The sequence below is a fragment of the Caulobacter sp. GW821-FHT10E02 genome (genome assembly GCF_059415225.1).
Window position 1 is genome coordinate 279,233 of sequence record NZ_JBWKMV010000001.1, and the last position, 112,895, is coordinate 392,127.

General features: G+C 67.7%; 101 protein-coding genes, 2 tRNA genes and 1 pseudogene (2 of these 104 running past the window's edge). 63 read left to right on the top strand and 41 right to left on the bottom strand.

The features are described from left to right. Window positions 1–595 carry the 3' portion of a FadR/GntR family transcriptional regulator gene (locus AC07NI_RS01305; RefSeq protein WP_494615121.1) on the top strand. It extends 170 nt beyond the left edge of the window, so only the last 595 of its 765 coding nucleotides appear in the window; its start codon lies off the left edge, out of view; it ends in the stop codon at window positions 593–595. 3 nt (window positions 596–598) lie between these two features. Here the strand turns inward: AC07NI_RS01305 and AC07NI_RS01310 are convergent, their stop codons facing one another. After that, window positions 599–1,615 carry an acetamidase/formamidase family protein gene (locus tag AC07NI_RS01310; RefSeq protein ID WP_494615126.1) on the bottom strand — a complete coding sequence of 339 codons (1,017 nt, stop codon included), beginning with the start codon at window positions 1,613–1,615 and terminating at the stop codon, window positions 599–601. A 139-nt stretch (window positions 1,616–1,754) separates the two neighbouring features. After that, entirely contained in the window at window positions 1,755–4,133 is a 2,379-nt protein-coding gene (locus tag AC07NI_RS01315; RefSeq protein ID WP_494615131.1) for a TonB-dependent receptor, read from the bottom strand. 353 nt (window positions 4,134–4,486) lie between these two features. Between AC07NI_RS01315 and kduI the strand changes: the two genes are divergently transcribed. From kduI to AC07NI_RS01335, 4 genes are all read left to right on the top strand, one after another. Then, on the top strand, window positions 4,487–5,335 hold the full coding sequence (gene kduI / locus AC07NI_RS01320; protein ID WP_494615135.1) for a 5-dehydro-4-deoxy-D-glucuronate isomerase: 849 nt from the start codon (window positions 4,487–4,489) through the stop codon (window positions 5,333–5,335). 50 nt (window positions 5,336–5,385) lie between these two features. Continuing rightward, entirely contained in the window at window positions 5,386–6,558 is a 1,173-nt protein-coding gene (locus tag AC07NI_RS01325; RefSeq protein WP_494615139.1) for a glycoside hydrolase family 88/105 protein, read from the top strand. A 31-nt stretch (window positions 6,559–6,589) separates the two neighbouring features. After that, the gene (locus AC07NI_RS01330; protein WP_494615141.1) at window positions 6,590–7,345 is read left to right on the top strand and encodes a FadR/GntR family transcriptional regulator; all 756 of its coding nucleotides are present in this window, start codon (window positions 6,590–6,592) and stop codon (window positions 7,343–7,345) included. Between the two features lie 114 nt (window positions 7,346–7,459). Further along, a complete protein-coding gene (locus AC07NI_RS01335) occupies window positions 7,460–7,786 on the top strand; it encodes a DUF8776 family protein (protein WP_494615145.1) in 327 nt (108 codons plus the stop codon). Between the two features lie 35 nt (window positions 7,787–7,821). Here AC07NI_RS01335 and AC07NI_RS01340 read toward each other — a convergent pair whose 3' ends face one another. From AC07NI_RS01340 to rhmD, 7 genes are all read right to left on the bottom strand, one after another. Then, window positions 7,822–8,247, bottom strand: coding sequence for a VOC family protein (locus AC07NI_RS01340; RefSeq protein WP_494615149.1), 426 nt, complete (start codon window positions 8,245–8,247; stop codon window positions 7,822–7,824). Between the two features lie 84 nt (window positions 8,248–8,331). Beyond that, complete coding sequence (gene rhaT, locus AC07NI_RS01345) at window positions 8,332–9,402, bottom strand: L-rhamnose/proton symporter RhaT (protein WP_494615153.1); 1,071 nt, start codon at window positions 9,400–9,402, stop codon at window positions 8,332–8,334. Window positions 9,403–9,437: 35 nt separating this feature from the next. After that, window positions 9,438–9,752 carry an L-rhamnose mutarotase gene (locus AC07NI_RS01350; RefSeq protein WP_494615155.1) on the bottom strand — a complete coding sequence of 105 codons (315 nt, stop codon included), beginning with the start codon at window positions 9,750–9,752 and terminating at the stop codon, window positions 9,438–9,440. Further along, window positions 9,752–10,651, bottom strand: coding sequence for an amidohydrolase family protein (locus AC07NI_RS01355; RefSeq protein WP_494615159.1), 900 nt, complete (start codon window positions 10,649–10,651; stop codon window positions 9,752–9,754). The genes AC07NI_RS01350 and AC07NI_RS01355 overlap by 1 nt, the downstream gene beginning before the upstream one ends. A gap of 46 nt (window positions 10,652–10,697) precedes the next feature. After that, window positions 10,698–11,447 carry an SDR family NAD(P)-dependent oxidoreductase gene (locus AC07NI_RS01360; RefSeq protein WP_494615163.1) on the bottom strand — a complete coding sequence of 250 codons (750 nt, stop codon included), beginning with the start codon at window positions 11,445–11,447 and terminating at the stop codon, window positions 10,698–10,700. Continuing rightward, window positions 11,444–12,307 carry a 2,4-didehydro-3-deoxy-L-rhamnonate hydrolase gene (locus AC07NI_RS01365; protein WP_494615164.1) on the bottom strand — a complete coding sequence of 288 codons (864 nt, stop codon included), beginning with the start codon at window positions 12,305–12,307 and terminating at the stop codon, window positions 11,444–11,446. Before AC07NI_RS01365 ends, AC07NI_RS01360 begins: the two co-directional genes overlap by 4 nt. Window positions 12,308–12,327: 20 nt before the next feature. Beyond that, window positions 12,328–13,506, bottom strand: coding sequence for an L-rhamnonate dehydratase (gene rhmD / locus AC07NI_RS01370; protein ID WP_494615168.1), 1,179 nt, complete (start codon window positions 13,504–13,506; stop codon window positions 12,328–12,330). Between the two features lie 160 nt (window positions 13,507–13,666). Between rhmD and AC07NI_RS01375 the strand changes: the two genes are divergently transcribed. Genes AC07NI_RS01375 through AC07NI_RS01390 form a run of 4 tightly spaced genes read left to right on the top strand, consistent with a single transcriptional unit; the run spans window position 13,667 to window position 18,706 of the window. Continuing rightward, window positions 13,667–14,479: an IclR family transcriptional regulator gene (locus AC07NI_RS01375; protein ID WP_494615170.1), complete on the top strand. Its 813-nt coding sequence runs from the start codon at window positions 13,667–13,669 to the stop codon at window positions 14,477–14,479. A gap of 32 nt (window positions 14,480–14,511) precedes the next feature. Beyond that, window positions 14,512–15,273, top strand: a complete 762-nt coding sequence (gene lra1 / locus AC07NI_RS01380; RefSeq protein WP_494615173.1) for an L-rhamnose 1-dehydrogenase Lra1 — start codon at window positions 14,512–14,514, stop codon at window positions 15,271–15,273. Window position 15,274: 1 nt separating this feature from the next. Continuing rightward, window positions 15,275–16,408, top strand: a complete 1,134-nt coding sequence (gene lldD / locus AC07NI_RS01385; protein ID WP_494615175.1) for an FMN-dependent L-lactate dehydrogenase LldD — start codon at window positions 15,275–15,277, stop codon at window positions 16,406–16,408. A gap of 30 nt (window positions 16,409–16,438) precedes the next feature. Further along, window positions 16,439–18,706 (top strand): hypothetical protein, encoded by a 2,268-nt coding sequence (locus AC07NI_RS01390; RefSeq protein WP_494615177.1) that lies wholly within the window; start codon window positions 16,439–16,441, stop codon window positions 18,704–18,706. 146 nt (window positions 18,707–18,852) lie between these two features. Here the strand turns inward: AC07NI_RS01390 and AC07NI_RS01395 are convergent, their stop codons facing one another. After that, on the bottom strand, window positions 18,853–20,298 hold the full coding sequence (locus AC07NI_RS01395; RefSeq protein WP_494615180.1) for a pectate lyase: 1,446 nt from the start codon (window positions 20,296–20,298) through the stop codon (window positions 18,853–18,855). A gap of 173 nt (window positions 20,299–20,471) precedes the next feature. On the opposite strand from AC07NI_RS01395, the gene AC07NI_RS01400 reads away from it, so the two are divergent. Then, the gene (locus tag AC07NI_RS01400; RefSeq protein WP_494615184.1) at window positions 20,472–23,186 is read left to right on the top strand and encodes a TonB-dependent receptor; all 2,715 of its coding nucleotides are present in this window, start codon (window positions 20,472–20,474) and stop codon (window positions 23,184–23,186) included. An 85-nt stretch (window positions 23,187–23,271) separates the two neighbouring features. After that, entirely contained in the window at window positions 23,272–24,606 is a 1,335-nt protein-coding gene (locus tag AC07NI_RS01405; protein WP_494615189.1) for an oligogalacturonate lyase family protein, read from the top strand. Window positions 24,607–24,646: 40 nt separating this feature from the next. On the opposite strand, the gene AC07NI_RS01410 is transcribed toward AC07NI_RS01405, so the two are convergent. The 3 genes from AC07NI_RS01410 to AC07NI_RS01420 are packed head-to-tail and all read right to left on the bottom strand — an operon-like array spanning window position 24,647 to window position 31,350. Then, window positions 24,647–26,002, bottom strand: a complete 1,356-nt coding sequence (locus AC07NI_RS01410; protein ID WP_494615193.1) for a glycoside hydrolase family 28 protein — start codon at window positions 26,000–26,002, stop codon at window positions 24,647–24,649. Between the two features lie 8 nt (window positions 26,003–26,010). Continuing rightward, complete coding sequence (locus AC07NI_RS01415; protein WP_494615197.1) at window positions 26,011–29,097, bottom strand: alpha-L-rhamnosidase; 3,087 nt, start codon at window positions 29,095–29,097, stop codon at window positions 26,011–26,013. A 3-nt stretch (window positions 29,098–29,100) separates the two neighbouring features. Further along, entirely contained in the window at window positions 29,101–31,350 is a 2,250-nt protein-coding gene (locus AC07NI_RS01420; RefSeq protein ID WP_494615203.1) for a glycoside hydrolase family 88 protein, read from the bottom strand. A gap of 251 nt (window positions 31,351–31,601) precedes the next feature. Between AC07NI_RS01420 and AC07NI_RS01425 the strand changes: the two genes are divergently transcribed. The 3 genes from AC07NI_RS01425 to AC07NI_RS01435 are packed head-to-tail and all read left to right on the top strand — an operon-like array spanning window position 31,602 to window position 36,427. Further along, a complete protein-coding gene (locus AC07NI_RS01425; protein WP_494615208.1) occupies window positions 31,602–34,556 on the top strand; it encodes a TonB-dependent receptor in 2,955 nt (984 codons plus the stop codon). A 57-nt stretch (window positions 34,557–34,613) separates the two neighbouring features. Continuing rightward, entirely contained in the window at window positions 34,614–35,717 is a 1,104-nt protein-coding gene (locus AC07NI_RS01430) for a pectinesterase family protein (protein ID WP_494615210.1), read from the top strand. A gap of 11 nt (window positions 35,718–35,728) precedes the next feature. Beyond that, the gene (locus AC07NI_RS01435) at window positions 35,729–36,427 is read left to right on the top strand and encodes a LamG-like jellyroll fold domain-containing protein (protein ID WP_494615213.1); all 699 of its coding nucleotides are present in this window, start codon (window positions 35,729–35,731) and stop codon (window positions 36,425–36,427) included. Here AC07NI_RS01435 and AC07NI_RS01440 read toward each other — a convergent pair. From AC07NI_RS01440 to AC07NI_RS01450, 3 genes are all read right to left on the bottom strand, one after another. Beyond that, window positions 36,424–37,296, bottom strand: coding sequence for an aldo/keto reductase (locus AC07NI_RS01440; RefSeq protein WP_494615216.1), 873 nt, complete (start codon window positions 37,294–37,296; stop codon window positions 36,424–36,426). The two genes, AC07NI_RS01435 and AC07NI_RS01440, sit on opposite strands and share 4 nt — an antisense overlap. A gap of 100 nt (window positions 37,297–37,396) precedes the next feature. Then, a tRNA-Val gene (locus AC07NI_RS01445) sits at window positions 37,397–37,471 on the bottom strand. A gap of 48 nt (window positions 37,472–37,519) precedes the next feature. Beyond that, complete coding sequence (locus tag AC07NI_RS01450) at window positions 37,520–38,233, bottom strand: phosphoglycolate phosphatase (RefSeq protein WP_494615219.1); 714 nt, start codon at window positions 38,231–38,233, stop codon at window positions 37,520–37,522. A gap of 68 nt (window positions 38,234–38,301) precedes the next feature. Here AC07NI_RS01450 and glmU point away from each other — a divergent pair, with 68 nt between their 5' ends. The 9 genes from glmU to AC07NI_RS01495 all read left to right on the top strand — a co-directional run bounded on the left by glmU (window position 38,302) and on the right by AC07NI_RS01495 (window position 48,363). Further along, a complete protein-coding gene (gene glmU / locus AC07NI_RS01455) occupies window positions 38,302–39,687 on the top strand; it encodes a bifunctional UDP-N-acetylglucosamine diphosphorylase/glucosamine-1-phosphate N-acetyltransferase GlmU (protein ID WP_494615221.1) in 1,386 nt (461 codons plus the stop codon). Next, complete coding sequence (gene rpiA, locus AC07NI_RS01460) at window positions 39,684–40,367, top strand: ribose-5-phosphate isomerase RpiA (protein ID WP_494615223.1); 684 nt, start codon at window positions 39,684–39,686, stop codon at window positions 40,365–40,367. The genes glmU and rpiA overlap by 4 nt, the downstream gene beginning before the upstream one ends. Window positions 40,368–40,411: 44 nt before the next feature. After that, a complete protein-coding gene (gene gor, locus AC07NI_RS01465; protein WP_494615224.1) occupies window positions 40,412–41,812 on the top strand; it encodes a glutathione-disulfide reductase in 1,401 nt (466 codons plus the stop codon). Beyond that, window positions 41,809–43,029, top strand: a complete 1,221-nt coding sequence (locus AC07NI_RS01470) for an O-antigen ligase family protein (RefSeq protein WP_494615227.1) — start codon at window positions 41,809–41,811, stop codon at window positions 43,027–43,029. The genes gor and AC07NI_RS01470 overlap by 4 nt, the downstream gene beginning before the upstream one ends. A 112-nt stretch (window positions 43,030–43,141) precedes the next feature. After that, window positions 43,142–44,521, top strand: coding sequence for a class II 3-deoxy-7-phosphoheptulonate synthase (locus tag AC07NI_RS01475; protein WP_494615232.1), 1,380 nt, complete (start codon window positions 43,142–43,144; stop codon window positions 44,519–44,521). Window positions 44,522–44,656: 135 nt separating this feature from the next. Beyond that, complete coding sequence (locus tag AC07NI_RS01480; protein ID WP_494615234.1) at window positions 44,657–46,447, top strand: long-chain-acyl-CoA synthetase; 1,791 nt, start codon at window positions 44,657–44,659, stop codon at window positions 46,445–46,447. 69 nt (window positions 46,448–46,516) lie between these two features. Further along, window positions 46,517–47,131: a hypothetical protein gene (locus AC07NI_RS01485; protein ID WP_494615239.1), complete on the top strand. Its 615-nt coding sequence runs from the start codon at window positions 46,517–46,519 to the stop codon at window positions 47,129–47,131. Window position 47,132: 1 nt separating this feature from the next. Further along, on the top strand, window positions 47,133–47,435 hold the full coding sequence (locus AC07NI_RS01490; protein ID WP_494615244.1) for a winged helix-turn-helix domain-containing protein: 303 nt from the start codon (window positions 47,133–47,135) through the stop codon (window positions 47,433–47,435). 112 nt (window positions 47,436–47,547) lie between these two features. Beyond that, a complete protein-coding gene (locus AC07NI_RS01495; protein WP_494618205.1) occupies window positions 47,548–48,363 on the top strand; it encodes an alpha/beta hydrolase in 816 nt (271 codons plus the stop codon). Here the strand turns inward: AC07NI_RS01495 and AC07NI_RS01500 are convergent. Both AC07NI_RS01500 and AC07NI_RS01505 read right to left on the bottom strand, forming a co-directional pair. Next, window positions 48,360–49,262 (bottom strand): M23 family metallopeptidase, encoded by a 903-nt coding sequence (locus tag AC07NI_RS01500; RefSeq protein ID WP_494615247.1) that lies wholly within the window; start codon window positions 49,260–49,262, stop codon window positions 48,360–48,362. The genes AC07NI_RS01495 and AC07NI_RS01500 overlap by 4 nt on opposite strands. 2 nt (window positions 49,263–49,264) lie before the next feature. Then, a complete protein-coding gene (locus AC07NI_RS01505) occupies window positions 49,265–49,930 on the bottom strand; it encodes a hypothetical protein (protein WP_494615255.1) in 666 nt (221 codons plus the stop codon). Window positions 49,931–50,105: 175 nt separating this feature from the next. Between AC07NI_RS01505 and panD the strand changes: the two genes are divergently transcribed. Both panD and AC07NI_RS01515 read left to right on the top strand, forming a co-directional pair. Next, entirely contained in the window at window positions 50,106–50,462 is a 357-nt protein-coding gene (panD, locus tag AC07NI_RS01510) for an aspartate 1-decarboxylase (protein ID WP_099576484.1), read from the top strand. 2 nt (window positions 50,463–50,464) lie between these two features. Further along, window positions 50,465–50,926, top strand: a complete 462-nt coding sequence (locus AC07NI_RS01515; RefSeq protein ID WP_494615263.1) for a hypothetical protein — start codon at window positions 50,465–50,467, stop codon at window positions 50,924–50,926. Between the two features lie 63 nt (window positions 50,927–50,989). Here AC07NI_RS01515 and AC07NI_RS01520 read toward each other — a convergent pair whose 3' ends face one another. Beyond that, a complete protein-coding gene (locus tag AC07NI_RS01520) occupies window positions 50,990–51,751 on the bottom strand; it encodes an SIMPL domain-containing protein (protein ID WP_494615268.1) in 762 nt (253 codons plus the stop codon). A gap of 151 nt (window positions 51,752–51,902) precedes the next feature. Here AC07NI_RS01520 and AC07NI_RS01525 point away from each other — a divergent pair. After that, window positions 51,903–51,978, top strand: a tRNA-Ile gene (locus tag AC07NI_RS01525). 74 nt (window positions 51,979–52,052) lie between these two features. Here the strand turns inward: AC07NI_RS01525 and AC07NI_RS01530 are convergent. Together AC07NI_RS01530 and AC07NI_RS01535 are read right to left on the bottom strand one after the other, a co-directional pair. Then, entirely contained in the window at window positions 52,053–53,210 is a 1,158-nt protein-coding gene (locus tag AC07NI_RS01530) for a hypothetical protein (protein WP_494615273.1), read from the bottom strand. Window positions 53,211–53,345: 135 nt separating this feature from the next. Then, the gene (locus AC07NI_RS01535; protein WP_494615279.1) at window positions 53,346–54,482 is read right to left on the bottom strand and encodes a phosphatidylserine decarboxylase; all 1,137 of its coding nucleotides are present in this window, start codon (window positions 54,480–54,482) and stop codon (window positions 53,346–53,348) included. A gap of 382 nt (window positions 54,483–54,864) precedes the next feature. Here AC07NI_RS01535 and AC07NI_RS01540 point away from each other — a divergent pair, with 382 nt between their 5' ends. Continuing rightward, window positions 54,865–54,990, top strand: a complete 126-nt coding sequence (locus tag AC07NI_RS01540; RefSeq protein ID WP_494615283.1) for a hypothetical protein — start codon at window positions 54,865–54,867, stop codon at window positions 54,988–54,990. 7 nt (window positions 54,991–54,997) lie between these two features. Here the strand turns inward: AC07NI_RS01540 and AC07NI_RS01545 are convergent, their stop codons facing one another. Beyond that, window positions 54,998–55,342, bottom strand: coding sequence for a helix-turn-helix domain-containing protein (locus AC07NI_RS01545; protein ID WP_494615287.1), 345 nt, complete (start codon window positions 55,340–55,342; stop codon window positions 54,998–55,000). Window positions 55,343–55,523: 181 nt separating this feature from the next. On the opposite strand from AC07NI_RS01545, the gene AC07NI_RS01550 reads away from it, so the two are divergent. From AC07NI_RS01550 to AC07NI_RS01600, 11 genes are all read left to right on the top strand, one after another. After that, on the top strand, window positions 55,524–55,937 hold the full coding sequence (locus AC07NI_RS01550) for a hypothetical protein (RefSeq protein WP_494615292.1): 414 nt from the start codon (window positions 55,524–55,526) through the stop codon (window positions 55,935–55,937). Continuing rightward, window positions 55,934–56,149, top strand: coding sequence for a hypothetical protein (locus AC07NI_RS01555; protein WP_494615297.1), 216 nt, complete (start codon window positions 55,934–55,936; stop codon window positions 56,147–56,149). Before AC07NI_RS01550 ends, AC07NI_RS01555 begins: the two co-directional genes overlap by 4 nt. Before the next feature lie 10 nt (window positions 56,150–56,159). Then, window positions 56,160–56,852 (top strand): hypothetical protein, encoded by a 693-nt coding sequence (locus AC07NI_RS01560; RefSeq protein WP_494615300.1) that lies wholly within the window; start codon window positions 56,160–56,162, stop codon window positions 56,850–56,852. A 295-nt stretch (window positions 56,853–57,147) separates the two neighbouring features. Further along, window positions 57,148–57,552, top strand: a complete 405-nt coding sequence (locus AC07NI_RS01565) for a phage tail terminator-like protein (protein ID WP_494615305.1) — start codon at window positions 57,148–57,150, stop codon at window positions 57,550–57,552. A 95-nt stretch (window positions 57,553–57,647) separates the two neighbouring features. Then, complete coding sequence (locus tag AC07NI_RS01570) at window positions 57,648–58,862, top strand: phage tail tube protein (protein ID WP_494615310.1); 1,215 nt, start codon at window positions 57,648–57,650, stop codon at window positions 58,860–58,862. Window positions 58,863–58,952: 90 nt separating this feature from the next. After that, on the top strand, window positions 58,953–59,396 hold the full coding sequence (locus tag AC07NI_RS01575; RefSeq protein ID WP_494615314.1) for a hypothetical protein: 444 nt from the start codon (window positions 58,953–58,955) through the stop codon (window positions 59,394–59,396). Continuing rightward, window positions 59,282–59,740, top strand: coding sequence for a phage tail assembly chaperone (locus tag AC07NI_RS01580; protein WP_494615317.1), 459 nt, complete (start codon window positions 59,282–59,284; stop codon window positions 59,738–59,740). Before AC07NI_RS01575 ends, AC07NI_RS01580 begins: the two co-directional genes overlap by 115 nt. Before the next feature lie 271 nt (window positions 59,741–60,011). Then, a complete protein-coding gene (locus AC07NI_RS01585; RefSeq protein ID WP_494615319.1) occupies window positions 60,012–65,015 on the top strand; it encodes a phage tail length tape measure family protein in 5,004 nt (1,667 codons plus the stop codon). Next, complete coding sequence (locus tag AC07NI_RS01590) at window positions 65,015–66,163, top strand: hypothetical protein (protein WP_494615321.1); 1,149 nt, start codon at window positions 65,015–65,017, stop codon at window positions 66,161–66,163. Before AC07NI_RS01585 ends, AC07NI_RS01590 begins: the two co-directional genes overlap by 1 nt. A gap of 5 nt (window positions 66,164–66,168) precedes the next feature. Then, window positions 66,169–66,939, top strand: coding sequence for a hypothetical protein (locus AC07NI_RS01595; RefSeq protein WP_494615324.1), 771 nt, complete (start codon window positions 66,169–66,171; stop codon window positions 66,937–66,939). 3 nt (window positions 66,940–66,942) lie between these two features. Next, window positions 66,943–68,172 (top strand): hypothetical protein, encoded by a 1,230-nt coding sequence (locus AC07NI_RS01600; protein ID WP_494615329.1) that lies wholly within the window; start codon window positions 66,943–66,945, stop codon window positions 68,170–68,172. A gap of 89 nt (window positions 68,173–68,261) precedes the next feature. On the opposite strand, the gene AC07NI_RS01605 is transcribed toward AC07NI_RS01600, so the two are convergent. Next, a complete protein-coding gene (locus AC07NI_RS01605; protein ID WP_494615338.1) occupies window positions 68,262–68,468 on the bottom strand; it encodes a hypothetical protein in 207 nt (68 codons plus the stop codon). 185 nt (window positions 68,469–68,653) lie between these two features. On the opposite strand from AC07NI_RS01605, the gene AC07NI_RS01610 reads away from it, so the two are divergent. From AC07NI_RS01610 to AC07NI_RS01625, 4 genes are all read left to right on the top strand, one after another. Continuing rightward, window positions 68,654–68,965, top strand: a complete 312-nt coding sequence (locus AC07NI_RS01610) for a hypothetical protein (RefSeq protein ID WP_494615342.1) — start codon at window positions 68,654–68,656, stop codon at window positions 68,963–68,965. Further along, complete coding sequence (locus AC07NI_RS01615) at window positions 68,962–69,258, top strand: hypothetical protein (RefSeq protein ID WP_494615346.1); 297 nt, start codon at window positions 68,962–68,964, stop codon at window positions 69,256–69,258. Before AC07NI_RS01610 ends, AC07NI_RS01615 begins: the two co-directional genes overlap by 4 nt. Beyond that, complete coding sequence (locus AC07NI_RS01620; protein WP_494615352.1) at window positions 69,248–69,712, top strand: lysozyme; 465 nt, start codon at window positions 69,248–69,250, stop codon at window positions 69,710–69,712. The genes AC07NI_RS01615 and AC07NI_RS01620 overlap by 11 nt, the downstream gene beginning before the upstream one ends. A 77-nt stretch (window positions 69,713–69,789) precedes the next feature. After that, window positions 69,790–70,029, top strand: a complete 240-nt coding sequence (locus tag AC07NI_RS01625; protein ID WP_494615356.1) for a hypothetical protein — start codon at window positions 69,790–69,792, stop codon at window positions 70,027–70,029. Here the strand turns inward: AC07NI_RS01625 and AC07NI_RS01630 are convergent. Together AC07NI_RS01630 and AC07NI_RS01635 are read right to left on the bottom strand one after the other, a co-directional pair. Continuing rightward, window positions 70,026–71,135 (bottom strand): hypothetical protein, encoded by a 1,110-nt coding sequence (locus AC07NI_RS01630; protein ID WP_494615358.1) that lies wholly within the window; start codon window positions 71,133–71,135, stop codon window positions 70,026–70,028. The genes AC07NI_RS01625 and AC07NI_RS01630 overlap by 4 nt on opposite strands. Before the next feature lie 143 nt (window positions 71,136–71,278). Further along, a complete protein-coding gene (locus tag AC07NI_RS01635; protein ID WP_494615362.1) occupies window positions 71,279–74,005 on the bottom strand; it encodes a TonB-dependent receptor in 2,727 nt (908 codons plus the stop codon). Window positions 74,006–74,309: 304 nt separating this feature from the next. On the opposite strand from AC07NI_RS01635, the gene AC07NI_RS01640 reads away from it, so the two are divergent. Both AC07NI_RS01640 and AC07NI_RS01645 read left to right on the top strand, forming a co-directional pair. Next, a complete protein-coding gene (locus AC07NI_RS01640) occupies window positions 74,310–76,106 on the top strand; it encodes an alpha-amylase family glycosyl hydrolase (RefSeq protein WP_494615364.1) in 1,797 nt (598 codons plus the stop codon). Then, the gene (locus AC07NI_RS01645; protein ID WP_494615369.1) at window positions 76,085–77,725 is read left to right on the top strand and encodes an alpha-amylase family glycosyl hydrolase; all 1,641 of its coding nucleotides are present in this window, start codon (window positions 76,085–76,087) and stop codon (window positions 77,723–77,725) included. The genes AC07NI_RS01640 and AC07NI_RS01645 overlap by 22 nt, the downstream gene beginning before the upstream one ends. A gap of 115 nt (window positions 77,726–77,840) precedes the next feature. On the opposite strand, the pseudogene AC07NI_RS01650 reads toward AC07NI_RS01645, so the two are convergent. Next, a pseudogene (locus AC07NI_RS01650) lies at window positions 77,841–78,931 on the bottom strand (LacI family DNA-binding transcriptional regulator); the annotation flags it as partial. 238 nt (window positions 78,932–79,169) lie between these two features. Between AC07NI_RS01650 and AC07NI_RS01655 the strand changes: the two are divergent. The 3 genes from AC07NI_RS01655 to AC07NI_RS01665 all read left to right on the top strand — a co-directional run bounded on the left by AC07NI_RS01655 (window position 79,170) and on the right by AC07NI_RS01665 (window position 85,477). Beyond that, window positions 79,170–80,675, top strand: a complete 1,506-nt coding sequence (locus AC07NI_RS01655) for an MFS transporter (RefSeq protein ID WP_494615370.1) — start codon at window positions 79,170–79,172, stop codon at window positions 80,673–80,675. A 13-nt stretch (window positions 80,676–80,688) separates the two neighbouring features. After that, complete coding sequence (locus AC07NI_RS01660) at window positions 80,689–83,004, top strand: glucan 1,4-alpha-glucosidase (protein ID WP_494615373.1); 2,316 nt, start codon at window positions 80,689–80,691, stop codon at window positions 83,002–83,004. Window positions 83,005–83,128: 124 nt separating this feature from the next. Further along, a complete protein-coding gene (locus AC07NI_RS01665; protein WP_494615376.1) occupies window positions 83,129–85,477 on the top strand; it encodes a methyl-accepting chemotaxis protein in 2,349 nt (782 codons plus the stop codon). Here AC07NI_RS01665 and AC07NI_RS01670 read toward each other — a convergent pair. Both AC07NI_RS01670 and AC07NI_RS01675 read right to left on the bottom strand, forming a co-directional pair. Continuing rightward, complete coding sequence (locus AC07NI_RS01670; RefSeq protein WP_494615381.1) at window positions 85,474–86,676, bottom strand: serine hydrolase domain-containing protein; 1,203 nt, start codon at window positions 86,674–86,676, stop codon at window positions 85,474–85,476. The genes AC07NI_RS01665 and AC07NI_RS01670 overlap by 4 nt on opposite strands. A 111-nt stretch (window positions 86,677–86,787) precedes the next feature. After that, entirely contained in the window at window positions 86,788–87,636 is an 849-nt protein-coding gene (locus AC07NI_RS01675; protein ID WP_494615385.1) for a LytTR family DNA-binding domain-containing protein, read from the bottom strand. Between the two features lie 104 nt (window positions 87,637–87,740). On the opposite strand from AC07NI_RS01675, the gene AC07NI_RS01680 reads away from it, so the two are divergent. The 7 genes from AC07NI_RS01680 to AC07NI_RS01710 all read left to right on the top strand — a co-directional run bounded on the left by AC07NI_RS01680 (window position 87,741) and on the right by AC07NI_RS01710 (window position 94,439). Continuing rightward, a complete protein-coding gene (locus tag AC07NI_RS01680; protein WP_494615388.1) occupies window positions 87,741–88,235 on the top strand; it encodes a GAF domain-containing protein in 495 nt (164 codons plus the stop codon). Window positions 88,236–88,332: 97 nt separating this feature from the next. Next, window positions 88,333–89,484 (top strand): GNAT family N-acetyltransferase, encoded by a 1,152-nt coding sequence (locus tag AC07NI_RS01685; RefSeq protein WP_494618207.1) that lies wholly within the window; start codon window positions 88,333–88,335, stop codon window positions 89,482–89,484. Beyond that, window positions 89,484–90,407: a glycosyltransferase family 2 protein gene (locus AC07NI_RS01690; RefSeq protein ID WP_494615390.1), complete on the top strand. Its 924-nt coding sequence runs from the start codon at window positions 89,484–89,486 to the stop codon at window positions 90,405–90,407. Before AC07NI_RS01685 ends, AC07NI_RS01690 begins: the two co-directional genes overlap by 1 nt. Continuing rightward, window positions 90,290–91,327, top strand: coding sequence for a hypothetical protein (locus tag AC07NI_RS01695; protein ID WP_494615392.1), 1,038 nt, complete (start codon window positions 90,290–90,292; stop codon window positions 91,325–91,327). Before AC07NI_RS01690 ends, AC07NI_RS01695 begins: the two co-directional genes overlap by 118 nt. Before the next feature lie 39 nt (window positions 91,328–91,366). After that, a complete protein-coding gene (locus AC07NI_RS01700; RefSeq protein WP_494615394.1) occupies window positions 91,367–91,891 on the top strand; it encodes a flavin reductase family protein in 525 nt (174 codons plus the stop codon). Between the two features lie 68 nt (window positions 91,892–91,959). Beyond that, window positions 91,960–93,456, top strand: a complete 1,497-nt coding sequence (locus AC07NI_RS01705) for a CoA-acylating methylmalonate-semialdehyde dehydrogenase (RefSeq protein WP_494615397.1) — start codon at window positions 91,960–91,962, stop codon at window positions 93,454–93,456. 17 nt (window positions 93,457–93,473) lie between these two features. Continuing rightward, a complete protein-coding gene (locus AC07NI_RS01710) occupies window positions 93,474–94,439 on the top strand; it encodes a M15 family metallopeptidase (protein ID WP_494615399.1) in 966 nt (321 codons plus the stop codon). Window position 94,440: 1 nt separating this feature from the next. On the opposite strand, the gene AC07NI_RS01715 is transcribed toward AC07NI_RS01710, so the two are convergent. The 5 genes from AC07NI_RS01715 to AC07NI_RS01735 all read right to left on the bottom strand — a co-directional run bounded on the left by AC07NI_RS01715 (window position 94,441) and on the right by AC07NI_RS01735 (window position 97,565). Beyond that, window positions 94,441–94,875: a PaaI family thioesterase gene (locus AC07NI_RS01715; protein ID WP_494615403.1), complete on the bottom strand. Its 435-nt coding sequence runs from the start codon at window positions 94,873–94,875 to the stop codon at window positions 94,441–94,443. 68 nt (window positions 94,876–94,943) lie between these two features. After that, window positions 94,944–95,357 (bottom strand): hypothetical protein, encoded by a 414-nt coding sequence (locus AC07NI_RS01720; protein ID WP_494615406.1) that lies wholly within the window; start codon window positions 95,355–95,357, stop codon window positions 94,944–94,946. A 100-nt stretch (window positions 95,358–95,457) separates the two neighbouring features. Beyond that, window positions 95,458–96,171, bottom strand: a complete 714-nt coding sequence (locus tag AC07NI_RS01725) for a DUF72 domain-containing protein (RefSeq protein WP_494615411.1) — start codon at window positions 96,169–96,171, stop codon at window positions 95,458–95,460. A 32-nt stretch (window positions 96,172–96,203) separates the two neighbouring features. Then, window positions 96,204–96,929 carry an endonuclease III domain-containing protein gene (locus AC07NI_RS01730; RefSeq protein ID WP_494615413.1) on the bottom strand — a complete coding sequence of 242 codons (726 nt, stop codon included), beginning with the start codon at window positions 96,927–96,929 and terminating at the stop codon, window positions 96,204–96,206. A gap of 69 nt (window positions 96,930–96,998) precedes the next feature. Beyond that, entirely contained in the window at window positions 96,999–97,565 is a 567-nt protein-coding gene (locus AC07NI_RS01735; RefSeq protein WP_494615416.1) for an NUDIX hydrolase, read from the bottom strand. 279 nt (window positions 97,566–97,844) lie between these two features. On the opposite strand from AC07NI_RS01735, the gene AC07NI_RS01740 reads away from it, so the two are divergent. The 5 genes from AC07NI_RS01740 to AC07NI_RS01760 all read left to right on the top strand — a co-directional run bounded on the left by AC07NI_RS01740 (window position 97,845) and on the right by AC07NI_RS01760 (window position 102,049). Then, window positions 97,845–98,309: a (2Fe-2S)-binding protein gene (locus AC07NI_RS01740; protein WP_494615421.1), complete on the top strand. Its 465-nt coding sequence runs from the start codon at window positions 97,845–97,847 to the stop codon at window positions 98,307–98,309. A gap of 2 nt (window positions 98,310–98,311) precedes the next feature. Beyond that, complete coding sequence (locus AC07NI_RS01745; protein WP_494615425.1) at window positions 98,312–100,477, top strand: xanthine dehydrogenase family protein molybdopterin-binding subunit; 2,166 nt, start codon at window positions 98,312–98,314, stop codon at window positions 100,475–100,477. Window positions 100,478–100,509: 32 nt separating this feature from the next. Continuing rightward, on the top strand, window positions 100,510–101,139 hold the full coding sequence (gene upp, locus AC07NI_RS01750) for a uracil phosphoribosyltransferase (protein ID WP_494615429.1): 630 nt from the start codon (window positions 100,510–100,512) through the stop codon (window positions 101,137–101,139). 63 nt (window positions 101,140–101,202) lie between these two features. Beyond that, window positions 101,203–101,553: an antitoxin Xre/MbcA/ParS toxin-binding domain-containing protein gene (locus tag AC07NI_RS01755; protein ID WP_494615433.1), complete on the top strand. Its 351-nt coding sequence runs from the start codon at window positions 101,203–101,205 to the stop codon at window positions 101,551–101,553. 4 nt (window positions 101,554–101,557) lie between these two features. After that, window positions 101,558–102,049 (top strand): RES family NAD+ phosphorylase, encoded by a 492-nt coding sequence (locus AC07NI_RS01760; RefSeq protein WP_494615437.1) that lies wholly within the window; start codon window positions 101,558–101,560, stop codon window positions 102,047–102,049. Here AC07NI_RS01760 and AC07NI_RS01765 read toward each other — a convergent pair. Further along, entirely contained in the window at window positions 102,046–102,948 is a 903-nt protein-coding gene (locus AC07NI_RS01765) for a 5'-methylthioadenosine/S-adenosylhomocysteine nucleosidase (protein WP_494615438.1), read from the bottom strand. The genes AC07NI_RS01760 and AC07NI_RS01765 overlap by 4 nt on opposite strands. A gap of 80 nt (window positions 102,949–103,028) precedes the next feature. Here AC07NI_RS01765 and AC07NI_RS01770 point away from each other — a divergent pair, with 80 nt between their 5' ends. Continuing rightward, entirely contained in the window at window positions 103,029–103,406 is a 378-nt protein-coding gene (locus AC07NI_RS01770) for a response regulator (RefSeq protein WP_494615439.1), read from the top strand. On the opposite strand, the gene AC07NI_RS01775 is transcribed toward AC07NI_RS01770, so the two are convergent. The 6 genes from AC07NI_RS01775 to AC07NI_RS01800 form a co-directional block, all read right to left on the bottom strand. Next, the gene (locus tag AC07NI_RS01775; RefSeq protein WP_494615442.1) at window positions 103,403–104,032 is read right to left on the bottom strand and encodes a hypothetical protein; all 630 of its coding nucleotides are present in this window, start codon (window positions 104,030–104,032) and stop codon (window positions 103,403–103,405) included. The genes AC07NI_RS01770 and AC07NI_RS01775 overlap by 4 nt on opposite strands. After that, entirely contained in the window at window positions 104,032–105,309 is a 1,278-nt protein-coding gene (locus AC07NI_RS01780; RefSeq protein WP_494615444.1) for a metal-dependent hydrolase family protein, read from the bottom strand. The genes AC07NI_RS01775 and AC07NI_RS01780 overlap by 1 nt, the downstream gene beginning before the upstream one ends. A 44-nt stretch (window positions 105,310–105,353) precedes the next feature. Then, entirely contained in the window at window positions 105,354–105,791 is a 438-nt protein-coding gene (locus AC07NI_RS01785) for an acetyltransferase (RefSeq protein ID WP_494615447.1), read from the bottom strand. Window positions 105,792–106,167: 376 nt separating this feature from the next. Continuing rightward, complete coding sequence (locus AC07NI_RS01790; RefSeq protein WP_494615449.1) at window positions 106,168–107,664, bottom strand: phosphomannomutase/phosphoglucomutase; 1,497 nt, start codon at window positions 107,662–107,664, stop codon at window positions 106,168–106,170. A gap of 27 nt (window positions 107,665–107,691) precedes the next feature. Continuing rightward, window positions 107,692–108,648 carry a KpsF/GutQ family sugar-phosphate isomerase gene (locus AC07NI_RS01795; RefSeq protein ID WP_494615451.1) on the bottom strand — a complete coding sequence of 319 codons (957 nt, stop codon included), beginning with the start codon at window positions 108,646–108,648 and terminating at the stop codon, window positions 107,692–107,694. Then, window positions 108,645–108,893 carry a hypothetical protein gene (locus tag AC07NI_RS01800; RefSeq protein ID WP_494618209.1) on the bottom strand — a complete coding sequence of 83 codons (249 nt, stop codon included), beginning with the start codon at window positions 108,891–108,893 and terminating at the stop codon, window positions 108,645–108,647. The genes AC07NI_RS01795 and AC07NI_RS01800 overlap by 4 nt, the downstream gene beginning before the upstream one ends. A 151-nt stretch (window positions 108,894–109,044) precedes the next feature. On the opposite strand from AC07NI_RS01800, the gene gpmA reads away from it, so the two are divergent. The 3 genes from gpmA (at window position 109,045) to AC07NI_RS01815 (ending at window position 112,472) form a co-directional block, all read left to right on the top strand. Further along, window positions 109,045–109,758, top strand: a complete 714-nt coding sequence (gpmA, locus tag AC07NI_RS01805) for a 2,3-diphosphoglycerate-dependent phosphoglycerate mutase (protein ID WP_494615454.1) — start codon at window positions 109,045–109,047, stop codon at window positions 109,756–109,758. Between the two features lie 91 nt (window positions 109,759–109,849). Further along, on the top strand, window positions 109,850–111,109 hold the full coding sequence (locus AC07NI_RS01810; RefSeq protein WP_494615457.1) for a pentapeptide repeat-containing protein: 1,260 nt from the start codon (window positions 109,850–109,852) through the stop codon (window positions 111,107–111,109). A gap of 100 nt (window positions 111,110–111,209) precedes the next feature. Continuing rightward, on the top strand, window positions 111,210–112,472 hold the full coding sequence (locus AC07NI_RS01815; protein WP_494615460.1) for a pentapeptide repeat-containing protein: 1,263 nt from the start codon (window positions 111,210–111,212) through the stop codon (window positions 112,470–112,472). 78 nt (window positions 112,473–112,550) lie between these two features. Here the strand turns inward: AC07NI_RS01815 and AC07NI_RS01820 are convergent, their stop codons facing one another. Next, a protein-coding gene (locus tag AC07NI_RS01820; RefSeq protein WP_494615463.1) for an Hsp20 family protein crosses the window boundary here: on the bottom strand, window positions 112,551–112,895 show its 3' portion. 117 nt of this gene lie beyond the right edge of the window; 345 of the gene's 462 nt are visible here — the last part of the coding sequence; the start codon falls outside the window, past its right edge; the stop codon is at window positions 112,551–112,553.

Below are 112,895 nucleotides of genomic sequence, written 5' to 3' on the forward strand. Positions count from 1 at the left end.
GGAGATGCGGGGCCTCTTGGAAGCCCGCCAGGGCTCGGGCGTCTATGTCCGCCTGGACCAGCCGCCGCCGCCGGTGAAGGACCTCGACATCGGGGCCTTCGAGCAGGCCGAGGCCCGCCGCCTGTTCGAAGGCGAGGCCGCCGCCCTGGCCGCAACCCTGATCACCGACGAGGAGCTGGCCTATCTCGAGACCCTGGTCACCGAGATGAACAGCGACGCCTCGACCAAGGAGCAGTCGGAACTGGCCGACCGCCAGTTCCACATCTCGATCGCCCAGGCCACGCGCAACAACGCCGTGGTGCGGATCATCGAGGGCGCCTGGGACCTGCGCTATCGCTCGCGCCTGTGCATGCAGATGCTGGAGAAGGCGAGCCACGTCCGCAAACGCCCGCTCAAGGACGAGCACCAGGAGATCGTCGAGGCCCTGCGCACCCGCGATCCACGGGCCGCGCGCTCGGCCATGCAGGCACACCTGGGTGGGCTGATCGAGAACCTGCTGCTGACCGCCGAACTGGAAGCCATCGAGCGCACCCGCGAGAGCCTGGCGGCCAAGCGCGAGGAGATCGCCCTCCGCGCCGCGAGCGCCGCCAAGTAGGGCCTATTTGTCGAAGAGCTTCTTCGACAGCACCACGTGGACGCCCTTGTTGCGGTCGACCAGTTCGGTGATCTCGACGTCGCCGGCCACGCTGATCAGCATGTAGGCGTCGTCGCGGGTCATGCCCTTCGCGGCCACCAGGAAGTCGATCATGTTGCGCAGCGCCTTGCGCGTCGCGTTGCTGAGGTCGTCGTCGAAGCCCATCGAGATATAGGCGTCCGGCGTTTCGGCGCGGGGGTAGGGGCTCTTCTCGCCCTTGTGCAGGATGAACTGGAAGGTGCCGGTCAGCGATGTCTCCAGCGCGGTGATGTCGACCTCGCCATTGCCTTGGGCGGCGTGGCCGTCGCCGGCCTGGAAGAGGGCGCCCTTGGCGTGGACCGGCAGGAACAGGGTCGTGCCGGCGACCAGCGCCTTGTCGTCCATGTTGCCGCCGTTGATGGTCGGCGGCGCGCTGTCGTAGCGGCCGAAGGCGGGTGGCGGGGCCACACCCATGCTGCCGAAGAACGGCCGCAGCGGCACGTTGATGCCCGGACCGAAGCGACCGAGTTTCTTCTCCCGGTCCAGTGGCACGATCTTCATCCGCGCATAGGGGAAGTCGTCGGTCAGGAACCCCGCGCCATAGCGGAAGGCGTTGTAGGCGTAGGGGATGTCCATATCGACCTTGAGGATGCGCACCTCCAGCGTGTCGCCAGGCTCCGCGCCCTCGATCGCCACCGGACCGGTGAGGATGTGCCCGCCCGGGCCGCGCGCGGTCGCGGGCACGCCGTCATAGACCGCGCGCAGCTCCGGCTGGATGTCGGCGGGCGCGACCCCGGCCTTCTCCAGGCCGGTCGGGCTGTTGGTCAGCAGGGTGTGGATGACGACCGTGTCGCCCGACTGGATCGTCAGCGCCGGCTTGTCGGTGGCGTCGTAGTGGCCCCAGGCGACGGTCTTGGGCGTCGCCGGCAGGTCCCAGGTGCTGGCGGCGACGGCCGGTGAGGCCGCGGCCAGCGCGAGCAGGGTGAAGGCCAAGGCGCGCATGATGATCCGTCTCCACTGGGAACGGCGGAGCTTTCGATGGTTCCGCGGTCGGCGCAAGCGGCGCACAAAAAAAGGGGCCGGATCCGCAGGTGGGATCCGGCCGCAGGAGGGGACCTAGAAAGAAAGAGGGCAGGAGGCCCTAGAAGTTGACGTCCAGACGGGCGCCGAAGTAGCGGAACGCGTCGCGGCCCGGGAACCAGGTCTTGCCCAGCGCCGTCGGGATGGCCGGGTTGCTGTAGCCAGAGGTGCCGTTGCCCAAGCCTTGGGCGTAGCGCTTGTCGAACAGGTTGTTGGCGAAGGCCGTCAGTTTGTAACGGCCGGCGATGTCGTTGATGCCCAGCGTCAGGTCGGTGATGCCATAGGCCTTCTGGACCGTGCGCGGGTCCTGGCTGAGCGAGAAGTTGATGTCGTCCTGCCAGCGGACATTGGCGCCGACGAAGGCCTTGAAGGGCATGCCCGGCAGGTCGATGTCGTACTGGCCGCCGATGTTGAACTTGAACTTCGCCACGTTGTTCAGGCGCTTGCCGTGCAGGTTCTGGACGCGACCGTTGGTGCGGGGCGTCGAGTAGCACTCGCCCGGCGCGCCGACGAAGGCGATGTCGGTGCTGACGGTCGTGGCCTGGCCGCTGAAGCAGGGGCCGTTCGGGAAGTCCTGCACCGTGGCGTCGGTATAGGCGAAGGCGCCGTTGAGCCGGAAGTTCTTGGTCACGCGCGCCACGCCGTCCAGCTCGACGCCCTGGGTGCGCAGGTGACCCACGCTGTTCAGGAAGGTCAGGAAGGTGCCGTCCGGCAGGAACGAGGTCACCGAGGTCTGGAAGCCGTGATAGTCGGCGCGGAAGACGGTGGCGTTGAAGTAGACGCGGCGGTCGAACAGGCTGCTCTTGAAGCCCAGTTCGTAGTTCTTGGCGGTTTCGGGCGGTACCGGCATCTGGGCGGCGATCGCGGAATTGAACGTGCTGACCAGGTCGTAGGCCTGGCCCTTGTAGCCCGTCGAATAGGTCGCGTACGTCATGATGTCCGGCGTGACCTTGTACTGCACGCCGATCTTGCCGGTGAAGGCGTCGTCCTGGTCGGCCTTGCCGAAGAATTGGTGGGTGGTCGGCGAGGTCAGGGTCGTGTTGGCGAAGATCGTCTTGTCGAAGTTGTAGCTGATCTTCTGACGGTTGATCCGCGCACCGCCGGTGACGCTGAGCCGCTCGGTCAGGTCGAAGGTGGCGTTGGCGTAGGCCGAGTAGTTCTTGTTGGTGCTTTCGGCCAGGTAGCGGGCCAGCTGCAGCACCGGGCCGCGGTTCAGATAGCGGTCCAGGTCGTTCTGGGCGTACCAGAGGCCAGCCACGTAGCGGAACCGCGAGGCGCCCGGCGAGGTGACGCGGAACTCCTGGGTCCAGCTGTCGGCGTGGAAGTAGCCGTTGATCACCGCGCCGCTGTTGATGCCCGACGGGCTGGCGACCGGGAAGCCCAGCAGGAACGGCTGGTCCGTACCGTCGATGTCCTGGAAGTCGACCATCTTCCAGTGATCGTGCGAGGTGATCGACGAGAAGGTGTGGCCCTTCAGGATCGAGTCGTCCCCGAAGTCGTAGTCGATGCGGGCCGTCTGGCCCATCACGTCCGAATTGCCGCCGCCGATGCGGTCATCAGCGCGCAGGAAGTGGTTGTTCTTGTCGAAGGTGATGCCGCGCAGGGTCAGGGTGGCGGGGAAGGCCGGCTCGCCCTGATAGAACAGGCCCGGCGTCAGTTCGCTGATCACGCTGGCGCAGCAGCTGCTGACATTGTGGTTGTAGCGCGGGGCGAAGCTGAGGGTCAGGTTGTCGGTCGGCGTCCAGACCAGCTTGGCGGTGACGGTCAGGCCCGCGCTGCCGTTGACGTTCTTGCCGGTGGTCAGGTTCTTGACGTTGCCCTCGTAGTCGCTCTTGGACACCGTCAGGCGGAACAGCAGGTCGTCCTTGACCGGACCCGAGACGGTGAAGCCGGCGCGCTTCTCGCCGTCGTCCGTGGCCAGGGCCATGAACTTGCCGGAGAATTCCTTGGTCGGGGCGGCGGTGGCGATGTTCAGCACGCCGGCGATGGCGCTTTTGCCGAACAGGGTGCTCTGCGGACCGCGCAGGACTTCCACGCGCTCGACGTCGATCAGGTCCTTGAAGGCGGCGGCCTGGAAGCCGATCGGCACGTCGTCGATGACCACGGCGACGTCGGACTCGACGGCGATGCCGTTCGAGAAGGTGCCGATGCCGCGCATCTTGATGCTGAAATTGCCCGGCTGGCTGCCGTAGTCGATCGACAGGCCCGGCGACAGCTTCACCAGGTCACCCACTTCGCGGACGTTGTTGCGGTCCAGCACGTCGGCGGTGACGGCGGTCACCGCGACCGGCACGTCCTGCAGGCGCTCGGCGCGCTTGGTGGAGGTGACGATGATCTCTTCGAGCTGTGCGGTGTCGGCCTGCTGGGCCAGCGCCGCGGCGGGGGCGGCGAGCACGGCGGCGGCCGTGGAGGCGAGCAACAGCAATCGGATGCTGGTCATGGTCCTGGTGTTCCCTGCGTTTGCCTTTGGCTCACTGTCCGCCGGCTAATTGGTATGCCCAACTGATGACGTATGGTCAGGCCAGTTGTCAAGTAGCGCTGTTCGATCAGCGCCTATGGCCTGGGCGGTTGATTTTATTGCCCAATCCAGAAATGGCTTAGCGGACAAAGGCCTAGTGACAACGTTGGACATGTAATCCGAGTGCGTTTGGCCTTTACGGCGTCGCGACCAGATTGGTAATGTCGGTTTAGCAACCAGCGAAAAACGGGGGGATGGATGCTCGTCTTGGAGCGATCGCCGGCGAAGACGGCGACCGGCCAGCAGCCTCCCCAGAGTGGAGGCCAGTTCGGCCGATGAGCGTTCAGATGGACTATCGTGAGAGCACCGACCGCGCCGGCATGAGCCGGATGACGGTGCGCGAACTGCGCGACACCTTCGTGATCGACAAGCTGTTCCGGCCGGGCGAGCTGTCGCTCAGCTATCTGGAGATCGAGCGGGCGGTGGTCGGTTCGGCGACGCCGACGGATACGGCCCTGACCCTGCCGACCCACAAGGAGCTGGCCTCGCGGTTCTTCTGCGAACGTCGCGAAGTGGGCGTGATCAACATCGGCGGCCCGGGGTTCGTGACCCTGGACGGCGAGCGCTTCGACCTTGCCCGCCATGACAGCCTCTATATCGGCCGTGGGACGGAAGCCGTCAGCTTCGAGAGCGATGACGCCGCCAACCCGGCCAAGTTCTACTTCGTCAGCTATCCTGCCCACGCCAACCACCCCAGCAAGCGGGTGCGGCGCGAAGAGGCCAAGACCATCCAGGCGGGGGAGGCGACCACCGCCAACCGTCGGGTGATCCGCCAGGCCATCCGCCCCGGCATCGTCGAGACCTGCCAGCTGGTGATGGGCTTCACCGAGCTGGCCGACGGCAATGTCTGGAACACCATGCCGCCGCACACCCACCGCCGGCGCAGCGAAATCTACATGTACTTCGACACCGATCCGGGTCGGGTCATGCACCTGATGGGCGAGCCGTCCGAGCCGCGCGCGGTGTTCATGGACGAGGGCGAGGCGGTGTTCTCGCCCAGCTGGTCGATCCACAGCGGGGTCGGCACCTCGAACTACACCTTCGTGTGGTCGATGGGTGGCGAGAACCTGGAATTCGACGACATGGACGTCCTGGCGGTCTCGGACCTCGGCCCGGGCTCCTGACGACAACAAGACGACCAAGAACAAGAACAACGCAGGAGGAAACGCCTCAAATGACCTTCAAGACGCTTCTGAAGGCGGCCGCCGCGGTCGCCATCCTGGCTGGCAGCGCCACGACCGCCGCTGCCGCTCCGAAACCGGCCGTCGTCAGTGTCGCCGCCTCGTCGGTGGACGCCGCCGGCCGCAAGGTGGCCGCCTGGCAGCTGGCCCACATGGACAATTTCGACTACGTGCCGGTCTCCTCGTTCCGCAAGGACACCGAGGCCCCGCGCGACTGGATCCAGGCGGCCTTCTATATCGGCCTCTACACCTTCGCCGACGCGGCCCAGGACCCGTACCTGTCGACCGCGATCCTCAAGCACGGCGAGGCCGAGGGCTGGGGCTTCGACCATCGTCCGCGCCACGCCGACGCCGACGCCACGGGCGCGGTCTGGGTGTGGGCCGCCGGCCGCACCAAGGACCAGGGCAAGCTGGCGCCGACCCGCGCCCGCTTCGACGCCGTGCTGGCCGATCCCTCGACCGTGTCGCTGGACTTCGAACCGAAGCCGGCCAAGGGCGACCCCTACTGCCAGGCGCGCTGGTGCTGGAGCGACGCGATCTTCATGGCCCCGCCGGCCTGGGTGAGCCTCTCCAAGGTCAGCGGCGACAAGCGCTATCTGGACCACGCCGACAGCGAGTTCTGGGCGACCACGGACTATCTCTACGACAAGACCGACCACCTCTATTTCCGCGACAGCCGCTTCATCAAACGCCGCAGCGACGCGGGCGCTAAGATCTTCTGGGGCCGTGGCAACGGCTGGGCCTATGCCGGCATCGCGCGGATCCTGCAGGACCTGCCGGCCAACCATCCGAGCCGCCCGAAGTACGAGGCGATCTTCAAGCAGATGTCGGCCAAGATCGTCACGCTGCAGGGCGCGGAAGGCTACTGGCCGGTCTCGCTGCTGGAGCCGCAGAAGACGCCGGAGACCAGCGGCACGGGCTTCTTCGTCTACGGCCTGGCCTGGGGCGTGAATCACGGCCTGCTGCCGCGCGCCAAGTATGGTGCGGCCATCGACAAGGGCTGGAAGGCGCTGGAGGCGGCGATCGAGCCGGACGGTCGTCTGGGCTGGGTGCAGCGCGTCGGCGTCGCCCCGGACCAAGTCGGCCGCGACGACACCCAACTCTATGGCGTCGGCGCGTTCCTGCTGTCGGCCAGCGAGGTGCGTAAGCTCGCCGAAACGCGCTAGGATGGATTCGTCCCATCCCAAGCGAGGTTCGATGCGCGGCGCGCCCGATCCCCAGAAGCTCTATCAGCAGGTGGCCCGTTCCATCGCGGCCTCGATCGCCGAGGGACGTTATGTCCCAGGCGACCGCCTGCCGTCCGAGCGGGGCCTGGCCGACTCGTTCGGCGTCAGCCGGCCGACGATCCGCGACGCGATGATCGCCCTGGAGTTCCAAGGGCTGGTCGAGGCCCGCCAGGGCTCGGGCGTCTATGTCACCGCGCGCGGTAAGCCCGAGGAGGACGCCGCCGAGGCCGAGGTCAGCGCGCTGGAGCTGACCGAGGCCCGTCGCCTGTTCGAGGGCGAGGCCTGCGCCCTGGCCGCCGCCGCCGTCAGCGACGAGCAGATCTCGGCCTTGGAGCGGATGGCCCGGGACCTGGCCAACCTGGCCGCCACAGAGGACGGCGAGCGGCTGGAGCACGACTTCCACCTGGGCGTGGCTCACGCCACCCGCAACGCTGCCATCGTCGCCGCGGTCGAGGAGATCTGGACGCTGCGCCGGCAATTCCCCGACTGCTCCAGCCAGCTGCGCCGCGTGCGCCTGGCCGATCCGGCGGGCTTTTCCGAGGACCATCACCGCATCGTCGCCGCGCTGCGCGACCGCGATCCCAAGGAAGCGCGCCGGGTGATCCACGATCACCTGAACCGCACGGTCGAGGCCCTTCTGTCGATGGCCGAGGGCGACGCGCTGGAGCGCACCCGCCGTGAGATGGCCGAGCGCCGCGACGAGCTTCTGCGCCGAACGACCATCTGACGTTGTCTCGCGGGATGGGGTTCGCCCCCGCGATATTTCGCCGCACAAATCAAGGGCTTGCCGTTACAGGCCGGCGCGTGTTCACGTCCCCCTTAAGGGAATCAGGGGGTACTGATGTCGGATAAACTCGCGCCCGCGAGCGTTGAAACGGTGCTGAAGGCGATCTCGACGGAGATGTCGATCGCGGCAGTGGCGTGCGGGCACCTCGACGTCGCCCTCGGCAAGATCCTGGAAGTGGTTCCGGACGAGCATCGCCTGTCGGTGATGCAGGAGCTGCACACGGTCGATCTGCTGGCTCAGCACATCACCGCGCTGACCGACTTCACCGGCAACCTGTCGCAGCAGCACGGTCAGGGCGTCCTGGAGGTCAACGACTCCCTGAACGCCATCACCCTGGGCGACGTCGCCGCCCGCCTGCGCGCCTCGATCTCGGTCGAGTAGGGCGCGCGGCGGACGGCCGCCGTATCTGACTTGGATTAGGCCTGGGCCGGGATGGTGTTGATCATCCACGGGATGCCGAACTTGTCGGTGAAGCTGCCGTAGCCCGGCGACCAGAAGGTGGCGGCGAAGTCCATGCCGACCTTGCCGCCTTCCGACAGCGCGTCGAACACCCGCTTGGCCTCGGCCGGGTCGTCGGTGTGGTAGGTGACGTCGAAGCCGTTCTTCGGCTTGTCGATGTTCGGGGCGAATTCGGGCGGCATGTCCGCGCCCATGATCGCCTGATCGCCGACTTCCAGCCAGGCGTGCATCAGCCAATCCTTGTACTGCGCATCGACCGGCATGTCGGGCGGGCCTTCGCCGAACGGGTAGGCGGCGGTGACCTTGCCGCCCAGGACCTGGGCGTAGAAATCGAACGCCTGGCGGCATTCGCCCTTGAAGCTGAGGCTGGTGACGATCTTCACGGTGGTCTCCTCGCTATGTCCTGGGCGCTAGGGCGGCCCGATTGCGGCGACCCTAGCGCAGGACTGTGACGGGAGACAGAACGCTTAGGCTGCGCCGATCTTGTTGCCGTAGCCGATGACGATGGTGGCCAGGATCAGCAGGGCGATGCCGCCCCAGACCGTGGCCTTCACGGCCGGACGGGCGTCCTTCCACTCGCGCAGGGCAAAGCCCCAGACGGTGCCGAAGATGATGATGCTGGCCATGTGCAGGGTCCAGCTGGAGAAGCCGAACTTGCCCATCTGGCTTTCGCCCATCGTGTAGAAGAAGAACTGGAAGTACCAGGCGGTGCCGGCCAGGGCGCACAGCAGGTAGTTGGCCAGCATCGGCGGCTTGGCCTCACCGGCCTCGGCGCTCTTGCCCAGCCATTGGCCGGCGCTCTTGTTGCGGACGATCAGGAAGCCGCACCAGACGCCGTTGGTCAGCAGGCCGCCGAACATGACGAGGCACAGCACCGGCAGGCCGGTCCACAGCGGGCCGGTGCCAGCCGCGGCCGACAGCGCCTTGATCGGCTCGCCAGCGGCCAGGCCGAAGGCGAAGCAGGCCGACATGATCCCCGAGAAGATCGCCACGGCGACGCCCTTCTTGAAGTCGAACTCGGCGATGACGGCCTTCTTGGCGTCCTCGGAAAGGGCGGCGTCCTTGCGCGCGCCGGCCAGGGCCACGACGACGATGCCGGCCAGGGTGATGCCCAGGCCCAGCAGGATGATCCGGCCCGAGGCGTTGTTCAGCAGCTTCTCGGCGAAGTCGCCCTGGACGATCGGCGGGATCAGGGTCCCGAACACCGTGCAAAGGCCCAGCACCACCGCCATGCCCAGCGACAGGCCTAGATAGCGCATGGTCAGGCCGTAGGTGAGGCCGCCAAAGCCCCACAAGGCCCCGAACAGGATGCAGAGGCCGGCGATGTTGCCCGGTACTTGGTGCATCACGCCCATCAGGTCCTTGGTCTGGATGGCGGCGAAGAACCACGGGGCCAGCAGCCAGGAGAAGATGCCCCCGGTCAGCCAGAAGACCTCCCACGACCAGCGCTTCACGCCGCGATAGGGCACGTAGAAGCTGGCCGAAGCGAGACCGCCTAACCAGTGGAACAGCACCCCGAGTAGCGGATTGGGCGTCATGGTCTCTTCCCTTACTTGTCTTGCTTATGGCCGGATCAGGCGAGGTGGAACACGGTGTCCAGCGGGACGCTGACCGGCGATTTGTCGGAATTCACGTCCATCAGCGGCGCCATGGCGTCCCACCAGCGCCGCATCACCGGATGGGCGAGCAGGTCGTCGAGGCGCTCGGGCGTCGCGCACCACATCACGGCGAACAGGGCGTTCGTCTCGGGATCGTGGTGGATGGAATAGTCGGAGATGCCGACGCTCTTCAACAGCTCGGCGAGCTCGGGCCACAGCTCATCGTGGCGACGGCGGTACTCGTCCAGCCGGCCGGGCTTCAGCCGCATGCGGGTGGCGATCTTGCGCATCAGACGTCCAGGCCCAGGCGGTAGAGGCGGTTGGCGTTGCGACCGAAGAGGTCGCGGCGCTCGTCCTCGCTGAAGCCGGCGGTGATGGCGGTATAGGCGGAGAGGTGCTTGTCCAGGCTGCCGAACAGCTTGTCGGTCGGCACGTCGCTGGCGAACATGCAGCGGTCCGCGCCGAAGATGTCGATGGCGTCGAGGATGAGCGGTCGGATCTGGTCTTCCGTCCACTGACGGTGGACGAAGCCGAAGCCCGACAGCTTGATCGAGACGTGGGGCAGGGCGGCCAGGGCCTTCATGCCTTCGCGCCATTCGGTCTTGTCGGCGTCTACGGGCATGCCGGCGTGGTTGATCATCACCGGCGTGTCGGGATGGGCCGCGAACAGGTTCACGAGGCCCAGCATCTGGCCGGGATAGCATTGCAGGTCGAACGACAGGCCGTACTTCGAGAGAAGGCTAAAGCCCGCGCGCCAGGCCGGATCGCCGGTCACGTCTCGCGGGGTGTAGGTGCGCTTGGGATCGGCATGCCAGTTGACGATGTGGCGGATGCCCCGAACGCTGCGGTGGGCAGCGTGGGCCTCCAGCAGCGCCTCGATGTCCGGCGCATCGAGAGCGGCGAAGGCGACGAGGCCGCTGGGCAGGCCGCGCTCGTCCGAGAGCGTCTGCAGCCAGCGGGTTTCGTCCAGCGCCGAGGCGCCTTCCGCCCCTGCGTCCACATGCACCGCCCCGACGACGTTCCAGGCTTTTGCGTCGGCCAGGTAGTCGTCGAGCAGATAGGTGTGCGCGATCGCCTCGACGCTGCCGTTCGGACCATTGTCGTCGAACGGCGGCGTCAGCCAGGGATAGCGGATGCGCGTCAGGTCCCACAGGTGGATGTGCGCATCGACGAAGGGCAGGGCGCCCATGGCGTGTTCCTCTCCTAGACCTCCGGCGTTCCGGATGGCCCCATGATCAGAAGGTGGTCCGGCCGCCCGAGGTGTCGAAGGTGGCGGCGGTGGTGAAGCTGCACTCCTCGGACGCCATGAAGCAGACCATGGCCGCGCTCTCGTGCACCTCGCCCAGGCGACCCATCGGGATCTTGCCCCGCATGTAGTCGACCTGGCTCTTGGGCAGCTGCTCCAGGATCGGGCTCTCGAAGGTGGCCGGGGTCAGGGCGTTGGCGATGACGCCCTTGGTGGCCAGCTCCTTGCCCAGCGACTTGGTCAGGCCGATCACCCCGGCCTTCGACGCCGAATAGGCGCTGGCGTTGGGGTTGCCTTCCTTGCCGGCCACCGAGGCCACGTTGACGATCCGGCCGTAGCCGCCCGCCAGCATGTACGGCACCGTTTCACGGCAGCAGTAGAAAATGCCGTTCAGGTTGATGTCGATCACGCGCTTCCAGCTGTCGACCGGGAACTCGTGCACCGGCACGGTGGCGCCGGTGATGCCGGCCGAGGCGACCAGGATGTCGATCTTGCCCAGGGCCTTGTTGGAGGCTTCAGCGGCGGCGGCGACGGCGGCCTGGTCGGAGACGTCCAGGGCCACGGTGTGGCTGGCGCCGACTTCGGCGGCGGCGGCTTCCAGGTTGGCGGCGTCCAGGTCCCACAGGGCGACCTTGCCGCCCTCGGCGACGATGCGCGCGGCCACGGCCTTGCCCAGGCCCGAGGCCCCGCCGGTCACGACGGCGCAGCGGCCGGCGAAGCGATTGGCGTAGATGCTCACTGGGCGCCGTCCTTGGACCAGGCCACGACGATCTGGCGCTGCTCGCCCAGCTTCTCGATGCCGAGACGGATCTCGTCGCCGGCCTTCAGATAGACCGGCTCGGGCTTCTGGCCCATGCCGACGCCGGGCGGCGTGCCGGTGGTGATCAGGTCGCCCGGTTCCAGCGTCATGAACTCGCTGATGTACGAGACCAGCTTGCTGATCGGGAAGATCATGGTCTTGGACGAGCCGTCCTGCTTGCGCTGGCCGTTGATGTCCAGCCACATGCCCAGGGCCTGCGGGTCGCCGACCTCGTCCGAGGTGACCATCCACGGGCCGACCGGACCGAAAGTGTCGCAGCCCTTGCCCTTGTCCCAGGTGCCGCCGCGCTCGATCTGGAAGGCGCGTTCCGAGACGTCGTTGATCAGCACGTAGCCGGCCACGTAGTCGAGGGCTTCGGCTTCCGAGACGTACGAGGCGCGCGAACCGATCACGACGCCCAGCTCGACTTCCCAGTCGGTCTTCAGCGAGCCCTTGGGGATCATCACATTGTCGTTCGGGCCGGTCAGGCAGCTGACGGCCTTGGTGAACAGCACCGGCTCTTCCGGGATCGGCAGGTTCGACTCGGCGGCGTGGTCGGCGAAGTTCAGGCCCACGGCGATGAACTTGGACACGCCGTTGACTGGCACGCCGTAGCGGGGCGAGCCCTCGACCAGCGGCAGCGAGGTCGGGTCGATGGCGGCCAGGGCCTTGAGGCTGGCGGGCGACAGCTGGGCGCCCGTGATGTCGGCAACGTGGCCCGACAGGTCGCGGATATTGCCCTCGGCGTCGAGCAGACCGGGTTTTTCGGCGCCCTTGGGGCCGTAGCGAAGCAGTTTCATGGGTCTACGCTTTCAAAGGATCAGCGGGCGTAAGGACGGTGCAAGCCGACCTCGCGATTGAGTTCGACGCCGAAACCCGGCGCGTCGGAGAGCTTGAGCTTGCCGTTCACCGGCACGGGCTCGCCGATCAGCTGCGGGTGGAACATCGGCACCACCTCGTCGGCCTTCGGGGCCATCATCAGGAACTCGGCGAACGGGCTGTTATGGCGCGTGATGACGAAGTGGTAGCTGTACACGGACGAGCCGTGCGGGATCATCATCACGCCCTTGCTGTCGGCCAGGTTGGCGATCTTGATCAGCTCGGTGACGCCGCCGCACCAGCCCACGTCCGGCTGGATGATGTCGCAGCACTCCATCTCCAGCAGCATGCGGAAGCCCCAGCGGGTGGCTTCGTGCTCGCCGGTGGTGACCAGCATGCCGGTCGGGGCGTTCTTCTTCAGGTCGCGATAGCCCCAGTAGTCGTCGGGGCTCAGCGCCTCCTCGATCCACTTCAGGCCGTACTCGTGGGCCTTGTGGGCCAGCTTGGTGGCGTAGTTGAGGTCCAGCGACATCCAGCAGTCGAACATCAGCCAGAAGTCCTCGCCACAGCGCTCGCGCATGGTGGCCAGTTCCTCGATGTTCTTGCGCAGGCCTTCCTCGCCCTCGGCCGGGCCGTGGTGCAGGGGCATCTTGCCGCCGATGAAGCCCATCTGCTTGGCGAGATCCGGGCGCGCGCCCGTGGCGTAGAAGGTCAGCTCGTCGCGGACCTTGCCGCCCAGCAGGGCGTAGACCGGCTCCTGGCGGAGCTTGCCCAGGAGGTCGTAGAGCGCCAGGTCGACGCCCGAGATGGCGTTCACGACCAGGCCCTTGCGGCCGTAGTACTGGGTGGAGAAGTACATCTGGTCCCAGATCTTCTCGACCTCGGTCGGGTCGCGACCTTCCAGGAAGCGGGCCAGGTGCTTCTCGACGATGTAGGCGGCCGGTTCGCCGCCGGTGGTCACCGCGAAGCCGATCGTGCCGTCGGCGGCCTCGATCTCGACGACCAGCGTGCCCAGCACGTTGATGCCGAACGACTGGCGGCTCTGGCGATATTCCGGGTAGCGCGACATCGGCGTGGCGATGTGGTCGTCGATCCAGTGGCCGTCACCCTGGTCGTGATAGTCGGCCCCGCCGCCCCGGACGACATAGGCCCGCACCGCGCGGATCTTCGGAAAACTCATCGGCGTCGACTCCCCAGGGCACGTTCTGCACGGCGCGAATGCACGCTAGTCCCATATTTCGGGAACGCTCTGGCTATTCGCGGCCGTGATCTGCAAACTCACGTCCAAAATGAAAGCCCGAGGTGATGGACTTTCATAATATGAGAGGTATGTCTAAAGAATGGAACAAGAAGCGTCAATCAAGCGCGGCGCCGCCGGTGACGGCGATGGGGACGGAAAACCGTCGGGCAGCCAGACCCTTCTGCGCGGCCTGGACGTGATCGAAGCCGTCGCCAACGGCCCGATCGCCCTGACGGAACTGGCCGAGACGCTGGGCCTGACCCGCAGCACCACCCACCGCCTGGCGGCGGCCCTGGTCGATCGCCGGATGCTGACCTTCCGTCCCCGCGAAGGGTACGGCCTGGGGCCGAAGCTGCTGGAGCTGGGCTACGCCGCCCGCGAGCAGATGCATCTGCCGCAGGTGGCGCGTCCGCACCTGGAACAACTGTCCATCGCCACCAGCGACACCGTCCACCTGGGCGTGCTGGAAGGCGATCTGGCGCTCTATCTCGACAAGGTGCCGGGGCGCCGGCGGGTCGAGATCGGCTCGCGCATCGGCGAGCGCCAGCCGCTGTCGTCGACGGGCCTGGGCAAGGCGCTGATCCTCGACCTGGGCGAAGAGCGCTGGAAGCAGCTGTTCACCGCCGAGACGGGTCCCAAGGCCATCGGCCTGCCGGTCTGGCTGGAGCGCATGCGCGGCTACGCCGCCGTCGGCCGCGCCTTCGACCTGGAAGAGAACGAAGACCAGATCCGCTGCGTCGCCGCGCCCATCCGGGGTGTCGATGGCCAGACGGTGGGCGCCATCAGCCTCTCCAGCGCCGCCCAGTACATGGACGACGCCCGCATGGAGGCGCTGTCGGACGACGTCCGCAACACCGCCGACGCCATCAGCCGCGAGTTGGGCTGGAGCGAGCGGTCTCTGCGCAAGAAATAGTGAGTAACGGGCTCGTCCCGGGAAGGAAGCCAATGCTGTTGAAGGATAAGGTCGTGCTGGTCACCGGCGCCTCTGGGGGCATCGGCAAGGCCGCGGCCATCGGCTGCGCCCAGCACGGCGCGGACGTCGCGATCAACTACCACTCGGACGAGGCGGGCGCGGCGGACGCGGTCGCCCAGATCGAGGCGCTGGGTCGTCGCGCGATCGCCGTGAAGGGCGACGTCGCCGAGGCGGCTTCCGCTCCGGCCTTCGTCCAGGCGGCGGTCGAGGCGTTCGGCAAGGTCGACGTGTTCGTCAACAACGCCGGCATCTGCCCCTTCCACACCTTCCTCGACATGCCGGCCGAGGTCATGGAGCGCACCATGCGGGTCAACCTGCACGGCGCCTACTACATGGTCCAGGCGGCGGCCAACCAGATGGTCAAGCAGGGCCACGGCGGCGCGATCATCGCCGTCAGCTCGATCAGCGCCCTGGTCGGCGGTGGAATGCAGACGCACTACACGCCCACCAAGGCCGGCGTGAACTCGCTGATGCAGTCGACCGCCATCGCGCTCGGCCCACACGGCATCCGCTGCAACGCGGTGCTGCCGGGCACGATCGAGACGGCGATCAACAAGGAAGACCTCGCCGATCAGGCCAAGCGCGACTACATGGCCGGCCGCATCCCGCTGGGTCGCCTGGGCGAGCCCGATGACCTGGCTGGCCCCATCGTGTTCCTGGCCTCGGACCTGGCCAAGTACGTCACCGGCGCGGCGCTGCTGGTCGACGGCGGCGCCTTCGTGAACCTGCAATAGGATGACCATCGTCTCCTCGACCACGGACTTCCGGGAGGCGGCGCGCCGTCGTCTTCCGAGGTTCCTGTTCGACTATATCGACGGCGGCGCCTATGCCGAGCGGACCCTGGCCCGCAACGTCTCCGACCTCGCCGACCTGTCCCTGCGCCAGCGGGTGCTGAAGGACGTCTCGCGCGTCTCGACCAAGGCCACCCTGTTCGGCGTCGAGCAGGCCATGCCGGTGGCCCTGGCCCCGGTCGGCCTGACCGGCATGTACGCCCGTCGCGGCGAGTGCCAGGCCGCCCGCGCGGCGGCCAAGAAGGGCGTGCCGTTCTGCCTGTCCACCGTCGGCGTCTGCGACGTCGACGAGGTGGCCAAGGCGTCCAGCGCGCCGATCTGGTTCCAGCTCTACGTGCTGCGCGACCGGGGCTTCATGCGCGACCTGCTGGCCCGTGCGGCCAATGCCGGCGCGACGACCCTGGTGTTCACCGTCGACATGCCCGTGCCCGGCGCCCGCTACCGCGACGCCCACTCCGGCATGAGCGGTCCCAACGCCGCCACGCGCCGGATCATCCAGGCGATGTTCAAGCCCGACTGGGCCTGGGACGTCGGGGTCATGGGCCGTCCGCACACCCTGGGCAATGTCGCCCCGGTGCTGGGCGACAATTCCGGGCTCGAGGACTTCATGGGCTGGCTGGGGGCGAACTTCGACCCGTCCATCCAGTGGAAGGACCTGGAGTGGATCCGCGAGGTCTGGAAGGGCCCGCTGGTCATCAAGGGCGTGCTGGATCCCGAGGACGCCAAGGCCGCCGCCGACATCGGCGCGGACGGCATCGTGGTCTCCAACCACGGGGGGCGCCAGCTGGACGGCGTGCTGTCCTCGGCGAGAGCGTTGCCGGCCATCGCCGACGCGGTCTCCGACCGACTGACCATCCTGGCCGACAGCGGCGTGCGTTCGGGCCTGGACGTGGTGCGGATGCTGGCCCTGGGCGCGCATGGCGTGCTGCTGGGCCGGGCCTGGGTCTACGCCCTGGCCGCCCGAGGCGAGGCCGGGGTGACCCAGCTGCTGGACCTCTTCGAGAAGGAAATGCGCGTGGCCATGGCCCTGACCGGGGTCAACAGCGTGGCCGAGATCGACCGTTCGATCCTGGCCTGACGCCACGCCGACAAAGTTTGGGAGTAGACGATGAAGCGCGTTCTGATGGCCGGCCTCGCGGTCACCTGCCTGGCCACCTCTGCGTTTGGCCAGCCGATCGACCGCCACGTCCTGGTCAGCCGGCACGACGTCAAGCTGACGGCGGTCGATCCGTCGTCGCCGCTGATGGTCGGCAACGGCCAGATCGGCTTCACCGCCGACATCACCGGCCTGCAGACCTTCCCCGAGGCCTACAGCAAGATCGCGCCGCTGCTGACCGAGGCGCAGTGGGCCTGGCACGCCTTCCCGAACCCCAACCACTACACCTATGCGGACGGGACCACGCCGATCGACGTGCGCGGGACCAAGCAGCCCTACGCCTATATGGACTGGAACGACGGCGTGACTCGGCCGGCCCTGATCTGGCTGCGCGAGAACCCGCACCGCTTCTCGCTGGGCCGCGTGGCCCTGGACCTGCGCGACAAGGCCGGCAAGCCGGCCAAGTTCGAGGACCTGAAGCAGACCGAACAGACCCTGGACCTGTGGAGCGGCGTGCTGACCAGCCGCTTCACCTATGACGGCGAGGCCGTGACGGTCCGCACGCGGGTCCACCCGACGCTGGACATGATCGTGGTCGACGTCGACTCCGCCCTGGTCGAGCAGGGCCGGCTGAAGCTGTCGGTGAAGTTCCCGGGCGTTTCGTCAAACCTGAACCCCGACCCGTCCGACTGGACGCACCCGGAGCTGCACACCACCAAGGTAACCGGGGAGGCGGCGACCCGCCTCGACGTCTCGCGCCAGCTGGACGAGACCCGCTACGTCGCCGCCCTGCAGGCCGATCGCGCGGTCGACTTCACCGCCGCCGGCCCTCACGCCTTCATCGTCGCGCCCAAGGCCAAGGGCCGGACCCTGGGCCTGGAGGTCGCCTTCTCGCGCGCGCCGCTGCCCAAGCAACTGCCCAGCGTCACGGTGGCCGACCAGGCCACGCGCGCGCACTGGAAGAGCTACTGGACGCAAGGCGCGGCCGTCGACTTCGCGGGCAGCACCGACCCGCGCGCCGCCGAGCTGGAGCGCCGCGTGGTGCTGTCGCAGTACCTGATGGCCCTGAACGGCGCCGGCGAGGTCCCGCCGCAGGAGGAGGGGCTGTTCTCCAACAGCTGGAACGGCAAGTTCCACCTCGAGATGCACGCCTGGCACTCTGGCCAGTTCGCCCTGTGGAACAAGCCCGAGTACCTGGAGCGCAGCCTGCCCTGGTATATGGGCCACCTGAAGGACGCCAAGGCCCGCGCCGCCAGCCACGGGCTGAAGGGCGCCTGGTGGCCCAAGATGGCCGGCCCCGACGGCGTCGACAGTCCCTCGAAGGTTTCGCCCTTCATCATGTGGCAGCAGCCGCATCCGATCTGGATGTCCGAGCTGATCTGGCGCGACAAGCCGACCAAGGCGACCCTGGCCAAGTACGGCCAGCTGGTCTCCGAGACCGCCGACCTGCTGGCCAGCTTCCCGCACAGGGACGACAAGGGCCGCTTCATCCTGGGCCCGCCGATCATCCCGGTGCAGGAGAACTACGACCCGCTGACCACCTTCAACCCGGCCTTCGAGCTGGAATACTACCGCTGGGGCCTGGAGACCGCGCAGCAGTGGCGGCTTCGCGCGGGCCTGGCCCGCAAGCCCGAATGGGACGCGGTGATCAAGGGCCTGGCCCCCATGGCGACCAAGGACGGCCTCTACCTGCCGGCCGAGTCGGTGCCGGACTTCTGGACCACCGCCCAGAGCAAGGACTGCTCCAAGCACGCCATCGATCCCAAGTGCATGAACCGCGACCACCCCTCGTTCCTGATGGCCTATGGCCTGATCCCGGGGAAGGCCGATCCGGAGACCATGCGGCGCACGCTGCGGGCCGTGGAAAGCGACTGGGACCTGCGCCAGACCTGGGGCTGGGACTATCCGATGATCGCCATGACCGCCGCCCGCCTGGGCGAGCCGGACAAGGCCGTCGACTGGCTGTTCTACGAGGCCAAGAACAACAAGTTCGGGACCTCGGGCATGACCCCGCGCGTGCACCTGGACGAGCACGCCCAGGCCTTCGTGCCGAAGACCGTGGTGTCGGGCGGCCAGATCGTGCCGGACAACGAACCGGTCGGCCCCGACGGTCCGGGCTATCGCCGCGCGGCCGAGACCTACTTCCCCTCGAACGGCTCGCTGCTGGCGGCCGTGGCGATGATGGCGGGGGGCTGGGACGGCTCCAAGGGGCCGACGCCGGGCTTCCCGAAGGACGGCAAGTGGTCGGTGAAGGCCGAGGGCTTCAAACCGATCCCGTAAACCCTTCAACCGATCTCCCTGGCGAAAGCCGGGGCCCAGATCGTATGGCTGTGAGGCGCATGCAAAAAACGCCCGCGATCCTGTCCGGACCGCGGGCGCTCTTGCATCTGGGTCCCGGCGTTCGCCGGGAAGATCGGAGTAGGGGACTAGCGAACGAGGCTATTCACGTACTCTTCGATGTTCGTGTAGCCGTCGCCGTCACGGTCCTTGGCGGCGTCCGACGCATCCTTCGGATTCAGCTTGTGGGCCGTCTCCCAGGCGTCGGGCATGCCGTCGCCGTCGGTGTCCTTCGGCGCGGCGGTTGAGGCGCCTTCGAACCAGCCGCCCACTTCCTTCTGGCTGTTGATGATCTTGCCGGTGCGATCGATCACGCTCTTGACCACGCGCGCATCGATCGGGTCGCGCTTCACCGAGGCGCCGGCCTTGGCCAGCACGGCCTTGTAGGCTTCGGGCGCACTCTGGGTGACGACGTCGCCGAACGGGAAGGGGGTGTCGACCACGTGCTCGCCGGGGGCGTTGGACGAGGCCAGCACCAGGCTCTTCTGATCGGCGACCAGCTTGTCGTCCATGTAGTTGCCGGCGAAGTGGGTCAGGCCGCTCTTGTTGCGGATGTAGAGGGCCAGCGGGCCGCCGGTGTTGGCGCCCTGGATGTAGTAGTTGGCGACGAAGTTTGAGTGGGTGGTCGAGTTGGTGTTCAGGTCCTCGCCCGCCGCGAACTTCGAGGCGTTGTCGGGACGGCCGTAGAACGGGTCCATCGAGTAGCCGCGGCTGACCCCCGGCTCCCAGTTGTAGAAGTCCGTCGTGGCGCCCTGGCCCCAGTTGTAGAAGACGTTGTTACGGAAATCCAAGGTGATGCCCACGGCGTCGTCCTTCACGCCGGCATAGTTGCCGATGCGGGGCATGCGCGCCTCGTGGTGGGCCCACAGGTTGTGGTGGAAGCTGTACTTGGCTCCGAACGAGCCCTGGATCAGGCTGCCGTAGCCGTGCTCGCCCTTCTCGTGGATCGAGTGGTTCAGGCTCTCGGCGATCAGCGACCACTGGATCGTGACGTTGGTCAGGTGCTTGACCTCGGGCGTGACCTTCTGGGTCACCGACAGGCTCTCGTCGATCGACCAGCCCGACGAGATGTGGTCGAGGATGATGTCCGAGCCGCCGCCCAGCGAGATCGAGTCGTTCTCCTTGCCGGCCACGTCGCCGACGCGGACGTGCAGGTAGCGGACGACCACGTGGTTGGCGTGGATCAGGAACTGGGCGTCGCGCAGGGTGATCCCGTAGCCCGGCGCCGTCTGGCCGGCGATGGTGATGCGGTCGTTGGCGATCTTCAGGTCGCTCTTCAGCGCGATCACGCCGCCGACGTCGAACACCACGATGCGCGGACCGTCGGCCTCGACGGCGGCGCGCAGCGAGCCCGGACCCGAGTCATTGAGGTTGGTGACCTTGATCACCCGACCGCCGCGACCACCCTCGGCGAAGCGACCGAAGCCTTCCGCGCCGGGAAACGCCAGTGGCTTGCCGCTCGTTTCGGCGGCGATGGCCGAATTGGTAACTCCAGCAAGAATGCCAGCAAAAACAAACGCCTTTTGCCAGTTCATGGTCGTTTCCTCGTTTCACCTAGTTAGCCGGTATGCCCGGAAAAACATCAGATTGGTAATACCAGAGTTGCAGGTTTTCGCGATCTGTTGCAAGGTGTGAACAACGGTTCCACATTTTGAGATTTCGTGGAACTTCAACGACACCGGTGTCAAACCGGTTGAGGGGAGAAACCATGACCTCGACCACATTTCGTAAACGCCTGATGGCCACCAGCGGCGCGCTCGCCGTTTCGCTGCTCGCCGCCGTCGCCGCGCACGCCCAAGAGGCCGTCGCCACCGCGCCGCAGCAGAGCGCGCCCGCCGCCGAAGACGACTCGCAAGTCGAGCAGATCGTCGTCACCGGCTACCGCTCGAGCCTGAGCAAGGCCCTGGGCGTGAAGCGCACCAACATCGGCGCGGTCGACGCGATCCTGGCCGAAGACATCGCCGCGTTCCCGGACCAGAACCTGGCCGAAGCCATCCAGCGCCTGCCGGGCGTGACCATCGACCGCGTCGGCGGCGAAGGTCACCAGATCACCGTCCGCGGCCTGAACGCCGACTTCACCCGCGTCCGCATCAACGGCGTGGAAGCCATCGCCACGGGCGGCGGCAACCGCAGCCGCGGCTTCGACTTCAACGTCTTCGCCTCGGAGCTGTTCAACAGCATCACCGTGCGTAAGACCCAGTCGGCCGACATCTCGGAAGGCTCGCTGGGCGCCACGGTCGACCTGCAGAGCGGCCGTCCGTTCGACTACAAGGGCTTCAAGGCCGCCGCCTCGGCGGAAGGCAGCCTGAACAGCATCACCAACCGCGTCCTGCCGCGCGTCGCCGGCCTGGTCAGCTGGTCCAACCCGGACCAGACCTTCGGCGTCCTGGCCTCGGTGGCCTATTCGAAGCGCCAGCCGGTGGCCGAGGGCTTCAACACCACCCGTTGGCAGGGCGGCGACACGACCGACAACTTCGCCAGCTGCAGCAAGTGCACGTCGCCGGAAGAGCTGGCCAAGGTCCAGAACGCCTTCTATCCGCGCATCCCGCGCTACACCGCCTCGAAGATCGACTCCGAGCGCTTGGGCCTGACCTTCTCGACCCAGTGGCGCCCGAACTCGAAGTCGGAACTGACGCTGGACGTCCTCTATTCGGACCTGAACCAGTTCACCGAGAGCCCGAACCTGGAAGCCATCTCGTTCAGCCGCTCGAACGCGGCCGGCGTGAACGCGACGATCGTCCGCGACTACGCGCTGAACGACCGCAACACCTTCACCTACGGCGTGTTCGACAAGGTCGACGTCCGTTCGGAGAACGGCACCCAGCGCGACCACACGACCTTCAGCCAGGTGACCCTGGCCGGCAAGTACGAGTTCACCGACCGCCTGCGCGGCCAGGCCCGTATCGGCGTGGCCAACTCGGACTACCGCATGCCGGAACAGATCTCGTTCCAGCTCGATCGCAACGACGTCAACGGCTACACCTATGACGGCCGCCAGAACGACCGTACGCCGATCATCACCTACGGCTTCGACGTCACCAACCCGGCGCTCTACACGCTGACGGAAATGCGTTCGGCGGTTCAGACCTCGCTGAACATCAACCGCACCGCCAGCGGGAGCGTGGAGTTCGATGTCGACGAGCACCTGAAGCTGCGCGGCGGCATCGACGCCCAGCAGTACGTAGTCAAGTACCGCGGCGCGAACCGCAACCAGGTCCTGAGCGCGGCCAACCAGATCGTCGGCGTCGGCGCCTTCTCCAAGGTGGTCAAGTTCGGTCGTGACTTCCCGTTCCCGGGCGGCGACCAGTCCTACGTGGTGGCTGACATCGACAAGGCGCTGGCCGCTACCAAGCTGCTGAACTTCCCGCTGGTCACCCAGCTGGGCGACACCCGCGACGTGTCGGAAGATGATCTGTCGGGCTTCGGCCAGGCGGTGGTGGACGCCACCGTCCTCGGCGGCATGCCGCTGCGTTCGGACTTCGGCTTCCGCGTGGCCCACACCAAGGTCACCTCGCAGGGCTTCATCAGCACCAACAACTACCTGACGGCCAAGAATGACTACACCGACGTCCTGCCGTCGATGAACATCACGCTGGAGCCGCGCGACAACTTCATCCTGCGCGGCGGCGTCGCCAAGGTCATGGCCCGTCCGACCCTGGCCAGCCTGACGCCCGGTGGCTCGGTCAGCGCCACGACCCGCACGGTCACCTTCGGCAATCCGAGCCTGGAGCCGTTCCGCGCTACCAACTTCGACCTGGCGGCCGAGTGGTACTTCGCGCCGGAGTCGCTGCTGTCGGTGGCGGTCTTCTACAAGAAGATCGACAGCTTCATCGCCAGCAAGACCAGCCGCGCCGTCTACAACACGCTGGGCCTGCCCGAGAGCATCATCACCAGCGCCGGCGCCGTGGGCACCGACCTCTTCGACGTCACCAACCCGTACAACGGCGCTGGCGGCTGGCTGAAGGGCGTCGAGTTCCAGTACCAGCAGCCGTTCAACTTCCTGCCGGACGCGCTGCGTGGCTTCGGCTTCATCGGCAACTTCACCTATGTCGACTCCGAGGTGAACTACGGCACCGACGCCGCGCCGAACTACAACACGCTGACCGGCCAGTCGAAGACCACCGCCAACGCCACGCTCTACTTCGAGCGCGGCAAGTTCACGGCCCGCACCTCGCTGGCCAAGCGCTCGAAGTTCCTGACGGGCTATCCGGGCTCGAACGGCAACAACATGGCCGGCACCCACGGCAGCACGTATTACGACTTCTCGTCGAGCTACAAGCTGCGCGACAACTTCGTCATCACCCTGGAAGGCATCAACCTGGGCGACGCGTTCACCGACGCCTATGTCGACACCACCAACCGCGTCAGCGACTACCGTCACACCGGCCGCGAGATCCTGCTCGGCGTCCGCTGGACCTACTAGTCACTCCTTCTTTCTAGGCCTCCTCCTAAGGGCCTGGGGCGGTCCTTTCCCCGCCCCAGGCCCATCTTTTTTTGGAGCACTCGACGTGATCGATCGTAGAAGCATCCTGGGCCTGGCGGCCGCCGCTCTGGCTACCCCAGCTCTCGCGGACCAAGTCACCGACGCCGCACCGGCGCCGATGGCCAATCCGCCCAAGGACTGGATCGACCCGAAGACCGGCCACCGCATCGTGCGGCTGTCGGAGGAGGGGGGCAGCAAGAACCTCTATTTCCACCAGAACGGCTACACGCCGGAAGGCGACAAGTTGGCGATCACCACGCCGGCCGGCATCGCCCTGGTGGACCTGAAGACCTTCAAGCTGACGCCGCTGGCCAAGAGCAAGGACGCCGACCTGCTGTTCTTCGCCCGCAAGTCGCGGCGGCTGTACTACGCGATCACTGTCCCCGGCGAAGGTCAGCCGGTCGACCGCGCCAAGACGATCTACGCGCTCGATATCGATAGCGGTAAGGCCAAGGTCGTGGGCAAGCTGGCCCAGGGCCAGATCGTCTCGGTCAACGCCGACGAGACTCAGTTGCTGGGCATCGTCACCTATGGCGGCAAACCGCTGCAGCCCAACACCGTCGACGACCGCAAGCGCTTCGGCCAGGCCGAGTACGCGGCCAACGGCCCGGACGGCAAGCCGCTGTCCTTCGCCAAGGCCAAGGGCGTGCGGATGACCGAGCGCTTCGAGACGCCGACGCCGATGGAGATCTTCACGCTCGACCTGAAGACCGGCGAGCGCAAGGTCGTCCACGCCTCGGACAAGTGGCTGGGCCACGCCCAGTTCTCGCCGACCGACCCGACCCTGGTGATGTTCTGCCACGAGGGCCCCTGGCACCGCGTGGACCGCATCTGGACCATCCGCACCGACGGCTCGGCCCTGACCAAGGTTCACACCCGGACCATCAATTTCGAGATCGCCGGCCACGAGTTCTTCTCGGCCGACGGCAAGTGGATCTGGTACGACCTGCAGACCCCGCGCGGCCAGGTGTTCTGGATCGGCGGCTACGAGGTCGCCACCGGCAAGCGCCTGTGGCGCCGGGTCGAGCAGAACGAGTGGTCGGTGCACTACAACGTCTCGGCCGACGGGACGCTGTTCGCCGGCGACGGCGGCGACGCCGACATGGTCGCCCACGCGCCGGACGGGAAGTGGCTATACGTCTTCAAGCCCGAGACCCCGCGCGACGCGGCGACGGCCTACTACACCGACGACCTGATCACGCCCGAGAAGATGGCGTCCGAGCGCCTGGTCGACATGTCGGCCCACGACTATCGCCTGGAGCCGAACCTGACCTTCACGCCCGACCAGAAGTGGATTGTCTTCACTTCGAACATGCACGGGGCGAACCACGTGTACGCGGTCGAGGTCGCCAAGCACTAAGAGAAAGGCCCCGGCGCTCCAGCGCCGGGGCCTTTTGCTTTTAAAGTCCGACCACGCCCGAGCTCTCGACGACCTCGGGCTTCTTGCCGTCCAGGGTGTCGATGCGGCAGCGGGTGAAGCGCCAGTCCTTGGCGTCGGCGATCTTGCCGGGAGCCTGGACGTCCAAGTCCAGGTCCTCGAACGTGAAGCGCTCCAGCGGGGCCTCGGCGAAGGCGGCGACCTCGAAGGCGGTCTTGGCCCCGACCGACTGGACCTTGCTGACCCGCACGTCGCTCAGGCGGCACAGGCCCTGCTCGCGCGGCACGGTCTGGGTCATGACCTTCCAGTAGGGCGGGACGTCGGTCATGCCCGCCGGGATCTCGGCGTAGCTGTAGGATGGGTTCCAGTTCAGGTTCACGCGGAACACCGTCGGCACGTCCTGCAGATGCATGTCGCTGATGTCGATGTTCGAGATCATCCCGCCGCGCGTGTGGGCCGACTTGAACAGGATGCCGACGGGCGTGGGGTGGTGGACCTTCAGGCCCGAGACCTTGATGTCGTGGAAGCCGCCCGAGGTCTCGCTGCCGAAGGTGATCCCGGCAGACGCGTCGCGGATCGTGCAATCCTTGATGATGATGTCGCGGGTCGGCCGCGCCACGCGCAGGCCATCGGCGTCGCGGCCGGCCTTGATGCACAGGGCGTCGTCATTGCAGGCCACGTCCACGCGCTCGACCAGCACGTCGTGCGAGCTGTCGATATCGACCCCGTCGGTCGAGGGGCCGCGGCCGCCTTCGTTGTTGCGGATCTCCAGGTCGGCGATGTGAATGTCGTGCGAGTAGCAGACATGCACCGTCCAGAAGCCCGCACGGCGCAGGCGCGGACCAGCCAGCTCGATCTGCTCGCTGTCGAAGACCTGGATCAGGCGCGGTCGCTTGCAATCGTAGTCGGCGGCCCAGCGCAGGCCCTTGGGGTCGTACTTCCGGCGCAGGGCCCAGTAGCTGTCCCAGAACACCTTGCCGTCGCCGTCGATGGTCCCGTCGCCAACGATGCGGACGTTCTTCTGCTTGTAGACATTGATCAGCGCCGCCGGCCAGGTCAGCTCGATGCCGGCCACGCGGGTGGGGATTTCCGGATAGTCGGCCAGGTTCTGCGAGCCCAGCAGGGTCACGCCCTTGTCCAGGCGCAGGGTGACGCCGGACTTCAGGAAGATCGAGCCGGTGCGATAGACCCCGGGCTTCAGCGCGACGGTCCCGCCGGTCTTGGCGGCTTCGTCGATGGCGGCCTGGATGGCCCTGGTGTTCAGCGTCTTGCCGTCGCCGACCGCGCCGGCGAAGAAGATCGCCTTGCCGGCGGCCATGGCCAGGGTGGGCGTGGAGGCGGCCACGAGGCCGAGCTGGAGAAGCGTGCGTCGCTGCATGGAATGCCTCAGGCGCTGACGGTGAAGGTGTGCGAACCGGAGCCGACCTCGAGCGCCGGGCGTCCCGGCAGTTCGATCCGGGCCGTGGTGTTCGGCGGGAGGGTGATGTCGTACCGGACGCCCTTCGGCGTCCGCTTCCAGGCGCTTGAGATGCGGCCGACCACCGACTCGTAGTCGCCGCTGGCGCCAGGCAGGCGTGCGTCGACCAGCGGCCGGATGGCGATCTTTCGGAAGCCGGGCTCCAGCGCGTCGATGCCGATGATCCGTCGCCAGATGAAGCCGCAGACCGCGCCAAACGCGTAGTGGTTCAGTGAGCCCTGGACGACGCCGTCCTTCAGCCCGTCCCAGCGCTCGAACACCGTCGTCGCCCCCTGGCCGACCTGGTAGCCCCACGAGGGCAGGTCGGTCTGCAGCAGCAGGCCATAGGCGAGGTCGGCGTGGCCGTGGTCGGCCAGGGCGTCCAGGATATAGGGCGTGCCGATGAAGCCGGTCGACAGCTTGGTCCCCCGCCGGCGGATGTCGGCGGCCAAGCGGTCGGCCGAGGCTTGGCGCAGGGCGGGCGGCACGAGGCCGAAGCGCAGGGCCAGGATGTGGCTGGTCTGGCTGTCGTTGCCGACGCCGCCGTCCGGGCGGACGAACTCGCGGGCGAAGGCTTCGGCGATCTTGCCGCGCAGGGCGGTGAGCCGTGCGGCGTCCGCGTCGCGGCCGGTCGCCTTGGCCATCTGGGCCAGCAGGTCCGTCGAGTGGGCCCAGTAGGCGGTCGAGACCAGTTCCTTGGGCGTGGTGATGTCCGAGCGGCTCTTGGCGTCGACCGACAGCCAGTCGCCGTAGTCCATGCCGCGCGCGTTGCGCCAGACGTGGTCGGGATTGAGGTCCAGGAGCCGTCGGTTCCAGCGGTCCATGGCGTCCCAGTTCTCGCCGATGATCGTGCGGTCGCCGTACCTCTGCCAGACCGTCCAGGGCAGGATCACCGCCGCGTCGGCCCAGCCGGGCGTGTTCTGGCCGAGCGCCCAGAACGGCGCCGTATCGGGCATCTCGCCGGTCGGCGCCTGGCCGGCCCGAACGTCGCCCATGAACCGCCGGGTGAAGGCGTCGACGTCCATGTTGAAGGCCGCCGCGTCCCAGAAGATCTGCGCGTCGCCGGTCCAGCCCATCCGCTCGTCGCGCTGCGGGCAGTCGGTGGGGATGCCCACGAAGTTGCCGCGCTGGCTCCACAGGGTGTTGCGGACGATGGCCTGGACCATCGGGTTGTCCAGTCGCGCCGCGCCGGTCAGGGCCGCATCGCTATGCAGGACGACGCCTTCGATATCGGTCAGCGGACCAGTGACCGCGACATAGCGGAAGCCGTGGAAGGTGAAGCGCGGCTCCCAGGTCTCGCCGGCCGTATCGCCCTTGAGGACGTAGGTGCTCGTTTGCAGCGCCCGGCGGTTCGACGTGGTGTTCAGCGTCCCGTCGGGCTTCAGCGCTTCGGCGTGGCGCAGGACGACCGTGTCGCCGGCCGCGCCCTTCACGCGGATGCGGCACCAGCCGGAGAAGTTCTGGCCGAAGTCGATGATGCGCACGCTGGGTTTGGGCGTGGTGGTCGCGGTCGGCTTCAGGGTCTGGATGGCGCGGATGCCTGGGCCCGGCTGCGCAGCGACATGCACCGGCGGCTTCTCGCCCGGGCGGGCTGGCGTCCAGGTATGGTCATCGAAGCCGGGGGCGTCCCAGCCGATCTCGTCCAGACGGGCGTCATAGGTTTCGCCGTCATAGATCTCGGCCTTCAGCACGGCCGAGGGGGCGAGTTTCCAACCGTCGCCGTCGGTGGCGACGCGGGTGATCGAGCCGTCGGGGTGAGTGACCTCCAGCAGGCCCGAGAACCGGCGCGGCGGCGGGCCGAAGGCGTAGCGCAGGTCCAGGAAGCCGAACGGGCTGCCGAACCAGCCGTCGGCGACCAGCGCGCCCAGCACGTTGTCGCCGGTCTTCACCAGGTCGGTGACGTCGTAGGCCTGGCTGAGGGCGCGGCTGCGGAAGTCGGTCGACTCCGGCGTCAGCAGGCGATCGCCGACCTTCTGGCCATTGAGCCGGGCTTCGTAGCCGCCCAGCGCTGTGGCGTAGAGGCGCGCTGAGGCGACGGGCTTCTCCAGCCGGAACGCCTTGCGCAGGCGCACGGCCGGGCCGGTGACCCAGGGGTGGCAGGGCGGGGTGATCCGGGCCGGAACGGCAGTCGACCAGGTCGCGTCGTCGAAGCCGGCTTCGCGCCAGCCATCGGGGGCGTCCAGCGCAGTACGCCAGCCGTCCTTGGCGTGGAGGCGCACGACCGAGCCGTCGGCCTTGGTGATGGCCAGCCGCACGGCCAGGGCGCCGCCCTGCACAGGGCGGGGTTCGTCCAGGCGCAGGCCGGCCTCGATCGCCAGCACGTTCGGGCCGGGCGAGACGGGCAGGGCGAAGCTCGGCCCCTGGCCCCAGGCGGTGCGGTCGCCGGGCTTGATCAGGCTCGCGCCGTCCAGCCACAGGCCGTTCAGGCTGTCCTTGGCGCAGACGCTGACCACCGCCGACACCGCGTCGGTCGGCATGTCGAAGCGCCAACGGAAGCGACGGGGTTTGGCGTCGTCGGTCGCGCCCCAGACCCAGTGCATGCCTTCCAGGCGCTCTTCGCGCATGGCCGGGGTCTCGGCCTCCAGCCAGCCAGCGGACCAGGGTTCCAGCAGGCCGATCTCGAAGGCGGCGGGCGCGGAAGCGCGGATGGCCTTGCCCACGCCATCCCACGCCTCGACCCGCCACCAGCAGCGCTGGCGCGAGGCCAGGGCCGGGCCCGCATAGGCGATGTCGAAGGTGGCGTCCGAAGCGACCTTGCCGCTGTCCCACAGCAGCGGGCCGTCCTGGCGGCCAGACATCACGCGGATGCGATAGGCGCTCTGCTTCACGTCCTTGGCGCCCGGCGCCGCGATCGTCCACGAGAAGCGCGGCGTCGGGTTGTCCAGGCCCAGCGGGCTGTCGATCTGGTCGACGCGCGGCGCGGCGATGCGGACCGGCGCGCGGGCGGCGGCCTTGGCCGTGCCGGTGGTCAGGCTCGCGCCCGCGCCGGCCACGGTCAGGAACTGACGGCGATCCATGGCCTAGTGCGCCGGGTTGAAGTCGGGCTTCTGCGCGAAGACGTAGGTCTCCCAGTCCGCGCGGCTGTGGAAGTCCAGGCCTTTGTCCCAGCCCGCGCCCATATAGTAGACGAACGGCTTGCCCGGCTCGACCTTGACCAGCACCAGCCAGTCCGTGTCGGTCTCGGTCACGCCGACGATCTGCGCGGGGTTGACCAGCAGCGCCACGCCCATCGTGCCCTTGTCGGCGTCGGTGACATCCCAGAACGAGAACACGCCCTTGGCCTTGTCGACGCGCAGCTCGCCGGCCTGCTTGGCGGTCGGCTTCTTGGTGATGCCCAGAGCCACGGTGATCGGGCCCTTGGCGTTGGAGCCGAAGGTCGAGACCATGCGCGTGAAGTTCGTGCCCATCGGCAGGGTGAAGGTCCGGCTCTCCCAGACCTCGCGCTTTTCAGCGACCTTCCAGGGGGCGTAGCTGACCTTGAATGAGGCCGCGTCGGGGCCGTCCTTCAGGATCTTGTAGTCCTTCCAGTTGCGCGACACCCACAGCTTGCCGCCGTCCCAGACGCCCAGGCCGCCCGCGCCGCGGAAGGTCCCGACGTTGTAGTAGTCGATGCCTTCGCCGTGATAGGCGTGCTGGTCGCCGGTGCGCAGCTGGCGGGTCATGAACGGGTAGCGGACGCTCTTGCCCCAGGCGTCGATCCCCGAGGTCGAGGGCGGTTCGTACTGCTCCAGAGCCGGGCCGTAGATGCGGTGGGCCGTGCGGTCGTTCTCCCACAGGATGTCGTCATAGCGCTCGGGCGCGTAGCGGACGGTGGCGCGGGGCTTGTCCTGGCCGGCCGGCGGCGGGGCCATGCGGTAGATCATCTTCGGCGGCGTCGGCTGGCCCGGCGCGGCCGGCGGGACCTGGGCGGGCGCCAGGCCCGGACCCTCGATGGTCGGGTCGTAGGCGAGGGCGGCCACGGCCTTCATCTCGGTGGCGTGGCGGGCTTCCTCTTCCGGACCGCGCACGGTGCGCGGCACGGGCGGGACAGGCGTCGAGGCGGCCACGAAGTCGGCGGCGTCGCGCGACGGCTCGGCCAGGGGCACAGCGATGACCGGCTTGCCGAGGTTCATCACCTCCAGTCCGGCCAGCAGGAACGCGCCCGTGCCGTAGGGGCCGATGTCGTCGGCCGCCGTCGGCACCGGCTGGTCGCCGGTCTTCTGCACCGCGCCGATCATGCCGCTGGGCAGCACCTGCTTGGCGAGGCCGTTCCAGCCCTTCACCACCACCGGCTGGTAGGTCGCGCGGTCGAGGATCCCGTGGTTGATCCCCCAGGCCAGGGCGTAGACGAAGAACGACGAGCCCGAGGTCTCGGCCTCCGGGAACTTCTCCGGCTGCATCAGGCTGGACGCCCACAGGCCGTCGGCGCGCTGCAGGCTGGCGACCTTCTTGGCCATGGCCTGGAAGACGGCGATGTAGCGCGGGCGCTGGAGGTAGTCGGCCGGCATCGATTCCAGCACGCGCGCCGTGCCCGCCATCACCCAGCCGTTGCCGCGCGACCAGAACAGCTTGCGGCCTTGTTCGTCACGGCGCTCGATGAAGCGCTCGTCGCGGAAATAGAGGCTGTCGTCCGGGCTGTAGAGGCGCGAGAAGGTGCGCCACCACTGGGTGTCCATCGCCTTCAGGTACTTGGGATCGCCGGTCTGGGCGCTCATCCGCGCCAGCACGGGCGGGGCCATGAACAGGGCGTCGCTCCACCACCAGACCAGGTGCTCGGGGATCGGCTGGCGGGCCAGGTGCGGCAGGGCCCAGTCCAGGCGCTGGCGCAGGGGCATGATCACGCCCTCCTGGCCGCGGCGGGCGTAGAGCTCCTCATAAAGGTCGCCGATCGCCATCTCGTCGGCGTTCAGCATGGCCTTGCCGTTCTTGGCGCCGCGCAGGGCGTAGTTGTAGTGCTCGGCCGCGTCGGTCAGGAACTTCAGCGTCTCGGCGTCGCCGGTGGCGCGGGCCAGGCGCGCGGCGCCGACATAGTAGGTCGCCGAAACCCAGTTCGAGGACATTTCGCGCACCGCGCCGCCGGTGGTGACGGGGATCGGTTCGGCCCGCATGGCCTCGATCTGAGCCTTGTTGGCGCGGTTCAGCACCGCCAGCACGTCGGCCGGGGCGGGAAGCTGGGCGATGGCGGCGGCGGGCTTGGCGGGCGCCGCCAGGACCGGCGTGGAGAGCCCAGCCAGGGCGCTGGCGCAGAGCAGGGCGGCCACGAAGGCCTTGGAACGCTGGGTTACGGGCACTGGCGATTCCTCGACGCGCCGACGCGCGCGGCAATCGGCGATGTTCATTATTTGGAATAGAATGTCAGATTTTGAAAACTTGTCCACCGGTGGCGCCCCCGTGGCGCCGCTGCGCCACTGAGACGACATACCACACCTGGATCAGCCCATTTTCCGCTTGGCGGGCTTGCAAAATTTGGAAACCGATCGCAGCATGTGAAGATAATGATACCGGTGTCATAAAGAACACCAACCTGGGAGGGTACAAAATTATGGCTTCATCCAACAGTTTTCCCCTGCGCGGACGCCTGCTGACAGGCGCCGCCGGTCTCGTGTTCGCCCTGGCGGCAGGCGCGGCTCAAGCCCAGCAGGCCGCTCCGGCCCCGGCGGGCGATGACACCGTCGAGGCGGTGGTCGTCACGGGCTTCCGCAACAGCCTGGCGCAAGCCCTGAACGTGAAGCGCCAGTCGGCGGCGGCGGTCGACGCCATCTACGCCGAGGACATGGCCAAGTTCCCGGACCTGAACCTCTCGGAATCCATCCAGCGCATCCCGGGCGTGGCCCTGGCCCGCGACGCCGGGGAAGGCCGTCAGATCTCGGTGCGTGGCCTCGGGCCGCAGTTCACCCGCGTGCGCATCAACGGCATGGAAGCCCTGACCACCTCGGGCGGCACCGACGCCTCGGGCGGCACCAACCGCAGCCGCGGCTTCGACTTCAACGTCTTCGCCTCGGACCTCTTCAACCGCATCACGGTGCAGAAGACCGCCTCGGCCCAGACCGAGGAAGGCTCGCTGGGCGCGACGGTCGACCTGAACACCGCCCACCCGTTCGACAAGCGCGGCTTCAACTTCGCCGCCTCGGGCAAGATGGGCTACAACGACCAGGCCGGCAAAACCTCGCCGCGGGTCGCCGCGCTGATCTCCAACACCTGGCGTGACGACACGATCGGCGCGCTGTTCTCGGTCGCCTATTCCGAGCGCGACCTGCTGGACGAAGGCACCAGCACCGTGCGCTGGCAGAGCGGCACGGCCACGGCTCCGGGCTTCCGCAGCGTGAACGGCGCGACCTGCGCCACCAACGCGGCGGCCTGCGCCGAAGCCAATGGCGCGGTCCACCCCCGCATCCCGCGCTTCGACTGGTACCATGACCAGCAGAAGCGCCTGGGCATGACCGGCTCGCTGCAATGGCAGCCGGACGACAAGACCCTGTTCTCGCTGGATGCGCTGTACGCCGACTTCAAGGGCAAGCGGAACGAGGACTTCCTCGAGACCTTCACCCCGCAGACGGCCGGCGCCTGTACGGCGACCTCGCCGGCGACCTGCGGCATCAACGAAGTCGACGTGGTCAACTACACGGTGACCTCGCCGCGCTCCGGCCTGCCGGTCATGACCAAGGGCGTCTGGAACAATGTCGACCTGAAGACCGAGCAGCGCTACGACGAGCTGGAAACCGAATTCCGGCAGTTCACCCTGACGGGCGAGCACACCTTCGGCGACAAGCTGAAGGTCTCGGGCGTCGTGGGCTTCTCGAAGTCGACCTTCTCCAACCCGGTCCAGAACACGGTCCAGTGGGACCAGTACAACGTCCAGGGCTACAGCTTCGACTATAGCGGCGGCGACACCTATCCGACCATCAAGTACGGCACGGGCAACACCACCAACGCCGACGCCTGGACCCTGGCCGAGATCCGCATGGTCCAGGGCTATGTCGACAACAGCTACAAGACCGGCCAGTTCGAGGCGGCCTATGACTTCAGCGATGCGTTCAAGCTGAAGGGCGGCGTGGCCTACAAGGCCTATGGCGTCGAGAGCGCGGCCTTCTCGCGGACCAACGGCACGACCACGAACATCAATCCGATCTCGTCGGCCGAGCTGAAGGGCATCCCGCGCTCGAGCTACGCCGAGACCATCGACTTCGGTGACCTGAAGCTGCCGACCGGCAACGTCACCTCGTGGATCACGCCGGACGTGCAGCAGGCCTACGCCATTCTGCACATGAACGATCCCAGCTACGGCAAGGCGGTCACCACGACGCCCGGCACCGTCTGGGTCAGCCCGTTCGGCTCGAGCTGCTTCACCAGCGGCTGCGGCATCTACAACCTGGGCCGCGAGGCCAGCCTGGGCAGCAACTACACGATCGATGAGTGGGACACGACCGGCTACGTCCAAGGCGACTTCAACCTGAACATCGGCGGCGTGCCGGTGCGCGGCGATGTCGGCGCCCGCTACGTCCAGACCCGCCAGAAGGCGCTGGGCTATGGCGTCGTGCCGTCCACGGTGAACGGGGTGAACTACCAGACGATCTCGGCCACCACGGCGACCCGGTCCTATAACGACTTCCTGCCGGCCGCGAACGTGGTCGTCGAGCCGACCGACAACCTCCTGCTGCGCTTCAGCGCCGCCAAGGTCATGGCGCGTCCGAACCTGGGCTCGCTGACCCCGGGCGTGAACATCGGCACCGGCTCGACCAAGTCGGTGACCTCGGGCAACCCGTTCCTGGATCCGTATCGCGCCAAGACCGCCGACGCCGCGGTCGAGTGGTACTTCCAGCCGGGCGGTCTGCTGTCCTTCGCCTACTTCTACAAGGACATCTCGACCTTCGTTCAGACCTTCACCTCGCCGCTGTCGACCTTCGACAAGAACCCCTTCGGCCTGCCCGACAGCGCGGCGGTCGCGGCTTGCGGCACCACCCCGGGCTGCTCGCCGGGCCTGCCGGTCTGGCAGTTCAGCACCTCGGTCAACACGCCCGGCGGTCCGCTGAAGGGCTTCGAGATCAACTACCAGCAGCCCTTCACCTTCCTGCCGGCGCCGTTCGACAAGTTCGGTGTCCTGGCCAACTACACCCACGTGACGTCGAACGTGACGTACCTGTCCTCGACTGGCGCGGTGGCGGCCATCGGCCCGCTGACCAACCTCTCGAAGGACAGCTACAACGCCACGCTCTACTTCGAGAACAAGAAGATCAGCAGCCGCGTCTCGGCGGCCTATCGCTCGAAGTACCTGACGCAGATCCCGGGCCGTAACGGTTCGGACGTGGAAGGCACCAAGGCGACGCTGAACGTCGATGCGTCGCTGACCTACACCTGGAACAAGCACCTGGCCTTCACGCTGGAGGCGGTGAACCTGACCAACGAGGTGCAGGACCAGTACTACGACAGCAGCCAGCTGGTGTCGTTCTACCACGAGACGGGCCGCGAGTTCTTCGCCGGCTTCCGCTACACCTTCTAAGCCTCATGCGCGGCGCGGCCTTCGGGTCGCGCCGTTTCGCTTCGCGAGGGTTCTCACATGATGAAGTCTCTTGATCGCCGGTCGCTGCTGCTGACCGGCGCGGCGGCGCTCGCCGCCAATACCGCTCTTGCCGCGCCCAAGCGCGCCGCCTTCGACGCGGTCGTCTCGACCGATGGCAAGGCACGTGGGGCCAAGACCTACGCCACCCTGACCGAGGCCCTGGACGCCGCGCCGGCCTCGGGCGAGCGGCCCTTCCGTATCCTCGTCACCGCCGGGACCTGGCGCGAGAAGGTGACGGTGACCAAGCCGAACGTCTGGCTGATCGGCGAGGGCCGCAAGGCCACCACCATCGTCTATGACGAGTATGCCGGCAGCCGCCGTCCGGGCGGTCCCAGTGAGATCGCCACCATGGTCGTCACCGCGCCGGGCTTCCGGGCCGAGCGGATGACCATCGCCAACGACTTCGACTACCCCCACCACATGCCGCCCGAGGTCGACTACGACCGCACCGGCGCCAGCGGGGCACAAGCCACGGCGCTGAAGCTGGGCAAGGGTTCGGACAAGGCCTATTTCGAGGACGTGGCCCTGACCGGCTGGCAGGACACCTTGTTCACCGACGCCGGGCGCAGCGTGTTCCGTAACTGCTACGTCTCGGGCTGCGTCGACTTCATCTACGGCATGGGGATCGCGGTGTTCGACCACTGCGAGATCCGCTCGCGCACCCGGCCAGGCAAGGACTTCCACGGCTTCATCGCCGCGCCCGACACAGATCGGAAACAGCCCTACGGCCTGATCTTCCTCGACTGCCGCCTGACGCGCGACGCAGACATGCCCAAGCACACCATGGCGCTGGGCCGGCCCTGGCGGCACACCATGAGCTTCCCGGACGGCCGCTACGGCAATCCCGACGCCGTGGGTCACACCGCCTTCGTGCGCTGCTGGATGGACGACCACATCGTCCCGGAAGCCTGGTATCCGATGCATTACAATCTGAAGGGCGGCGGCCGGGCCATGTACCAGCCCGAGGATGCGCGCCTGTTCGAATACGCCAGCAAGGGCCCTGGCGCGGGCAAGCCTTCCAAGCGCCGCCGCCAGCTTTCGGCCGCGGAGGCGCGGAATTATACGATCCCGAAGCTGATGTCGGGCTGGAATCCGGTTTGAGGAGTAGAGTGATGGGCGGTTTCGGACGACGTGAAGTCCTGGTCGGCGGCGCCGCCCTTATGGCCGGCTGCGCGCACGCGGCGCCTCGGCGCGAGGAGCCCGGCCAGACCCGCTGGGTCTTCGACCGCCTGTCCAACATCGGCGGCGTGGAGACCTCGGTCGAGGGCGACCCGACCCTGGTCGACAGCCCCTATGGCAAGGCCGTGCAGTTCGACGGCGTCGACGATCGCCTGGTCATCGGCAAGCATCCGCTGGCCGGCATGGGCCAGTTTACCTTCGAGGCCCTGTTCCGTCCCGACGGCGGCGCGTTCGCCCAGCGCTGGTTCCACCTCAACGAGGAAGACCCGACGCCCGGCGCGCCGCCTTCGGTGACGCGCATCCTGTTCGAGATACGGGTCAAGGATGGCGCCTGGAGCCTGGACGCCTTCGTCACGGGGAACGGCTACAAGCAGACCCTGCTGTTCCTGGACAAGACCTTCCCGGTCGGCCCCTGGTACTGGGTGGCCCAGAGCTATGACGGCAAGACCTATCGCGCGTTCGTCAACGGCCAGCTGCAGGGCGAGGCCGATATCGCCTACACGCCGCAAGGCCAGGGCCGCAGCTCGATCGGTGCGCGCATGAACAAGGTCGACTACTTCAAGGGCGCGGTCCGCGAAGCGCGGTTCACCCCCAGGGCGCTGGCCCCGGAGGCGCTGCAGAAGACCCGCTAGGTCTCGGCGCGGGCCTGTTGGTCGAGGGCGGCGAAGTCCTCGTCCGACAGTTCCAGGGCCGCCGCTTGGGCGTTGTCGTCCAGGTGCGCGACCTTGCCGGTGCCAGGGATGGGCAGCATCACCGGACTGCGCTTCAGCACCCAGGCCAGGGCCACCTGGCTGGGCGTGGCGCCGGTCGCGTGCACGATGTGGTCCAGCGCAGTGCCCGGCCGAGCCAGGCTGCCCGATGCGAGCGGGTACCAAGGGATGAAGCCAATGTTCTTGGCCGTGCAGTGCTCCAGCACCGCCTCGCTCGAACGATCCGTCAGATTGTAGAGGTTCTGGACCGTGGCGACCGGGAAGTGGCGCTGCGCGGCCTCGATCTCCTCGACGCTGACCTGGCTGAGGCCGGCGTGACGGATCAGGCCTTCGCCGATCATCTCGGCGATGACGCCGAACTGCTCGTCGCGCGGGACCTTCGGGTCGATGCGGTGCAGCTGCCAGAGGGCGATCTGGTCCTGCTTGAGCCGGCGCAGGCTCATCATCACGCACTGGCGCAGATATTCCGGACGGCCGACCGGCGCCCAAACGCCAGGGCCGGGGCGCGTCAGGCCGCCCTTGGTGGCGATCACCATGTCGGGATAGGGCGCCAGCGCCTCGGCGATCAGGTCCTCGCTGACGAACGGGCCGTAGGAGTCGGCCGTGTCGATGAAGTTGATCCCCAGCTCCGGCAGCCGGCGCAGGACGGCGATGGCCTCGGCATGGTCGGCCGGCGGACCCCAGATGCCCGAACCCGTCACGCGCATGGCGCCGAAGCCCAGGCGGTGGACCTCGATCTCGCCGCCGATCCGGAAGACGCCGGACTTCGCGGCGATGTTCTCTTTGGCCATGTCGCTTTCCTGCCGATCAGGCGCGTGGATCACGCGCGGCGGCAGGCTACCGGAAGACAGGACGTCCGGTTTGAACAAATCGCATCGAGCTTGGAAGGAATGGTGGATGCTGCAGGGATTGAACCTGCGACCCCCTCGGTGTGAACGAGGTGCTCTCCCGCTGAGCTAAGCATCCGCCTTGTCGGTTCGGGCCGCGAGGGACCGATCCGCGAGAGGAGGGGGTCTATAATCTGGTGTTCGGCGCGGGGCAAGAGGCCAATAGCGACTTACAGGCCTGGGGCACGTCCAAAAAGCTGTGGATGACCAGATCGGCCCCCAGGGTGTCGACCGGATCCTCCGTGTAGCCGAACGAGACCAGCACGCTGGGGACCCCGGCGTTCTTGGCCCCGAGGGCGTCGTTGATGCTGTCGCCGATCATGACGGCGCGGGCAGGATCGCCGCCGACAGCGGCCACGGCGGCGGCCACGTGGCGGCCGTCGGGCTTCGGAGCTGGAGCCATGTCCGCGCCGATCACCGCGTCGAAGAACGGCGTCAGGCCGACGGCGTCCAGCAGGGCGACCGACAGGTTGGTCAGCTTGTTGGTGCAGACCACCAGCCTGGCGCCGGCGGCCTTCAGTTCGGTGAGCACCTCGACCACGCCGGGGAAGGGCGCGCTCTCGTCGGCGATGCGCTCCAGGTAGACGGCGATGAAGCGCTGGACCAGCGACGGGGCGTGCTCGGCGTCCATGGGCGCGCCGGCGGCGGCGAAGCCGCGCTCCAGCAGGGCCCGGGCTCCGCGCCCGACCATCAGCCGCACCTCGTCGAAGGGCAGGGGCGGCAGGGCCTCCTGCGCCAGGATGGTGTTCAACGCGCCGACCAGGTCGGGGGCGGTGTCGACCAGGGTTCCATCGAGATCGAAGGCGATGGTCGCCCCTTTGAGGTCATGAAGCTCGCTCATGGGTCTGGCCTTTCCGCCAATTGGGCGGCTAATGCAACGCTGGAAGCGTCCCAGGGAGTCGCCAGTCCATGACTGATTCCGTTTCGAGCCCATCACGTCCGCGCGCCGCCGTGATCCTGGCCGCCGGCCAGGGTACGCGGATGAAGTCGCCGACGCCCAAGGTGCTGCACAAGGTGGCCAACCGGACGCTGATGGACCTGGCCATCGACGCGGCCGAGGGCCTGAACTGCGAGCGGATCGTCGTCGTGGTCGGCGCGCACAGCCCGCAGGTCGGCGAGGCCGCCCGCAAGCGCCTCGGCCCGAACGCCACCGTCATCCAGGACCCGCCGCTGGGCACCGGCCACGCCGTGCTGGCCGCCCGCGATGCCCTGGCCGACTTCGACGGCGACGTGGTCGTCACCTATGCCGACTGCCCGCTGACCACCGCCGGGGTGATCGCGCCGCTGTTCGACCTGATGGCCAGCGGGACCGACGTCGCGGTTCTGGGCTTCGAGGCCGCCAACCCGACCGGCTATGGCCGCCTGATCCTCGCTCCAGGCCATGTGCTGCTGCGCATCGTCGAGGAGAAGGACGCCGATAGCGCCACCAAGCAGGTCAAGCACTGCAATTCCGGCGTGCTGGCCGCCGACCGCGCCACCCTGTTCAGCCTGCTGGCCGACGTCCGCAACGACAACAGCAAAGGCGAGTACTATCTCACCGACGTCGTCGGCCTGGCCCATGACCGCAAGCTCTCGACCCGCGCGGCCTTCGCGCCCGAGCCGGCGGTGCAGGGGGTGAACTCCCAGGCCGAGCTGGCCGCCGCCGAGGCCGTCTGGCAGCGCGGTCGCCGCAACGTCCTGTTGACCGAAGGCGTGACCATGCCCGCGCCCGAGACCGTCCACCTGTCGTGGGACACCAAGATCGCCGGCGGCGCGGTGGTCGAGCAGTTCGTGGTCTTCGGCCCCGGTGTCGATGTGGCGACGGGCGCGGTGATCAAGGCCTTCAGCCACCTGGAAGGCGCGACCGTGGGCGAGGGCGCTTTGATCGGTCCCTATGCCCGTCTGCGCCCGGGCGCCGAGATCGGTCCCGAGGCCCACATCGGCAACTTCGTCGAAGTGAAGAAGGTCAAGGTCGGCGCGGGCGCCAAGGCCAACCACCTCAGCTATCTGGGCGACGGCTCGGTCGGCGAGAAGGCCAACATTGGGGCCGGCACGATCTTCTGCAATTACGACGGCTTCGAGAAGTTCGAGACCCACGTCGGCAAGGGCGCCTTCATCGGCTCCAACAGCGCCCTGGTCGCGCCGGTGCGCATCGGCGACGGGGCGATGACGGGCTCGGGCTCGGTGATCACCAAGGACGTCGAGGACGGGGCCCTGGCCCTGACGCGTCCGGAACAGCAGACCAAGGCGGGCTGGGCGACGAAGTTCCGCGCCCTCAAGCAAGCCGCCAAGGACAAGAAGAAGGGCAACTCATGAGCGCCGACGACCAGAAGCGTATCTCGGGCGAAGCCGCCGCCGAACTCGTCGAGAGCGGCATGGTGGTGGGCCTGGGCACCGGCTCGACGGCCGCCTGGTTCGTCAAGGCGCTGGCGGCGCGCGGCCTGAAGGACATCCGGGGCGTGCCGACGTCCGAGGCCACCGCCACCCTGGCCCGCGAGCTGGGCATCCCGCTGGCGGCGCTGGACGACGTCAAGACCATCGACCTGACCGTGGACGGCGCCGACGAGGTCGGTCCGGGCCTCAGCCTGATCAAGGGCGGCGGCGCGGCCCTGCTGCGCGAGAAGCTGGTCTGGGAAGCCTCCAGCCGCTGCGTCGTGATCGCCGACGCCGCCAAGAAGGTCGACGTGCTGGGCAAGTTCCCGCTGCCGATCGAGGTGGTCCGCTTCGGCCACGTCCACACCAGCTGGCGTCTGGCCGACATCGCCGCCGAGTTCGACTTGCCGCCGCCGCGCCTGCGCCAGGCCGATCGCGGCATGGTGGTCACCGACGGCGGCAACCTGATCTACGACATGGCCTCGGGCGCGATCACCGATCCGACGGCCCTGGCCGCGGCCCTGAAGAGCGTCACCGGCGTGGTCGATCACGGTCTGTTCCTCGATCTGGCCGATGAAGCTCTCATCGGCACGGACGAGGGTGTGGTGCGCCTCGTTCCCTGACGTCCTACATAAGCCGCCAAAGCTAGAGCTATCCGGAGGCCATCGTGGCTGACTACGACTTCGATCTCTTCGTCATCGGCGCCGGCTCGGGCGGCGTGCGGGCGGCGCGCCTGGCCGCCATGAGCGGCGCCAAGGTCGCCGTGGCCGAGGAGTACCGGGTCGGCGGCACCTGCGTGATCCGCGGCTGCGTGCCCAAGAAGTTCATGGTCTATGCCAGCGAGGTCACCAGCCAGCTGAAGACGGCCCAGGGCTATGGCTGGACCATCGAGGGCGCCAAGTTCGACTGGAAGGGCTTCATCCACGACAAGGACGTCGAGATCGCCCGCCTGTCGGGCATCTACGTCACCAACCTGCAGAAGGCCGGCGCCAACCTGCTGCACGGCCGCGCCCAGATCATCGACGCCCACACCGTCGAGGTGCTGCCCAAGGAGGGCAGCAAGGACGCCGGGACCTACACCGCCAAGAAGATCCTGGTCGCCACGGGCGGCCGCCCGGTGAAGCCGGACTTCCCGGGCGCACAGTTCGGCATCACCTCGGATGAGGCCTTCCACATCCCGAAGCTCCCCAAGAGCATCATGGTCGTCGGCGGCGGCTACATCGCCGTCGAGTTCGCCGGCATCTTCGCCGGCCTCGGCGTGCAGACGACGCTGCTCTATCGCGGGGCCAACATCCTGCGGGGCTTCGACGACGACGTCCGCTCGCACCTGGCCGACGAGCTGGGCAAGAAGGGCATCAAGGTGGTGCTGGGCTGCTCGCACACCAGCATCGAGAAGCAGGAAGACGGCACGCTGCTCAGCACCCTGACCAGCGACCTGACCTTCGAGACCGAGGCGGTGATGTTCGCCACCGGCCGTGAGCCCTATGTCCAGGGCCTTGGCCTGGAAAAGGCCGGGGTGAAGTTGAACGACAAGGGCGCGATCGCCGTCGACGCGCACTCCAAGACCAATGTCCCCAGCATCTGGGCTGTCGGCGACGTCACTGACCGCATCAACCTGACGCCGGTGGCCATCCGCGAAGGCGCGGCCTTCGCCCAGACCGAGTTCTACAACAACCCGACCACCTTCGATCACGAGCTGGTCGCCTCGGCGGTGTTCAGCCAGCCGCCGGTCGGTTCGGTCGGCATGACCGAGGCCGAAGCTCGCCATGAATTCGGAACGGTCGATATCTACCGCTCGGTGTTCCGTCCGATGAAGGTCACCTTCTACGGCGGCCAGGATCGCTGCCTGATGAAGCTGGTGGTCAAGCAGGACGACCAGAAGGTGGTCGGCGTCCACGTGGTGGGCCCAGACTCGCCAGAGATCATCCAGATGGCCGCCATCGCCGTGAAGATGGGCGTGACCAAGGCGCAGTGGGATTCCACCTGCGCGGTTCACCCGACCCTGGCCGAGGAACTGGTCACGATGCGCGAGAAGTACGTGCCGGTCGAAGTCGGCGGGGTTGGATGACGCTGGCGACAGCTGAACATCGTACGCGTTGGCTGGGCGCCATCGCCGTCTTCCTGATGGTGATGACGCCGCTGATCGGCTACCTGGCGCCGCTCGGCTTCGCGCCGCTGCTGGCCCTGGTCGGGCTGCTGGCCACGCCGGGGCTGGCGCGCTCGCGCCCGTCGCTGCTGCCGATGTACGCCCTGATGCTGATGGTGCTGTGGGCGCTGGTCAGCCTGCATTGGAGTCCGGCCGCGCCGGCCCTGTCGGCGTTGAAGCGCGACAAGGACGTCGGCGCCTTCACCGCCCTGAAGCTGGTGCTGCAACTGGGGCTCTACGGCACGGCCGTCGCCACGCTCGGGACCCTGTCGCAGCGCTCGGCGCGTCTGGCCGGGCGGGTGATGCTGTTCGGCATGATCGCCCTGGCCGCGCTGACCTTCGTCGACGCCGCGATGCAGGCCAAGATCTACCAGGCGATCCGCGCCGCGACCCACGACCCCATCCGGCCGGACTTCGCGGTCGTGAAGGTGTCGCTGCCGGTCTATCCGCTGGTGCTGCTGTTCTGGCCCTGCGTGCGTCTGCTGGACGCCTGGGGCTTCCGGGGCCGCAACGTGCTGATCGCGACCATGGCGTTGATGATCCTGGCCGCATCGCACTTCACCAGCGCTGACGCCTCGGGCGCGGCCTTCCTGATGGCCGGCCTGGCCTGGCTGGGCACGCGGATCATCGGCAAGCCGTTCGTGCGCGGCATGATCCCGGCGGTCTCGACCCTGTTCATCTTCGCCCCGATCGTGGTGCTGTGGGGCGTGCGCTCGGGCCTGTTCGCCTGGCTGCATCAGCTGGCGCCGCCGTCCTGGGACGCGCGCCTGAACATCTGGGCCTTCGCCGCCAACCAGATCACCGAACATGCCCTGCGTGGCTGGGGCATCGACGCCAGCCGGACCTTCGGCAACGCCATCCCGCTGCACACCCACAACGCGGCCCTGCAGCTTTGGCTGGAGCTGGGCGCGCTGGGCGCGGCGCTGGCGGCGGCGTTCTTCGCCTGGGTGCTGTACCGGATCGTGGCCTGGACCGGCGAGAACCGCCGCGACGGGGCCATGGCCGCCGCGACCCTGACCGCGTACGTGATGATCGGCGGTTTGAGCTTCGGCGTCTGGCAGGAGTGGTGGCTGGCCCTGGGCGTCATCGCCGCCATCGGCTGCCTGATCGCGCAAAAATCGAGCGCCGCACCGCGTTAGCGCGACTACGACTTTTCTCAGCTTGGCGGATCGACGGTGTTCAGCCGCACGATTTTGCCTTTTAGTTCCTTTCGCGGTATCTACGCCGCCCTTTCAGTTATCGAGCCGCCTCATGACCGCCCGCTGGACCCCCGCCGCCTGGAGAGCCAAGCCCGCCAAGCACATGCCCACGGATTATCCGGACATGGGCGCGGTCGAGCGGGTCGAGCAGACGCTTCGCCAGATGCCGCCGCTGGTGTTCGCCGGCGAGGCGCGTCGTCTGAAGAGCCTGCTGGGCGACGTTGCCGAGGGCCGTGCGTTCCTGCTGCAAGGCGGCGACTGCGCCGAGAGCTTCAAGGAATTCCACGCGGACAACATCCGCGACACCTTCCGCCTGATCCTGCAGATGGCGGTGGTGCTGACCTTCGCCGGTGGCAAGCCGGTGGTGAAGGTGGGCCGCATCGCCGGCCAGTTCGCCAAGCCGCGCTCCGAGCCGGTCGAGACGATCGGTGACGAGACCCTGCCGTCCTATCGCGGCGACATCATCAACGGCATGGACTTCACGGCCGAAGAGCGCGTGCCGGATCCGGACCGCCTGCTGAAGGCCTATGGCCAGTCGGCCTCGACCCTGAACCTGCTGCGGGCCTTCGCCAACGGCGGCTATGCCGACCTGCACAACATCCACCGCTGGACCCTGGGTTTCGTCGGCGACAGCCCGCAGGGCGCGCGCTACCGCGAGCTGTCGGACAAGATCACCGAGAGCCTGGCCTTCATGGCCGCGATCGGCGTCACGCCGCAGAGCCATCCGGGCATGCATCAGGTGGAGTTCTTCACCAGCCACGAGGCCCTGCTGCTGGGCTTCGAGGAAGCCATGACCCGCGTCGATAGCACCTCGGGCGACTGGTACGACACCAGCGCTCACCTGCTGTGGATCGGCGAGCGCACCCGCCAGCTGGACGGGGCGCACATCGAATTCATGAAGGGCGTGAAGAACCCGATCGGCCTGAAGTGCGGCCCGACCATGGAGGGCGACGACCTCCTGCGCCTGATCGACGTGCTGAACCCCAACAACGAACCGGGCCGCCTGACGCTGTACGGCCGCTTCGGCTCGGACAAGATCGCCGACCGCCTGCCGCGCCTGATGAAGGCCACCAAGTCGGCCGGCCGTTCGGTGGTCTGGGCCACCGACCCGATGCACGGCAACACGCTGAAGGCCTCGACCGGCTACAAGACCCGTCCGTTCGACCGCATCCTGTCGGAAGTGAAGAGCTTCGTGGAGATTGCCCAATCCGAAGGCGTCCACCCGGGCGGCGTCCACCTAGAGATGACCGGCCAGAACGTCACCGAATGCCTGGGCGGCGCCCGCGCGGTCTCGGAGACGGACCTCGCCGACCGCTACCACACGCACTGCGATCCGCGCCTGAACGGTGAGCAGGCGCTGGAGCTGGCGTTCTTGGTGGCCGAAAAGCTGAAATCAGCCCGCGACGACCAGCGTCGTCTGGCTGCCGGCTGACGATCAACCGTTGAAGCGGCGATCCTGAGTGATCGCTGTTCAGGTTGAGCGAACATTGAAAGGTTTGCGATGCAGCGCGCGGCGGCTTGACCCGTCGCGCGGCGCTCTCCAATGGTTGTTTGAAGGGAGAGCCGAATGCGTTTGCGTCAGAAGATCAAGCGGGAAATCCGTTTTTTGAAGGGGCTTTCCCGGACGCTGAAGCGCGTGAAGTCGATCGCTCCCGACAGTCCCAACCTGATCTGTGACGACCTCGAAGCCGCGGTGGACAAGTGGCGCGATCGCCAGGCCATCACCTTCGAAGGCAAGTCGGTCACCTATGCCGAGCTGGACGCCATCGCCAACCGCTACGCCCACTGGGCCAAGGGGCAGGGGATCACGAAGGGCCAGACGGTGGCGTTGTTCATGCCCAATCGCCTGGAATATCTGGCGATCTGGTACGGCCTGACCAAGGTCGGCGTGGCCACGGCCCTGATCAACAACCAGCTGACCGGCGCGGCCCTGGCGCACTGCCTGAACATCTCCCAGGCCCTGCACTGCATCGTCGATCCCGAGACCTCGCCCTGCTTCGAGGACGTGAAGGGCCAGCTGGAGCGCCACATGCACCAGTGGGTGCTGGGCCCGGCGGCCGGCGAGCAGCGCGACCTGGTCAAGGCGCTGAAGAGCTGCAGCCAGCTGCGTCCCGACCGCGAGACGGCCCGCGACGGCATCGTGGCCAAGGACACCGCGCTCTACATCTTCACCAGCGGCACCACGGGCCTGCCCAAGGCCGCGCGCATCACCCACATGCGCGCCCAGCTCTACATGCGCGGTTTCGCGGGCTCGACGGGCTCGAAGGAGACCGATCGGATCTATGTGACCCTGCCGCTGTACCACGCCACCGGCGGCCTCTGCGCCATGGGCGCGGGCCTGCTGAACGGCGGCGCGATCGTGCTGCGCAAGAAGTTCTCGGCCACCCATTTCTGGCCCGAGATCGTCGCCGAGAACTGCACGATGTTCGTCTATATCGGCGAGCTGTGCCGCTACCTGGCCAACCAGCCCGAACACGAGCTGGAGCGCGCCCACAAGATCCGCATGATCTTCGGCAACGGCCTGCGTCCGGACGTCTGGAACGACATGCTGGACCGCTTCAAGGTCGGGGACGTGCTGGAGTTCTACGGCGCGACCGAGGGCAACGTCTCGCTGTTCAACTTCGACGGCAAGCGCGGCGCAATCGGCCGGATCCCGGGCTATCTGAAGAAGAAGTTCAACATCCGGATCGTCAAGTTCGACGTCGAGACCGAGACGCCGATCCGCAGCGCCAACGGCTGCTGCATCGAGGTCGCGCCCGGCGAGGTCGGCGAATGCATCGGCCATATCGGCGCCGACGCCCGCTCGAACTACACCGGCTATGCCGACAAGGCCGCGACCGAGAAGAAGATCCTGCACGACGTCTTCGCCAAGGGCGACGCCTGGTTCCGCACCGGCGACCTGATGAAGGTCGACGGCGACGGCTACATCTATTTCATCGACCGCATCGGCGACACCTTCCGCTGGAAGGGCGAGAACGTCGCCACCAGCGAGGTGTCCGAACGCATCGCCAGCTTCGAGGGCGTGCAGGAAGTCAATGTCTACGGGGTCAAGGTCGGCGACCTGGACGGCAAGGCCGGCATGGCCGCGCTGGTCGTGGAAGACGGCTTCGACATCGAGGCCTTCGGCAAGCATGTCGACGAGCAGCTGCCCAGCTATGCCCGCCCGATCTTCGTGCGCCTGCAGCAGCAGATCGAGACCACCGGCACCTTCAAGTACCGCAAGATCGACCTGGTCAACGAGGGCTTCGACCCGGCCAAGACCAAGGACCCGCTGTACTTCCGCGATCCGGCCAAGGGCTATGTGAAGATCACCAAGGCCTTGCACGCGAAGATCGAGAGCGGGGCTTTCAAGCTCTAGGCTGGCAAGCTCTAGTCGCTCGGCGCTTTAAGTCGCAAAGTGGCGAGGCTCGTCCTTGGAGGATTCGCCATGACCGACGACGTGAAGGCCATCCGCGACGATCTCGCCTTCCTGCGCGCCCTGGCCGAGGACGGCGCCCGCACGCCGCTGCTGGGCGGCTCGCTGCTGGCCGCGGCCGGCGGCTGCTACGGGACGGCCAGCCTGGTGCAGTGGCTGGTGCTGACCGATGTCGTCGACGTTCCGAAGATGTGGCTGTTCGGGCTGTGGGCGCTCACTGTCGCGGTCCACCTGGCGATCCAGGGCGTGCTGATCGGCAAGGTCGCCAAGCGGCCCGGCGCGGAGTCCTCGGCCAACCGCACCTATCACGAGGTATGGACCGGCGTCGGCATCGGCTGCTTCGTGTTGTTCGCGGCCTTGGGCGTGGCCAGCTGGAAGGCCCAGACCGGGCTGCTGATCGGCTTCGCGCCCTCGATCATCCTGGTGCTGTACGGCGCGGCCTGGTGGGTGGCGGCCAGCGTGTCGAAGCTGGCCTGGATCCGGCTGGTGGCCATGGCCTCGTTCGCGGCGGCGATTGGCATGGGCCTGCTGATCGGCTCGACCAGCGTCTGGCTGGCCTATGCCGCCGCGCTCTACCTACTGGCCTTGGTCCCGGGCCTAGCCCTCTCGCGCCGGTCGGCCGGCTGACGTGGACGACTTCGAGATCGATCGCCTGGACGAGGTGATCCACGGCCGCGTGCGGCTGGGGATCATGGCCTTCCTGTCCAGCGCCGGCAGCGCCGACTTCAACACCTTGAAGGCGAGGCTGTCGCTGACCGACGGCAACCTGTCGGTCCATCTGCGCAAGCTGGAAGAGGCGGGTTACGTGGCTATCGACAAGAGCTTCGTCGGCCGAAAGCCCCTGACCCGTGTGGCGCTCAGCGACGCCGGTCGCGCGGCCTTCGCCGGCTATCTCGACGCCATCGCCAAGCTGGTCGAAGGCCGCCCGTGAGCGTCCAAGGCCCTGGCGCGTTCGTAGCTCTGGCGGACAACGAAGGCGGAGGCGCGGCGTGGCGGGAACAGCGGTGACGAGACGTGTGGGCTTGGCCGCCCTAGTCGCGGCGATGACGTCGGCCTGCTCGCCGCTGTCGCTGTTCGCGACCTTCACGCCCAAGGACGCCGCCAAGGTCGAGGACAAGGGCGCGCGCTATGCCGACGGACCGCGCGGCGGCGTCGACGTCTACGCCCCGCCAGTCGCCCACGGTCCCGCGCCGGTGGCGATCTTCTTCTACGGCGGCTCGTGGGACAGCGGCCGGCGTCAGGACTATGGCTGGGCCGCTCGGGCCATCGCCGCGCAGGGGTTCCTGGCCTTGGTCCCGGACTATCGGCTGTATCCGGAGGTCCGTTATCCGAGCTTCATCGATGACGGCGCACAGGCCGTGCGCTGGGCAGTCGATCACGCCGCCGCGCTGGGCGGCGATCCCAGCCGCATCGTCCTGATCGGCCACTCGGCGGGCGCCTACAACGCCGCCATGCTGGCCCTGGACCCTCGCTACCTAGCGGCCGCCGGTGTGAAGCCGGGAACGATCAAAGCGTTCGCCGGCTTGTCAGGGCCCTACGCCTTCCTGCCGCTGGACGGTCCGATCACGCGCCAGACCTTCGGCGAGACGAGCGATCTGGAGGCGACCCAGCCGACCCTCTACGCCCGCGCCGATGCGCCGCCAGCCTTCCTGGCCACCGGCGACAAGGACACCACGGTCCGTCCGCGCAACACCCGCAAGCTGGCGGCTGCCTTGCGCGACAAGGGCGCCAAGGTCGAGGAGCGGCACTATGAGGGCCTGGACCACGCCGGCACGGTGCTGGCCCTGTCGCGGCCGTTCCGCGGTAAGTCGACCCTGTTCGCCGACATGGTCGCCTTCCTCAAGTCGGCCGTCGGCTAGCTCCCGCAGGCCTGGCCGTTCAGCTTGCGCTGATAGGCCTCGGCCAGGCTCAGATAGGGCGGCAGGAAGGTCTGTAGCGCCACGGCCTTGCCGTCGGTGGTCGTGCCCGTCACCCCGGCCCGCAGCTCGAAATGCAGGTGGATGGTCGTGGGCGTGCCGCCGAAGTCGTTCGACACCTTGCCCAGCTTCTGGCCCTTGGCGACCTGGTCGCCTTCCTTCACCGCCAGGGTCGACATCTGCATGTGCAGGTAGCGGTAGGTGTAGTGCGGCTGGGCCTTGGCGATCAGCGTGACGGTGTAGGTGCCGATATCGGAGATCACGCCGGCCTCGGCGGCCACGGCCCAGTGCTCGTTCTTCTTGCAGGTGGCCGGGCGGATGTCCTGACCCTGGTGACCCGTGCCGGCCCCCGCGCACAGCGGATTGGCGCGCGAGCGGGCCTCGCAGAAGGTGTCATGCCACGGCAGGCTGTAGTTCAGCGTGTCGCACTGGCTGGGCTTGCCCGCCGGACCCATGCCGCCGCCGGGACCATAGACCTGCGAGTTGGGGAAGCCTGCCTCGGCCAGCGGCCAGCACATGTTTGGCGACCACACCGTGCGGTCCAGGTAGCCCGGACCCTGGCCGGTTGGGATCGCACCCGCCGGTGCGTGGTCGAAGGTCGCCGGTGAAGGCGCGGGCGGCTCGGCCGGTTGCGGCGCGGGATCGGGGCTGGGTGGCACCGGCTCGCTGGACGGCTGCTCGGCCCCGCCGTCGGCCGGCGTGTCGTCGGGCTGGGGCGGACCCGGTTCGGGCGAGGGCGGCTTGGGCGCCTCGCCTTGGGGCTTGGGCTTGGTGGTGTCGTCGCAGGCGGTCAGCGGCGCCGTGGCCAGCAGAGCGATCAGCAGGAGCGGGGAGAAGCGCATGGTCAGCCTCCCAGCCCTGCGGCTTCCCGCGCGGCCTTGCCCATCACCACGGCCGTGGTCTTGCCGACCAGGCCCAGCACGTAGTTGTCGTCGGCGCAGCGCGGATCGCCGGCCGAGTCGCAGCGGATCTCCACGGTGTAGAGCACCCCGTAGCGCACGAAGCTGGCCAACTGGCCGTCGACCGTGCGCTGGACCGTCAGCATCTCCGGCCCGGTCTCGATCTTCAGCGGCTTGGACGCCGGCATCGGCACCGTCGCGGTCGTGCCGCTCAGCGAGACCCTGCCGCCGGCCGTGTTGCTGGTGATCGTGTAGTAGTCGCCGAAGCTGTAGATCCGCGCCCCGGCGGTCAGCTTGGCGTCCTGCGGCAATAGGATCGGCACGGCGGTCTGGTCGACCTGCTCGCGGTTCAGATTGGTCGCCAGGCTCTCGCCGACATTGGCCGACTGGCGCAGGCCGCCGACGGCGCCTTGCCAGTCCACCCGACTACGCGGACGCGCCACGAGGGCGGCGATCCCAGGGCGGACAGCCGCCGTCCCGGGGATCGGCGCGCCGGTCGCATCCCGTGTCTGGGCCTTGCCGGTCGAGATCCAGGTCGCCCCCGCGACCATGGCCGCGGCGACGGCTCCCGCCATCACCCACCATCGTCCATAACGCATGGTATCCCCCACAGAACCGCGTTCTGCGAAACCCTAGCGTGAAAAGGTGGCGCTGTTAACCATTAGTCCCATGCTGCGGTGCGATTGAACGCGCACGGGTTCGTGTCTATATGGCTTGACCTCTTTCCGGGCCTTGTGTGTGGCGGCCCTGAAAACATCATTAGTTCAAAGGGATAGTTCCCCCGCCATGCTGCTCACCATGCTCAAGGCCAAGCTGCACCGCGCCACGGTGACCCAGGCCGACCTCGACTACGAAGGCTCGATCGCCATCGACCGCGACCTGCTGGACGCCTCGGGCATCCTGCCGAACGAGCAGGTCGACGTGCTGAACATCACCAACGGCGCCCGCTTCACCACCTACGCCATCGAGGCCCCGCGCGGCTCGAAGGTGATCGGCGTCAACGGCGCCGCCGCTCGCCTGGTGCAGAAGAACGACCTGGTGATCGTCGTCACCTACTGCCAGATGGCCGCGGAAGAGGCGCGCAACTACGCCCCGACCGTCGTGCTGCTGGACGAAGGCAACCTGATCAAGAAGGCGGCCTGAGCATGAAGCGCCTGGCGCTCGTTGTTCTCGCCGCCGCCGGCCTGTCGGCCTGTTCGCCCAAGCTGCCGCAAGGCGTGGACGAGACGGCCCTGACCCAGGCGGTCGGCAAGTCGATCGGCTCGCCCTCGACCTGCGTGGTGATCGCCGACGCGGCGGGCAAGCTGGTCTGGCGGGCCGGCGGCTACATCACCTGTTCGCGCAACCTGCCGTCCTGTGACGGCGCGCAGACCACGGCCGAGACGCTGCTGAAGGCCAATCTGGGCAAGCCGGCCCGGTTCATCAGCTGCGCCAGCGGCGGGCCCAACGGCGCCACGGTCGGCTGGTCCATCGGTCCGGTGCCGACCGGCGAAGGCAAGTCGCCGCGCGGCCTGACCTATGTCGCGGTCATGGAAGGCGAAAAGGCTCTGCCGGGCCTGGAGATCCAGGATCGCGTGGAGCACGCCTTCAAGAAGGCCGGCTTCTAGAGACATCAAAGCCGCCGCCGGGATCCCGGCGGCGGCTTTTTCGTGCGCGCTAGCTCCGTGCGCTTACTTGGCGGCTTCGTACGTCGCGCTGACGTCGATGCGGACCTTCAGTTCACCGGCCGCGATGCTGGTCGAGTCGGCCATCTCGCGCTTGGCCATGGCGAACATCGGCATCGGCGCGACCGGAGGCTGGTAGCCGCCGCCTTCGCTCAGATTGACCAGACGCACGGCCTTGTAGCCGGTGGCGCGGCCATAGAGCTCGGCCTTGGCCTGCAGGGCCTTCACGGCCTCCAGACGGGCGGCGTCCTCGGCGGCCTGTGGATTGGTGAGGCCGAAGCTGATGCCGTTGACGGTGTTGGCGCCGGCGCCGACCGTGGCGTCCACCGTCGCGCCCAGCTTGGCCAGGTCGCGGACCGTGATCGTCACTTGGTTCGAGGCCTGGTAACCGGTCAGCTTAGGGGGCTGGTTCTGCTCGTAGGCATATTGGGCGTTGAGGTTCAGGTTCGAGGTCTGGACGTCGCGCTCGGCGATCCCGGCCTTCTTCAGCGCGGCCATCACCTGGTTCATGCGCGTCCCGTTGGCCTTCAGCGCCTCGCCGGCGGTGGCGGCCTCGGTCTGCACGCCCAGGGTGATGGTGGCCATGTCCGGCGCCACGCGGGTCTCGCCATAGGCCGACAGGCTGAAGGTCGTGGCCTTGAAGGCCGAGTCGGCGCTGGTCTGAGCCAGGGCCGGGGCGGCGGCGCCCATCAGCACCGCGCCGCCGATCAGGGCGGCCAAAGCCGAGGTGTGGACGATCGAAGGCAGGCGGCGAGCGGTGTTGGTCATCGTTCTTTTCTCCAGGACCGTCCGGGGCAGGGAAAGCGCCGCCGGACAGCTATGGGTTCCTTGGTGACAGCCCCAACCTGAACCGGAGCTTTAAGCCGCGTTCGGCTCATGTTATTCGCCGGCTCTCGCATACGCTCACACGTATCCGCGCGGGCCTGTAGCTCAATGGTTAGAGCCGACCGCTCATAACGGTCTGGTTGGGGGTTCGAGTCCCTCCGGGCCTACCAACTTCCCTTATAAGATTGAAAAACCTGGGTGATCGCCCGGCTTTCCGAGCGGGCGATCACCCTTCGTGTCGGTGTTATCCGCCGAAGATGAAGTCGGCTTTGTAGTAGCCCCAGCCGGCGGCGAGGAGGTTGACCTGGAATGGCGCGGAGCCGTCCGACAGGTCCATGAGCCAGGCATCATTCGATTTTGCGATGATGCCGACATTCTCGGTGGCCGCCGCGGCCAGGAGGAAGCCCACCATCGCCGCCTTGGTGCCGATGCCGTTCGCGCCGTCGCCGCCGTAGGAGGCCAGATAGTCCACGCGCGTGTCGATTAGGCTGTGGACCTTGGCGTCGGTCGGCGTCCCACCGAAGATTTCCTTGTAGGCTTGCTTGGTGGCGTCGAAGAGGCTCAGGGAGCCGTAGGTCTTCGCGAAGCTGTCCTTGGCCTCGCCGTTCTTGCCGAGATTGACCGCGAAATTGATGTAGCGGTTCACGGTGTCGAACTGGGCGTAGTAGGCGCTGTTCAAGTTGTTGGCGTTGCCGCCGGTCGGCGAAACGAGGAAGTCGATGCCGACCTTCGTTGGAACCTGGCCCGTGAAGAACTGGTAGCTCATGGACGCCACGGACGTCGTGGAATCCGCGAGCTGAATGATCTTGCTCACCGCGGTGGTGAACGTGATCGTCCCGGCGCTGTACTCGTTCGAGATGGTCTGACCGCCCGTGCCGCCCCGCAGGATCGAGGTCAGCGCCGTGCTGAGGCCTTGAGCGGGCGGAGGGTTTTGAGGATTCTGAGGAACGCCGTCGTTGCGGTCATTGGCGCCGTAGTCGGCGACCCCGGAGAGGGCGTACGACCCGGTCGTGGTGACGTACTGATAGTAGATGGAAAGCTTGTATTGGCCGGTATAGTCGGGCTTGAAATCGATGATGGAGTCGGTCGGATAGCTGTCGTACAGCCCGATATCGTCCCCATCGGTGAAGACCAGGAGATATCCATAAGCATCGTAGACCGCGATGGAGACTTGATAGCTTCCGGTGGCGACGAAGGTATAGCTCGAGCCGGCCGTAAGATTGACGTTGATATAGTCGATAACCTCGCCCGACGTGAACTGGCCGGAGATCGTGCCGATGGCGTCGTATACGGTGCCCTTGGGGTCGTATGTGAAGGAGAGATTTGCGTCCGGGAAGTTCCAAGACGAAAGTCCGACGGTGGCCGCGGCATCACCTGCGGTCCAGAACTGATTCCTAGGCATCGTAAGCTCCCCTTGCCGCCCCCAAAGCGGTCTCAAGCTAGTGGCAACTAAGCTCGACCTTAGCGGCTTCTCGCCGTGCGCCGCAACTCAACGTGCGCCCGGGATGGGGAAGAGGATCACTACGAATTTGCCGTCTCACACCACGGGATAGGCGTCCGCGATCTTCACGCCCGTCTTGTAGTGGACGTTCGGCTGGGCGACGAAGCTGACGTTACTCTTGGCCTCGAACAGCACGATGATGTCCGAGCCGCCGAACTGGAAGTAGGACAGTTCCTCGCCCTTGCGGACGGTGACGCCGACCTCGGCGGTGACGATCACCGACGAGACCTGGCACATGCCGATCGGCAGCACGGCGACCAGGCCGATCGGGGTGTCCAGCACGATCAGGCCGCGGGCCTGGGCGAATTGGTAGCCGGCCGCGTCCGGGGCGTCGAAGGCGCGCAGGGGCTTGAGCTTGTGCACGCCGCTCTGGCCGTCGACGGGCTCGGCGACGACCTCCAGATAGACCTGGCCGGGGATGACGCGGGCCTCCAGCACCGTGCCGCCGACCGGGGCGTGCTGGCGGTGGTAGTCGTTGGGACCCAGGAAGGCGTGCATGAACATGCCGTTCTTGAAGCGGTCCTTGTAGGGGCTGCCCTCCATCAGCTCCTCGATCTTCCAGTGCAGGTTCTTGACCGTCACGTGGCTGTCGGTGCGGATCTCCCACTGGCCGGCGAAGGTGGAGTCGGCGGGCGAGACGATGACCCGCTGGTCGGCGATCGCCGCCACCGGCCGGTAGCCCGGCTTGAAGTTGCGGGCGAAGAACTGGTTGAAGGTCTTCCAGCCGCCGTGCGGCTCGATGTAGTCGCCCAGATTGTAGTTCGGCGACTTGCGGAAGGTCTCCAGCGACTGCGGCGTCAGGGATTCCGGCGTGTCGAGGAAGGCGCCCAGGCTGTCGGCGTATTCGACCAGCCAGGCCGACAGCGGCGTCAGCGGCGGGGCCTTGTCGCGCGGGACGACCTTGTTCTGCAGCTCGATCACCGCCCCCTGGTCCAGCACGAAGTAGAACTTGCAGAGCTTGTTGTAGACCTCGCGACCGGGCTCGTTCTCGCTAGGAACCCAGCGCAGGAAGTCGTTGATGAAGACGTAGTAGCTCTCGAGGTCCTTCAGGTCGGCCAGCTGCGGGATGTTCCATGCGCGAGCCTGGGCGACGGCCTTCTCGAACCGCGCCTCCCAGCCGTTGTCCTTGATCAGCTTCTGCAGCTTCGCGACGACGGGATGCCATTTGCTCATCGTCTGTCCTCCAACGGGATGGGTGCGGGGTGGCTCTCTATTCGTGTATCGATCCAAATAACTTGTTATAGTTGTATATCTTTAGAGTTCGCGCGTAAAGCGTGCGACGGGGTGCGCCGATGATTTGCATTCCACGCAAATGGCGATGCGCCGTGAAAATTTGCTTTCAGTGCAAAAATTAACACACGTCAGACTCGGACGTATGCGCCGCCGCGACCGATCGACTCACGCCGTGGAGGCGTGCAGAGTAGGGGTGTTGAAGGCGGAGGTTGTCGTGTTCTCGGTAACGCGTTTCTGCGTGCAGGCCTTCGGAAGGCGGAGCGGAACGCTCGCGCCGACCGAGGTCAGGGAGTGCTATTTCGAGGAGGATGCGCGGCGTGAGATGGAGGTCCTGGCCCGGCGATCGTCGGGCGTGGCGCTGTATCGCGTACGCGGTGAGCCACTGTCGGGCCTCTGGGGCAGGCCGCTGCTGATCGCGCGCCGGGGCGAGATCCTGGCGCTGGACTAGATGGAAATTATCCCACCTTCTTAAGGGTTTGACCGATCTCGACCAGTTGCAGCCGCTGAACGGGCTGGAGCTGGTCCCAGATCGACCAGATCGCTTCGGACGCCGCCGGATCGCGCATAATCAGGTCGGCCGGCTCGCAGCGATAGATGGTGGCCAGGGCTTCCAGCAGGTCCTGCGAATAGCCGGTCTCGCCGCGCTCGACGCGCGACAGCTGAGCTAGCGAATAGGGATAGCCGACCTCGAGCTCCAGGCGTTCGACCGCCTGTTCCAGGTTCATGTCGCGGTGCTTGCGCCAGGCGCGGATGAAGGTCTTCGCGCGCCGCTGCGCCTTGGCCTGCCGGTCGGGTGTCATGCAAATCCCACGGAGGAGCGAAAGGGGGAATGTCCAGCCATTAAACACAGAATTTGCTTGCCATGCAAATTTGTATTTGGTACAAATTGGATATTCCGGAAGTTCCGCCTCGGCGACGCGAGCCAGGCGGCTTCCGCACCAGATCCCCCAATCCATCGGCTCCAGCCGCAGGAAGCTTCAGATGATTCCGATCCACGCGACCGGTCAGGCCGGTCATGCGCCTTTCCACGCCTATACCGCGCGCCGCACCGAGTCCGATCGCCGGCCGCCGCGCGCCATCCTCACCGGCCTGCTGATGGGCGACCCGCGCCCCGACCGCTACGCCCTGTCCGAGGCGATCCGCACCCGCCTGTTCGGCGTCCTGCCGGACGAGCCCGTCGTGCCGGCCAAGGTGCTGGCGGTGCTGGAGGCCCTGGCCGACGGCCCGCTGACCCTGGCGGACCTCGCCGACGAGATGGCCGTCAGCCTGTCGGCCGGCAGTGATCGCGCCCAGGCTGGACGCTTGCTGGGCCTGGTCGAGCGTATCGGCGGCCGCCCGTGCCGGATCAGCCTGACGGCCGCCGGCCAGGCCGTTCTGGCGGACCAGGGCGGGTGAGCTCGCTGCAGGACGAGGTCGCCGAGGGCGCCGTCGACCAGGCCGTCCGCGCCTGCGGGCCGCGCAAGCCGATGCTGTGCGCGATCATCCGCGCCGCCGGCCGGATGCTGGCCGAGAGCGACGGTCACGACTTCGTCGCCCAGGTCTGCGCCGGCGAGGCCCGCCGCCATGCCTTGGCGCAGAACCGACGCGGCGTCCGCTCCGGGCGCTGAACATTCGAAAGTGAGAAGGGGACCTGTCATTTCCGTCCAAGTCATCCGGCCGGAAGGCCTGACCTCGACCGAGCTCGCCGACCTGGCCCGGGCCGATCGCGCCGCGGCCCTGGCGATCAGCCCGGCCGCCCGTCAAGCGGCGCGTGAGACCGTGCTGCGCATCGCCGGCGCCCAGTTGGCGCGGACCGAGCAGGGCGACATCGCCGCCGGCCTGGTCGAGACCGTCGCCCTGGCCCGGTCGCGGGGCGAGGCCGTCGAGACAGGCGAGGGGCCCTTGCGGATCTCCAGCCGAGACGGCCTGCGCAGCCTTCGCCAGTCCGGCCATATCACCGACGCCCACTACGCCGTCGGGCTGCTGTACCGCGCCGGCTTCGAGGCAAGGGGGCGTGACTTGCGCGCCGCCAGCCTGGAGCCCGGCCACGGCGGCGGCCACGACAACGACCGCTTCGTGGCCGCTCGCCTGCGCCGCGCCCGGATGCTGGACTTCGTGGCCCGCGCCGACCGCGCCGTGGCCATGGCCCTGTCCGACAAGCCCATGGGCCTGCGCCTGCTGCGCGCCGTGGCGGGCGAAGGGACCAGCCTGTCGGTCTGGGGCGCGGGCCGCGCCTTCACGCGTAACCGTGAAGTGTTGGTCGAGGCGCTGGACCTGCTCGTGGCCCTGGCCAAGCAGATCTCGCGCGATCGCAAAAACAAGAACATTTAGCGAACAAATAGATTGACCGGCGGGAAGGTAGAAGGTTTAATCAGATCATTCTCGGAGATGCGCCTTCAGCGGCGACCTTGATCTCCGAAGACTGAACCCCAGACCTTCCAGTCCTCAAAGGCGCCGCGCGATCGACTTCGCGGCGGGTCCTTCCTCCACGATCCCGCCCTTCCTTCGGAGGGCGGGGTCTTCGTCTCGCCTCCACAGGGACACTCCACATGATCCTCGCCCCCGTCCCCGGAAGCCTGCGGGCTTTCGGATCGCCTCCGCGCGTCTCGACCCCGGCGGCGCGCCGATGAGCGTCCTGAAGATCCGCGCGGCGCTGGAGACGGCGCTGGCCGCCATGAGCCCCGCCCTGGCCACGGCTTGGGAGAACACCGCCTACACGCCGACGGCGGGCACGCCATACCAGCGCGTCTCGATGCTGTTCGCCGAGCCGGTCAACGCCGAGTACGGCGCCAGCGGCCAGCAAGGCGGGATGTTCGTTGTCGGCCTGTGCTGGCCGCAAGGCTCGGGCATGGCCGACATCGGCGCGCGCATCGAACTGCTCCGGGCGACCTTCCGTCGTGGCTCGGCCTTCACGGCCGACGGCCTGACCACCACGGTCGCCCGCACCCCTCTCATCCTGGCCCCGGTGCTGGAGGGCGACCGCTACGTCGTGCCCGTCCAGGTCCCGTTCCTGGCCACGATCACCAGCTGACGGCGGTTTCCGCCCGAAGGGACGACCCCCAGAGCGTCTTCTTGGGGGTCTCGTCCAACCTCCACCCATCCCGATAACTTCACGGAGCAGATCCCATGGCAGTCGCCCAGGGCATCAACAAGAAGACCGTCTACAAGAAGCAGACCGGCCTCGGCGCGCCGGCCAACGGTTCGGGCGGCCAGATCGTCCGCCGCACCAGCTCGGTGTTCCAGGCCCCGCCGGACACCTTCGAAAGCAACGAGATCGTCAGCCACCAGCAGTCGACGGGCGTCGGCCTGGGCGTCGCCAAGCCGGCCGGCAAGATCGACGGCCTGCTGTCGCCGGGCAGCTATGGCGCGCTGCTGGGCTCGCTGCTGCGCAAGGACATGGCGGCCGGCGTCTCGGCCACCGGCGCCACGATCAGCGTCGCCGCCTCGGGCCAGAACTGGACCCTGACCCGCGCCGCCGGCTCGTACCTTACCGACGGCTTCAAGGTCGGTGACGTCGTCCGCCTGACCGCCGGCGCGTTCAACGCCCTGAACACCCAGAAGAACCTGCTGATCGTCACCCTGGCGACCAACGTGGCCACGGTGCGGGTGATCAACGGCTCGGCCATGTTCGCCGAGACCAACATCGCCAGCGCCACGGTCGCCGTCACCGGCAAGAAGTCGCTGGTGCCGCTGTCGGCCCACACCAACGACTACTACACCTTCGAGGAGTGGTATCCGGACCTGGGCCGCTCGGAAACCTATGGCGACCAGCAGATCGGCCAGGCCGCGCTGAACCTGCCGGCCACCGGCAACGCCACGATCAGCCTGGACACCGTCGGCCGCACCCGCACCCTGGGCGCCGCCCAGGTGCTGACCTCGCCCACGGCCGAGACGACCACCGACATCCTGACGGCGGTCAACGGCGTGATCCTGGTCAACGGCGCGGCCGTGGCCAACGTCACCGGCGCCCAGGTGACCATCAACGGCAACGCCGCCCACAGCGACGCCGTGGTGGGCTCGAACGTGGTGGACGACATCCAGCGCGGCCGCATCGCCGTGTCGGGCTCGTTCACCGCCAAGTTCGACAGCGTCACCCTGCAGAGCATCTTCGACGGCCGCTCGACCACCTCGCTGGTGCTGGCGGTGACCGAGGACGCCACGGCCAACGCCGACTTCGTGGTCATCAACCTGCCGATGATCAAGCTGACCGGCGACACCCCGGACGACGGCGAGAAGGCCATCATCCGCACCTATCCGTTCACGGCCCAGATCAACGGCGCCGGCGGCGCGGCCCTGGCCACCGACCAGACCATCATCGCGATCCAGGACAGCGCCGCCTAACCGGCGCGCTCGTCCCTCTCTCCCGAAGTCCCTCCCTCAACTTAGCGGCCGGGTCGCGCCCGGCCGTCCTTTTCCAAGGACCTGAAAGACATGACCAAGACCTCGATCGACACCCTGTTCGACCTGAATGATCTCGACGCCGTCGCCGCTGGCGACACGCCGTTCGAGGTCGAATACGTCCGCGCCGACGGCTCGGGCTCCGGCGTCTTCCTGCTGGTGCTGGGCGGCCAGTCCGAGAAGGTGCAGGGCGAGGTCAACCGCCTCGTCAACGACCGCCGCAAGAAGCAGGCGGTGGCCGCCGCCATGACCGGCCGGTCCAATCCCGACAAGGCCGACTTCACGCCGATCGAGGACGACATCGCCTTCGGTCACCGCCTGACCGCCGTCCGCCTGGTCGGCTGGCGCGGCATCAAGCAGGAGTGGTCGGCCGACAACGCCTTCCGCCTGGTCAGCCGCAATTCCGAGATCGCCGAGCAGGTCACCACGGCCTCGAACACCCTCGGAAATTTTATGCCGGGCAAGTCGGCGGCCTGATCGCCTACGCCCGCGAGCAGTTCGAGCTCGCCGCGCGCCAGGACGACGGCGAGCCGCTGCGGACCCACCTCGAAAGCCTGGCCCGTCAGGGCGAGGCCGAAGCGTCCTGGCGGCTCGCCAACCCGCCGCCGCTGTCGCCGCACGTGGCCCACCTGTGGAGCTGGTACGCCGACCTCTGCCAGACCCGCCAGTCCGGCGGCTTTGGCCCCTCGCGCCTCTCGCGCCTGGAGATCCAGGCCTGGGAGCGTGACGAGGGCCTGCGGCTGGACCTCTGGGAACGCCGCGCGCTCCTGGCCCTCGACGCCGAACACCTTCTGACGATGACGGCCCCCACGAAGGGCTGACCACCAACCGGGCTGCGCCCTCGCAAGGAGGCGCGGCCCGAATTTTTTGGGGAGAGCCGTTGTGGCTGACAAGGATCTGGATCTCGAAAGTCTGGCCAGGCTCAGCGCGAAGGCTGAAGCCGCTGTGGCGAAGACCGCCGCAGCGATCGATGAGCTTGGCGTTCGGTTGCAAGGCGCGGCTCGGGATCTGAGCGCCGCGACGAAATCGGCTCAGACGCTGCCGTCCAGCTTCGCGCAAATCAATGCGAGCGCACGACTCACTGAGCAGGCCATGCGGTCGGTCACGGTTAGCTATGGCGGCTATACGAGAAGCGCTCAGGGCAGCCTGGAGGCCGTGACGCAGAAGCAGGTGGCGGCCGCGAAGGCGGCCCGGCTGCAGTCCGAAGAGGTGCAGAAACTGGGCGGCGTCGCCACCAAGGTGTTCTCGTCGCTGGCGTCTGGCGGGAACCCGTTCGCCGCGATTATCCAGGAAGCTCCGGCGCTGGTCGAGGTGCTGAGGGCGGCCGCGTCGCAGGGCGTTGGTCTTCAAGGCGCGGTGGCGGGTGTGTCCGCCGAGCTGGCGGGGGTGGCGACCGCCGTGGGTCCCCTGGGGCTGTTGGCCGGCGCTTTCGTCGTCGTGGGCGCGGCCTTGGTGGAGGGGCACAAAGAAGCCGAGCGCTATCAGAACATCTTGATCTCCACCGGCAACGCCGCCGGGGTGACGAGCGCCGGCCTCGCCGCGATGACTGAGCGTGTGGCCGCGAACACCCAATCCGGCTTCGGGATCGCGCGCGAGGCGATCATGTCCGCCGCCGCGGCGGGTACACTGGCGGGCAAGGATCTGGAGAACGTCGGCGACATCGCCGCCCGGCTCAGCATGCGTTCCGGGAGTTCGGCTTCGTCGTTCTCCGAGCAGTTCGCCCACATGGGCGACGATGTCTACGCCTTCGCGCTGAAGTTCAACGAGCAGCATCACGCCATCGACAGCGACCAGTTGAAGGACATCAAGCGCCTTCAAGAGCGCGGGGCGACGGCCGAGGCGACCTCGGCGCTCATCATCGCCGTGCAGGCGAAGCTCGCCGAGCGCGGCAGGGACGACATGGGCATCCTCGAGAAGGCGGTCCGAGGCGTCGGCAACGCCTGGGAGTATGTCTGGGAGAAGATGAAGAAGGCCGGCGCGGGTGGCGACATCGCGATCCAGCGGCGGATCTTCGAGATCGACGCCAAGCTGGGTGGGGATGGACGATCGGCCAACTACGGCGGACTTCCTCAAAACGAGCGCGATCAGCTGATCAGGGAGCGCGCCGGGCTGCAAGGCACGCTGGATTCACATGCCGCCGCCGCAGCCGCCGAGTCGAAGAAGAACACGACCACGCGTGATGGCGCTGCGGCTGCGGATCGCATGGATTCGCAATGGCTCCAGGGCAGGGACAACCCCACACGGTACGAAAACGAACTCGCGAAATTCGCCTCCGATCTCAAGAAGATGGAGGACGATCACCGCGCTTTGCCCAGCGCCAGGCAGCAGGCTGGCGCTCGCGAAGATATCCGGCGGCGGTACTTGCCGGAAACGGTTGCCGCCGAAGACAAAGCCAAGAACCGAACGAACTCGGCCATTCCGCGCGCCGCGCGCACGGACGATGCGGGCAAGAACGCCATCGACCAGGCCAAGGCTGCGGAATTCAGCGCTCAGCTCGCCGTGACGAAGAACGTGGAGGAGCTGGCGACGCTCAAGGGCCAGCAGATCGAGCAGGAACTCGGCGCCCAGCAGCAGCGTCTCCTCGGCGCGGCGAAAGACAAGCAGATCACCGACGCCGAGGCCGCCACGGCCATCGCCAGCTACAAGAAGGCGGCGGAGTCCAAGCGCCAGGCTCTGGCCCTCGAGACGGCCGCGCAGCTTGCCGAGCGTGATATCCAGCGGCGAGGCGTTCTGGCGGGATTCAGCGAACGATCCATCCAGGCCCAGATCGCCACGGCCTCCACGCTCGAAGAGTCGCAAGCGCTCGAAGCCAAGGCCCTGAAAGAGCGGCAGGGGCGTGAGTGGCAAGACGCACTAGCCCGCCAGAAGCGCGAAATCGCGTCCGATCCGACCGCCGTGGGTCAGGCCCTGGCCGAGAACGGCGCCCGAATGGAAGCGCAGGAGCATGAGAGAGCGGCGAGCGAGCTCAAGCAGCGCCGCGAGGTGTTCGAGCGTGATCTTCAGCTGGCCCAGGCCGGCTCTGCCAACCAGATCGACATCCTGACCTCGCAAAAGGGTCTGGCTCAGTCAGCGCACGAAGCCGCGCAGATCGAGCGCAAGATCATGGAGGCGCGCTATGAGGCCGAGCATGAGGCCCTGGAACGCGTTATCGCGAACAAGGACTCGAAGGCGCAAGACGTCGCGCAGGCTACCGCTAGAAAGGCAACGATCGAAGAGATCCACGCCAACGAGCTGAAGGCGCTCGACCAATCGGACGCTATGGTCAAGGCGTATAGCGACCTAGTTCAGGCGATCAGCGGCGTCGCGAACTCGATCATCCAAGGCGATGTCGGCGGCGCGCTCACGGGCCTTTCCAAGACCTTCGGTGAAGTCGGCGGTCTGATGAAGGACGGTCCGCTCAAAGACATGCTGGGCGGAGCCGCCAGCTTCCTCGGCCCCATCGGCTCGGCCGTCAGCGCCGTCACCGGCGTGCTCGGCGCCATCGGGCAGCGCTCGGCGGAAAAGGCTCAGGCCAAACTCGCCGAGCTGAACAAGGGCGTCGAAGACCTGCGCACCGCCAACATGGCGTCGTCGAACTCGATCGCCGGCGCGCTGGAGGAAGCCAATCGCAACTGGAACGGCGACCTCGAATACTCCAGCGAGATGCTGGTCGCGCTGCGCTCCATCGACAGCCAGATCGGCGCGCTAGCCAGCAGCATTTCGCAGTCGATCGCCGCCGGGAAGCTGATGAGCACCGCGGGTCTGGCCATCGGCAAGACGGGCGGCGGCGGCCTGTTCGGTTCGTCGTCGAATACCGAGCTGTCTGACCAGGGCCTGGTCTTCAATCCGACGACCTATGGCGCGCTGGCCGACGGCGGCCTGACGGGCTCGACGTATGCCGATCTCGTCACGACCAAGACCAAGAAGTTCCTGGGCGTGACGACGGGCGTGAAAGTTTCGACCTCGACGGTCAGCGGCGGGATCGACGGCGATCTGCTGGGGCAGGTCGCCGGTGTGATCCAGACCCTGGGCGACGGCGTGCTGGCCGCCGCGAGCGTGTTCGGCGAGGAGGCCGGCGGCGCCGCCAAGCAGGCTCTGGAAGCCGCTCAGATCGATATCGGCAAGTTGTCCCTGAAGGGCCTGTCGTCGGAAGAGATCGAGAAGCTGCTGAACGCGACCTTCTCCAAGGTCGGCGACAACCTGGCCAAGGCCGGCGTGCCGGGCCTAGAGAAGCTGGCCGATGTCGGGGAGGGGGCGTTCGAGACCCTGATCCGGCTGGCGCGCGAGTACGAGGTCGTCGACACGAGCCTCTCGTCGATCGGCATGAGCTTCAAGACGGTCGGCCTTCAATCGCTGGCGGCGCGCGACGCGCTGGTCGAGGCGGCCGGCGGCCTCGACGCTTTCGTCGCCCAGACCGCCTTCTTCGGCGAGCACTTCCTGTCCGAGGAGGAGCGGCTGAAGCCTGTGAAGGACTCGGTCAAGGACAGGCTGGCCGAGCTGAAGCTGCCGACCGACATGACGCGGGAGGGCTTCAAGGAGAAGGTCCTGGGGCTGGACGTCTCGACCAAGGAGGGGGCGGAACTCTACGCCGCGCTGATGGCCCTGGCGCCGGCGTTCGACAAGGTCGCCGCGGCGGCGGAGACCGCCAAGGCGGAGCTCGATGCGCACGACAAGGCGGTCAAGGAAAAGGCTACCTCGATCCAGGATCGGATCGACGATCTGGTCATGACGCCGGCCCAGAAGCTGGCCAAGTCGCGGACGGCCGAGGAGGAGGCCGTCAAGGCGCTGGACGCCTCGCTGTCGCCGCTGCTCAAATCCCTGTGGGCTGCGGAGGATGCGGCCCAGGCAGCCGCGGCCGCCGTCGAAAAAGAGGCCGACGCCAAGGCCCTGGCGACGGGCCGGTCAAACGCCCTGGCCGATCTGCTGGACGCGCAAGGCTACACCGAGCAGGCCAAGAAGATCCGGCGTGACCTAGCCCTCGCGGACGTCGAGGATCCGGTGCAGCAGGACTACATGCGGCGCACCTGGGCCGCGCAGGACGCCGTCGAGAAGGTCCTGGCCGCGCGGGACGTGCTGACCGAGGCTTATCATCGCGAGCAGGACGCCATCCAGGCGACCAAGGACAAGTTCAAGGAGCTGTCCACCTCGCTGCGGGCCTTCAGCGCCAGCCTGACCGACACGATCGCCGGGACCGATCCGGGCACGCGTTATCGCCGGACGCGGGAGAGCTTCCTGTCGACGGCGGCGATGGCCCGCCTGGGCGACACCGACGCCCTGGGACGGCTGCAGAGCGAAGGGGAGGCCTTCACGGCCGCCTCGCGCGACTACGTCTCGACCAGCCTGGACTATCTGCACGACGTCGGTTTGGTCCGGTCGGCCGTCGACGAGGCCGCCGACACGGCGGACCGCCAGGTGTCGGTCGCCCAGCGGCAGCTGGAGGCTCTGGACGCCTCGGTCCAGGGGCTGATCGAGATCAACACGAACGTCGTCTCGGTGCGGCAGGCGATCATCGCGCTGCAGGCCGCCAACGCCCAGGCCCGCGCAGCGGGTGTGGTGTCGGTGGGCGGTATCCCCATCCCCGAAACGCCGACCGGTCCGCCGGTCCCCGTCACGCCGCCGCCGCCGCCCGCCGGCAACAAGACCCTGGACGGGCTCTACAACTATGACCCGTTCCTCGGGACCATCGCCTACACGGAATCCCTGCGCGATCCGCAGTATTGGACCAATGGCGTCAATCCCTACGAGAAGCCCGGCACGCAGGAATATTCGCTCCTGGAGACCTTCAAAAAGAAGAATCCGGAGAAGTACGCCGAGCTGAACTACATGAACACCATCCAGAACTACGCCACCGGCGGCAGCTTCGAGGTGGGTGGTTCCGGTCCGCCTGACTCCAAGTTCTTCGGTCTGGCTCTGAGCCCCGGCGAAGCGGTCAACGTCCAGCGCGCGGACCAGAAGAACGATCGGGGCCTGATCAACGAACTGCGGAACCTGCGCGCCGAGCTCGCCGACCTGCGCGCCAGCAACGCCCGCATCGCCACCAGCAACGACAAGATGGAGCGCACCTTGACCAATGTCACCGAGGGCGGCCGCGCCATGCAGACCCAGGCGGCTGCCTGATGCGCGCGCTGCCTCCCATCACGATCACGCCCGCGATCCTGACCACCACCACCTGCGCCGAGCCTTCGGCGGGGGAGACGGCCTGGGTCGCGACCACGGCCTACAAGAACGGCGATCGGGTCTACAGCCCGACCAGCCACCGCCTGTACGAGGCGATCGCCCGCAAGAGCAGTTCGGTGACGATCGCGACAGGCGGCGTCGTCACCTGGGCGAACCACGGCCTCTTGGCGGACACCCCGGTGGTCTTTTCGACGACCGGTGCGTTGCCCTCGGCCATCGCCGCTGGGACGACCTACTATGTGCTCGCCGACACGGCGAACACCTTCAAGGTCGCTGCAAGCGCCGGCGGAACGGCCATTTCCACCAGCGGCACGCAGAGTGGCTCGCACACCGCGGCGACCACTGCGAACCTGGGACAGAACCCGGCCACGGCCGGCGACAGCTGGTGGGTCGATATCGGCCCCACCAACCGCTGGGCCATGTTCGACCTGCTGCGCAACACCGGCACGACGACGGCCTCGCCGCTGACGGTGTCGCTCACGCCCGGGCAGCGCGTGGACTCCATCGGTGTCGTCGGCATGGTCGCCGACACCGTGAGCGTGACGGTCACCGTGGCTGGCGCGACCGTCTACACCGCCTCGGCCAACCTGCTGATCCGGCCGACCAGCGGCTGGTACGACTACTTCTTCGGCGCCTTCCGCTACCGGCAGGAGTTCGCGCGCTTCGACCTGCCGCCCTACACCAACGCCGTCATCACCGTCACCCTGACCCGGGCGAACGGCGCGGTGACCTGCGGCGGTGTGGTCCTGGGCTCGTCGGTCTATCTGGGCGCCACCCAGCATCAGGCCGAGAGCGACGCGCTGAACTTCTCGAAGATCGACCGCGACGACTTCGGGACCGCCACCCTGGTGCCGCGCCGCTCGGTGCCGCGCACCGTCCAGACCCTGCGCTGCCGCAAGACCGACGTCGATCGGATCCTGCAGCTGCGTGACGACCTCAACGCCGTGCCGGCGCTGTGGTCGGGCCTGGACGACCAGGAGAGCGGCTACTTCTCCGCCCTGCTCATCGTCGGTGTCTACAAGCGGTTCACGATCTCGATGGATCAGCCAGAAGACGCCGTGGTTTCCCTCGAACTCGAAGAGGTTTGATCCCCGTGACCGCAATAATCACGGCGTTTCCGACGCCGCCTTCCACCAACGACCCCGCCAATTTCAACACCCGCGCCGACGCCTTCCTGGGGCAGATGCCGACCTTCGTCACCGAGGCGAATGCGCTGTCGACGGAGGTGAACGGCCTGGCCGTTCAGGTCACGCAGGACAAGGGGGCGGCCGCGACTTCGGCGGTCACCGCCACGACCAAGGCCTCGCAGGCGGCTGATCAGGTCGTGCTGGCGGCCAATCAGGTCACGCTGGCGACCGCGCAGGTGAGCCTTGCCGCCATCCAGGCCGGCATCGCGACCACCAAGGCCAGCGACGCCGCAGCGATCCTCGTCCAAGTCCAGAACGTCGCCTCGGGCGTCTCGTTCTCGACCAAGTCGACGACGTCCAACACGCTGGCTACGGGAACCAAGACCTGGACCGTCGACGCCGGCGAAAGCTTCGTCGAGGGCATGCCGATCTACGCCGTGGCGCAAGGTGATCCGACCAAGTTCATGGTCGGGGTTTGCACCGCCTACGCTGGCACGACCCTGACGGTCGCCGTCACCCAGGCCGTCGGCAGCGGCTCCGTCAGCAACTGGAACATCAGCATCGGCGGTGTCCCCGGCGTGCAGGGCCTCCAGGGGACGCCGGGCATCGGCACCCCGGCGGGCGGCGCCAAGGGCAGCCTGCTGAGCAAGAAATCCAGTTCCGACTTCGACTTCGAATGGGTCCCCGAACGCAAAGAGGTCCCAGTCGCCTTCCTGATGAAACACGGAGTTCTCTAGACCATGGCCGATACGCTTGAGGAAATCTGCAACGTCAGCGTCAACCTGAGCCAGCTGCAAGCCGGCTACACGCTGTTCGACCTGCCCGCGACCGACGGCTTCGTGATCCGGGACCTGTACGTCTCGAACCCGAAGAACCGGAAGGCGCAGTTGCTGCGCAACGGCGCGGCGATCCGCATGCTGGACGCCTCGACCAACCTCTCGGGTTCCGAGATCGTCCCGAAGGACGCGACGATGGCGCTGTCGACCACGGCGAGTCCCGTCTTCAATCGCTTCCAGTCCATGACCGCCAGCCAAGTGGTGCAGTCGGGCGGTATCACGATCTTCGACGACAATATCCCGGCCTCGAACCAGGCCGCCAGCACGGTATTGGCGCCCTACAGCGCCAATACCGCCTACCAGACGGTGTCCACGTCTTTCAGTGGCAACGCCTTCTACTTCTGCCTCGTCGCGGCCGGAAATTTCTACTACTGCGACGCCAGTGGTAGCAGCGGCAACGCCCTCTATCGCCGGGCGGGCGGCTTCAATGGTGCGGAAACGACATTGTGGTCCGGCACGCTTATCGCCAACGTCACGTACGATCAGGCGACGGGCGTTCTCTACGCCATCCCGGTCGGTGCTGCGATCTGGAAGCGATACGACACGATCAATTCCGTCGCCCTGGCTGATGTCGCGCTTCCCACCGGTCTGACGACCCAGGTGAGCTGGAATGCCAACACGATGGCCATCGCGGCCTACAACAACGTGCTCTATTGCTCGGTTGTCAGCTCCGCCACCTGCCACGTCGTAAGCGGTGTGGCTTCCACCTACATCGGCTCTTTCGCGCTCGCGACGACGACGCATATGAGCATTCGCCCGCAGTTCAGGTTCAGTAAGAACCGCGCGGGAGAAGTCTACTTTGTCTATGTGACCAGTTCGTCCGTCTGGCAGGTGTTCACGATCGTCGGGAATAATCCCGCGACCATTCCCACGGTTAAGCGGACCGTGGCGTCGGGCGTCAGCATCTACAGTAATAACGCGCCAAATCGTCTCATCGATATTCCCGGGACCGACTGGATGGTGGGGTATGAAACCTCCTCCATTCAACTGCTCAATCCCGCGACGTTGCAGTTCTTCACGGTCACGGACTTCAGTATTTCGAACTCCATTGTCCAGCAGGGCGTCGATACCGCGGCGGTCTTGAATGACTACGGCCAGGTCGGCGTTCGTATCGCCGGCGTTCGCTTCAACTGAGAAGGGTAGACAAAAATGCTTATGGACTCTCGTGGCTCTGGCAAGCTCGTCGTTGTGAATGCCATAGGCGCCAGCGATGGCGTCGCTATCTACACGGTCCCTGAAGGGCGGACATTTGTCGGAAAGATTTTTTCCAGCGCCACCTCCAATGCAATGCAGAACTTGAGGATAAACGGGGTGGTGGTGATCTGTGGTGGATACAGCGGTTCAGGCCAACCAGTGACGATCACAGACGTAGTCTGGCCTTCGAACACGGTCATCAGCGTCGCGAACACTTCCAGCGGCGTCTCCATCATGGGCAATGAAATCTGAAGTCGGTGCTCGTGTCTGCCCGCTGATGACTAGCCGGCGGCCGTCCTAGGTCGGCCCGGTTCGCGGGTCGCACGACACGCGGGGTGCGACCCGCTTCCAAACCCATCAAGCGTAGAGGAGGGGCCAGCGTATGCCCTGGAGAGACCCCGACTTGCTCGGGCGATATGGCATGGCCGCCGGGGGCGCTGGTCTCTACGGCCTGTACCTGTTCGCGATAAAGACACGATCGGGCGGCCAGCTCACCCGCAAGGACTTGAACTGGCTGATCCTGAACGTGGCCTGCGCGCTGCTCTCCGGTCTGCTGTTGACCTACGTCTTCGCGGACCGGGTGGCGGCGTTGATCCCGTGGGCCTCGTTGCGCGATGCGGGCCTGGTGGCGTTCGCCTTCGGCGTCTTCGGCTGGGAGTTGCTGCCGCTGCTGTTCCCGAAAGCCTTGCGATGGGCCGAGCAGGCTGTGGACAGGGCCGGAGGCGGCTCGTGAACAAGATGGATCTCATCGCCGTCGCCGCGGCGGCCCTGGCCAGCGGCTGGCTGGCGATCCGGGCCTACATGCTCAAGCCGGCGTTCGCCAGCTGGTGCAGCGCCCCGGGTGTCGTCTGGGCGTCCATCCTGGGGCTCTCGGTGGTTTGCGGTATCGCCGCGCTCTCGATCGTGCGGACGGGCGTCCACGCCACGCCGCGAGAGACCATGCTCCTGTTGGCCCTGGCCTGGGTGGCGTTCGTCATGCTCGCCAACCTGCATCGCCAGGCGCCGGAGGCTCGCCATGACGCCTAGCCCGCGCTGCATCGCCCTGGTGAAGGGCTACGAAAAGTGCCGGCTGACGGCCTACAAGCCCACGGCCAATGATGTCTGGACCCTGGGTTGGGGCGCGACGGGACGGGACATCAAGGCGGGCATGACCTGGACCCAGGCCCAGGCGGACGCTCGCTTCGATCGCGACCTGGCGGTGTTCGCCGCCGGCGTCGAGCGCCTGCTGGGCGGTCGTCAGACCAGCCAGGCCCAGTTCGATGCGATGGTCTCGTTCGCCTACAATGTCGGTCTCGACGACGATGCGGACAGCCTCGCCGAGGGCTTCGGCGACTCGACCCTGCTGAAGCTGCATAAGGCCGGCGACTTCCAGGGCGCAGCCAACCAGTTCGGGCTCTGGAACAAGCAGAAGGGCGTCGTGCTGCGCGGCCTCACCCGCCGTCGCGCGGAAGAGGCCGCCCTGTATCGGGGCGAGATCTAGCCCTCGCGGCGATCGCGTCTCGACCTTTCCCAAATCTCCGCCCGAGGACTTCGGGCGCTCTCAAAAAGGAGCTTCCCATGAAGCACGTCATCGGCCCGATGGCGGGCCTGCTGCTGGTCGTCTGCCAATCAGGCTGCGCCGGCATGGCCGTCGATCCTGTCACCCTGGCTCAAGCGGTCAAGGTGCTGAACGAGGGCTGCGAACGCACCGTGGATCTCGACCTGGACAAGGCCAAGCCGGGCGGTGGTTCGCTGAAGGTGACCCGGACCTGCGCGGCGGCCCCGGTCACCGAGGCGACCGGCGAGGCTAAACCCTAGAACTGGCTGGGGAACGCCTTGGCGGTCTTGGCGTCGTTGTAGTGCGCGCCGGGGCAGTCGACGGCGTAGGTGTTGGCGGTCTCGGCCAGATAGGGGCCGCGGCCGCTGTCGCCGTTCAGGGCGCGGCATGAGACGGCGGCCTTGTAGACCACCGAGCCGTCGTGGCTGAGCTCGTTCATGAACAGGTCGAAGGCGAGATCCATCAGGCCCCGCGTGGCGGCCAGGCGCCGGTCGCGGCCGTTGAAGGCGGTGGTGACCTCGCCCAGCTGCGACATCTCGCGGGAGACCGGGACGGGACCCGCCGCGGCGCCAGCCGCGCTGATCACGCCGCCGGCCAGCATGGCTTCCAGGTCCTGGAAGCGGCCCGAGGCGGTGCCAACGGCCAGGGCGGCGCTGAAGGCGGAGTCGAAGCCGGGGCCGAGGCGGCTGGGGCCGCCGATGGACGCGGCCTGGGCCGCGCCGGCCAGGCCCGCATAGGGCGCGTCGGCGATCGAGACGATCAGGTTCTGGTTGACGTAGTAGCCCAGGGCGATGCCGCCGAGGGCGCCGCCGGGCACGGCCAGCACGCGGTCGCGCGAGACGCCCAGCGGGCCGGCGATGGCGGCGCGGGTGATGTCGGGCGTGATGCCGGTCCAGCGGGCCTCGTAGGAGGCCTCGAGGGTCTTTTCGCGCACCACCTCGCCCGTGCGCCAGCGCACCAGGCGGAAGGTCACGCGGGCCGAGGCCAGCTTGTCGGAGCCCCACCAGACGTTGGGGCCGCGCAGCTCCTCGAACGTCGTGTAGAGCATGTATTCGGCGTCGAGGCGGCTGGGGGCCAGCATCTCGGCGTGGCGCAGGTGGTTGTTCAGGCTCTCGACGACCTGGACGCGGGTCGGGCGGGTGGTGACCACGGCGCCGCCGTCGAACCAGCGGAACTCGGGCGCGCCCTCGACGGCCTGGACGGCGACGTTGCGATAGAAGGCGCGGGCAGGGGAGGCCTTGGCCACGGCGACCGGCGGCAGGGCCGGCTGGCGCAGGGCGGCGACCTCCTCGCGGGTGGCGCAGGCGGTCAGCAGGCCGGCGGTGGTCGCCAGCAGGATGGCCAGACGGATGGACTTGGTCGGCATGATCGCGCGCTCCCCCAGATGAGCCGCACTATCGGGCGCAATCCTAAAGAGAGCTTGAAAAGCAGCGCATAAGTCAAAAAAGAGCCCCTGCCGGGCGGACCGGCAGGGGCTTTTGCAGGCTCCTTGGGGGAGGAGGGGCCGGCCTAGAACTTGTAGTTCAGGCCGACGAGGAAGGTGCGACCGTAGTTCTGGTAGTCGATGACCTGACGCGGGTCGTTGTTCTGGTAGGTGACGAAGGGCTCGTTGGTCAGGTTGTTGACCTGGGCCAGGACCGACAGGCCGTCCATCGGGCCGTCGCTGAAGGTGTAGCCGATCTGGCTGTCGACGACGGACTCGCCCTTGACCATCCGGTAGTTGCGGCCGTTGCCGAAGCCGGTGACCTCGCCCAGGAACTTGGAGCGATAGCGGTCGCTGATCCGGAACGAGAAGCCGTTCTTCTCGTAGTAGACGGTCAGGTTGGCGACCGTCTTCGACAGGCCCGGGATCGGGGTGCTGAGGTCGGCCGGGTTCGGGTGGATCGAGCTGTCGGTGTACGAGGCGCTGAAGGTGGCGCCGAAGCCGTCCAGCCAGTCGGTGAACAGCGCGCCGGGGATCGAGGCGGCGAACTCGACGCCCTTCAGCTTGCCGCCCTTGCCGTTCTGCGGCGTGGTCACCAGGCCCAGACGGGTGGCCGGAACGCCGCCGCCGGTCGGGAAGCCCGTGAAGTCGAACACGACGCTCTGGTCGTAAACGTAGGTCTTCAGGTCCTTGTAGAACGCGGCCAGCGAGACGTAGGCCTGGCGGCCGAAATACTTCTCGTACGAGACGTCATAGGCGTCGGCCCGCCAGGGCTCCAGCTCGGGATTGCCGCCCGTGCCGCTCCACGGCGAGAAGTTGATGTCGGTGTTGTTGGCCTTGGCCGCGTCGTAGCTGAAGGTCTTGGAGGCGCGCATCTGGTCCATCCGCGGACGGGCCAGGGTGCGAGCGACGGCGAAGCGCAGGGTCTGCTCGGCCGGCAGGTGGAACTGCAGGTTCATGCTGGGCAGGAAGTCGGTGTAGGTCTTGCCGCCCGCCAGGTTGGTGCGGGTGACGCCCGCGCCGGTGCCCGAGGCGCCCAGGGCGGTCGAGCTCTGGTCGGTGTGCACGATCTGGAAGCCGAAGTTGCCGGTGACCGGCACAGGGCCGACGGCCGCGTCGATATTGGCCTTCACATAGCCCAGCGTGACCTTCTCCTCGACGTCCCAGCTCTTGACCAGCACGTCGGAGTTCGGGTTGCGGACCAGGTCGTACGCGCCGTTCTTGATCAGGGCGAACGGGTCGTAGCTGACCATGCCGGCGATGCCGATGAAGGCCAGCGAGGTCGTGCCGACGATGGCCGATTGCGGAATCGCGACGCTGGCCGGCGAGCCCTTCACGCGCAGGAACCACTCGTCATTGACCAGGGCCTTGGAGCGTTCGCTGTAGTTGAAGCCGATCTCGAAGCTGGACAGGCCGTCGTCCAGGGCCTTGTTGGCCGACAGGCGGACCGCCTTCAGTTCGTCCTCGATGTGCGGCTGGTTCAGATAGCCGTCCTGGCCGCCGGCGATGATGTCGCCGCCCCAGCCTTGCGGGCTGGTCAGCTTGATCACGTTCGGATCGGCGTAGTTCAGGGTCGACTTGAAGATCGCCACGCCGTCGTCGTTCATCGCGAACGTCATGTTGTCGGTGGCCCCGACACCCGAGCGGCCGGTGCCCGAGTAGGACTCCACGACCTGGTCGGTGCGGTCGACCTTGGACCAGCTCAGGTCGCTGACCAGGGTCCAGTCGTCGCCGGCGCTGAGCTTGTTGTTCCAGCCCAGCGATTTGATGGTCGCGTCGCGGTCGTTGCCGTCGTTGCGGACCACGCCCTTGACGCCGTTGAAGGCGCCGCTGGTGACCATGCCGGCAGAGGCCTGCGAACCGGTCAGCGGCACGCCGCCCCAGACCAGCGGCAGCTCGATGCCACGCTGGATCTGGTGGTTCTTGAACTTCGAATAGAAGACGTCCAGCGACGAGCTGAAGTTGTCTGTCGGCTTGAACTCCAGGACGCCGATGACGCCGTCGCGCTTCAGCATGCTGGACTGCACGTACGGCTTGGCGCCGCCGATCACCAGGTTGCCCGAGGCGTCGGTGGGATAGCCCCACGAGTTCCAGCGCTCGGCCTGGTAGGGCGACTCCATGTGGGCGTAGCCCAGGGCCACGCCCAGCTTACCGTCCATGAACTGGTCGATGTACGAGATCGACAGGCGGTTGCCGTGGGCCTTGGTGCCGGCGTTCAGGGCGCCGATGTCGTTCCACTCGTAGCGGGCGCCGATGGCCAGGGCGCGCTTGCCATAGGCCAGCGGGCGGACCGTGCGCATGTCGACGGTGCCGGCCAGGCCCTGGCCGATCAGGCCGGCGTCCGGGGTCTTGTAGACCACCACGGCGCTCAGCAGTTCCGACGGATACTGGTCGAACTCGACGCCGCGGTTGTCGCCGGTCGAGACCTGCTCGCGACCGTTCAGCAGGGCGCTGGTGAAGTCGGGCGCGAGGCCCCGGACCGAGATGACCTGGCCGCGGCCGTCGAGGCGCTGAGCGGTCAGGCCGGGCAGGCGGGCGATCGACTCGGCGATCGACACGTCGGGCAGCTTGCCGATGTCCTCGGCCGAGACGGCTTCGACGATCGAGGTCGAGCTCTTCTTCAGCGAGATGGCGCCTTCGATGCCGCGACGGATGCCGGTGACGACGACTTCCTCGACCTTGCTGTCATCCTGAGCGGAAGGTGCGGCGTTGGTCTGGGCCTGGGCCGAGCCGGCCACGGCGAACGCCAACGCCAGGCCGGTGGCGCTGCCCGCCATCAACCACGCACGACGACGCGAAAATTGGGTGTTCATAGAAGCTCCCTCCCTGTCCGGCTCTGCGCTCTTGCAAACATGCGATCGGGCCGTTGATGCAAACTACCGCAAATTAACGGCGTGTAATCAACCCAAAAAATCGCAAATCAGACTTCGAGTACGGTGCGTATCCCCTGGAATGGGGCTTGGTGTGGCTTCTTTGCGCCACTTCCATTGGATGATTGAGCTGCAGAAGGCCTGCAAAGTCCGTCAATCGAACGGATTGACAGGCTGGCGCGGCTTCTGCAAATTCTTGCAAATAATTGCAGTGACGGTCACGAGCTGTCAGTGAGGGGAGGGAGCGATGTCGGCGTGGACGCCTTGGCGACGAACGCTGCTGGCCGTGACGGCCCTGAGCGCGCTGGGGACCAGTGCGCTCGCTGCTCCTGACGCCTATCGTCTCCGCAAGCCCCAGGACGAAGTGATCTATTTCGTCCTGCCCGATCGCTTCGAGAATGGCGACGCGACCAATGACCACGGTGGCCCCAACCTGGGTCTGCTGGTCGACGGCTTCGATCCCACGCGGGCCGGTTTCTACCATGGCGGCGACTTGAAGGGCGTGACGCGGCGGCTGGACTACATCCAGGGCCTGGGCGCGACGGCGGTGTGGCTGGCGCCGATCTTCAAGAACCGCGCGGTGCAGGGGCCGCCCGGCCACGAGTCGGCGGCGCATCATGGCTACTGGATCACCGACTTCACCGATGTGGATCCGCACCTGGGGACCAAGGCCGACTTCAAGGCCCTGGTCGGCGCGGCCCATGCCCGGAGGCTGAAGGTCTATATGGACATCGTCGTGAACCACACGGCCGACGTCATCCAGTACCGTGAGTGTCCGGACGGCCGCTGCGCCTATCGCGGCGTCGCCGACTATCCGTATGTCCGCCAGGGCGGGGTGAGTGGCGCGCCGATCAATGACGGCTTCGACGGCAAGGACTTCAGCAAGCTCAAGACGCCGACCTGGGCCTACGCGCCGTACGTTCCGGCCGGGCAGGAGCACGTCAAGAAGCCGGACTGGCTGAACGACCCGATCTACTACCACAACCGGGGTGACAGCACCTTCGCGGGCGAGAGCTCGCTGCTGGGCGACTTCGCCACCCTGGACGACGTCTTCACCGAGAACCCCCGCGTGGTCGCGGGCTTCATCGACGTCTACGGCCGGTGGATCGACGAGTTCGGCATCGACGGCTTCCGCATCGACACCGCCCGCCATGTGAGCCCGGAGTTCTGGCAGGCCTTCGTCCCGGCCATGCTGGCCCGCGCCAAGGCCAGGGGCATCCCGAACTTCCACATCTTCGGCGAGGTGTTCGATCCCGATCCGGCGATCTTGGCCAGCCACACCAAGGTCGATAAGCTGCCGGCGGTGCTGGACTTCGCCTTCCAGTCGGCGGCCACGGATGTCGCCCTGGGCCGCACCGGCACCGATCGCCTGGCCCGCGTCTTCGCCGCCGATCCTGTCTACGAAGGCGGCGAGGCGACCGCCCGTAAGTTGCCGACCTTCCTAGGTAATCACGACATGGGCCGCATCGGCTGGTTCGCGATCAAGGACAAGCCGGCGATCGGCGACGACGAGCTGCTGGCCCGCGTCACCCTGGCCAACGCCCTGATGCTGACCGCGCGCGGCGTGCCGACCGTCTACTACGGCGACGAGCAGGGCTTCACCGGCGACGGCGACTATGCCGACAGCCGCGAGGACATGTTCGAGAGCCAGGTCGCCAGCTACAACGACAACCGCCTAGTGGGCTCGAACGCCAAGGGGCCGAGGTCGGCGTTCGGGACCGACGGCGTGCTCTACGGCCGGATCGCCGAGCTCTCGAAGATCCGCATCGCCACGCCGGCCCTGCGCGACGGCCGCCAGGTGACCCGCGTCACCTCAGACAAGCCGGGCCTGCTGGCCTTCTCGCGCATTCTGGACAAGACCGAGGTATTGGCCGTCTTCAATACCGGCGACCAGCCGTCGAAGGCCAATATTCCGGTCGAGACACATTCCGTCGCCTGGCGGGCGCTACACGGCGCATGCGCCGGGACCGTGGCCGCGCCGGGCAGCTATTCGATCGAGCTGAAGCCGCTCGACTACATGATTTGCGTTTCCGAGGGACGATAGTGACAGTGCAGGTTCTGGTTCGCCCCGGTGCGGAGACGTCGATGAACGAGTGGTGGCGCGGGGCGGTGATCTATCAGGTCTATCCGCGCAGCTTCGCCGACTCGAACGGTGACGGCGTCGGCGACCTGCCGGGCATCACCGCGCATCTGAAGCACATCGCCTCGCTGGGCGTCGACGGGGTATGGCTGTCGCCGTTCTTCACCTCGCCGATGAAGGACTTCGGCTACGACGTCTCGGACTATCGCGATGTCGATCCGATCTTCGGGACCCTGGCCGACTTCGACGCCTTGATCGCCAAGGCCCACGACCTGGACCTGAAGATCATCATCGATCTGGTCTTCTCGCACACCTCGGACGAGCACCCGTGGTTCACGGAAAGCCGCCAGGATCGCACCAACGCCAAGGCCGACTGGTTCGTCTGGGCTGACGCCAAGATCGACGGCAGTCCGCCCAGCAACTGGCAGTCGGTGTTCGGCGGCCCGGCCTGGACCTGGGACGCCCGCCGCGGCCAGTACTACATGCACAACTTCCTCAGCAGCCAGCCGCAGCTGAACCTGCACAATCCGGCGGTGCAGGAAGCCCTGCTGGCCGTCACCCAGTTCTGGGTCGACAAGGGCGTGGACGGCTTCCGCTTCGACGCCATCAACTTTTCGATGCACGACCCGAAGTTCACGGATAACCCGCCGCTGCCACCGGGCGGCAAGCGCACGCGGCCGTTCGACTTCCAGGACAAGATCAACAACCAGAGCCACGCCGACATCCCGAAGTTCCTCAGCCGCCTGCGGGCGCTGACGGATGCTGCCGGTGGTCGGTTCTCGGTGGCCGAGGTCGGCGGCGACCACGCCGACCGCGAGATGAAGCTGTTCACGGCCGGGAATGACCGCCTGAACAGCGCCTACGGCTTCCTCTATCTCTATGCCGACAAGCTGACCGGCGAGATGATCCCGCGCGGCGCGGCCATGTGGCCGGGCGATGTGGGCGAGGGCTGGCCGTCCTGGACCTTCTCGAACCACGACGCCCCGCGCGCGGTGTCGCGCTGGGCCGAGGGCCGCGACCGCAAGGCCTTCGCCGAGATGTGCCTGCTGCTGCTGATGGGCCTGCGCGGCAACGTCTTCGTCTATCAGGGCGAGGAGTTGGGCCTGCCCCAGGCCAATGTCCCGTTCGAACGCCTGCAGGACCCGGAAGCCATCGCCAACTGGCCCCAGACCCTGGGCCGCGACGGGGCCCGTACGCCGATGCCGTGGGTGTCGGGCGCGATCAACGCCGGCTTCTCGGGTGTCGAGCCCTGGCTGCCGGTCGATCCCGAGCACCTGCCGCTGGCGGTGGACGCCCAGGAAGCCGACCCGACCTCGACCCTGCACGTCGCGCGCCGCCTGATCGCCCTGCGCAACGCCTATGTCGCCTTGCGCACCGGAGCGATCAGCTTCGTGGAGACCAACAGCCCGCTGCTGATCTTCCAACGCGGGGAGGGGGCGGACGCGGTGCTGCTGACCTTCAACCTGGGCTTCGAGGTGGCAACTTGGTCGCTGCCCGAAGGCTGGACGCTGGTCGACGGCGTCAACCTGGGCGGCGACGGCGAGATGCCGCCGTGCGCGGGACTGATCGCGCGGCGCGCGTAAAATATTGTCATCCCGGACAAGCGCGTAGCGCGCCGATCCGGGACCGCCGCAAGCGTTGAGTTTCCGGCGGTCCCGGGTCTTCGCTGCGCTACGCCCGGGATGACAGTTTTTGCGGTTACCCGCCGCAGCTTTCCCGGATGATCAGATCCGTCGGCACGCGCTCCGACCGGCTGGCCCGTTCGCCGCTGTCGAGCAGCTTCGAGACCATCAGCCGGCCGGCCTTGGCGGTGTCCTGGGCGATGGTGCTGAGCGCCGGGCTGGCGTAGCGGCTGAAGGGGACGTTGTCGAAGCCCATCACCGAGACGTCGCCCGGGACCGACAGGCCAGCGTGCTTCAGGGCGCGGATGGCGCCCAGGGCGATCAGGTCGGACGCGGCGACCACGCCGTCGAACTTCACGCCGTGGTGGATGAGGCTGTCGAGCGCGGACTCGGCCGACTCGACCTCGAAGTGGGCGGGGACGATCAGGTCGGGATCAACGCCCAGCTTGGCGTGCTCGAGCGCGTCGAGATAGCCACGGTGGCGCTGCATGGCCTCGGGGGCTTCGGTGTCGCCGAGGAAGACGATGCGCTTGCGGCCCAGGCGCTGCAGGTGAAGCGTGGCGCGGCGGCCGCCCATGACGTTGTCCGAGCCGACCGAGCAGTAGTTCTGGTCCGGCAGCTGGGCGCCCCAGACCACGAAGCGGTTCTCGGTCTCGGCCAGGCGGTTGAAGGCCGCGTGCAGCGAGCTTTGGCCCAGGAAGATCACGCCCTCGGCCCGGCTGGTGGTCATGGCCGAGGACAGGTCCTCATAGTTGGTCGGGGCGATGTGGCTGAGGATGACGTCGCAGCCGCGCTCGCGCGCCGCCTCGCCGACGCCGGCCAGCAGCTCCAGGAAGAACGGATCCGACATGCTGCTGGCGCGGCCTTGCGGGCGGGGCGTGACGATGGCGATCGTCGCCTCGGCCCCGATCGGGCCGGCGGGCATGTAGCGGCGGAAGGGGTAGTCCATCTCGCGCGCCAGCTTCCAGATCAGCTGCTTGGTGCGCTTGTTGACGGCCGGGCTGTCGTTGAGGGCCCGCGACGCGGTCGAGATCGAGACCCCCGCCAGCTTGGCCAGGTCCTCCAGTCGCGTCGCCCCCTTGCTCACCTTACGCCCGTCCCTGTTCGACTGTTCTTGTTGCAAAGATTTCTGCAAACTTTTTCAGAGGCCCATAAGGCGCCGTTCGATTAGGTTTGCAAGCTGATCGGATTGAAAATCGGCGTGAAAACTCCTGCAAATATGTCCGAAAGCCTTGCCATTCTGCGGTGGCGGTAGGCGTGATGAGGCAATTCAAAACCTCAAGAAAGTCTGGATTTATCGTTGCGCTTCCTGGCGGTGCATGCGCAAATCGCCGTCACGACAGTTTATGAAAAAACTTGCGAACCAGCTGGAGCTAACCGGCGGTCGGAGCGGGGCGGAGGATCGATGGCCAGGCAGAGGCTGAACTTCCTGCAGATCTGGAACATGTGCTTTGGCTTCTTCGGAATCCAGATCGGTTTCGGCCTGCAGAACGCCAACACCAGCCGCATCTTCCAGACCCTGGGCGTCGATGTGAACCACCTGGCGATCCTATGGATCGCCGCGCCAGCCACGGGCCTGCTGGTCCAGCCGATCATCGGCCATCTGTCCGACAAGACCTGGGGGCGGCTGGGCCGTCGCCGGCCTTACTTCTTCTGGGGCGCGATCCTCACCACGCTCGCCTTGTTCGTCATGCCCAACGCGCCGGCGCTGTGGGTGGCGGCGGGCGCGCTGTGGCTGATGGACGCCTCGATCAACATCACCATGGAGCCGTTCCGGGCCTTCGTCGGCGACAACCTGCCCGACGAGCAGCGGGCGACCGGCTACGCCATGCAGAGCTTCTTCATCGGCCTGGGCGCGGTGCTGGCCTCGGCCCTGCCGTGGATGCTGACCAACTGGTTCCACGTCTCCAACACCGCCCCGGCGGGCCAGATCCCCGACGCGGTGCGGATCGCCTTCTACGCCGGCGGCGCGGGCCTGCTGCTGGCGGTGATGTGGACCGTCTTCACGACCCAGGAATACAGCCCCGAACAGCTGGAAGCCTTCGAGACCGCCGAGTTCGACCACGGCGTCCACGAGAACCCCGAGCCCTCGGTCAACGCCTATATCGGCTTGGCGCTAGGCGGCCTGCTGGGCGGTCTGGCTCTGGCCCTGATTGTCTGGGGCGCGAAGCTGGAGAAGGAGCTCTACGTCCTGGCCGGCCTGCTGGTCGTGTTCGGCGTGATGGGCATCGTCGGCGTGCGCCTCAAGCGGATGGGCAAGACCCGCAACGGCTTCTCCGAGGTGCTGGAGGACTTCTTCCGGATGCCCAAGACCATGCGCCAGCTGGCGGTGGTGCAGTTCTTCTCGTGGTTCGGCCTGTTCGCCATGTGGATCTACACGACGCCCGCCGTGGCGGCGGTCCACTTCCACGCGGCCGATGCGACGTCCAAGGCCTACAACGACGGCGCCGACTGGGTGGGCGTGCTGTTCGCCATCTACAACGGCGTCGCGGCCCTGGCAGCCCTGCTGATCCCGTTCCTGGTCCAGGCGACCAGCCGCCGCGTCAGCCACGCGGTGTGCCTCGTGCTCGGCGCCTTGGGCCTGCTGTCGTTCCTGCTGATCCGCCAGCCGGGCATGCTGTGGATCGGCATGATCGGCGTCGGCTTCGCCTGGAGCTCGATCCTGTCGGCTCCTTATTCGATCCTGGCCGGCACCCTGCCGGCCCGGAAAATGGGCGTCTATATGGGCATCTTCAATTTCTTCATCGTCATCCCGCAGCTGCTGGCGGCGACGGTGCTGGGCCTGCTGCTGAAGGGCTTCTTCGGCGGCCAGGCGATTTTCGCCCTCGTCCTGGGCGCGGCCGCCTTCGCGATCGCCGCCGCCGCGACCTTCATGGTCCAGGACCGCACCCCTTCTTCCCTTCAAGCCTGACGAGGTCCTCGCCATGCGAACCCTGAAACTGCTCGCCTTGGCCTCGGCCGCCGTGTTCACCGCCGGCGCCGCGCAGGCCGCCCCGACCACCTGGGCCTATTCGGCCAAGACCGGGGTCGGCGCGTCGTACGAGGCCTATGTCGACGGTGCCTACAAGGCCGGTGGCAAGACCGGGGCGGTGTCCAAGGTCTGGTTCTCGATCGCCGACGGCGTGCTCACCGAGACCATGTACAGCCTGATCCACGAGGCTCAGATCAAGCAGATGCGCGTCGCCGTCCAGACCGCGACGGGTCTGGCGGTCGAGGGCGCGGACACGACCTCGAAGACCGAATATCTGCATGTCGACGCCGCCGGCCGTCCGCTGTCGCCGGCCTACAAGGTCACCACCACCGACAAGCAGGGGCGCTTCGTCATCGAGAAGCGGATCTTCACCGATCCCGACCGCAACAGCCTGTTCGTTCGGGTGACGGTCAAGGCGCTGAAGGGTCCGGTGACCCCCACCCTGGTGCTGGAGCCGCACATGGCCAACACCGGCGGCGGCGACACGGGCGCGGCTTCGACTGCGGCGCTGACCGCCTACGAGGGCAAGGCCTTCCTGAGCCTGAAGGGGACCAAGCCCTTCGCCAAGGCCTCGGCCAGCGTGCTGAAGGACAACGACGCGCTCGCCGGCCTCAAGGCCACGACGACCTCGGCCAAGGGCGCGATTGTCCTGACCGGCCAGCTGCCGGCCGTGGCCAAGGATGTCACGTTCGACTTCGCCATCGGTTTCGGTCCCGACGCCAAGGCCGCCGACGCCAGCGCCACCGCCACGCTGAAGACCGGCTATGCCGAGGTGCTGGCCCGCTTCAACGGCGAGGGCGCGCGGGTGGGCTGGGAGGACTACCTGGCCTCGCTGACCGAGCTGCCGCGCCTGCGCGAAGCCTCGGAGGACGGTGGCAAGCTGGTCCAGGCCTCGGCCCTGATGCTGAAGGTCCAGGAGGACCGCACCCACGCCGGCGCCCTGATCGCCTCGCTGTCGAACCCGTGGGGCGACACGGTCGACGCCACCCAGTCCTCGACCGGCTACAAGGCGGTCTGGCCGCGCGACTTCTACCAGTGCGCCATGGCCCTTGCGGCCCTGGGCGACAAGGAGACGCCGCTGGCGGCCTTCCACTATCTGCCGACGGTGCAGGTTGGTCCGAAGACCCCCGGCAACAAGGGCGACGGCGGCTGGTTCCTGCAGAAGTCGCACGTGGACGGCACGCCCGAATGGGTCGGCGTACAGCTCGATCAGACCGCCATGCCGATCATGCTGGGCTGGAAGCTGTGGAAGCTGGGCTGGCTGTCCGACGCCGACCTCAAGACCTTCTACGGCAAGATGCTGAAGCCGGCCGCCGACTTCCTCGTGAAGGGCGGCAAGGTCGACCTGGGCTGGAACCACTCGACCATCACCCCGCCATTCACCCAGCAGGAGCGCTGGGAAGAGCAGGGCGGCTATTCGCCCTCGACGACCGCCGCCGTGATCGCGGGCTTGGTGGTGGCTGGCGACATCGCCGAGGCCGCGGGCGACAAGGCCTCGGCCGAGACCTACCGCAAGACCGCCGACGACTACTCGTCCAAGGGCGAGGCCCGGATGGTCACGACCAAGGGATCGTTCGGCGACGGCCACTACTACCTGCGCCTGAACAGCGACCAGGACGCCGACAACAAGAGCCCGGTCGAGGAGCGTAACGGCCAGGCCGCCGTCCCCGAGGACAAGATGCTGGACGCCGGGTTCCTGGAACTCGTCCGCTACGGCGTGCGCCGCGCCGACGACCCGGCCATCGTCGCCAGCCTGCCCAAGATCGACGACGAGAGCCTCGAGGACCTCTACCGCGTCCGCTACAGCTTCACGTTCGCGGGTGAGAAAGGGACCTTCCCCGGCTATCGCCGCTACGGCGTCGACGGCTATGGCGAGGACACCAAGACCGGCGCTAACTATGGGGCCGACGGCCAGATGCGTCCTGGCCAGCGCGGCCGAGTGTGGCCGATCTTCACCGGCGAGCGCGGCCACTACGAACTGGCCCTGGCCGGGGTTTCGGGCAAGCCGGACGCGGCGGCGGTCAAGAAGATCCGCGACACCTACGTCCGCGCCATGGAGCTCTTCGCCAACGAAGGTCTGCTGATCCCCGAACAGGTCTGGGACGGCGTCGGCGCGGCAAGCGCTCACGGCTATACGCGCGGCGAGGGCACCGACAGCGCCACGCCCTTGGCCTGGAGCCACGCCGAGTACGTCAAGCTGTTGCGCTCGGTCAGCGACGGGCAGGTCTGGGATACCTACGCGCCAGTGAAGAGCCGCTTCTCGCGTTAGGGTAAGCGGTTCTGGGGTGCGGATTGTCGCACTTCAACTTCTCTACGGCATAGTTAACGAGCGCTTTAGGATTCGGTCGCGATGAGTTGGTTAACAGCCACTCTCGCGGCCGGAGACCTTTGAAATGACAGCGTTCCGTCGGTTGACCATCGCCTGGAAATTGATCCTGGTGGCGGGTCTGGCGATCGGCTTCCTGCTCATCGCCGCGGCGGTGGCGGTGTCGTCGCACACCAGCGCGATCGTTTCGGGCCTCACCAACCGCTACGCCGGCGCGGTCGCCGACGACGCGATCCAGAGTGTCCAGGCCGATGTCGGCAAGGTGCAGTCGACCGTGCGCTCGATGGCCGTGTCGATCGGCGCGGCGCACGAGGCGGGCCTGCGCGACCGGGCCACGATCGTCCAGATGCTGAAGCCCAACGCCGAGTCCTCGGAGATGGTGCTGGGCAGCTGGTACATGGCCGAGCCGAACGCCTTCGACGGCAAGGACGCCGAGTTCGCCGGCAACACCGCCTCGGGCTCGAACAAGGCCGGCAACTTCTCGCCCTACTGGGTGCACGACGGCGGCAAGGTGATCTTCCAGCCGCTGGACCAGGGCAACGAGTACCAGGAGCCGTACTACGCGGTGCCCAAGCAGACCGGGAAGTCGACGGTCGTCGAGCCCTATTCCTATGACGTCGCCGGCAAGTCGGTGCTGATGACCTCGGTCGTCTATCCTGTGTTCTCGCACGGCCAGTTCATCGGCGCGGCGGGCCTGGACATGGCCCTGGACAGCGTCTCCAAGACCCTGGGCGAGCTGAAGCCGCTGGGCGGTGGTCGGGTGATGCTGCTGTCGCCGAGCGGCAAGTGGATCGCCCACCCCGACCAGGCCAAGCGTACGCAAGCCTATGCCGATGTCGGTGCCGATCAGGTGCAGAGCGTCCTGGCCGGCGGCGCGGCCGTCGAGGTCAAGGGCGTGGTCGCCGACGGCGTGCCGATGGCGCGTATCATCCGCCCGGTGCCGATCCCGGCCCTGAACACCACCTGGGCGCTGGTCATGGACGTGCCTGTGGCCGCCATCACCGGTCCCGCCGACCGCCTGGCCAAGATCCTGTTCATCGGCGGCCTGGTGATCACCGCCGCCGTGCTGGCCGCGCTGTTCTTCGCCAGCGCCGCCCTGGTCAAGAAGCCGCTGACGGGCCTGACCCGCTCGGTCGATAAGCTGTCGGCCGGCCGCTATGACGAGGCCGTCCCCGGCATCGAGGGCGGCGACGAGATCGGCGCTATCGCCCGCGCGCTGGACGGCTTCCGCCACGACCTGGCCGACGGCCAGCGCCGCCGCAGCGAGCAGGAGGCCGAACGCGCCGTCGCCGAGGCCGCCCGCCTGCGTCACGAGCAGGAGGCGCAAGCCTTCGCCGCCGCCCAGGCCAAGGCCGTCAACACCCTCGGCGAGGGCATGGAGCGCCTGGTCGACGGCGACCTGATCTGGCGTATGCGCGAAGACGACTTCCAGGGCGACGCCGCCAAGATGCCGCGCGACTTCAACGCCGCCGTCGAGAGCCTGCAGACCACCATGGCCGGCATCCTCAACGCCGCACGCAGCATCCGCAGCGGCTGCGCCGAGATCAGCACCGCCGCCGATGACCTCTCGCAACGGACGGAGCGCCAAGCCGCTGGCTTGGAGCAGACCGCCGCGGCCCTCGACCAGATCACCGCCACGGTGAAGCGCAGCTCCGAAGGCGCCGAGCGCGCCCGTCAGGTGACGATCAGCGCCAAGACTGCCGCCGAACGCAGCGGTGTCGTGGTCAAGGAAGCCGTCGTCGCCATGAGCGGCATCGAGAAGTCGTCGCAGTCGATCACCCAGATCATCGGTGTCATCGACGAGATCGCCTTCCAGACCAACCTCCTGGCCCTCAACGCCGGGGTCGAAGCCGCCCGTGCGGGCGAGGCCGGTCGTGGTTTCGCGGTGGTGGCGCAGGAAGTGCGGGCTCTGGCTCAGCGCTCGGCCGACGCCGCCAAGGAGATCAAGGGCCTGATCAGCGCCTCGACCGACCAGGTCGGCAAGGGCGTCAAGCTGGTCGGCGAGACCGGCGAAACCCTGGCGCAGATCCTGACCCAGGTGGCCGAGATCAACGAACTGGTCGGCGAGATCGCGTCCTCGTCCAAGGAGCAGGCCGTGGGCCTGGCCGAGGTCAACGAAGCCGTGAACCAGATGGACCAGGTCACCCAGCAGAACGCCGCCATGGTCGAGCAGTCGACGGCCGCCAGCCACGCGCTGTCGAACGAGGCCGCCGAGCTGGAACGCCTGATCGGTCGCTTCCAGGTCGGCGCGGTGGTCCACGAAATGCCCGCCCGCGCCGAGCGTCGCCCGGCCGCGCCGGCCCAACGTCCCGCGGCCGCCCCGACCCGCGAAAGCTTCCGCCAGCGCTACGTCCAGGGCGCCAACGCCTTGAAGGTCGCGCCGAGCTCGCGTCCGGGCGAGTGGGAAGAGTTCTAGGGCGCGCGCTTAGCCTTGGCCTCGCGCGCCTCGGCCTCGCTCAGCCACCGGCCGTATTCCTGCAGGAAAGGCGAGTGGGGGTCGATGCGGCGCAGGATTTCAGGCATGGCGGCCAGAGCGCGCCGGTTGGGCGCATTCAGGAAGATGATCACGCCCGCGCGTGACGGCTTGGCGATGTAGGCGACTGCCAGTTCCGACCAGTCGGCTCCGCCGTGCTCCAGGACCGTCTCGTCGCCGTAGCGCAGCACGTTGAAGCCGAGGCCATAGCCTTGGGTGTCGGGGCAGGGGACCGCCGGTTGGACGGCGCAGTCGACGACACGCTGGTCGCCCTTGTCGGTCTGCACCCGGTCGCGGTCGGCGGCCATTGCGGCGTCGTAGCCGTCGGCGTCGATGACTGAGCGCAGGAACCGGGCGTAGTCCTCGACCGTGGTGACCATGTCGTCGGCTGCAGCGTAGCTGCCCTCGGGGCGGCAGGCTCCAGACCCTTCCGGCCGGCAATAGTAGCCATGGAAGACGCCTGTCTCGTCCACGGGGCGGGCGATGTTAGCCGTCTCTGCGCGGCGTACGACGATGCTGCTGTGGCTCATGCCGACGGGCTTGAACACGGTCTCGTCCACCAGGCTTGGGAAGGGCGTGGCCAGTTTCCGCTCGGCGTAGCGAGCGACATAGTCGAGCCCCTCGCCCGAATAGCCGTATCGTTCTCCGGGCGGGTTCTGGAAGGCGAGCTTGCCGCCTCGCAGGAAGAACCGCCAGTTGGGCAGGCCGGTGGTGTGGTTGAGCGCCATGCGCGGCGTCAGTTGCGCCGCCCGGGCGTCACCGGCCAGGTCGGGATCGGTCCAGTACGGCGCCATGGACTCGTCCAATGACAGGCGGCCCTGGCCGGTGAGGCGCAGGATCGTTTCGGCCGTCACCGTCTTGGTGATGGAGGCCACGTTGTAGCGGGTCGAGGCCGTGGCCGGCGCGCCGGGCGACTGCTCGCCCGCGTGGTGTTGCCAGACGAGGACGCCGTCGCGGATGACCCCCACGCCCGCGGTGATCACCCCATGGCGCCTGACAATGGCGTCGATCGCGCGGGCGTCCGCGACCGTCGGGCGCTTGAGCCGCTGAGCCGCCTCGGCGCCGTGGCCGAGCAGCAGAAGGGGAGCGGCGAAGCGCGCGATAGCGCCCATTCGCGTGAGGGTCAGGCGGCCGAGGTTCATGTAGGCTCCGTACGCTAGTCATCCAGGTCGTCGTCCTAGACGCGCGTCGGGTGAGGCGGAGGAATAACCCTTCAATCGACGCGAAGCCGGGTGAACCGACACGCCGACGGGTCAGACGGTGAGCTCGCGAAGACGCCGGGCGCCGGCCCGGCTGGTCATGATCTTCTCGCCATCCTCGAGGTGGAGCAGCAGTCGGGCGTTGCCGGCGGGCTCGGCGTGCTCGACCGCGCCCAGGCGGACGATGTGCGAGCGATGGGCCCGCACGAACTGGTCGGGCTGCAGGATCTCCTCGAACCGCGACAGCGAGGTGGTGGAGAGGATGCGACGCTGGCGCGTGACCACTTCCGAATAGCCGTCGGCTCCGGTGATCCGGATCAGGTCAGCGGCCAGGATCGGCACCACCTCCTTGTCGCAGCGCACCAGGAGGGAAGCGGACGGCGCGGTCTTGGAGGACGCTTCGGATGGGACCGCTGGCTGGCGCAGCAAGGCCTGGAGCTCGCGCCGCGTCGCGCGCCAGGCCGCGAAGAGCGCCAGCACCGCGTAGACGGTCACGCCCTGAAAGACCTGCCAGCTCAGCGCGCCCTGGGCGAAGGGCGCGGCCGCCAGGCCTTGACGGGTCCAGTGCGGCGACAGGGCGTAGCCGGCCAGGGTGCAGAAGTACCATGCCGTGGCGAAGGCGGCGGCGAGCACGGGATGAAGCAGCAGCAGCGGGTCCGCCGCGCGACGGTGGCCGACAAGACGCGTCACCAGGGGCAGGAAGACGAAGCCCGTGACGGCGGCCGCCAGGGTGTTGATGGCAGCGAATGTGATCGACCGACCGAGAGGTTGCGCCAGGGTCGTGGCGAACGCGGCCAGATAGCCGAGGAACAGCAAGGCCAGGCCCGCGCCCAGGATCAGCCCGTCGGACGGTCCGTCGGACCGTTCGCGGCGACGGAAGACCTTGGCGAGGGGGCGGATCATGTCGCCAGGGTCACACTGGAAGGCCAAGTTCGCAATGCCAGGATAGGCGGTCGGGCGCGCCGTGGCCTCTGGCGTCCGTCGCTGGCCGCGCTATATCCCCCGCCATGGCCGAAGCGTTCAACGACATCACCCTCTCCGCCGACAAGGCGACCCGCTATGCCGAGGTCGCCGACGAGATCGCGTCCGTGCTGGACGGCGAGCCCAACGTCACCGCCCGCATGGCGACGGTGGCCTCGATGCTGGCCAACAGCTTCGACCACTATTTCTGGACCGGCTTCTATGTCGTCGATCCCACGAAAGAGCGCGAACTGGTGGTTGGGCCCTACCAGGGCACGCTGGGCTGCCTGCGCATCGCCTATGGGCGCGGCGTGTGCGGCACGGCGGCGGCGACGGGCGAGACTCAGCTTGTCCCAGATGTGCACTCATTCCCGGGACATATCGCCTGCGACAGCCGTTCCGAGAGCGAGATCGTCGTGCCGGTCTTCGGTCCTGACGGCCAGCTGATCGCGGTGTTCGACGTCGATTCCGACAAGCCCGCCTCGTTCGACGAGACGGACCAGCATTGGCTGGAAGCCATCCTCAAGAAGACGTTTGCATAAAACGGGTACAACCTAGTCGAGAGCCCGACATATGGCCCGCTGATTGCAGGCCTGGCTCCATCTTTCCCTAACCCGAGCCGGAGTAGGACAGGTGGACATGTTGGACGTCGAGACCCTGCACCCGAGCCTGCTGAGCGCCCAAGACGTGGCGCTGTGGCGGAGTCTGGCCGCCGATCAGGGCGGGTTCGGCAATCCCTTGCTGGGTCCCGATTTCGCCCAGGCCATCGGCGGCGTTCGTGAGGACGCCCGTGTGGCGGTGGTCCGCCGCGACGGCCAGACCCAGGGCTTCCTGGCCTATCACCGCCGCCCCGGCGGCTTGGCGCGGCCGATCGGCTCGCCGCTGTCGGACTATCATGGCCTGGTGTCGCGTCCCGATGCGGGACTTGATCTGGCGCAGGTGCTGCGCGCCGCCGACGTCTCGGTGTTCCGCTACACGGGCCTCATCGATCCGAACGGCCTGTTCCCGGCCTCGCCGGAGAGCGACCGCACCGCCTACGCCATCGACCTGGCCGGCACGACCGCCGAGGCCTATCTCGAGGCCATCCGGGCCACGAGCCCCAAGAAGATCAAGAACTACCGCCGCCTGGACAACAAGCTGGACCGCGAGGTTGGGCCGGTGCGCCTGGTCGCCGGCGACGTCTCGCGCGACGCCTTCAACCAGCTGATCGACTGGAAGCGCGAGCAGCTGGAGCGCACCGGCGCCCACGACTTCCTGCGCGCCGACTGGACCCGCGAGCTGATGGCGGACCTGTTTGCCCGCCGTACCGGCGACTTCCGCGGGCTGATGATCAACCTCTATGCCGGGGATACGCTGGTGGGCGGTCACTTCGGCGTCCGTCTGGGCGCGACCTACCACCCGTGGATCGCCTCGACCTCGCCCGAGCACGCCGCTTGGTCGCCGGGCCAGATATTCTTCCTGCGGGCCATCGCGGCCATGCCGGAACTGGGCTTGTCGCGCTACGACCTCGGCCCCGGCCACGATCACTACAAGCGGTCCTATGGCCTCAACACCATGACCATCGGCGAGGGCGCGGCGACGGCCGCCACGATCGGCGGGCGCATGGCGCTGTCGATCGAGAACGCCTGGACGATGGCCGGCGGCCATGGCGCGGGTCCGGTGGGGCGCCTGCGCCGCCGGATGGACGCCATCGCCAGCACTGAACTGACCATGTCGGGCCGCGTGCGCGGCTTCGTCGAGGCCGTGGCCTCGCAAGCGCACCGCCGCCAGGGGGACCATCCGGAGGCCTGATGGCGCGCGTGACGATCATGATCCCGACGCAGCGACGTCCCGACGGCCTGGCCGTCGCGGCGCGCTCGGTGTTCGGCCAGACCGGCGTCGATTTCGGCGAGCTGGAGCTGGTGATCGTCGACAACGACCAGGTCCCGTCCGCCAAGCCGGTGGTCGACGACCTGGCCAAGACCGCGCCGTTCCCGGTGATCTATGTCAACGAGAAGCGCCCCGGCGTCGCCTTCGCCCGCAACGCCGGCATGGCCCGCGCCTCGGGCGAGCTGATCGCCTTCCTGGATGACGACGAGGAGGCCCCGGCCGGCTGGCTGGCCGCGCTGCTGGCCGCCCAGGTCCGCTACGACGCCGACGCGGTGTTCGGGCCGGTCAAGACCCGCGCCCCGGACCACATCGTCGAGCACCGCGACTATCTGGAGCGCTTCTTCTCGCGCGAAGGCCCCGCCGAGGCGCAGCTACTGGACCACTACTACGGCTGCGGCGACAGCCTGATCCGCCGCGCGGCCCTGCCGGATCCGGTCTCGCCGTTCGCTGTCGAGCGCAACCATATCGGCGGCGAGGACGACATGCTGTTCGGCCACATGCAGGTCGCTGGCGCGCGCTTCGCCTGGGAGCCGGCGGCCTGGGTTTGGGAAGAGCCCGTGCCCAGCCGCATGACCCTGGCCTACACGATCCCCCGCGCCTTCGCCTACGGCCAGGGCCCGACCTCGCACTGCGCCGCCGCCATCCCGCGCGACAATCTCGGCGTCGTCCGCTGGATGGTCATTGGCCTGGGCCAAGCCGCCGTCTTTGGCGTGGTGGCCGGCTTCAAGTGGCTGACCCGCGCCAAGGACCGCGCCGAATGGCTGGACCGCGCCGCGCGGGGCCTGGGCAAGACCTTCTGGTGGGGCCCCTTCAAGATCCATTTCTACGGGAGGACCGCGACATGAGCGTGATCACCGACTGGACGGCGGACAAGGCGAAAGCCTTCGGCCGCGAGAACCTGATGTTCAAGCACGCCCTGCACGAGCGTCCGATGTTCGACGACGAGGGCTTGGCGCGCCTGCTGGACCAGTATCCGCGCGACAAGCTGGGCGTCTTCACCATGGGCGAGGACCCCAAGGCCTGGACCACCTGGCGAAAGGGCTCGCCCGGCAATCTGACCGGCGATCAGCTGCTGGACGGCGCCAAGAGCGGCCGCATCTGGCTGAACCTGCGTCAGACGAATGACCACGTGCCGGAATACGCCGCCCTCAGCGACGAGATCTTCGCCGACAAGGAGGCCCACGTCCCGGGCCTGAAGACCTTCAAGCGCGACGTCGGCATGCTGATCTCCAGCGCCAACGCCCAGGTCTTCTATCACCTCGACGTGCCGCTGGTGTCGCTGTGGCAGATCCGCGGCGAGAAGAAGGTGTGGGTCTATCCGGTGGCCGACCCCTATGTCGGCGACTTGGCCCTGGAGAAGATCGTGCTGCGCGAGACCGCCGAGCAGTTCGCCTTCGAGCCCGAATGGGACAAGGGCGCGCAGGAGGTCACGCTGACCCCCGGCAACATGGTCACCTGGAAGCAGAACGCCCCGCACCGGATCGAGAACGGTCCGATGCTGAACGTCTCGATCTCGATCGAATTCATGACCCCGCCGGCCCTGATGCGGGCCAACGTGATCTACGCCAACGGCGTGCTGCGCCGGCGCATGGGCATGAACCCGCGCGTGCAGGACGGCTTTGGGCCGACCGCGCTCGGCAAGCTGGCCGTGGCGCGTGGGGCCAAGGCCCTTGGCCTGCAGACCCCGCATGTGCGCCACCTGCCGGTCACCTTCGGCCTGGATGCCGCGCGACCGGGCGTTTTGGTCGAAGGACCGCACGCCTAGCGCTTGCCCGTCGCGGCGCTTTGGCCCACGACTAGGCCGATGAGTCAGGCGGTTACGATTGAACTGGGGGAGGGCGCCGAGCACGACGCCCGGGCCCTGCGCGACGCGTTCGGGTGCTTCACGACCGGGGTGACGGTGATCACCACCGTCTGCGAGGACGGGCGCAAGGTCGGGCTGACGGCCAATTCCTTCACCTCGGTGTCGCTGGACCCGCCGCTGGCCCTGGTCTGCGTCGACCTGAAGTCGTCCAGCCTGTCGTCGCTGGACGCCGCCGGCCGCTGGGCGGTCAATGTGCTGCACGCCGAGCACCAGGCCCTGGCCCGCCAGTTCGTCCAGAAGAACACCGACCGCTTCGCCGGGATCGAGACCGAGACCTGGAAGACGGGCGTGCCGATCCTTCCCAACTGCATGGCCAATTTCGAGTGCGAGACGCACCACGTCTTCGACGCCGGCGACCACCGGATCTATGTCGGGCGGGTGGTCAAGCTGCGCTACGACCCCGACCACGAGCCGCTGGTCTATCTGCAGGGCCGGTTCCGCCGCGTCCATGTGGATGCGGAGTAGGATTTCGCGCGATACGGCGCGAACCTTGGATGCTATTGACGCCAAAAAACAGCGTTAGGGAGCGCATCATGCGAGATATCGCCCATTTCGTGAACGGTCAGACCCTGACCGGGACCTCCGGCCGCTTCGGCGACGTCTTCAATCCCAACACCGGCGAGGTCCAGGCCCGCGTCCAGTTCGCCAGCGACGCGGAGATGGACGCCGCCGTCCAGGCCGCGGCCAAGGCGCAGATCGGCTGGGCCGCCACCAACCCGCAGCGCCGCGCCCGGGTGATGTTCGAGTTCAAGCGCCTGATCGAGCGCGACATGAACAGCCTGGCCGAGATCCTGTCGTCCGAGCACGGCAAGGTCATCGCCGACAGCAAGGGCGACATCCAGCGTGGCCTGGAAGTCATCGAGTTCGCCTGCGGCATCCCCCACATCCTGAAGGGCGAATATACCGAAGGCGCCGGCCCCGGTATCGACGTCTATTCGATGCGCCAGCCGCTGGGCGTCTGCGCGGGCATCACCCCGTTCAACTTCCCGGCCATGATCCCGATGTGGATGTTCGGCATCTCTATCGCGGTGGGCAACAGCTTCATCCTCAAGCCGTCGGAGAAGGATCCGACCGTGCCGGTGAAGCTGGCCGAGTTGATGATGGAGGCCGGCGCGCCGGCGGGCGTGCTGAACGTCGTGCATGGCGACAAGAGCGCCGTCGACGCCATCCTGACCCATCCGCTGATCCGCGCTGTCAGCTTCGTCGGCAGCAGCGACATCGCCCACTATGTCTACCAGACGGGCACGGCGCACGGGAAACGCGTCCAGGCCATGGGCGGGGCCAAGAACCATGGCATCGTCCTACCGGACGCCGACCTCGATCAGGTCGTGAAGGACCTCTCGGGCGCGGCCTTCGGCTCGGCCGGCGAGCGCTGCATGGCCCTGCCGGTGGTGGTGCCGGTCGGCAAGGCCACCGCCGACGAACTGCGCGAGCGCATGGTCGCGGAGATCGCGTCCCTGAAGGTCGGCGTCTCCACCGATCTGGACGCCCACTACGGTCCGGTGGTCAGCGCCGCGCACCGCGACAAGATCGCCGACTACATCCGCATCGGCCAGGAAGAGGGCGCCGAGCTGGTGGTCGACGGCCGCGACTTCCAGCTGCAGGGCTTCGAGAAGGGCTTCTTCATCGGCCCGTCGCTGTTCGACGGCGTCAAGAAGGGCATGAAGACCTACCAGGAGGAGATCTTCGGACCCGTCCTGCAGATCGTCCGCGCCGAGAGCTTCGAGGAGGCCGTGGCCCTGCCGTCCGAGCACCAGTACGGCAACGGCGTCGCCATCTTCACCCGCAACGGCCGCGCGGCCCGCGAGTTCGCCGCCAGCGTCAATGTCGGCATGGTCGGCATCAACGTGCCGATCCCGGTGCCGGTGGCCTATCACACCTTCGGCGGCTGGAAGCGCTCGGCCTTTGGCGACACCAACCAGCACGGCGTCGAGGGCGTGAAGTTCTACACCAAGGTCAAGACGGTGACGGCGCGCTGGCCGGAAGGCGAAGTCGGCGACAGCAGCTTCGTCATTCCGACGATGAAATAGGCCTTCAGGAGGCGGTGATGAGCATGCTGGTTCGACGATCCTTCCTGTCCATCGCCGCCGCCGGGCTCCTGGCTCCGGCCGCGTTCGGCCAGACCAAGGCCGAGTGGACCGCCATCGGCCAGTACGGCGACAAGGCCGCGCCGTTTACCGTTTTCGAGAAGGACGGCGCGCTGCACATCGACGGCGAGGGCTTCAAGTCCGCGCGGCTGACGGCCTCGGGCGGTGGTCGCTACGCCATCGCCGGCGGTGGCGAGCTGGTGCTGGAAAAGGGCGCGGTTCGCCTGAACGGCAAGACCCTGGCCTTCCACGACTTCGGGGCGGAGACGCGCGAGCGCATCCACAAGGCCGTCCGCGCCGATCCGGTGGCGTTGCGCCAGCGGGCCCTGGCCGCCACGCCACCGGTCGAGAAGGGCGAGCATCTGCGGTCCGACCTCGTCGACGTGACGACCATCGATCCGGGCATCAAGCTCGACATCTGGTACGCCACGCCGGACAACTTCATGGGCATCCCGCTCTACGAGAAGCCGGCGGCCTACATGCAGCGGCCGGCCGCGCAGGCGCTGGGGCGGATTCACAAGGCGCTGGCGGCCAAGGGCTATGGCCTGCTGATCCACGACGCCTATCGGCCTTGGTACGTGACCTGGATGTTCTGGGACGCCACCCCGCCCGAGGACCATGTCTTCGTCGCCGACCCTTCGGAGGGCTCGCGCCACAACCGCGGTTGCGCGGTGGACCTGACCCTGTACGACCTCAAGACCGGCAAGGCCCTGGAGATGCCCGGCCGCTACGACGAGTTCTCGACCCGCTCCTATGCCGACTTCGTGGGCGGCACGAGCGCCCAGCGGGCGCGGCGTCTGGTGCTGCGCCAGGCGATGGAGGCCGAGGGCTTCACCGTCTATCCGGAAGAGTGGTGGCACTTCGACTTCAACGACTACCGCCGCTACCCGATCGGGACGAAGACGTTCACGGAGCTGGCGGGCTAGGTCAGCCGCCGCGCGGATAGAGGATGATCTGGGTGCAGCGGAACGCGGCCATGAGCTTGCCGGTCGCTTCGCTGGTCACCTCGGCGTCCCAGACCTGCGTCGTCCGTCCGCCATGCAGCAGTTTCGCCCGGCACAGCGCCGCGCCTTCGCGGATCGTACCGACGAAGTTGCACTTCACCTCGGCGGTGGTGAAGCCGCTGGCGCCGTCCGGCCAGACGGTGGAGACGCCATAGGCGCAGAGGATGTCGGCGACGGACAGCACCGCGCCGGCCAGGAGATAGCCGGTATGGGCGATCAGTTCGCCGCGCGCCGGCAGCCGGCCTTCGACCAGGCCGTCCTGTACATTGGTGATCTCCAGACCGAGCCAGCCGGGCAGCTTGCCGTCATTGGCCCTGTTGAGGGCTTCCACGCTCGTGGTGTTGGACGTCGTGACCATGGCTGGGCTCCCCTTGGCGTCGCCGCTCTAGGTGGAGGCGATCGGAGGGGTAGCTTAACAGTTGAGGCCTAGCCGAGCCATTCGAAGCTGATCACGGCCCAGCCGTAGGATCGGATCCGCCAGCCGCCGGCTTCCCGAATCTGGACGAAGGTCCAGCCGCCCAGCTCCTTGAACGGAACGCCGTCGCGCATGCCGGTCCAGTGGGTCGGCAGGGTGAAGTGGACGGTGTCGCTGGTGAGGCCGAAGTCCTGGGGCGGTTCGAACGTGTGGCGCAGCTGATCGATCGCCCCGACGTGCCGGGCCATCAGGGCCTTCCACTCGGCGAGGCCTGCCTGGCCGTTGAAGACATGCGGCGGGAAGTTCTCAAGGATGGTGACCTCGCCGTCAGAGAAGGCACCATCGAGCAGGGCCATGTCGCCGGTTTCGAGGAAGCGGGCGAGCGCCTCGGGGGCGGCCATCATGGCCTCGTCGGGGGCGTGCATGGGGAACTCCCAACCTGTCATCCCGGAAGCGCGTAGCGCTATCCGGGACCCAGGGGCAAGCGACGGAACGGTGACCCCTGGGTCCCGGCTCTCCGCTTCGCTACGGCCGGGATGACAAGATTTGGAGTGTCGCCAACGCATCCCGTGTCGCCGCGCCGAACTTGGTGTTGTCGAAGACGCACCACGTCTCCGGCTCCTCGACCAGCCGAGGGGCAAGCGCCTCCAGCACTTCCGCCGGATAGGCGCTCTCGTAGATCACCGGCGAGCCATGCCAGCGGCGGTAGACGAGACCGCGCCAGCCGCCAGGTTCCGCCGCCTGCGGGACCACGGCCGGATCGGCCGCGACCCTCGCGACCTGGAAGTCCGTCAGCACCTGTTCCGCCGCCGTGTCGAACCACGTCGCATGACGTGGCTCCAGCACGGTCGGCGCATCGGTCCGCCCGCGCCAAGCCTTCAGGAAAGCCTCCACCACCCCCGCCTCGAACCGCAGGCTTGGCGGCAGCTGCACCAGCAGCGGCCCACGCTTGCCGCCCAGGCCGCCGGTCTCGTCGAGGAACCGCGCCAGCAAGTCGTCGATCCCGACCAGCCGATGCTCATGGGTGATCGTCCTCGGAACCTTCACCGCGAACCGGAAACCCTCCGGCGTCGTCGCGGCCCAGCGCTCGTAGGTCTTCCGCTGATGCGGCCGATAGAACGACGAGTTGATCTCCACGCAGTCGAACCGCGCCGCGTAGCGTTCCAGCCCCGTGCCCTCGACCGGGAAGTCCAGGTCGCGCGGAAAGCTCCAGCCGGCCGTGCCGATGCGGATGGTCATCACCGCTCAGCGCGCGAGGCAGCGTCCGGGTTTCAGCTCCTCGGCTTCCATGCCAGCACGTCGGCGCTGTGACCCACGCCGGCCTTGGCGCACATCGACTTGACCGGGCAGGCTCCGCATTTCGGACCTTCGTGCGGACACAGCATCTGCCCCAGGCCGCGCTTCAGGAGCCAGTGCAGCTCGAAGAAGTCGTCGGCGGTCCATGCGTCCGGCGCCAGGCTCATCAGCGTGTGATAGGCGTGGGTCGTGTCCCCGGCGCCGACCAGGCCGATGCGCTTGGTGACGCGGTGGACGTGGGTGTCGACGACCAGCGACCGCATCGCCAAGTCGCTGAAGTTCAGCACGCACGCGGCGACCTTGACGCCAACGCCGGGCAGGGCCTGCAGCTCCCAGCGGGCCTGATCGACCTCAAGGCCCTTCAGATGGCTCAGCGACAGCCAGCCGACCTTGGCCTCGATCATCTTCAGGGCGGTGGTCAGGTGGCGGGCCTTGTCGCCCGGGAAGGTGACGTCGTCGATCATCCGGGCCACGGCCGCCACCGGAGCCTGGGCCAGGTCCTCCCAGCACTTGAACTCGGCCCGCAGGCGCAGGAACGCCGCCCACGAGACGGCGTCCTGGGTGCGGCCGCTGATCGACGATTTCACCAGCTGCGAGATCGGGTCCATGCGCGCCACCGGCCGCTGCGGGCCGAACTCGCAGAGCAGGGCGTCGCGCACGCTTTCCAGCGGCGACCGCGCCAGGCCTAAGGACAGCTGCATGGGACCTCGCCGTGCAAGAACATAATGAGAACATTATGCGCGGCGAACGACGTTGTCCACAGGCGTGTTCTAGCGGCGGTAGCGACCCCAGAGCGCCGTCACGCGACGACGCAGGCGCTGGAAGGCGACGCGCACGGGCGTCGGAGCGCGGGCCGGGGCAGGGCGCTCCTCCTCCGGCAATTCGACGCCGGCGAAGCGGGCGATCAGGTCGCGCAGTTCGGGCTCCTGGACGGCGAGGGCGGCCTCGATCGGGGTCATCCACTCCAGGGTCCGCTGGCCCTGCTCGGGCCAGGCCTCGCGGCAGCCGGTGACGTGCAGCGGAAAGACGTCGACCTTGACCAGCCGCGCCGCGCCGCTCTTCAGCCGCTTGAGGTACTCGTATTCACCGATCGACTGCGGGGAGATCACCCCGTCCAGCCCGGCTTCCTCATAGGCCTCCTGGGCGGCGGCGGCGTCGTCGGTCTTGCCCTTCATTGGCCAGCCCTTGGGGATCACCCAGCGGCGGGTCTCGCGCGACGAGACCAGCAGGATGCGCAGGGCTTCGCCCTCGCCCCGCCAGGGCAGGGCCGCGACCTGACGGCGCTTGCCGCCGCCGCTCGCCTTGCCTGTTCCCGTCTTGCCGACCACCCTTGCCACGTCACCCCAATCTCAAGTCCAAAGCCCAGCCAGCAGGATAGTGGCTGCTTCCCTCCGAGTCGTCGCGTTGAACGTATGTGCGACAACTCGCGCGCGCTCCGCGTGCGGAGGTCGCTCGGGGCGAATATCGTCTGTGAACGGATCGACTCCCCGGGGGCGAGCTGAAGACCACGGGCAGGCGCGGGTGTCAAATTCGTTTGCGCGTTTCACCGAACAGGGGTCGCGCGCGAAGCTTCGCTGAGGCAGGATCGCGCCCGTTCAAGGGATCGGAGCCGCGTCATGGCCTTCACGCTGACCGTCAATGGAGAGGCCCGCACGGCCGATGTCGACGGCGACACTCCCTTGCTGTGGGTGCTGCGCGACACGCTGGGCCTGGTCGGGGCCAAGTTCGGCTGCGGCGTAGCCCAATGCGGGGCCTGTACGGTGCACCTGGGCGGCGTTCCGGTCCGCGCCTGCGTCACGCCGGTCAGCCGGGTGGGCGATCGCGCGGTGACCACCATCGAGGGCGTCGGCAAGAGCCCGGTGGGCGCCAAGGTGCAGGATGCCTGGAAGTCGATCGACGTACCGCAGTGCGGCTACTGCCAGGCCGGCCAGATCATGTCGGCCACGGCCCTGCTGACCGCCAAGCCCAAGCCGACCGACGCCGAGATCGAGGCGGCCATGAACGGCAACCTCTGCCGCTGCGCGACCTACCTGCGGGTCAAGAAGGCGATCAAGGCCGCGTCCGGCCAGGTGGAGGCGTAGTCATGGACGGCGAACTCCTGCGCGATCCGACCCGCCGCTTTGTCCTCAAGAGCGGGGCGGCCGTCGGCGGCGGCCTGCTGCTGAGCTTCACCATGGCCTCCGAAGGCCGTGCGGCCGGCGGCCAGGTCAACGCCTATGTCCGCATCGCGCCGGACGGCAAGGTGACCATCGCCTCGAAGGTCCCGGAGGTCGGGCAGGGGATCAAGACGGCCCTGCCGATGCTGATCGCCGAGGAGCTGGACGTCGAGTGGTCGGCCGTGACCGTCGAGCAGGCGCTCGCGGACAGCAAGGTCTATGGCCGCCAGGTGGCCGGCGGCAGCATGGCCACGACTCTGGAATATGACGGCCTGCGCCGCGTCGGCGCGACCGTGCGGGTGCTGCTGATCCAGGCCGCCGCCACGCGCTGGAACGTCTCCGTGGACAGCTGCAAGACCGAGCCTGGCGTCGTGGTCTCGGGCAAGAACCGCGCGGCCTATGGCGAACTGGTCGAGGCCGCCGCCGCCCTGACGCCGCCCGATCCCAAGACGCTGGTTCTGAAGGACCCGAAGGCCTTCCGGATCATCGGCCAGAGCCACAAGAGCCAGAACCTCGACGCCATCACCACGGGCCAGCCGCTGTACGGCATCGACGTCGTCGTGCCGGGCATGCTGTTCGCCACCTTCGTCAAGGCGCCGGTCTACGGGGCCAAGGTGGCCAGCGTCGACCTCGCGCTGGCCAAGGTGGTGAAGGGCGTGAAGGACGCCTTCATTATCGAGGGCGGGACCAATCTCAACGGCCTGCTGCCCGGCGTGGCGGTGGTCGCCGACAGCTGGTGGGCGGCGCGCAAGGGTCGCAACGCGCTGGAGATCCAGTGGGCCGATCACCCGACGTCCGCCCAGTCCAGCGCCAGCTTCGCCGCCAAGGCCGCCGACCTGGCCAAGGCCCCGCCGCAGCGCACCGACCGCTCGGACGGCGATGTCGACACGGCCCTGAAGGCTTCGGCCAAGGTCGTCAGCGCCGCCTACAGCTATCCCTTCATCGCCCACGCGCCGCTGGAGCCGCAGAACTGCACGGCGGTGGTCAAGGACGGCAAGGTCGAGATCTGGGCCCCGACCCAGAACCCCGAGCCCGGCCGCAAGCTGGTCGCCGCCGCGCTCAACGTGCCGGAAGAGGCGATCACCATCCACCTGGTCCGCGGCGGCGGCGGCTTCGGCCGGCGGCTGAACAACGACTACATGGTCGAGGCCGCGGCGATCGCCGCCAAGGCCGGCGCGCCGGTCAAGCTGATCTGGACGCGTGAAGACGACATGCGCCACGACTTCTACCGTCCGGGCGCCTGGCACAACCTGACCGCCGGCCTCGACGCCTCGGGCAAGGTTACCGCCTGGAAGGACCACTTCGTCAGCTTCGGCGAGGGTGACAAGTTCGCGCCCAGCTGCGGTTTCAACGCCACCCAGTTCCCGTGCCGGGCGCTGGACAACTACCGCGTCGACGTCTCGGTCATGCCGCTGGGCATGCCGACCGGACCGCTGCGGGCGCCGGGCAACAACGCCTTCGGCTTCGTGCTGCAGAGCTTCACCGACGAACTGGCCCTCGCCGCCGGCAAGGACCCGGTCGCCTTCCGTCGCGAGCTGCTGGGCGAACCGCGCCTGCTGGGCGAGGCGGGCAAGGGCGACAGCTTCCACACAGGCCGCATGCGCGGCGTGCTGGACCTCGTGGCCGAGAAGTCCGGCTGGGGCCGCAAGCTGCCGAAGGGTTCGGGGATGGGCGTCTCCTGCCACTACAGCCACCTGGGCTATGTGGCGGTGGTCATGCAGGTGACGGTCGAGGACGGGAAGCTGAAGATCGACAAGGTCTGGGCCGCCGCCGATGTCGGCCGCCAGATCGTCAATCCGAACGGGGCCGACCAGCAGATGCAGGGCTCGATCCTGGACGCGATCAGCTCGACCCTGCGCCAGGAGATCACCTTCGAGAACGGCGCGGCCAAGCAGGGGAACTTTAACACCTTCCCGCTGCTGCGCATGGCCGAGGCGCCGGAGGTCGAGGTGCACTACAAGCTGTCGGACAACAACCCGACGGGCCTGGGCGAGCCGGCCTATCCGCCGACCCCGGCGGCGCTGTGCAACGCCATCTTCGCCGCCACCGGCAAGCGCATCCGCAGCTTGCCGATCGGCGACCAACTGGCCTAGGACCGGGGAGTATCCTTCAGCAGAGCGCTCCCATGTCCCAGGTCACCGTCGTCGATCACCCGCTCGTCCAGCACAAGCTGACCAAGATGCGGGACAAGCAGACCTCGACGAAGACCTTCCGGGCGCTGATGCGCGAGGTCGCGACCCTGATCTGCTACGAGATCACCCGCGACCTGCCGATGGATCCCGTCCAGATCGAGACCCCGGTCGCACCGACCACGGCCTATGAGATCGCCGGCAAGAAGCTGGTCTTCGCCCCGATCCTGCGGGCGGGCCTGGGCATGTGCGAGGGCATGCTGGACCTGGTGCCGTCGGCTCGCGTGGCCCACATCGGCCTCTATCGCGACCACGATACGCTGGAGGCCGTCGAGTATTACTTCAAGGCGCCCGAGGACATCGCCGGCCGCCTGGTCATCGTCGTCGATCCGATGCTGGCCACCGGCCACTCGGCGATCGCGGCGATCACCCGCTTGAAGGAGAAGGGCGTCACCAACCTGCGCTTCGTCTGCCTGCTGGCCGCCCAGCCGGGCGTGGACGCTCTGCGCGAAGCCCATCCCGACGTGCCGGTCTGGACGGCGGCCGTGGACGCGACGCTGAACGAGCATGGCTACATCGTCCCGGGCCTGGGCGACGCGGGCGATCGGACCTTCGGCACGCGCTGACCTTGATTGCCACGTGGAATGACGCCATATTCGTCAGTCTGAGTGGCAGCGAAAGGCATCGACATGGGCCTGGCCAAATATGCCGACGACGGGTTCTTCGCCCCGCGCAAGATCGCCGACGCCTTCCACACGACCAGTGAGGAAGTCGCGCGCACGGCGGGGCTGGGCCGGGACGCGGTCCAGCGCCGGGAGCGCTCGCGCTCGCCCAAGACCCAGCGCCGGCTGCGCGAGATGGTCGAGGTGATCAACAAGGTCGAGCCGCGCTATGGCTCCGAACTGATCGCCTATGCCTGGTATCGCTCCGAGCCGCTGACGGGCTTCTCGGGCCTGACGGCGATGCAGCTGGTCCGCGACGGGCGTGTCGACGAGGTGCTGGACTATATCGACGCCGTCGACGCCGGCGTCCACGCCTGACCGGATGTACCGGGGACTGCTCTATCGCGCCCTGAACCCGATCTATGCCCGCGAGCCGATGTCCGGCCGCGGCGCGCAGCTCCATGGCGGCCGGTTCAACGCCAAGGGGACCCCGGCGCTCTACGCCTCGCTGTCCGTCATGACGGCGCTGCGCGAGGCCAACCAGGTCGGATCGCTGCAGCCTACGACCTTGGTGTCCTACGACGCCGAGATCGAGCGGGTGTTCGACACGCGCGACGCGGCCGCCCTGGCCGCTCACGATATGGACGCCGACGCCCTGGCCGACAGCGGCTGGCGCGACCAGATGCGGACGCTGGGCGAGGCACCGACCCAGGCCTTCGCGCGACGCCTCGCCGAGGCCGGCTATCAGGGCCTGCTGGTCAGGAGCTTCGCGCGTGGAGCCAGGGCGGACGACCTCAACCTCGTGCTGCTGACCTGGGGCGAGGGGCCGCCGTCGCGGCTGACCCTGATCGACGACGAGAAGCGGTTGGCCTAGTTCGGCAGCGCCTTCACGAAGGCCTTCACCACGGTGGCGGAGTTGTCCGAGGCCAGGGCCATGAAGGTGCCCATCTCGTTGGCGCCCGCGCCGCCGCCGGCCAGGTCCGAGAGGCTGCGGAAGGCGATGAAGGGGGTGTTGCTGACCAGAGCGACATGGGCGACGGCGGCGCTTTCCATGTCCACCACCCGGGCCTGGAAGGTGGCGCGCAGGTATTTGCGATAGCCGGCGTTGTCGAGGAACACCGGGGCCGAGGCGCCGTTGCCGCCGACCACCACCTTGGGCGGATGGACCAGGCACTTGTCGGCGGCGCAGCGTTGCAGGGTGACCTGGGCGGCGACCTTGCGGGCCGTCTCGAGCAGGGCCGGATCGGCCGGGAACCAGACGCGGGCCGGGGCGCCCAGGGCGTCGCCGGGTAGAACGATCCCACGCGGATAGATCATGCCGTAATTGGCCAGGTCGCTGTTGCGGATGAACGACTGGACCTCGAAGCCCTTGTCGGTCTCGCGGGCGAAGGCGCTTTCCAGGTTCTGGGCCCACTGGTCGGCGACCACGACGTCGCCGATGTCCAGGCCCTCGTCGACGCCGCCGGCGATGCCGGAGAAGACGATGCGGGTGATGTTGAAGCGGTCCAGCGCCATCTGGGTGGTCATGGCCGCGTTGACCATCGACACGCCGCTGAGGAACACCACCACCGGCTTGCCCTCCAGCTTGCCGGTCATGAAGCGGACGCCGTGGACGTCGAAGGCCTTCTGCTCGCTGGTCGCCGCGTTCAGCGCGCCGATCTCGGGCGGGAAAGCCGAGATCACCGCCACGCGCGGAGTGTCGTCCAGGCGCTGAGCCATTGCTGGCGAGACGACAAGGAACAGGCAGGCCAGGACGAGGGCGGGCAGGCGCATGGCGACTCCGAGGCGGGACTGAACGTGCTTAACGGTCAAGGCTTCCGGATGCATCCAAAACCGCGTAGGCGGTGACCTCGATGTCCAGACGCGTTCCTCTGATCTACGTGGCCGACGACGACGAGCCGACGCTTGAGTTGGTCGAGGCCTATCTGGTCCGTGAAGGGCTGGAGGTGGTGGGTTTCCCGGCCGCCGACCAGTTGATCGCGGCGATCCCCGCGCGCCGGCCCGACGCCATCCTGCTGGACGTGCGCATCCCCGGCCAGAGCGGCCTCGACGCCCTGAAGGCGCTGAAGGAGTCGGAACACGCCGACATCCCGGTGCTGATGCTGACCGGCGACGGCCGCCTGGACCGCATCGTCCAGGCCATGCAGCTGGGCGCCAAGGGCTATGTGATGAAGCCGTTCGACGGCCCCAAGCTGGTCGCCGAAGTCCTGGCGATGCTGAAGTCGCTCTAGCCGATCAGGCTCTTCAGCCAGGCGATCACCTCGCCGCACCAGGCCAGGAAGTTCTCGAACGCGCTGACCGGCCTGGGCGGAGGCGGCGGCTTGATCTCGACAGGCACGAACCAGCTGGGGGCGGCCGGCGGAGCGCAGTTCATCCGCATGCCGACACCCTTGAGATAGCCGCGCCGCACGCCGCCGGACTGGATCGCTCTGGCGATGGCCTTGTCGTGCTTGGCCGCGCCGGTCAGGCGACGGATCCAGCCTCTGAAGGGCAAGAGGTCGTGGGTCGTGTCGCGCACCCCGGCGACGCCGGCGCTGTAGGCCGTGTCGGCGACCTTCTTGCCGCGCGAGCGGTTGTCGGGCGGCGGGGCCTCGTCGAGATCGGGACCCAGCGCCGCGTCCAGCCGTCCGACCTCGGCGGCGATCGGCTCGCAGCGGGTCAGGCCGGTCAGGTCGTAGGGATCGGTGACCGCGCGGGCCAGGACCGGCGGGATCGACTTCTGCTTGAGGTTCAGGTCCTCCAGCGGCGCGGTGGCGGCGTCGCGGAAGGTGTCGTGCTGTTGCAGCGTGCCCGGGTCGGTCTCGGCGAGGGCGGGGCCGGCGAGCGCGAGCAGCAGGAGGGCAGGGGTGATCCGCATCACGGCCGCCGCACGACCTGGCCGCCCTTCATGACGAAGACGACGTCCTTGGTCGCCTCGATCGCCTGGGTCGGATCGCCCTTCACCGCCACGATGTCGGCGAGGTAGCCGAGTTTCAACTGGCCCAGGTCATTGGCGCGGCCCAGCACCTTGGCGTCGATGGCGGTGGCGGCCAGCAGGGCCTGGGCGGGGCTCATGCCCTCCTTGACCAGCCAGACGATCTCACGCGCGTTGTCGCCGTGCCTGAAGACGCCGACATCGCTGCCCATGCCGATGGTGACGCCGTTCTTCACCGCCAGCTTGAAGGCGCGCTCGGCGTTGACCATCGCGGCGGTCGGCGGGGTCTTGCCGGCGACATAGCCGCCGAAATAGGTCGAGGTGCTCTCGACCGCCGTCAGGGTCGGGAAGAACACGACGCCCTTCTCAGCCATCAGCTTGAAGGTCGCATCCGAGCCGCCATAGCCGTGCTCGATGGTGTCGACACCCGCCACGACCGCCCGGCGCATGCCCTCGTCGCTGGAGGCGTGGGCCGAGACGGGGCGGCCGCTGGAGTGGGCGGCGTCGACCAGGGCCTTCAGCTCCTCGATCGAGAAGGTCGGCTGGGTCGAGCCGTCGGGGCCGATGCGGTAGTCGGCATAGACCTTGATCCAGTCCGCGCCGGCGCCGGCCTGCTCGCGCACGGCCTTGATCACCTCGGCCACGCCGCTGGCTTCCTGAGCGCCCTGGGGCAGGTCGGCCTCGGGATTGTAGTTCTTGCGAGCCGGGCCGTACGAGCCGGTGGCCACGATCGCCTTGGTCGCCACGAACAGGCGCGGGCCGGGGATCAGCCCGTCATTGATCGCCTTGCGCAGCGGCACGTCGGCCGCGCCGACGCCCTCGGTGCCCAGGTCGCGCAGGGTGGTGAAGCCGGCCTCCAGGGTCGCCTTGGCCTGCACCGCCGCCCGCAGCGTGCGGTAGGTCGGCGTCTCCTTCAGCACCTGATCGTCCCACAAGGTCTCGTTGTAGGGATGCAGGAAGAGGTGGCTGTGCAGGTCCATCAGGCCGGGGATCACCGTGGCGCCGGGCAGGTCGACGACCTCCGCGCCCGTCGCGTCGATCTGAGCAGCGGGACCCACGGCGGCGATCTTGCCGTCCTTGACCAGCACGGCCCAGCCCTCGTGCGGCGGGCCGGCGTTCTCGGCGGTCCAGACGCGGGCGGGCTTGAGCAGCACGGGCTGTGCGGCGGTCGCGAGGCCGGGGGCCAGGATCAGGGCGAGAGCGGTGAGCAGACGGCGCATGAGGTGACTCGCGTTGAACGCCGTGCAGCTAAGCCGAAATCGTGTCAGGCGCCAAAGCGCAGATGGATCAGCGGGTAGGGCCGGCCCTGGCCGTCGGTCGCCGACCAGCCGATGCGTTCGAAGCCCATGTGCTCGTAGAAGCCCACCGCCTGGCCGTTCTGCTCGTTGACGTCGGTGGTCAGGGTCGGGTGAACCGCCAGGGCGTAGTCGATCATCATCGCGCCGACGCCGGCTCCGCGATGCTCTGGATCGATGAACAGCGCCTCCATGTGGCCGTTGTCGATCAGCATGAAGCCCAGCGGCCGGTCGCGGTCATCGACCGCCAGCATAAGCGGCGCGGCCGGCAGGAAGCCCTCGACCTCGCGGCCGATCGCGGCGCGGTCCTCGGGGCTCAGGAAATCGTGGGTGGCGTCGACGGCGGCGGCCCAGATCGCGACGACGCGATCACCGTCCTCGGGCCGGGAAGGGCGGAGTTTGATCATGGGCGGTGACCTAACCCGCCGCCGCCGCCCGCGCCAGCCGGTCGCTTATCGCGCGGCGCCCCTGATAAACGTGACCATGGCTCCCTATATAAGGATCAGTCGCCGTCGGGAGCGAACCGCGTCGCGGTCAACGCTTGGGCTTGGCGACACTTGAGATTTCCCCAAATGGACTGGCTTTTCCAAATTTCGGCCGCCTGTGTCGTCGCAGCGGCGCTGATGCTTCCTATGTTCCGCCTCTTCATCGCGACGCCCAGCCGCTCGCGCGCGTCCTACCGCCGGGCCAAGGCGGAGGTCTGATCGTCCGAGGCTGAAACGCTGATGACAAAAGGGCCGGCGCTGAGCGCCGGCCCTTTTTCATTGAGCTGATCGCGCCGGATCAGATTTCCTGATTGTACTTGCCCACCCGCTCGCCCAGGCGCGGCTTCACTTCCTGGCGGAAGAGGGCGCGCATGTCGTCCTCGGACTGGGTGCTCTCGACCACGACCACGACTTCCGGCTTGTTCGACGAGGCGCGGACCAGGACCCACGAGCCGTCTTCCAGGTGGACGCGGACGCCGTTGACCGTGATCACCTCGGTGATCTTGCGGCCCAGGATCGAACCGCCGGCGGCGAACAGGTCTTGGTATTCCTTCACCACGTCATCGACGACGCCGTACTTCACCTCGTCGCCGCACTTGGGGCTCATGGTCAGCGAGGTGAAGGCGACGGGCAGGGCCTTGCGCATGTCCGACAGCTTCACGCCCGGATTGCGGTCCAGCATCGACAGGATGGCGGCCGCGGCGGTCAGGCCGCAGTCGTAGCCGTAGCCCAGGTCGCCGTTCATGAAGAAGTGGCCGCTCTTCTCGAAACCGGCCAGGGCCCCCAGCTCGGCGCTCTTGCGCTTGATGTAGCTGTGGCCGGTCTTCCAGTAGACGACCTTGCAGCCGTACTGGGCCAGGATGGGGTCGGTGGCGTAGAGACCCGTCGATTTCACGTCGACCACGAATGTCGCGCCGGGGTTCAGCGGAGCCAGGTCGCGGGCCAGCATCAGACCGATCTTGTCGGCGAAGATCTCCTCGCCCTCGTCGTCGACCACGCCGCAGCGATCGCCGTCGCCGTCGAAGCCGAACGCCAGGTCCGCGCCGGTCTCACGGACGGTGTGCGCCATCGCGTGCAGCATCTCGGCGTCTTCGGGGTTGGGATTGTACTTCGGGAAGGTGAAGTCGAGGTCGGTGTCCATCGGCACGACCTCGGACACGCCCATCTTCCGCAGGGCCTCGACCACGAAGGCGCCGGCCGTGCCGTTGCCGCAGGCGGCGACGACCTTCATCGGCCGCGTGATGCTGGCGCGCTTGGCGACGTCGTCGATATAGCGCTGGGCCTCGCCCTGGACGCGGATCAGCTTGCCGCCGTCACGCTCGACGAACTGCGCGCCCAGCACGATGGCCTTCAGACGGCTCATCTCGTCAGGGCCGAAGGTCAGGGGCTTCTGGGCGCCCATCTTCACGCCGGTCCAGCCGTTCTCGTTGTGGCTGGCGGTGACCATGGCCACGCACGGGATGTCGAGGTCGAACTGGGCGAAATAGGCCGTCGGCGACAGGGCCAGGCCGATGTCGTGCACTTCGCAACCGGCGCTGATCAGACCCAGGATCAAGGCGTTCTTGATCGAGGTCGAATAGGAACGGAAGTCGTGGCCGACCACGATCTTCGACTGGCCGAGCTCGTGGATGTAGGTCCCGAGACCCAGGCCCAGGGCCTGGACGCCCAGCAGGTTGATCTCGGGCCCGAACAGCCAGCGCGCGTCGTATTCGCGGAAGCCGGTCGCCTTGACCAGCGGCTCGTTTTCATAGGCGGCGGTATTGGCGACCAGATCGGCGCGCGGCGCGGAGAACATCGGAAGCTCGCTTTGACTTTGTAGGCTTTAGATCACGCCGGCGCGGAGCAGGTCGTGGACATGCAGCACGCCGACGGGGCGTCCGTCATCAACCACGAACAGCACGGTGATCCGGCGCTCGTTCATGATCTTCAGGGCTTCGGCGGCCAAGGCGCCGGGAGCGATGGTCAGCGGACCCAGGGTCATGACCTGGCCGGCGCTGTGCTGCAGAAGGCCGTCCATGTGCCGGCGCAGATCGCCGTCGGTGATCAGGCCGACCAAGGCGCCGGCGCCATCGACCACGCCCACCGCGCCGAAGCGCTTCTCGCTCATCACCAGCAGGGCGTCCGGCATCGACGCTTCCAGGTCGATCAGCGGCAACTCGTCGCCGCCGTGCATCAGGTCGGCGACCGTGCGCAGCATGGCGCCCAGCTTGCCGCCGGGATGGAAGACGCGGAAGTCGCTGGCCGTGAAGCCGCGCCGTTCCAGCAGGGCCACGGCGATGGCGTCGCCCAGGGCGATCTGCAGGGTCGTGGACGTGGTCGGCGCATTGACCTCGGCCGTGCCTTCCGGCGCGTCGGGCAGCAGCAGCAGGATGTCGGCGGCCTGGCCCAGCGGGCTGTCGGCTACGGCGGTCATGGCGACCAGCGGGATCGAGAAGCGCTTGGCGTAGGCCAGGGTGTCGGAGAGCTCGCGCCCCGCGCCTGACTTCGACAGGGCCAGGATGACGTCGTCGGGGCCAATCATGCCAAGGTCGCCGTGGCTGGCCTCGGCCGGGTGGACGAACATGGCCGAGGTGCCAGTCGAGGCCAGGGTGGCGGCGATCTTGCGCGCCACGTGGCCGGACTTGCCCATGCCGGTGCAGACGACCCGGCCCTTGGCCTCGAACACGGTCTCGACCGCGCGGACGAAGGTCTCGCCCAGCGACTCGGACAAGGTCTTCAGCGCGTCGGCCTCGATGTTCAGCACACGGCGGCCGACCGCCACGGCGTCGAAGCCGCTCATTGCGGGACCGGCGCGGGCGGAGGCGGCGCCTGGGTCGGCATCTGGCCGACGGCCTCGACGGCCTTCTTGGCGGCCTCGTCGCGACGGATGGCGGCGTCCTTCTCCTTCTGGATCCGGGCTTTCATCTCGGGCGTCTGCTGTACGGGCGTGTGGCCGAAGGGACCCCAGGAGCGGTCGCCCTGGCCTTGCGGCCAGACGAGGGAGAGGGTGATCAGCGCGGCGGCGACCAGCCCCATCAGCGGCATGAAAATGCGATCAGGCATGGCTCGCTATAGCACGCGTCGCGGCGTGGGGGAGGGGCGGCAATAAGGCAAAGATTGTTCGATGCTTGACGCTGCGGGCGCGGGGCCTTAGCCCGCGCTCCATACCTCCCCGATCTGCGAAGGAAGCCGCCCGATGCCGACCCTCGTCCTGCTCCGCCACGGCCAGAGCCAGTGGAACCTGGAAAACCGCTTCACGGGCTGGGTCGACGTCGACCTGACCGCCGAGGGCGAGGCCCAGGCCAAGAAGGGCGGCGAACTGATCAAGGCCGCCGGCATCCAGATCGACCACGCCTTCACCTCGGTCCAGACCCGCGCCATCCGCACCGGCAACCTGGCCCTGGACGCCGCTCAGCAGAGCTTCGTGCCGGTGACCAAGGACTGGCGCCTGAACGAGCGTCACTACGGCGGCCTGACCGGCCTGAACAAGGCCGAGACCGCCGAGAAGCACGGCGTCGAGCAGGTCACCATCTGGCGTCGTTCGTACGACATCCCGCCGCCGGAACTGGCGCCGGGCGGCGAGTACGACTTCAGCAAGGACCGTCGCTACAAGGGCGCGGACCTGCCCTCGACCGAAAGCCTGGCCACCACCCTGGTCCGCGTGTTGCCTTACTGGGAAAGCGACATCGCCCCGCACCTGAAGGCTGGCGAGACCCTGCTGATCGCCGCCCACGGCAATTCGCTGCGCGCCATCGTCAAGCACCTGTTCAACGTGCCGGACGACAAGATCGTCGGCGTCGAGATCCCGACCGGCAATCCGCTGGTCATCGAGCTGGACGGCGACCTGAAGCCGACCAGCGCGCGCTACCTGGACGAAAGCCGCGCCGAGGCTCTTCCTTCGGTCGACTAAGCGACTCCCAGCTTCAGCGGAAGCTGTTGGAAACACGACGTTAATTTTGGTCTGCGCATGGTGATCCCGTATCCGGGATTCCATGCCAGACATGAGCGCCGCCGCCACCACGACACAGGAATACAAGCGCCTTACGCAGCACGACGTTGACGTCATCTGCGCGAAGCACGATCGCCTGTGGTCGGCCCGTCTGGGCGGGGCTCGCGCCGTGTTCGCGTTCTGTGATCTGTCGGGCCTGTCGCTGCCGGGCCGCAATCTCTGCGACGCCGATTTCACCGGCGCGCTGATGGTCGGCTGCGACCTGCGCAAGACCAAGCTGGACAACGCCAACCTCTACGGCGCCGACATTCAGGGCGCGGACCTGACCGACGCGTCCTTGCGTCGCGCCGACCTGCGCGGGTCCAGTCTGCGCGGCGCCAACCTGACCGGCGCCGACATGTTCGAGGCCGACCTGCGCGAAGGCACGATCGCCGCCGCCGACCGCAAGGAAGGCTATCGCGTCATCGAGGCCGTCCAGCGCGACGCCTACGCCAAGGGCGCCAACCTGTCGGGCGCCAATCTGGAGCGCTCGCGCCTGTCGGGCATCGTCGCCACCAAGGCCGACTTCAGCGACGCGATCCTCAAGGACGCCAAGCTGGTCCGCGCCAACCTCAAGCAGGCCAATTTCAACGGGGCGAACCTCGCCGGCGCCGACCTGTCGGGCGCTAACCTGGCTGGGGCCGACCTGCGCAACACGGTGCTGGTCGGCGCCAAGACCATGTCGTGGAACGTCAACGACACCAACATGGAAGGCGCCCTGACCGACAAGGCGTCAGGCACCAGCGTCTCCGACCTGCCCTACGAGCAGATGATCGCCGACCACGCCAAGTGGATCGAGACCGGCGGCGCGGAGGGCAAGCCCTCGGTGTTCGACAAGGCCGACCTTCGTAACCTTCGCTCGATCCGCGGCTTCAACCTGACGGCCCTCTCGGCCAAGGGCGCGGTGTTCTATGGCCTCGACATGGAAGGCGCGCAGATGCAGGGCGCGCAGCTGGACGGGGCGGACCTGCGGGCCTGCAACCTGCGCCGGGCCGACCTGCGCGGCGCGCGGCTGAAGGGCGCCAAGCTGACGGGTTCGGACCTGCGCGACGCCCAGCTGGGCCCGCTGCTGATCGCCGCAGACCGCGTGCTGCCGGTGGATTTGACGGGCGCCATCCTGGCCAATGCCGATCTTGCCCGCGCCGATCTTCGCCAGGCCCGCATGGCCGGCGCGGACGTGTCGCGCGCCAATTTCACCGGAGCCAATCTCAAGGACATCGATCTGACCGGCGCGATCCGCCTGGCGGCGCGCGGTCTGGACGATGTTATCTGAGAAAATATTGCGACAAACGGACGCACGCTTAACAGTTCGCTCGTCCCTCGTAGCTACAGTGCGCGTAACTCAAAAAAGAACCTAACGGGGAACCATCGTTATGAACGCCGCGCAAAGCGTGGCCGGGCGGCGACGCCTGAGCCAAGCCGAGCTCGACATGATCGTAACGGCGCACGAGAAATTCGTTACCGGCAAGCAGGGCGGCAAACGCGCTTCCCTACGCTTCGTGCAGCTGTCGGGCCTAGATCTGTCGTTTCGGAATCTGACTGACGCGGACCTGACCGCCTCCGTCCTCGAAGGCTGCCGCCTTGTCCGCACCAAGCTCGATCGCGCCAGCCTGTTCGGCTGCGACCTGCGAACCAGCGACATGCGCCAGGCCTCGCTGGTGCGCGCCGACCTGCGCGGCGCCTGCCTGCGCGGCGCGAACCTGGCCCAGGCCGACCTGACCCAGGCCGACTTCCGCGAAGGCCAGATCGCCATCCCGCATCCCCGCAAGGGGCTGGAGACCATGCGCCACGAGACCCGCCAGGGCGAGGTGGACGAGGTCAACTTCTCGGGCGCCACCCTGGACGGCTCGCAGTTCGAGGGCGTCTCGGCGTTCAAGGCCGACTTCAGCGACTGCTCGTTGAAGGGCGCCAAGCTGGCCGGCGCGAACCTCAAGGAAGCCAATCTGGCTGGGGCCATCCTGGACGGCGCCGACGTGAAGGGGGCCAATCTCGAAGGGGCCAACTTCACCGGCGCGGTGATGACGGGCGTCGACACCTCCACCGCCCGGGTCAGCGGCGCCAGCATGACGGGCACGCTGCAAGCCTCGACCCGCGAGGCCGTGGCCAAGGCCGACGACCTCTACAAGCGCTGCCTCGATAACCAGCGCTGGTGCCAGACCGGCGGCAAGGAAGGCCAGGCCGCGCGTCTCGCCGGCGAAGACCTGCGACCGCTCGGCGATCGGCTGAAGGGTCTGCGCCTGACCGCCATGGACGCCAAAGGCGCCTGCATGGTCGGCCTGGATCTTTCCGGCGCCCAGCTCCAGGGCGCGAACCTGCAGAACGCCGACCTGCGCGGGGCCATCCTGCGCGGCGCCGATCTGCGCGGGGCCCGGCTGACCGGAGCCAACCTGACCAAGGCCGACCTGCGCCAGGCTGTGCTGTCGCCGCTGCCGCTGGGGCCGGACCGCCAGACCCCGGCGAACCTGCAAGCCGCCCGTCTGCGCTATGCCCTGGTCCAGTCCGCCGACCTCAGCGAGGCGGTGTTCGACGACGCCGACCTGCGCGGGGCGGACCTGACCGGCGCCCGCGTGGCCAAGACCAGCTTCCGCCAGGTGGACCTGACCCGGGTCCATGGCCTGGACCTGTCCTTGCGCTGAACATGAAAAAGGCGGCGTCTCGCGACGCCGCCCAAGTTCAGAGGGGATAGTGGGGGGAGACTAAGGAGAGGCTGCCGGTTAGGCGGCCTTTTCGCCTTCGATCAGGGTCGACGAAGGGCTCGACTTGATCTCCACCGTGCGAGGCTTCAGGGCCTCCGGCAGTTCACGCTTCAGCGCGATCGACAGCAGGCCGTTCGACAGGTCGGCGTCGACGACGACCAGGTAGTCGGTCAGCTGGAACTTGCGCTCGAAATTGCGCTCGGCCAGGCCGCGATGCAGGTACTGCTTGGCGTCGCCGTCATTGGCCGCCTTGCGACCGGTGACGGTCAGCAGGTTTTCCTTCACTTCGACGGCCAGTTCGTCCGGCTTGAAACCGGCCACCGCGATCTCGATGCGGTAGTCGTTCTCGCCGGTGCGTTCGAT

Excerpts from the sequence above, each read along its gene's own strand:
- AC07NI_RS01310 (WP_494615126.1), bottom strand. The coding sequence starts at position 1,615 with ATGCGCGCCTTGGCCTTCACCCTGCTCGCGCTGGCCGCGGCCTCACCG.
- AC07NI_RS01315 (WP_494615131.1), bottom strand. The coding sequence starts at position 4,133 with ATGACCAGCATCCGATTGCTGTTGCTCGCCTCCACGGCCGCCGCCGTG.
- kduI (WP_494615135.1), top strand. The coding sequence starts at position 4,487 with ATGAGCGTTCAGATGGACTATCGTGAGAGCACCGACCGCGCCGGCATG.
- AC07NI_RS01325 (WP_494615139.1), top strand. The coding sequence starts at position 5,386 with ATGACCTTCAAGACGCTTCTGAAGGCGGCCGCCGCGGTCGCCATCCTG.
- AC07NI_RS01330 (WP_494615141.1), top strand. The coding sequence starts at position 6,590 with ATGCGCGGCGCGCCCGATCCCCAGAAGCTCTATCAGCAGGTGGCCCGT.
- AC07NI_RS01335 (WP_494615145.1), top strand. The coding sequence starts at position 7,460 with ATGTCGGATAAACTCGCGCCCGCGAGCGTTGAAACGGTGCTGAAGGCG.
- rhaT (WP_494615153.1), bottom strand. The coding sequence starts at position 9,402 with ATGACGCCCAATCCGCTACTCGGGGTGCTGTTCCACTGGTTAGGCGGT.
- AC07NI_RS01350 (WP_494615155.1), bottom strand. The coding sequence starts at position 9,752 with ATGCGCAAGATCGCCACCCGCATGCGGCTGAAGCCCGGCCGGCTGGAC.
- AC07NI_RS01355 (WP_494615159.1), bottom strand. The coding sequence starts at position 10,651 with ATGGGCGCCCTGCCCTTCGTCGATGCGCACATCCACCTGTGGGACCTG.
- AC07NI_RS01365 (WP_494615164.1), bottom strand. The coding sequence starts at position 12,307 with ATGAAACTGCTTCGCTACGGCCCCAAGGGCGCCGAAAAACCCGGTCTG.
- rhmD (WP_494615168.1), bottom strand. The coding sequence starts at position 13,506 with ATGAGTTTTCCGAAGATCCGCGCGGTGCGGGCCTATGTCGTCCGGGGC.
- AC07NI_RS01375 (WP_494615170.1), top strand. The coding sequence starts at position 13,667 with ATGGAACAAGAAGCGTCAATCAAGCGCGGCGCCGCCGGTGACGGCGAT.
- lra1 (WP_494615173.1), top strand. The coding sequence starts at position 14,512 with ATGCTGTTGAAGGATAAGGTCGTGCTGGTCACCGGCGCCTCTGGGGGC.
- lldD (WP_494615175.1), top strand. The coding sequence starts at position 15,275 with ATGACCATCGTCTCCTCGACCACGGACTTCCGGGAGGCGGCGCGCCGT.
- AC07NI_RS01390 (WP_494615177.1), top strand. The coding sequence starts at position 16,439 with ATGAAGCGCGTTCTGATGGCCGGCCTCGCGGTCACCTGCCTGGCCACC.
- AC07NI_RS01395 (WP_494615180.1), bottom strand. The coding sequence starts at position 20,298 with ATGAACTGGCAAAAGGCGTTTGTTTTTGCTGGCATTCTTGCTGGAGTT.
- AC07NI_RS01400 (WP_494615184.1), top strand. The coding sequence starts at position 20,472 with ATGACCTCGACCACATTTCGTAAACGCCTGATGGCCACCAGCGGCGCG.
- AC07NI_RS01410 (WP_494615193.1), bottom strand. The coding sequence starts at position 26,002 with ATGCAGCGACGCACGCTTCTCCAGCTCGGCCTCGTGGCCGCCTCCACG.
- AC07NI_RS01415 (WP_494615197.1), bottom strand. The coding sequence starts at position 29,097 with ATGGATCGCCGTCAGTTCCTGACCGTGGCCGGCGCGGGCGCGAGCCTG.
- AC07NI_RS01425 (WP_494615208.1), top strand. The coding sequence starts at position 31,602 with ATGGCTTCATCCAACAGTTTTCCCCTGCGCGGACGCCTGCTGACAGGC.
- AC07NI_RS01430 (WP_494615210.1), top strand. The coding sequence starts at position 34,614 with ATGATGAAGTCTCTTGATCGCCGGTCGCTGCTGCTGACCGGCGCGGCG.
- AC07NI_RS01435 (WP_494615213.1), top strand. The coding sequence starts at position 35,729 with ATGGGCGGTTTCGGACGACGTGAAGTCCTGGTCGGCGGCGCCGCCCTT.
- AC07NI_RS01440 (WP_494615216.1), bottom strand. The coding sequence starts at position 37,296 with ATGGCCAAAGAGAACATCGCCGCGAAGTCCGGCGTCTTCCGGATCGGC.
- AC07NI_RS01450 (WP_494615219.1), bottom strand. The coding sequence starts at position 38,233 with ATGAGCGAGCTTCATGACCTCAAAGGGGCGACCATCGCCTTCGATCTC.
- glmU (WP_494615221.1), top strand. The coding sequence starts at position 38,302 with ATGACTGATTCCGTTTCGAGCCCATCACGTCCGCGCGCCGCCGTGATC.
- rpiA (WP_494615223.1), top strand. The coding sequence starts at position 39,684 with ATGAGCGCCGACGACCAGAAGCGTATCTCGGGCGAAGCCGCCGCCGAA.
- AC07NI_RS01470 (WP_494615227.1), top strand. The coding sequence starts at position 41,809 with ATGACGCTGGCGACAGCTGAACATCGTACGCGTTGGCTGGGCGCCATC.
- AC07NI_RS01475 (WP_494615232.1), top strand. The coding sequence starts at position 43,142 with ATGACCGCCCGCTGGACCCCCGCCGCCTGGAGAGCCAAGCCCGCCAAG.
- AC07NI_RS01480 (WP_494615234.1), top strand. The coding sequence starts at position 44,657 with ATGCGTTTGCGTCAGAAGATCAAGCGGGAAATCCGTTTTTTGAAGGGG.
- AC07NI_RS01485 (WP_494615239.1), top strand. The coding sequence starts at position 46,517 with ATGACCGACGACGTGAAGGCCATCCGCGACGATCTCGCCTTCCTGCGC.
- AC07NI_RS01495 (WP_494618205.1), top strand. The coding sequence starts at position 47,548 with ATGACGTCGGCCTGCTCGCCGCTGTCGCTGTTCGCGACCTTCACGCCC.
- AC07NI_RS01500 (WP_494615247.1), bottom strand. The coding sequence starts at position 49,262 with ATGCGCTTCTCCCCGCTCCTGCTGATCGCTCTGCTGGCCACGGCGCCG.
- panD (WP_099576484.1), top strand. The coding sequence starts at position 50,106 with ATGCTGCTCACCATGCTCAAGGCCAAGCTGCACCGCGCCACGGTGACC.
- AC07NI_RS01515 (WP_494615263.1), top strand. The coding sequence starts at position 50,465 with ATGAAGCGCCTGGCGCTCGTTGTTCTCGCCGCCGCCGGCCTGTCGGCC.
- AC07NI_RS01520 (WP_494615268.1), bottom strand. The coding sequence starts at position 51,751 with ATGACCAACACCGCTCGCCGCCTGCCTTCGATCGTCCACACCTCGGCT.
- AC07NI_RS01530 (WP_494615273.1), bottom strand. The coding sequence starts at position 53,210 with ATGCCTAGGAATCAGTTCTGGACCGCAGGTGATGCCGCGGCCACCGTC.
- AC07NI_RS01535 (WP_494615279.1), bottom strand. The coding sequence starts at position 54,482 with ATGAGCAAATGGCATCCCGTCGTCGCGAAGCTGCAGAAGCTGATCAAG.
- AC07NI_RS01540 (WP_494615283.1), top strand. The coding sequence starts at position 54,865 with ATGGAGGTCCTGGCCCGGCGATCGTCGGGCGTGGCGCTGTATCGCGTA.
- AC07NI_RS01545 (WP_494615287.1), bottom strand. The coding sequence starts at position 55,342 with ATGACACCCGACCGGCAGGCCAAGGCGCAGCGGCGCGCGAAGACCTTC.
- AC07NI_RS01550 (WP_494615292.1), top strand. The coding sequence starts at position 55,524 with ATGATTCCGATCCACGCGACCGGTCAGGCCGGTCATGCGCCTTTCCAC.
- AC07NI_RS01565 (WP_494615305.1), top strand. The coding sequence starts at position 57,148 with ATGAGCGTCCTGAAGATCCGCGCGGCGCTGGAGACGGCGCTGGCCGCC.
- AC07NI_RS01570 (WP_494615310.1), top strand. The coding sequence starts at position 57,648 with ATGGCAGTCGCCCAGGGCATCAACAAGAAGACCGTCTACAAGAAGCAG.
- AC07NI_RS01575 (WP_494615314.1), top strand. The coding sequence starts at position 58,953 with ATGACCAAGACCTCGATCGACACCCTGTTCGACCTGAATGATCTCGAC.
- AC07NI_RS01585 (WP_494615319.1), top strand. The coding sequence starts at position 60,012 with ATGCGGTCGGTCACGGTTAGCTATGGCGGCTATACGAGAAGCGCTCAG.
- AC07NI_RS01590 (WP_494615321.1), top strand. The coding sequence starts at position 65,015 with ATGCGCGCGCTGCCTCCCATCACGATCACGCCCGCGATCCTGACCACC.
- AC07NI_RS01600 (WP_494615329.1), top strand. The coding sequence starts at position 66,943 with ATGGCCGATACGCTTGAGGAAATCTGCAACGTCAGCGTCAACCTGAGC.
- AC07NI_RS01605 (WP_494615338.1), bottom strand. The coding sequence starts at position 68,468 with ATGATGGAGACGCCGCTGGAAGTGTTCGCGACGCTGATGACCGTGTTC.
- AC07NI_RS01610 (WP_494615342.1), top strand. The coding sequence starts at position 68,654 with ATGGCCGCCGGGGGCGCTGGTCTCTACGGCCTGTACCTGTTCGCGATA.
- AC07NI_RS01620 (WP_494615352.1), top strand. The coding sequence starts at position 69,248 with ATGACGCCTAGCCCGCGCTGCATCGCCCTGGTGAAGGGCTACGAAAAG.
- AC07NI_RS01625 (WP_494615356.1), top strand. The coding sequence starts at position 69,790 with ATGAAGCACGTCATCGGCCCGATGGCGGGCCTGCTGCTGGTCGTCTGC.
- AC07NI_RS01630 (WP_494615358.1), bottom strand. The coding sequence starts at position 71,135 with ATGCCGACCAAGTCCATCCGTCTGGCCATCCTGCTGGCGACCACCGCC.
- AC07NI_RS01635 (WP_494615362.1), bottom strand. The coding sequence starts at position 74,005 with ATGAACACCCAATTTTCGCGTCGTCGTGCGTGGTTGATGGCGGGCAGC.
- AC07NI_RS01640 (WP_494615364.1), top strand. The coding sequence starts at position 74,310 with ATGTCGGCGTGGACGCCTTGGCGACGAACGCTGCTGGCCGTGACGGCC.
- AC07NI_RS01655 (WP_494615370.1), top strand. The coding sequence starts at position 79,170 with ATGGCCAGGCAGAGGCTGAACTTCCTGCAGATCTGGAACATGTGCTTT.
- AC07NI_RS01660 (WP_494615373.1), top strand. The coding sequence starts at position 80,689 with ATGCGAACCCTGAAACTGCTCGCCTTGGCCTCGGCCGCCGTGTTCACC.
- AC07NI_RS01665 (WP_494615376.1), top strand. The coding sequence starts at position 83,129 with ATGACAGCGTTCCGTCGGTTGACCATCGCCTGGAAATTGATCCTGGTG.
- AC07NI_RS01670 (WP_494615381.1), bottom strand. The coding sequence starts at position 86,676 with ATGAACCTCGGCCGCCTGACCCTCACGCGAATGGGCGCTATCGCGCGC.
- AC07NI_RS01675 (WP_494615385.1), bottom strand. The coding sequence starts at position 87,636 with ATGATCCGCCCCCTCGCCAAGGTCTTCCGTCGCCGCGAACGGTCCGAC.
- AC07NI_RS01680 (WP_494615388.1), top strand. The coding sequence starts at position 87,741 with ATGGCCGAAGCGTTCAACGACATCACCCTCTCCGCCGACAAGGCGACC.
- AC07NI_RS01685 (WP_494618207.1), top strand. The coding sequence starts at position 88,333 with ATGTTGGACGTCGAGACCCTGCACCCGAGCCTGCTGAGCGCCCAAGAC.
- AC07NI_RS01690 (WP_494615390.1), top strand. The coding sequence starts at position 89,484 with ATGGCGCGCGTGACGATCATGATCCCGACGCAGCGACGTCCCGACGGC.
- AC07NI_RS01700 (WP_494615394.1), top strand. The coding sequence starts at position 91,367 with ATGAGTCAGGCGGTTACGATTGAACTGGGGGAGGGCGCCGAGCACGAC.
- AC07NI_RS01705 (WP_494615397.1), top strand. The coding sequence starts at position 91,960 with ATGCGAGATATCGCCCATTTCGTGAACGGTCAGACCCTGACCGGGACC.
- AC07NI_RS01710 (WP_494615399.1), top strand. The coding sequence starts at position 93,474 with ATGAGCATGCTGGTTCGACGATCCTTCCTGTCCATCGCCGCCGCCGGG.
- AC07NI_RS01715 (WP_494615403.1), bottom strand. The coding sequence starts at position 94,875 with ATGGTCACGACGTCCAACACCACGAGCGTGGAAGCCCTCAACAGGGCC.
- AC07NI_RS01720 (WP_494615406.1), bottom strand. The coding sequence starts at position 95,357 with ATGCACGCCCCCGACGAGGCCATGATGGCCGCCCCCGAGGCGCTCGCC.
- AC07NI_RS01725 (WP_494615411.1), bottom strand. The coding sequence starts at position 96,171 with ATGACCATCCGCATCGGCACGGCCGGCTGGAGCTTTCCGCGCGACCTG.
- AC07NI_RS01730 (WP_494615413.1), bottom strand. The coding sequence starts at position 96,929 with ATGCAGCTGTCCTTAGGCCTGGCGCGGTCGCCGCTGGAAAGCGTGCGC.
- AC07NI_RS01740 (WP_494615421.1), top strand. The coding sequence starts at position 97,845 with ATGGCCTTCACGCTGACCGTCAATGGAGAGGCCCGCACGGCCGATGTC.
- AC07NI_RS01745 (WP_494615425.1), top strand. The coding sequence starts at position 98,312 with ATGGACGGCGAACTCCTGCGCGATCCGACCCGCCGCTTTGTCCTCAAG.
- upp (WP_494615429.1), top strand. The coding sequence starts at position 100,510 with ATGTCCCAGGTCACCGTCGTCGATCACCCGCTCGTCCAGCACAAGCTG.
- AC07NI_RS01755 (WP_494615433.1), top strand. The coding sequence starts at position 101,203 with ATGGGCCTGGCCAAATATGCCGACGACGGGTTCTTCGCCCCGCGCAAG.
- AC07NI_RS01760 (WP_494615437.1), top strand. The coding sequence starts at position 101,558 with ATGTACCGGGGACTGCTCTATCGCGCCCTGAACCCGATCTATGCCCGC.
- AC07NI_RS01765 (WP_494615438.1), bottom strand. The coding sequence starts at position 102,948 with ATGCGCCTGCCCGCCCTCGTCCTGGCCTGCCTGTTCCTTGTCGTCTCG.
- AC07NI_RS01770 (WP_494615439.1), top strand. The coding sequence starts at position 103,029 with ATGTCCAGACGCGTTCCTCTGATCTACGTGGCCGACGACGACGAGCCG.
- AC07NI_RS01775 (WP_494615442.1), bottom strand. The coding sequence starts at position 104,032 with ATGCGGATCACCCCTGCCCTCCTGCTGCTCGCGCTCGCCGGCCCCGCC.
- AC07NI_RS01780 (WP_494615444.1), bottom strand. The coding sequence starts at position 105,309 with ATGCGCCGTCTGCTCACCGCTCTCGCCCTGATCCTGGCCCCCGGCCTC.
- AC07NI_RS01785 (WP_494615447.1), bottom strand. The coding sequence starts at position 105,791 with ATGATCAAACTCCGCCCTTCCCGGCCCGAGGACGGTGATCGCGTCGTC.
- AC07NI_RS01790 (WP_494615449.1), bottom strand. The coding sequence starts at position 107,664 with ATGTTCTCCGCGCCGCGCGCCGATCTGGTCGCCAATACCGCCGCCTAT.
- AC07NI_RS01795 (WP_494615451.1), bottom strand. The coding sequence starts at position 108,648 with ATGAGCGGCTTCGACGCCGTGGCGGTCGGCCGCCGTGTGCTGAACATC.
- AC07NI_RS01800 (WP_494618209.1), bottom strand. The coding sequence starts at position 108,893 with ATGCCGCTGATGGGGCTGGTCGCCGCCGCGCTGATCACCCTCTCCCTC.
- gpmA (WP_494615454.1), top strand. The coding sequence starts at position 109,045 with ATGCCGACCCTCGTCCTGCTCCGCCACGGCCAGAGCCAGTGGAACCTG.
- AC07NI_RS01810 (WP_494615457.1), top strand. The coding sequence starts at position 109,850 with ATGAGCGCCGCCGCCACCACGACACAGGAATACAAGCGCCTTACGCAG.
- AC07NI_RS01815 (WP_494615460.1), top strand. The coding sequence starts at position 111,210 with ATGAACGCCGCGCAAAGCGTGGCCGGGCGGCGACGCCTGAGCCAAGCC.